This window comes from Streptomyces sp. NBC_00414 (assembly GCF_036038375.1).
GTDB lineage: Bacteria > Actinomycetota > Actinomycetes > Streptomycetales > Streptomycetaceae > Streptomyces.
Genome location: NZ_CP107935.1, coordinates 6,186,112 through 6,301,454 on the forward strand (window position 1 = coordinate 6,186,112; position 115,343 = coordinate 6,301,454).

Here is a 115,343-nt window from a genome sequence, read left to right on the forward strand (position 1 = left end):
TCGTCGGACATGGGGATCAGCCGGACACCGGGCTTCCACCGGTCGCACAGTGCCTCGGTGACGGCGCTGAGCGGATATCCGGCGCTCAGCATCTGCGTACGCACGATGTGCGTCGCGAAGTCCCGGTCGCCCAGTCCGAACCAGGAGGGACCGGCGCCGTAGGCCGCCAGCTCCTCCTTGAGGTGGAACGTCTCGTCGGCCCGTCCCCAGCCCTGTTCCTCGTTGATACCGCCACCGAGCGTGTACATCACCGTGTCGAGGTCCGGGCAGACCTTCAGCCCGAAGAGGTGGATGTCGTCCCCGGTGTTGCCGATGACGGTGATCTCCGCGTCCGGCGCGGCCTGCTGGAGACCACGCAGGAACCGGGCACCGCCGATGCCGCCTGCCAGAACCACAATGCGCATGGCATGCAGTCTCGCAGGCGGGTACGACAACGCGTCAGCCGGTTACGAGACCTCGGCCACCGAGCACCGGGCGTTGGGGGTCTCCCCGGCCGAACGGAGTTGCGACTGGGGGAGCATCGGCATCTCCGTCAACCCGGGGTGGTAGACGTGCAGGCTTATGGCCGGTTCGAGCGAGTCGTTGACGACCTCGTGCGCGTAGCCGGGCGCGAACACCCGCTGCGCGCCCGTGCCGAGCGCCCGCGTGCCCCGCTCGGTGCGCTCGGTCAGCGCGCCCTCCAGGACGGTGAGCACGCCGGAGGAGGGGCCGTGGTCGTGCAGCCCGCTGCCCTGTCCGGGGACCCAGGACAGCAGCCACACCTCGTAGCCGGGGCCGGTGCGCAGCCGGTGGTACCAGCGGGAGGCCGCGTCGTAGCGGACGAGGTGCTCCCACTGGGAGCGGTCGGCGGCGATGGAGCGGGCGAGGCCGACGAACTCGGACACGGTGGCCGGATGTTCGCGCGGCGGCTGGAGCAGGTGCAGTACTTCGAGGATGTCGCCGGCGATCTGGAGGTCGCTGTCGCTGTTCATGGAGTGCGGTGGTTTCCTCGGCGGAGAGAGTGCTGGAGGTCTGGGATGTCACGTACCGGCCGCCCGGATCACGGGCGTGAGGTGTGCCCTGGTACGGGCGGAGGGACCAGCGGCCGGTCTCAGTGGACTCGGCGGCAGCGGGAGCGCGGTGAGCTCAACAGCTGCGACAGCAACAGCTACAGCGAGCGTGGACAGCACCGAGGGACCCGGCGGTGCGGGTCGAGGTGAGTGCCAAGTTCGCGAGCATGCCCACCAGCACACCGGTTCACACCCGCACTGTCAACTTGACGTCCGATATGTGGGAGATCTTTCACCTCTTCCGGGCCACCTCATAGGTGAAAGGTTTGTGCACGAGGTTGTCGGGACACATGGCGCACAACCGGGCGCACGAGCCTCGGCGCGACCCCCTGGTCCTTGTGCGATCCCGGTGATCCATATGTGATCCGGTTCGCTTCGTCGATCGTGTCGGAACGAGATCGAACTCCCGGGCGTCTTCCTCTGTACAAGTCCTGTGCGGAGTCGACGCCTCACTGGCTCTCTTTCGGCTGTCAGGGTTTATACCGATTTGAACACTTTCCGCAAAGCCTTGGTTCCGCAGAGTGAATAAGGGGCCCAATAGCAGATCTCGGCTTGACTGGCCCGGATCGGCGCACTTGTAATTTCACTCGTGTCGTTCAGCCGAAATCGGTAGCGGCAGCATCACGGGGACGCGAGACGGACGAGGGGCGCACATGACCGAGCTGTTTCAGGAACTGCTGGTCGACGAGGCCGAAGAGGAGCTCGGCTGGCAGGAGCGGGCGCTCTGCGCGCAGACGGACCCCGAGTCCTTTTTCCCCGAGAAGGGCGGCTCCACCCGCGAGGCCAAGAAGGTCTGCCTCGCCTGTGAGGTCCGCTCCGAATGCCTCGAATACGCACTCGCCAACGACGAACGCTTCGGAATCTGGGGCGGACTGTCCGAGCGCGAGCGGCGTCGTCTGAAGAAGGCAGCCGTCTGATCGTGGCTCGATAGCGACCTGATCGCATCCGGTCGTTCTTCGTTCGCGTTCCGATCGAACGGCGCACACCACTACGTACTGATACGTAACGCACGGCCCGGCGCAGGTGGGTTGTCCACAGGCGGCGGGCCGCGCTGTTGTGCAGCCGTTAGTGTGGGCCTCCGTCCGAGACGCCCCGTGGTCCCCTCAAGGACACAGGCGTCCACCGCAGTCCAGCGAACCGGGGCCCGTACCTCGATGTCCGTGCACAGCCATTCGGCAGGTCAGTACGACACTGCCCCCGCAGCGTTCGACCCGGCAGGCTCGGCGGCGTCCGATCCGGGGCGCCCGCCCGAGTTCCCGAGGCACGTGGTCACCGCCGTGCTCGTCTCGCACGACGGCGCCCGCTGGCTGCCCGACGCCCTCGCCGGGCTCCTCGGCCAGGAACGCCCCGTGCAGAACGCCGTGGCGGCCGACACCGGCAGCGCGGACGACTCCGCCCAGCTGGTCACCGACGCCCTCGGCGCGGACCGGGTGCTCCACCTCGCCCGGCGCACCGGCTTCGGCCAGGCCGTCGAGGAGGCCGTCCGCATCGCGGGCGTGCTGACCCCGGAGGAGCTTCCGTACCTGAAGCGCCCCAGCGGCTGGGACCCCGTCACCCGCACCTGGCGCGACGACACCTACGACATGCCGGAGCTGCCGCACGGCGAGCCCGAGCAGTGGCTGTGGCTCCTGCACGACGACTGCGCCCCGGAGCCCGACGCCCTGGCCCAGCTGCTGCGCGTCGTGGAGAACGAGCAGGAGCTCGGCAAGGACGTCGCCGTCATCGGCCCCAAGCTCCGCGGCTGGTACGACCGCAGACAGCTCCTCGAAGTCGGCGTCACCATCGCCAACAGCGGCCGCCGCTGGACCGGCCTCGACCGGCGCGAGCAGGACCAGGGCCAGCACGACCACGTGACTCCCGTGCTGGCCGTGTCCACCGCCGGCATGCTGATCCGCCGCGACGTCTACGAGGAGCTCGGCGGCTTCGACCGCCGGCTGCCCCTGATGCGTGACGACATCGACCTGTGCTGGCGCGCCCAGTCCGCGGGCCACCGCGTCCTGGTCGCCCCCGAAGCGGTCGTACGGCACGCCGAGGCGTCCTCCCGCGAGCGCCGCACCGTCGACTGCGTGGGCCGCACCTCCGCCTCCCCGCACAAGGTCGACAAGGCGGGCGCCGCCTACACCCTCCTCGTCAACGCCCGCAGCGCGGTCCTTCCCTGGATCCTGGTGCGGCTCGTACTGGGCACCCTGCTGCGCACGGTCGCCTACCTCGTCGGCAAGGCCCCCGGACAGGCGGTCGACGAGATCCGCGGCCTCCTGGGCACCCTGCTGCGTCCCGAGCGCATCATCGCGGGCCGGCGCAGGCGCGGCAGCCCCCAGGTCGACAAGGGGGAGATGCGCGCACTGTTCCCGCCCCCCGGCGCCACGGTCAGGGCCACCGTCGAACAGGCCGCGGGCAACCTCGTGGGCCGCTCCGACCCCGAACTGAACGCGGCGGGCCGCCACGGCAGCGCCGTCGAGTCCGGACCGGGCGGCGACGACGCCGACTTCCTGCAGATCGAGCAGTTCGCCCGCCTCAAGCGCGTCGCCCGCAAGCCCGGGCCGATGGTCTTCGTGGTGCTCCTCTTCTTCTCCCTCATCGCCAGCCGTGAACTCCTCGGCAGCGGTGCGCTCGCGGGCGGCGCGCTGCTGCCCGCCCCCGCGGACTCCTCCGCACTGTGGTCGCGCTACCTGGACGGCTGGCACCCCGTGGGCGCCGGCGGCACCCAGTCGGCGCCGCCCTACCTCGCGCTCGTCGCCATGCTCGCGAGCGTGCTGTTCGGATCGACGGGTCTCGCGGTCACCGTCCTGCTGATCGGCTCGGTACCGCTGGCCGGCTTCGCCGCCTACTTCGTCTCCCGGCCGCTCGTCGAGTCGCGCCTGCTGCGCGCCTGGGCGTCCGTCGCGTACGCCTTCCTGCCCGCCGCCACCGGCGCGCTCGCGGGCGGCCGTCTCGGCACCGCCGTGCTCGCCGTGCTGCTGCCCCTCATCGCCCGCGCGGGCATCGCGGCCAGCGGTCTCGCCTCGGAGTCGGGCCGCGGCAGCTGGCGCGCCACCTGGGCGTACGCGCTCCTGCTGACCCTCGCCACCGCGTTCACGCCGATCGTGTGGCCCATCGCGCTGGTGCTCGGAGTCGCCCTCGCGGTCGTGCGCCGCGGTGACATCGCCGCCTACGGGCTGCGCTTCCTGGCCCAGCTCGGCACCCCGCTGCTGGCCCTCGCCCCCTGGTCGCTCACCCTGCTCCCGTTCGGCTTCTTCCAGGAGGCCGGCATGGAGTACGAGTCGGGGGCGGCCTCAGCACTCGACCTGCTGGGCGCGAGCCCCGGCGGCCCCGGCACGGTCAGCGGGCTGATGCTCATCGGCATCGTGTGCGCCGCCGTGGCCGCCCTGATGCGCGCGGAACGGCAACTGGGCATCTGGGCCGCCTGGACGGCCGCGCTGGTCGCGCTCGTCTTCGCCGCCCTCTCGAACGGCTCCACCTGGGCCGGCCCCGCCACCCTCGTCTACGGCCTCGCCTTCCTCGCCGCCGCCGCGCTCGGCGCCGACGGGGCACGCTCGCGCGTGGCCGAGCAGAGCTTCGGCTGGCGTCAGCCGGTCGCCGTCCTCATCGCCTTCGCCTCGGCCGCCGGGCCCCTGCTCATCGCCGCCGGCTGGATGATCCGCGGCGCCGACGGGCCCCTGGAGCGACGCGACCCCGTCCAGGTGCCCGCGTTCGTCGCCGAGGAGAGCGGCACCCGCGACCAGGCCCGCACGCTCGTCCTCGGCAGCGACTCCGCGACCGAGGTCGGCTACACCCTCGTGCGCGGCTCCGGCGCCCGCCTCGGCGACGCCGAACTGGCAGCGGCGGACGGCGAGAACAAGACGCTCGACAAGGTCGTCGCCAACCTCGTGGCGGGCTCCGGCGCCGACCAGGCCGACCAGCTCGGCGGCTTCGCCGTGCGGTACGTCCTGGTCCGCGACGGCGCGCCCCGCGAGGTCAGCCGCGTCCTGGACGCCACGCCTGGCCTGAGCCGGCTGAGCCAGCAGGACGGCAGCGCCCTGTGGCGCGTCGACCGGCAGGTCGCGCGCGCGGCCGTCGTCCCCGCCTCCGGTGACCCGCAGCCCATCGCCGCGGGCCCCGTCGAACTGCACACGAAGATCCCCTCCGGTGCCGAGGGCCGCATCCTGCGTCTCGCGGACACGGCCGACGAGGGCTGGACGGCCACCCTCGACGGGAAACCGCTCACCAAGAAGACGGTCGACGGCTGGGCCCAGGGCTTCGAACTGCCCGCCGCCGGGGGCCGGCTGGACGTCACCTTCGAGGCGCCGATGAGCCACACGGGCTGGCTGTGGGCGCAGGGCGCGCTCGCCGTCGTCCTCGTGGTGCTCGCGCTGCCGGGCCGGCGCCGCGACGTCGACGACGACCTCCCCGAGGAGGAGGCCGCCGTGCCCGTCCAGGCCGCGTCCGGCGAGGGCCGCAGGGCCCGCCGGCTGCGCGCCCAGGCGGAGGCCGAACAGACCGAGCAGGCCGAGCCCGCGGAGCGGTCCGACACGTTCCCGCCCGACGCCCCGCCCGCGCCGGAGGGGGTCCCCGTGGCCGCCCCGGTTCCGCACCAGCAGGGCTACGACGAGTGGGACGCGACGACGTACGGCGCCGAGTACGGCACCTACGACCAGCAGCAGTACCAGGGCGCCCCGCAGTACCCGGCGGGCACCTACGAGCAGCAGCAGTACCAGGCGGACCCGTACCAGGCGGACCACTACGACCCGTACGCGGCGTACGGCCAGGGGAACGCGGGGTACGACCCGTCGCAGACGTACGGCCAGGGCTACGACCCGCAGTACGACCAGCAGCAACAGCAACAGCAACAGCAACAGGCGCAGCAGCAGCAACCGCCGCACGGCACCGACAGTGAGCGCCCCGACGGGAGCCAGCAGTGAACCGCACCACCGTGTCCCTGATCGCCGGCGTGGCCGCGCTCGCCGCCGTCACCGGCTTCGCCTCGATGTCCGAGCCGCAGGCCTCCGGCACGGACACGGCCGAGGCGGCCGCCCAGCTGCCCGTGGAGCGCACCAGCCTCCTCTGCCCCACTCCGAGCACCTCGGACCTCGCGGAGACCGCGTACACGTCCTTCACGCCCGTCACCAAGGGCACCGGTACGGACGGCAAGGCCGAACTGGTGGCCGCGGGCGCGCAGTCGGCCGACGGCGAGTCCGACGGGTCCGGGTCCGGCGACGGGGACGGGAAGCAGGACGGCAAGGGGGACGGCGGGGAGTCCGGCAAGAAGGAGAAGCCCGTCCTGACGCCGAAGGAGCCCGGGAAGCCGGTCACGGCCGAGGCCTCGGGCGCCGAGTCGCCCGCGCTCGTCGGCACGGCCGAGGGCAGGTTCGCACCCGGCTGGACCGTCCAGCAGACCACCGAGGTCGAGGCGGGCGACGGCCGCGGCCTGCTCGGCACCAACTGCTCGGCCCCGGACACGGACTTCTGGTTCCCGGGCGCCAGCACCGCCAAGGAGCGCACGGACTACGTGCACCTGACCAATCCCGACGACTCCGCCGCCGTCGCCGACATCGAGCTGTACGGCAAGGACGGCGCCCTCAAGTCGACGGTCGGAGAGGGCATCAAGATCCCGCCGCACGCCGGCGAGTCGGTGCTCCTGTCGACCCTCATCGACGAGCCGGAGACCAACCTCACCGTGCACGTCACGGTCCGCAGCGGCCGGGTGGCCGCCGCCGTCCAGGCCGTGGACGACACGCTGGGCGGGGACTGGCTCGCCGCCTCCGCCGCTCCGGCGGGCAGCCTCGTCCTGCCGGGCATCCCGAAGGACGCCACCTCCGTACGGCTGGTCGCCTTCGTGCCCGGCGACGTCGACGCCGACCTGAAGGTGCGGCTGGCCTCGCCGACCGGGATGATCACTCCCGCCGGGCACGAGACGCTGCACGTGAAGGCCGGGATGACGGCCGCCGTCGACCTCGGCGACGTCACGCGCGGCGAGGCGGGCTCCCTGGTGCTGACCCCGACCGGGACCTCCGCCCCCGTCGTCGCGGCCCTGCGGGTCGTCCGCGGCAAGGGCGACAACCAGGAGACGGCGTTCATCCCCGCCACGGGCCCGGTGGGCGCGCGTGCGACGGCCGCCGACAACCGGGCCAAGGGATCCACGCTCTCCCTGGTCGCCCCCGGCCGCGGCGCGAAGGTCAAGGTCACGGCCTCCGCGGGCAGCGACGGCGGAACGGCCGCCTCGAAGACGTACACGATCAGGGCCGGTACCACTCAGAACGTGCGGCTGCCCGAGCCCAGCGGCCTCAAGGGCACGTACGCGCTCACGGTGGAGCGGCTGTCCGGTGGCCCCGTCCACGCGTCGCGCATGCTCGAAGCGGCCGAGGGCGGCGTACCGATGTTCACCGTGCAGACCCTCCCGGACGACCGGGGAACGGTGAAGGTACCGAACGCCGAGCAGGACCTCTCGGTGCTGCAGAAGTAGCGGCACCGGGGGGAGGGGACCCGGCCACGGCGCCGGGGGCTCAGTCCTCCCCGTACCGGGGATCGACGGTCTCCGGTGTCAGCCCCAGCAGCTCGGCGACCTGTTCCACCACGATCTCGTGCACCAGGGCGGCCCGCTCGTCGCGGCTCTTGGTACGGATCTCGACGGGGCGCCGGTAGACGATGACCCGCGCGGGACGGCCCTCGTGCGCCGGAGCCGTGCCACCCAGCGGCACCGCCTCGTCGCCCCAGCCCTCGTCACCGGCCGGATCGAACCGGGGCACCTCCAGCACCATGAACTCGATGTCGGAAAGCTGCGGCCACCGCCGCTCCAACCGCTCCACGGAGTCCTGCACCAGATCCGCGAACACCTCGGCGCGACTGGCCGAGAGGGGCACCTGCGGTGGCGCCACGGGTCCACGCATCCCGCGCCCGTGCCGATCACGACGGCGGGGCCTGGGTTCGGCGGGAGGGGGCGGTACGGGGTTGTCCATCACTGACGAAGAGTAGTCCCCGCGCCCTGCCCCCGCCCGCACACGGCACGCGTCCCGCCCGCGGCTGCGGACCGTCACGCCGGACGACTTCGGGGGCCCGCCCCCGGCGTGTCGCAGCATGAGCATTCCAGCCAAGCTCAGGCTGGTTTCCGTATCCTCCAGGGCCGTACAAATAACGGAAGTTGACAGCTTTTGTACGGGAACGCGACCTCTTCCGAGCCTGTCCGCCACATCGTCAACACCCGTACCCGCAGGTCAAACAGGCCCGCCGAAGACCCTCTGTGTCAGGCGTCACAGCACGACACGGTGGGGTGAGCCGGGGGAGAGTCGTCGCGGCCCGCTCAGGAGTGAGGTACCGTCCAACATCGTGAGCCCTGTACGTCGCTGTTCGCGCACCGCTTGCGGCCGTCCCGCCGTAGCGACGCTGACGTACGTCTACGCCGACTCGACCGCGGTCCTCGGCCCGCTCGCCACCTACGCCGAACCCCACTGCTACGACCTGTGTGCCGAGCACTCCGAGCGCCTCACCGCCCCGCGCGGCTGGGAGGTCGTCCGGCTCGCCGACAGCTCCGCTCCCTCCCGCCCCAGCGGTGACGACCTGGAAGCGCTCGCCAACGCCGTCCGTGAGGCGGCCCGCCCGCAGGACCGCGCCCCGCGGCAGGGCGGCGGCAACGCCCGCGGCGCGGACCCGATGGAGGTCGCCCGCCGCGGCCACCTGCGGGTCCTCCGTTCACCGGACTCCTGAACCCGCCCTCTCCGGAGGGGGCTTCACCCTGTGGTGTCCCATGTGACCCCTGTGTCCCGTGTGTATTCGGTGCACGTTTCACTCAGCGGCGCACGACCATTGACGCGCGCTTGTCGCGGACACGACCATTTTCCCCGGCCCATGAGAAATTGATTTCCGCATAGCGGAATCGGGGGAGGCTCCGTGTACGTCCAGGAACTTGAGCCCGTGGCCGACTCGCTCGGTCTGTCCGCGCTCGTCGCGACCCTGCCCCTCGTCCTCGTCCTCGTCCTGCTCGGCGGGGTCCGCATGAAGGCGCACCTGGCCGGTCTCATCGGCCTCGCGGCCGCCGCCCTGGTCGCCTGGCTCGTGTACGGCATGCCGGCCGGCCAGACGCTCTCCAGTGCCGCCCAGGGGGCGGTGTTCGGCCTCTTCCCCATCCTGTGGATCGTCGTCAACGCCCTCTGGGTCTACCGGATGACCGTCCGCACCCGGCACTTCGACATCCTGCGCCGCTCCTTCGGACGGCTCTCCGACGACCCGCGCATCCAGGCGCTAGTCGTCGCGTTCTGCTTCGGCGCGCTCCTTGAGGCGCTCGCGGGCTTCGGCGCGCCCGTCGCGATCTGCTCGGTGATGCTCGTCGCGCTCGGCTTCGACCCCGTCCGCGCGGCGGTGGTCGCGCTGGTCGCCAACACCGCGCCGGTCGCCTTCGGGGCGATGGGCACACCGGTCGTGACACTGGCCCAGGTCACCGACCTGCCGCTGGACACCGTCGCCTCCGTGGTGGGCCGCCAGACCCCGCTGCTCGCCCTGGTGGTGCCCCTGGTTCTCGTCTTCCTGGTGGACGGGCGGCGCGGCCTGCGCGAGACCTGGGTGCCCGCGATGGCGTGCGGAGTCGCCTTCGCCGTCGCCCAGTTCGCCGCCTCCAACTACGTCTCCGCCCAACTCGCCGACATCGGCGCCGCGCTGGCCGGAGCGGGCGCGCTGATGGCGGTGCCGCACGCGCGCAGGCCCGCCGCCGAACCCGTACGGGCCGCCGTCCTCACGGGCACCCGCAGCGAGGACCTGGACGAGGAGGACCCGCGCCGTGAGGTGCTGCGCGCGTACGCCCCGTACGTACTGATCGTCGTGATCTTCTCCATCGCCCAGATCCCGCCCGTCAAGGACCAGTTGGCGAAGGCGACCCGCGTCTTCGACTGGCCCTTCCTGAACGTGGTGAACCCCGACGGCGATCCGGTCGGCGGCAATGTCTTCACCTGGCCGATCGTGTCCACCGGTGGCACGCTGGTGCTGCTCGCCGGGGTGTGCACGGCCGCCGTGCTCGGGGTGCACGCGCGCGTGGCGCTCAGGGAATGGGCGGCCACGGTCCACGAGTTGAGGTATGCGATCCTCACCGTCACCTCCGTCCTGGCGCTCGCCTACGTCATGAACCTGTCCGGACAGGCGGCCACGATCGGCCACTTCGTGGCGGCGGCCGGCGCGGGGCTCGCCTTCCTGTCGCCCGTCCTCGGCTGGTTCGGCGTGGCGGTCTCCGGCTCGGACACCTCGGCCAACGCGCTCTTCGGCGCCCTCCAGGTGACCGCGGCGAGGGAGTCAGGCCTGTCTCCTGAACTCCTCGCGGCCGCCAACAGCTCGGGCGGTGTCCTGGGCAAGATGATCTCCCCGCAGAACCTCACCATCGCCTGCGCGGCGGTCGGACTCGCGGGCCGCGAGGGCGACCTGCTGCGCAAGGTGCTCCCCTGGAGCCTCGGACTCCTGCTGGTCATGTGCCTGATCGTCGTGGGACAGAGCTCCCCGGTCCTGGAATGGATGCTTCCGTAAGCCCGCGCGGGGGCCGGAGACGACCCGGCGAGAACCGTGCGAAGTCCTCCCCAGTTCCTCCCCAGGTCCTCTCCGGGCCCTCGCGAAGTTCGACGGTGATGTCCGCATGTGCCCGCTCAGGTCCCGCACGGCCGGGAGTCGGTGCGTGCGGGTAGTTTGGGGTCACCGTCGAGGACTCCAGGAGGGTTGGCAGTGACCGCTGATCTGTCGCAGCTCGTTAAGGCGTACGACGTACGCGGGGTGGTCCCGGACCAGTGGGACGAGACGCTGGCCGAGCTGTTCGGTGCGGCCTTCGTGCAGGTGACGGGAGCGGACGCGATCGTGACCGGTCACGACATGCGCCCCTCGTCACCGGGCCTGTCGCGGGCCTTCGCCCGCGGGGCGGCGGCGCGCGGCGTCGACGTGACCGAGGTCGGGCTCTGCTCGACGGACCAGCTGTACTACGCGTCGGGGGCGTTCGGCCTCGCGGGCGCGATGTTCACGGCCTCGCACAACCCGGCCCGGTACAACGGCATCAAGATGTGCCGGGCGGGAGCGGCCCCCGTCGGCCAGGACACCGGCCTCACCGAGATCCGTGAACTCGTGGAGTCCTGGATCGACTCGGGAGCCCCGGCCTCGGCAGCCCGGGCGCAGGGCACGATCACGCGGCGCGACACGCTGGAGGACTACGCGGCGCACCTGCGCGGCCTCGTCGACCTGACCTCGAACCGCCCCCTGAAGGTCGTGGTCGACGCGGGCAACGGCATGGGCGGACACACGGTCCCGACCGTCTTCGCCGGCCTGCCCCTGACCCTCGTCCCGATGTACTTCGAGCTGGACGGCACGTTCCCGAACCACGAGGCGAACCCGCTGGACCCGGCGAACATCGTCGACCTCCAGAAGCGCGTCCGCGAGGAGTCCGCCGACCTCGGCATCGCCTTCGACGGCGACGCCGACCGCTGCTTCGTCGTCGACGAGCGCGGCGAGCCGGTCTCCCCGTCCGCGATCACCGCCCTGGTCGCCGCCCGCGAGCTGGCCAGGCACAGCGGCAAGGGCACGGTCATCCACAACCTGATCACCTCCTGGTCGGTCCCGGAGGTCGTCCGGGAGAACGGCGGCACACCGGTACGCACCCGCGTGGGCCACTCCTTCATCAAGGCCGAGATGGCCGCCTCCGGCGCGATCTTCGGCGGCGAGCACTCCGCGCACTACTACTTCAAGGACTTCTGGAACGCGGACACCGGCATGCTCGCCGCGCTCCACGTCCTCGCGGCCCTCGGCGGGCAGGAGGGCACCCTCTCCGCCCTCGTCGCCCAGTACGACCGCTACGCCGGCTCCGGCGAGATCAACTCCACGGTCGACGACCAGGCCGCCCGCCTCGCCGCGATCAGGACGGCGTACGAGGGCCGGGAGGACGTCACCCTCGACGAACTCGACGGCCTCACCGTCGCCGCCGCCGACTGGTGGTTCAACGTCCGCCCCTCCAACACGGAGCCCCTCCTGCGCCTGAACGCGGAGGCCCGCGACGAGTCGACGATGACGAAGGTCCGCGACGAGGTCCTGACGATCATCAGAGCCTGAGGACGCCTGGTTCGTTCCAGCCCGTCCGCGACGTATTCAGCCTGTCCGGCGTTTGAGGACGAGCGCGCAGCGCGATATGGGGGCGAGGGGGCGCAGCCCCCATGCAGTGCAGCCCCCATGCAGTGACGGGAAGGGTAGGGGCGGCGGGGGCGAACACCCCCCACGCCCACCCACCCGCGGCGGTACCCTGACCAGGCCACATCACCGCACACCCCCGCCCCAGACCCCGCCCCGAAGGGACCTGACATGCCGCTAGAAGCCGGCCTCCTGGAGATCCTCGCCTGCCCGGCCTGCCACGCCCCCCTCAAGGAGGCCTCCCGCAACGACCAGGAGGCCGAACTGATCTGCACAGGCAAGGACTGCGGCCTGGCCTACCCCGTCAGGGACGACATCCCCGTCCTCCTGGTGGACGAGGCCCGCCGCCCCGCGTAGGACCCCGCACGTCACAGGCCACACAGACACGTCACAGGTCACAGGCCACAGAGAAGCGACCCCGCCAGGTGTCCGGAGGCTGCCCACCATGTTCGACGAATCAATCCTCGACGACCAGGAGGCGCTGGCCCGCGCGGACCGGCGGGACCTGCTCCGCGGCGCCGCCGAGGCAGGCGCCCGCGTACGCACCGCGGTCCGGCACGCCACCGAGGCCGGCATCGCCGAGCTGAAGCCCGACGGCCGCCCGCGCGCCATCCTGACCGCGGGCCCCGGCCTGGCCGCCACCTGCGTCGCCGACCTGCTCGGCTCGCTGGCCGGCGCAGCCTGCCCCGTCACCCGGCTCACCCCCCGGGGCGTGGCCCCCGCCGCGGGCGCCCTGCTCTGGGAACTGCCCGGCTGGGCGGGCCCCGTCGACCTGCTCCTGGTCGCCACGCCCGACGGCAGCGAGCCCGGCCTCTCGCTCCTCGTCGAGCAGGCCTACCGGCGCGGCCTCACCGTCGTCGCCGTCTGCCCGCCCCGCACCCCGCTCATCGAGGCGGTGGCCGTCGCCCACGGCCTCTCCGTACCGATGGCGACCGCCCCCTACGAGCCGCAGGCCCCGGCCGCCGCCTCGGCCCCCGGCTCGCTGTGGGCGCTGCTCACCCCGCTGCTCGCGCTGCTCGACCGCACCGGCCTGCTGTCCGCGCCGCCCGAGGCCCTGCAGAAGGTCGCCGACCGGCTGGACCAGGTGGCCGAGCGCTGCGGCCCGGCCATCGCGACCTACAGCAACCCCGCCAAGACGCTCGCCTCCGAACTCGCCGAGGCACTTCCGGTGATCTGGACCGAGGGCGACGCCGCGGGCCCGGCGGGCCGCCGCTTCGTCGCCGCCCTGGCCGAACTCGCGGGGCGCCCCGCGCTCACCGCCGAGCTGCCCGAGGCACTGGCCGCGCACAGCGTGCTCCTCGCGGGCACCCTGGCCGCGGGCGCCGACCCCGACGACTTCTTCCGCGACCGGGTCGAGGAGGCGCAGGTCGTCCACGCGCGCGTGGTCCTGCTGCGCGACCGCCCGGCCGGCGGGCGCACCGCCGCCCCGGCCGCCCGCGAGCTGGCCCTCAGCCATGACACGGCGCTCAGCGAACTCGAACCGGAGGAGGGCGGCGACCTGGAAACACTCGCCGAACTGATCGCCGTCACCGATTTCGCCGCCGTTTACCTGGCGCTCGCCTCGACGGCCTGACCTTGAGCGACACCTCCTGACCGGAGAGCCCACAGAATCCGTACGACCCGCGGATCCCGCAGCCCCCGTCGATCAGGACGCGTACCAGCACAGGTTCCAGAACGCGTACCAGCATGCGTACCGGCACACGTACGGAGAACGAGACACACCATGGACCGCCTCGACAACACCGTCCGCCCCTACGCCTGGGGTTCCACCACGGCCATCCCGCGGCTCCTCGGCACCGAGCCGACCGGCGAACCGCAGGCCGAGATGTGGATGGGCGCCCACCCGGGCGCACCCTCGCGCACCCCCCGCGGCCCACTCACCGAGGTCATCGACGCGGCCCCCGAGCGTGAACTGGGCACCGAGGCGGTCGCGAAATTCGGCCCGCGGCTCCCGTTCCTGCTGAAGATCCTCGCCGCGGGCGCCCCCCTCTCCCTCCAGGTGCACCCCGACCTGACCCAGGCGAAGGAGGGGTACGAGGAAGAGGAGCGCCGCGGTGTCCCGGTCGGCGCACCGGACCGCAACTACAAGGACGCCAACCACAAGCCCGAACTGATCTGCGCGCTCACGGAGTTCGACGGTCTGTGCGGATTCCGCGCCCCGCTGGAGGCCGCCGAACTGCTGTCGGCCCTGGAGGTCGACTCCCTCAAGCCGTACGTCGACCTGCTGCACGCGCACCCCGAAGAGGCCGCGCTGCGCGAGGTGCTGACCGCGGTACTCACCGCCGACCCCGAGCTGATGGCCACCACGGTCACCGAGGCCGCCGCGGCCTGCGCCCGGCTCGGCGGTGCCCACGCCCCGTACGCCTCGATCGCCCACCACTACCCCGGTGACCCGGGTGTCATCGCCGCGATGCTTCTCAACTACGTACAACTGCAGCCCGGCGAGGCCCTGTTCCTCGGCGCCGGTGTGCCGCACGCGTATCTGAACGGGCTCGGCGTCGAGATCATGGCCAACTCCGACAACGTGCTGCGCTGCGGACTCACCCCCAAGCACGTCGACGTCCCCGAACTCCTGCGTATCGTCCGCTTCGAGGCGGGCGACCCGGGCGTACTGCGCCCCGAGGCGTCCCCGGACGGCGAGGAGGTCTACGAGACCCCCATCGACGAGTTCCGCCTCTCCCGGTACGTCCTCCCGGAGGGCGGGCCCGCCCGCGACCTCACCCGGCGCACCCCGCAGATCCTGCTGTGCACCGCGGGCTCCGTACGGACGGGCGACACCACGCTCGCCCCCGGTGGCTCCGTGTTCGTACCGGCGGGCGAAAAGGTGGAAGCCTCCGGAAACGGGACGATTTTCCGGGCCACGGTCGTCGCCTGAGGGAATCACCCGGCACCACTGTGGCGGCCCGGTGCTCCGGGGCCGGTTCGGGCTGCAACAATGGCCCACCGCAAAGGGCAGGCAAAATGCGGGCCGGCGGCCTGACGGCCGCCGGCCGGGGCAGCCGGGTGACAGACGAGTGCCAGCCGAGTGCCAGCCGAGTGGCAGACGAAGGGACATCAGGAACACATGAGCGCGTCAGGCGGCACCAAGGCGATCGTGGCGGCACTGGCCGCCAACCTCGCCATCGCGGTAGCGAAGTTCGTGGCGTTCCTCTTCAGTGGTTCGTCGTCGATGCTCGCCGAGTCCGTGCACTCGCTCGCCGACTCCGGCAACCAGGGCCTGCTGCTCCTCGGCGGAAAGAAGGCCAAGCGCGAGGCGACCCCGCAACACCCCTTCGGCTACGGCCGCGAGCGCTACATCTACGCCTTCCTCGTCTCGATCGTCCTCTTCTCGGTCGGCGGCATGTTCGCGATCTACGAGGGCTACGAGAAGATCAAGCACCCGCACGAGATCGAGCACTGGTACTGGCCGGTGGGCGTCCTCGTCTTCGCGATCATCGCCGAGACCTTCTCCTTCCGGACGGCCATCAAGGAGTCCAACCAGACGCGCGGCAAGCAGTCCTGGAAGGACTTCGTACGCCACGCCAAGGCGCCCGAGCTGCCGGTCGTCCTCCTGGAGGACCTGGGAGCGCTGGTCGGTCTGATCCTCGCGCTCGGCGGCGTGGGCCTGGCCCTGGCCACGGGCGACGGCGTCTGGGACGGCATCGGCACCCTCTGCATCGGCATCCTGCTCATCGTCATCGCGATCGTCCTGGCCGTCGAGACCAAGTCGCTGCTCCTGGGCGAGGCCGCCGGCATCGAGGCGGTCCAGAAGATCGAGGCCGCGATCGTCGACGGCAACACGGTCACCGGCATCATCCACATGCGCACGCTCCACCTCGGTCCCGAGGAACTGCTGGTCGCCGCGAAGATCGCCGTGGAGCACGACGAGACGGCCGCCGAGGTCGCCTCGGCGATCAACGCCGCCGAGTCCCGCATCCGCGAGGCCGTCCCGATCGCCCGCGTCATCTACCTCGAACCCGACATCTACAACGAGTCCGAGGCAGTGAAGGGCGCCGACCCGGAGGCCTCGCCGGGCGGCCCGGTACCGACCGCCGAACACTGATCTCCGACTGATCGCCCACTGAACTCCGTACGACGACCTGTCCGTACGTGACCGGGGCCCGCCGAACGATTCGGCGGGCCCCGGTCGTGTGTGCCGTGCGCGATTACCTGATCTCGCGCAGCACGTCGAGAACCGCCGCCTCGTCGGGAGCCGTCATCAGCCGCTCACGGAACTCCGCGTCCACCAGCTTCCGCGACAGCAGCGCCAGAATCCGCAGATGCTCGTCGCCCGCTGCGGCCTCCGGCACGGAGATCATGAAGACCAGCCTGGCCCTCGTACCGTCGAGCGAACCCCACTCGACACCCTCCGCCGACCGCGCGAACCCCACGACGGGCCCGGTCACCGCATCGGTCTTGGCGTGCGGGATCGCGATCTCCTCGCCGAGCCCCGTCGTGCCCTGCTCCTCGCGCCGCAGCGCCGTCCGCACCAGCTCCTCGACATCGGTGACCTTCCCGGTGGCCGCCAGCAGCCCGGCCATCTCCCGGATCGCGGCCTCCTTGCCCCCGGCGTCGAGCCGCAGCTTCACGGTCCGGGCGGTGAGATATCCGGAGAGAACCTCGCCGTCGGAGCCCGATCCCGTACCAGCGCTCACGGCGGTGGTTGCCGCGGGGGAGAGAGCCGCGGTTGTGCCCGTGCCCGCACCCGCACCCGCACCCGCGAGCGTGAACTCGGGCTTCGGCGCGGGGCCTTCGCCCGCCACCGCTCCCGGGTCTTCCGCCGACGGCTGCCCCTTGCGCCGCCGCTCGCCGACGTCGATGAGCGCGACCGTCGTCAGCGCCGTCACCGCGGTCCCGAGGGCCACGGCCACGAAGAACATCGGTACGCCCGTCACGGCCCCCAGCACCGCCACGATCGGCCCGCCGTGCGGCACAGCGTCCTCGACCCCGGCGAGCCCCGCGACCGCGCCGGCCACCGCACCGCCCAGCATGTTGGCGGGGATGACCTGCGCGGGCCGGGCCGCCGCGAACGGAATGGCGCCCTCCGAAATCCCGAACAGCCCCATGAACAGCGAGGCAAGACCCGTCTCGCGCTCCTGCTCCGTGTAGAGCCGCCTGCGGATCAGCGTGGCGATGCCCTGCCCGAGCGGCATCACCGGGATCGCCGCGGCGCACATGCCCATGACCTCCTGGTTGCCGGTCGCGATGAGCCCCGTACCGAACAGGAACGCCGTCTTGTTGACCGGCCCGCCCATGTCGAACGCGATCATCAGCCCCAGGATCGCGCCGAGCAGCACGGCACTGGTCCCGGTCATCCCGCCGAGCCAGTCCGTCAGATGCTCGAAGACCCAGGAGATGGGCTCGCCGATCACGTAGATGAAGAACAGCCCGAGCGCCGTCGTCGCCACGATCGGGATCACGATGATCGGCATGATCGGCCGGACGAACTTCGGGACCTCGACCTTCTTGATCCCCAGCACCAGATACCCGGCCAGGAACCCGGTCACGATCGCGCCGATGAAGCCCGCGCCCGCCTCGGAGTCGTACAGCGAACCCGTGTTGGCGATCCACCCGCCGATCATGCCGGGCACCAGCGCGGGCCGGTCCCCGATGGCGTACGCGATATAGCCGGACAGGATCGGCACCATCAGCTGGAAACCGATGACGCCTATGTTGTTGACGTCCATCCAGAAGGAGCCCTTCGGGATGACCAGGCCGCCGGACGGATCGGTGTGCCCGCCGAGCGAGAGCGAGATCGCGATCAGCAGCCCGCCGACCACGACGAACGGGATCATGTAACTGACCCCGTTCATCAGCGCCTTGTACGCGATCCCGCGCTCCTTGCCGCCGCCCGCGGCCCCGCCGTTCCTGGACCCGGCCGCTCCGGCGCCGGAACCGGCCGTCGCGCCTCCGCCGTGGACGGGCGCGGTCCGCACCTGCTCGATGAGCCGCTCGGGATGGTGGATCCCCTCGGCGACCCCTACCTTCACGATCCGCTTTCCGGCGAACCGGCTCAGGTCCACATCCTTGTCGGCGGCGATGATCACACCGTCCGCGGTGCTGACATCGTTGTCAGTGATGACGTTCTCGGAACCGATCGAGCCCTGGGTCTCCACCTTCATGTCGACACCGAGCCGCTCCGCCGCCTGCGAGAGCTTCTCCGCCGCCATGTAGGTGTGGGCTATGCCGGTGGGGCACGCGGTCACCGCGAGCAGCCTCGGCCGCTGCTGCTCGCCGGTGCCGCCGCCCGTGGGGGGAATTCCGGCCGGACTGGTCACATGGATCTCCTAACGCCTTTGTCATGGGGGATCACGGTCTGTCCGCGCTCTGTCCTCGCGGTCCGTCGCCGGGGTCCGCGCCCGCTGTCGCGGCTTCTCGTCGTGGGGGTTCGCGGTCCGCGAGGTCGCGCACATGTTCCCGATCTCCGGCATCCTGCAACAGACCCCTGGACGGGATCAAAAGTTCAAAAGTCCGCTATTGCCCAAGCCTGTTACCCCTTGTCCCCGGCCCACCGGACCCTCGAAATCCGCTTGATCTGTTCGCAGGCGGACTGGGGCCCACTGCGCCGATCGGTGTAGATTCGTAACCGAGCCAGACGTCGCTGCTGATGGCGGTCGGGCGGCCCAACGGGCCGACCGAGGGAGAGAGGGCCTCCGACGGACTGCGCTGCGCAAGGCACCGGGCATTCGTGTGCCCCGTGGGGCGCTCACCGTGCCCGCCGCGCAGACCAGCCGAAACCGACCTCGCCCCAACCCGAGGAGCAGCTCGCATGACCACTGTCGCCAACCGACAGGACTTCAAGGTCGCCGACCTTTCCCTGGCCGACTTCGGTCGCAAGGAGATCACGCTCGCCGAGCACGAGATGCCCGGCCTGATGTCGATCCGCAAGGAGTACGCCGAGGCGCAGCCCCTCGCCGGCGCCCGCGTCACCGGCTCCCTGCACATGACCGTGCAGACCGCCGTACTCATCGAGACCCTGGCCGCCCTGGGCGCCGAGGTCCGCTGGGCCTCCTGCAACATCTTCTCCACCCAGGACCACGCCGCCGCCGCCATCGCGGTCGGCCCGAACGGCACGCCCGACAACCCCCAGGGCATCCCGGTCTTCGCCTGGAAGGGCGAGACCCTGGAGGAGTACTGGTGGTGCACGGAGCAGGCGCTGACCTGGCCGAACACCCCCACCGGTGGTCCGAACATGATCCTGGACGACGGTGGCGACGCCACGATGCTCGTCCACAACGGCGTCCAGTACGAGAAGGACGGCAAGGTCCCGTCCGCCGACACCGCCGAGAACGAAGAGCACCGGGTGGTCCTGGAGCTCCTCAACCGCACGATCACGGGCGGCTCGCAGAAGTGGACCCAGCTCGCCTCGGAGATCCGCGGCGTGACCGAGGAGACCACGACCGGCGTCCACCGGCTGTACGAGATGCAGCGTGAGGGCACCCTCCTGTTCCCGGCGATCAACGTGAACGACGCCGTCACCAAGTCGAAGTTCGACAACAAGTACGGCTGCCGCCACTCCCTGATCGACGGCATCAACCGCGCCACCGACGTCCTCATCGGCGGCAAGACCGCCGTCGTCTTCGGCTACGGCGACGTGGGCAAGGGCTGCGCGGAGTCCCTGCGCGGTCAGGGCGCCCGCGTGATCGTGACCGAGATCGACCCGATCTGCGCACTGCAGGCGGCGATGGACGGCTTCCAGGTCACCACGCTCGACGAGGTCGTCGACAAGGCCGACATCTTCGTCACCACGACCGGCAACAAGGACATCATCATGGCCGCGGACATGGCCAAGATGAAGCACCAGGCGATCGTGGGCAACATCGGCCACTTCGACAACGAGATCGACATGGCCGGCCTCGCGCAGATCCCCGGCATCGTCAAGGACGAGGTCAAGCCGCAGGTCCACACGTGGAAGTTCCCCGACGGCAAGGTGCTCATCGTCCTCTCCGAGGGCCGCCTGCTGAACCTGGGCAACGCGACCGGCCACCCGTCGTTCGTGATGTCCAACTCGTTCGCGGACCAGACGCTGGCCCAGATCGAGCTGTTCACGAAGCCCGAGGAGTACCCGACCGACGTCTACGTGCTGCCCAAGCACCTCGACGAGAAGGTCGCCCGCCTCCACCTGGACGCGCTCGGCGTGAAGCTCACGACGCTCCGCCCCGAGCAGGCCTCGTACATCGGTGTCGAGGTCGAGGGCCCGTACAAGTCGGACCACTACCGCTACTGAGCCCAGCGCTCACACAGCCCGGCACTCATACGACGGTTGTCAGCAGGCCCTCGCCCTCACCGGCGGGGGCCTGCCCCCTATCGAGGACCCGAGCCACCATGCCCCGCGGCCGATATTCGCTCCATGACCCGCACGACCACACCCCCCTCGCCGAAGAACGGTTCCACTGCGCGCCCGGCCCCTCCGGCTGGCGCTACGTATCCCAACTCACCACCCCTTCCGGCACAGGGCCCGGGGACACCACCCGGAAAGCCACCCCCGCCGGTTCCGTCGACCTCGCCATCGACGACCGCGGCCGCCTCATCCGCCTCGAACTCCACGCGTCGGGCTGGCAGGTCCGCGGCGCCGCCCTCGACGGCGTCACCTGGGTCCGCACCGACCCCACGGGAGATCACGCCACCGAAGGCAATGTCCGCGCCCACGCCTTCACCGGCACATCCCCCGCTTTCCTCGTCGCCACCGCACGTCTGCTGCGCCTCACCCCCGATGCCTCCGCCACGCGTGTACGCCTCGTCGCCTTCACGGACCCGGTCCTCGCCCCGCGCACCCTCGACCAGTCCTGGGCCCTGATCACGAGAGAAGCACACGCCACTGACAACGGCCCGCTGACCGTGGAGGAATACCAGGTCACAGCCCTGGACACCGGCGAACAGCACACCGTGCACCTGTCCGGCGACGTGGTGCTCTCGGCCCCCGGCATCGAGCTTGAAGACCTCGAATCACCGCCGTCGGTCTTCGCCTGACGCTGGCCCGCCGCGCGAAGGCCGGGATCAGGCGGGCGGGGCGAATCCGGTGGAGGGACGCTCCACGTCGGCGTCCCGCCCGCCCTGCGCTACCGGCACGTCCGCCGGGACCACCGGGGGTGCCGCGGGCGGGAGAGCCACCGGACGGACGGGAGCCTGGAACGCCCCCTGCACGGGGGCCTGGAACGGCGGGCCCTGGAACGGTCCCGGCGCCGGACTCGGGGGGACGGGCCCGTACGCCGGAGTCCGGTGCTGAACCGAGCCGTACGGCAAGCCGGTACCGCCCCCGCCTGTGCCCGCGTACCCGCCCTGACCGCCACCGGCAGCCCCGCCACCGAACGCCCGCCGCGTCTCCCGCGCCTGCCGCTCCTGCACCACGGCCGCCAGGAACGCCGCCGGCGGTACACCGTGCGGCGCCGGAGTCCCGGTCCGCTCGGCCACATCGTTCGCGAGCCGCTCGGCCATCACCCGGCCGACCTGCGGATCCAGCTGCTGCATGCGCGTCAGGTACTGCCGGACGGCCAACCACAGCCCGTCCGGAACCCCCGACAGATCGAGTTCGGAGAACCGTCCCGACAGCCACGGCGGCGGCGGAGGAACAAAGGACATGCGCCCGGCGGGGATCCGTTCCCGTACGACCAGGGTTCCGGCGAACACGTCACCGAGCCGCCGTCCCCGCGCCGACACGAGCGACGCGATGCATGCCACGACCCCGAACGTCATCAGGATCTCGACCACACCGACCGCTCCACGCACCAACGCGTGCCGGAACCTGATGGGCCCGCCGTCGTCCCGCACCACGCGCAGCCCGAAGGCCAGCTTGCCGAGGGAGCGCCCGTGACTGAGCGTCTCCACGGCGATCGGCCCGCCGACCAGCAGAAGAAGGAACGAGGCGATCGCCACGGCCATCTGCGCCGCCTCGTCGAGCGAGGCCGTGGACAGGGCCAGGGCGATCGTCACGATGATGTAGGCCGCCACCGCGACCATCAGGTCGAGCACCACGGCCAGCACCCGGCTCGGCAGCTTCGCGGGGCGCAGCTCCAGTGCCACCGCCTCGCCCGTCACAAGCTCACTCACGCCCGCCGTCCTTCCCCGAACTGCCCTGAGAACAGCCAGTCTGCCAAGCTGAGGCACAGCGCGCCGCAGTGCGACAAGCTGACCACACGACGAGCAGCCGAGGAGCAGCCAACCCGATGGACCTCGATGTCTTCGTGTCCGCCCACCGGGCCGAGTGGGACCGGCTCGACGCACTCCTGCGCCGCCGGCGCCGTCTCACCGGGACGGAGGCCGACGAACTCGTCGCCCTGTACCAACGCACGGCGACCCATCTCTCCCTGATCCAGTCCAGCGCCCCGGACCCCCAGCTCACCGGCCGCCTCAGCCAACTGGTGGCCCGCGCGCGCAGTGCCGTGGCAGGCACCCGCCGCGCCTCCTGGCGCGACGTCACCCGCTTCCTCACACACGGCTTCCCCGCCGCGGTCTACAGGGCACGCCACTGGTGGGTCCCGACGGCGCTCCTGTCCACCGCGCTCGCCGTCCTCCTGGGGTGGTGGATCGGAACACACCCCGAGGTCCAGTCCTCGATCGCGGCCCCCAGCGAACTGCGGGAGCTCACCCGCCCCGGCGGCCAGTACGAGACGTACTACTCAAGCCACCCCGCGACGTCCTTCGCGGCCCAGGTATGGACGAACAACGCCCAGGCGGCCGCGATGTGCCTGGTACTGGGCGCCTTCCTGTGCCTGCCGGTCATCTGGATCCTCTTCCAGAACATGCTCAACGTGGGTGTGGGCATCGGCCTGATGTCCTCGGCGGGCCGCCTCGACACCTTCCTCGGCCTGATCCTCCCGCACGGCCTCCTGGAACTGACCGCCGTCTTCGTCGCGGCCGGTACGGGACTGCGCCTCGGCTGGACCGTCATAGACCCGGGCCCGCGTACCCGTCGTGCGGCCCTCGCCGAGGAAGGCCGTGCCGCCCTGGGCATGGCGATAGGCCTCGCCCTGGTCCTCTTCGTCTCAGGCGCCATCGAAGGCTTCGTCACCCCCTCCGGCCTCCCGACCTGGGCCCGCATCGGCATAGGCATAGCCGCCGAACTGCTCTTCCTCGTCTACGTCTACGTCCTGGGCGGCCGTGCGGTGCGGGCCGGCGAGACGGGCGACGTCGAGGAAGCCGAGCGCAGCGCCGCGGTACCGACCGCGGCCTGATGTGCAGGCACACCGATCAGGCTGCTAGTCTCCTCTTCGCCCCACAAAAACCGTTGACACGGGACGTGTGGGGAGGTAGATTCGAACAGTTGCCTAGAGCTGGACAAGCTCGGCGGTTACAGTTAGCATCTGTCAGCCCCCTGGAATTCAGTTCCGGTGGAGCACCTCCCGATAATTCGGAAATTGAACGGCCGGTCAGGCCGGTCGAAAACTTCTGATAAAGTCGGAATCGCCGAAAGAGAGCCGCAAGGCAATCAAATAGGCAAAGGCCTTCCAACTGGCCACTGGAAATGAATTCCGACCGGAAACGGAACGGAAAATAGATCTGGTAAGGTTGGAAACACAGAAGGGAAGCGCCCGGAGGAAAGCCCGAGAGGGTGAGTACAAAGGAAGCGTCCGTTCCTTGAGAACTCAACAGCGTGCCAAAAATCAACGCCAGATATGTTGATACCCCGTCTCCGGCCGTTCGGTCGGGACGAGGTTCCTTTGAAAAAGTCCTGCCGGGCGCAAGCACGGTGGGCGCATCAGCGAGGACGCTGTGAACGGCCTTCCTTATTCCGGTTGGTCGTTCCGCTCTCATGATGTTTCGCCGGATTACCGGCAGACATTCACGGAGAGTTTGATCCTGGCTCAGGACGAACGCTGGCGGCGTGCTTAACACATGCAAGTCGAACGATGAAGCCCTTCGGGGTGGATTAGTGGCGAACGGGTGAGTAACACGTGGGCAATCTGCCCTTCACTCTGGGACAAGCCCTGGAAACGGGGTCTAATACCGGATGATACTTCCACTCGCATGGGTGGGGGTTGAAAGCTCCGGCGGTGAAGGATGAGCCCGCGGCCTATCAGCTTGTTGGTGAGGTAGAAGCTCACCAAGGCGACGACGGGTAGCCGGCCTGAGAGGGCGACCGGCCACACTGGGACTGAGACACGGCCCAGACTCCTACGGGAGGCAGCAGTGGGGAATATTGCACAATGGGCGAAAGCCTGATGCAGCGACGCCGCGTGAGGGATGACGGCCTTCGGGTTGTAAACCTCTTTCAGCAGGGAAGAAGCGAAAGTGACGGTACCTGCAGAAGAAGCGCCGGCTAACTACGTGCCAGCAGCCGCGGTAATACGTAGGGCGCAAGCGTTGTCCGGAATTATTGGGCGTAAAGAGCTCGTAGGCGGTCTGTCGCGTCGGATGTGAAAGCCCGGGGCTTAACCCCGGGTCTGCATTCGATACGGGCAGACTAGAGTGTGGTAGGGGAGATCGGAATTCCTGGTGTAGCGGTGAAATGCGCAGATATCAGGAGGAACACCGGTGGCGAAGGCGGATCTCTGGGCCATTACTGACGCTGAGGAGCGAAAGCGTGGGGAGCGAACAGGATTAGATACCCTGGTAGTCCACGCCGTAAACGGTGGGAACTAGGTGTTGGCGACATTCCACGTCGTCGGTGCCGCAGCTAACGCATTAAGTTCCCCGCCTGGGGAGTACGGCCGCAAGGCTAAAACTCAAAGGAATTGACGGGGGCCCGCACAAGCAGCGGAGCATGTGGCTTAATTCGACGCAACGCGAAGAACCTTACCAAGGCTTGACATCGCCCGGAAAGCCGTAGAGATACGGCCCCCCTTGTGGTCGGGTGACAGGTGGTGCATGGCTGTCGTCAGCTCGTGTCGTGAGATGTTGGGTTAAGTCCCGCAACGAGCGCAACCCTTGTTCTGTGTTGCCAGCATGCCCTTCGGGGTGATGGGGACTCACAGGAGACTGCCGGGGTCAACTCGGAGGAAGGTGGGGACGACGTCAAGTCATCATGCCCCTTATGTCTTGGGCTGCACACGTGCTACAATGGCAGGTACAATGAGCTGCGATACCGCAAGGTGGAGCGAATCTCAAAAAGCCTGTCTCAGTTCGGATTGGGGTCTGCAACTCGACCCCATGAAGTCGGAGTTGCTAGTAATCGCAGATCAGCATTGCTGCGGTGAATACGTTCCCGGGCCTTGTACACACCGCCCGTCACGTCACGAAAGTCGGTAACACCCGAAGCCGGTGGCCCAACCCCCTTGTGGGGAGGGAGCTGTCGAAGGTGGGACTGGCGATTGGGACGAAGTCGTAACAAGGTAGCCGTACCGGAAGGTGCGGCTGGATCACCTCCTTTCTAAGGAGCATCTAGGCCGCCAGGCATTGCTTGGTGGTCCAGGGCCATTACGTCGGCATACGTTCGACGGTGGTTGCTCAAGGGTGGAACGTTGATTATTCGGCACGATCCAGTTTGGATCAGGCGCAAGTACTGTCCCTCGGGGCGTGGAAAGCTGATCTGGTCAGGTGGATTGTGTCGGGCACGCTGTTGGGTGTCTGAGGGTACGGCCGTCATGGTCGTCCTTCGGTGCCGGCCCCGGTAAAGCATCGCGTGAGTGGTGTGTGACGGGTGGTTGGTCGTTGTTTGAGAACTGCACAGTGGACGCGAGCATCTGTGGCCAAGTTTTTAAGGGCGCACGGTGGATGCCTTGGTACCAGGAACCGATGAAGGACGTGGGAGGCCACGATAGTCCCCGGGGAGCCGTCAACCAGGCTTTGATCCGGGGGTTTCCGAATGGGGAAACCCGGCAGTCGTCATGGGCTGTCACCCACATCTGAACACATAGGGTGTGTGGAGGGAACGCGGGGAAGTGAAACATCTCAGTACCCGCAGGAAGAGAAAACAACCGTGATTCCGGGAGTAGTGGCGAGCGAAACCGGATGAGGCCAAACCGTATGTGTGTGAGACCCGGCAGGGGTTGCGCATGCGGGGTTGTGGGATCTCTCTTTCACAGTCTGCCGGCTGTGAGACGAGTCAGAAACCGTTGGTGTAGGCGAAGGACATGCGAAAGGTCCGGCGTAGAGGGTAAGACCCCCGTAGTCGAAACATCAACGGCTCGTTTGAGAGACACCCAAGTAGCACGGGGCCCGAGAAATCCCGTGTGAATCTGGCGGGACCACCCGCTAAGCCTAAATATTCCCTGGTGACCGATAGCGGATAGTACCGTGAGGGAATGGTGAAAAGTACCGCGGGAGCGGAGTGAAATAGTACCTGAAACCGTGTGCCTACAAGCCGTGGGAGCGTCGCTCATCAAGTTTACTTGGTGGGTCGTGACTGCGTGCCTTTTGAAGAATGAGCCTGCGAGTTTGCGGTGTGTTGCGAGGTTAACCCGTGTGGGGAAGCCGTAGCGAAAGCGAGTCCGAATAGGGCGATATAGTAGCGCGCTCAAGACCCGAAGCGGAGTGATCTAGCCATGGGCAGGTTGAAGCGGCTGTAAGAGGTCGTGGAGGACCGAACCCACCAGGGTTGAAAACCTGGGGGATGACCTGTGGTTAGGGGTGAAAGGCCAATCAAACTCCGTGATAGCTGGTTCTCCCCGAAATGCATTTAGGTGCAGCGTCGTGTGTTTCTTGCCGGAGGTAGAGCACTGGATAGGCGATGGGCCCTACCGGGTTACTGACCTTAGCCAAACTCCGAATGCCGGTAAGTGAGAGCGCGGCAGTGAGACTGTGGGGGATAAGCTCCATGGTCGAGAGGGAAACAGCCCAGAGCATCGACTAAGGCCCCTAAGCGTACGCTAAGTGGGAAAGGATGTGGAGTCGCACAGACAACCAGGAGGTTGGCTTAGAAGCAGCCACCCTTGAAAGAGTGCGTAATAGCTCACTGGTCTAGTGATTCCGCGCCGACAATGTAGCGGGGCTCAAGCGTACCGCCGAAGTCGTGTCATTCATGCAATAGGGCCAACGCCTGTATGGATGGGTAGGGGAGCGTCGTGTGCCGGGTGAAGCCGCGCCGGAAGGCAGTGGTGGACGGTTCACGAGTGAGAATGCAGGCATGAGTAGCGATACACACGTGAGAAACGTGTGCGCCGATTGACTAAGGGTTCCTGGGTCAAGCTGATCTGCCCAGGGTAAGTCGGGACCTAAGGCGAGGCCGACAGGCGTAGTCGATGGATAACCGGTTGATATTCCGGTACCCGCTGTGAAGCGTCAAACATCGAACCAGGCGATGCTAAGTCCGTGAAGCCGTTCCGGACCCTTCGGGGAATGGAAAGTGGTGGAGCCGACGGACCAGACCTGTAGTAGGTGAGTGATGGGGTGACGCAGGAAGGTAGTCCAGCCCGGGCGGTGGTAGTCCCGGGGTAAGGGTGTAGCCCGTTATCTAGGTAAATCCGGATGACGTTAAGGGTGAGACCTGATGCCGAGCCGATTGTGGTGAAGTGGATGATCCTATGCTGTCGAGAAAAGCCTCTAGCGAGTTTCATGGCGGCCCGTACCCTAAACCGACTCAGGTGGTCAGGTAGAGAATACCGAGGCGTTCGGGTGAACTATGGTTAAGGAACTCGGCAAAATGCCCCCGTAACTTCGGGAGAAGGGGGCCATTCTTGGTGATCCGATTTACTCGGTGAGCTGGGGGTGGCCGCAGAGACCAGCGAGAAGCGACTGTTTACTAAAAACACAGGTCCGTGCGAAGCCGTAAGGCGATGTATACGGACTGACGCCTGCCCGGTGCTGGAACGTTAAGGGGACCGGTTAGTGCACCTTCGGGTGTGCGAGGCTGAGAACTTAAGCGCCAGTAAACGGCGGTGGTAACTATAACCATCCTAAGGTAGCGAAATTCCTTGTCGGGTAAGTTCCGACCTGCACGAATGGCGTAACGACTTCTCGACTGTCTCAACCATAGGCCCGGTGAAATTGCACTACGAGTAAAGATGCTCGTTTCGCGCAGCAGGACGGAAAGACCCCGGGACCTTTACTATAGTTTGATATTGGTGTTCGGTTCGGCTTGTGTAGGATAGCTGGGAGACTGTGAAGCATTGGCGCCAGCCAGTGTGGAGTCGTCGTTGAAATACCAGTCTGGTCGTGCTGGATGTCTAACCTGGGTCCGTGATCCGGATCAGGGACAGTGTCTGATGGGTAGTTTAACTGGGGCGGTTGCCTCCTAAAGAGTAACGGAGGCGCCCAAAGGTTCCCTCAGCCTGGTTGGCAATCAGGTGTTGAGTGTAAGTGCACAAGGGAGCTTGACTGTGAGACCGACGGGTCGAGCAGGGACGAAAGTCGGGACTAGTGATCCGGCGGTGGCTTGTGGAAGCGCCGTCGCTCAACGGATAAAAGGTACCCCGGGGATAACAGGCTGATCTTCCCCAAGAGTCCATATCGACGGGATGGTTTGGCACCTCGATGTCGGCTCGTCGCATCCTGGGGCTGGAGTCGGTCCCAAGGGTTGGGCTGTTCGCCCATTAAAGCGGTACGCGAGCTGGGTTTAGAACGTCGTGAGACAGTTCGGTCCCTATCCGCTGTGCGCGTAGGAATATTGAGAAGGGCTGTCCCTAGTACGAGAGGACCGGGACGGACGAACCTCTGGTGTGCCAGTTGTCCTGCCAAGGGCATGGCTGGTTGGCTACGTTCGGGAGGGATAACCGCTGAAAGCATCTAAGCGGGAAGCCTGCTTCGAGATGAGTATTCCCACCAACTAGATTGGTTAAGGCTCCCAGTAGACGACTGGGTTGATAGGCCGGATGTGGAAGCCCTGTAAGGGGTGGAGCTGACCGGTACTAATAGGCCGAGGGCTTGTCCTCAGTTGCTCGCGTCCACTGTGTTGGTTCTGAAACCACGAACAACCCCGCACTCCCTTGTTTGGTCACGGGGGGTGTGGTGCGGTTGATTTGAATCAGAGTTTCAAAGTGTTTCGGTGGTCATAGCGTGAGGGAAACGCCCGGTTACATTCCGAACCCGGAAGCTAAGCCTTACAGCGCCGATGGTACTGCAGGGGGGACCCTGTGGGAGAGTAGGACGCCGCCGAACAAGTTTTAATGGGAAAGCCCCCGCACTTCGGTGCGGGGGCTTTTCTGCGTTCAGATTCGTTTTTACTTTTCGTTTCTATTCGCTGTCGTCCGGCCGTCTCTCTTCGGGCTCCGTGAATCCGGGCTACGGAGAGGTTCAGAGACGGCCTGCGGCTTTGAGGGCGAGGTATGCGTCCGCCAAGGCCGGCGGCAGGTTTTCCGGGGTCGCGTCGACGACGGTGACGCCGTGGCGCGTCAGTTGTTCGGCTGTGCGGTGACGTTCCGCCTGGGCCTGCGCCGCCGCTGCGGCCTCGTACACGGACTCTGTGCTGCCCCGTGCCGCGGCCATGCGCTCGATGTGCGGGTCGGAGACCGAGGCCACGAGGACCGTGTGGCGCTGGGTGAGGCGGGAGAGTACGGGGAGCAGGCCCTCCTCGATGGGGGCCGCGTCGAGGGTCGTGAGGAGCACGATCAGCGAACGTCGGGGGGCCGTGCGCAGTGCCATGGAGGTGAGGCCTCGGGCGTCCGTCTCAACTAGTTCCGGTTCGAGGTGTGCCATGGCGTTGACCAGCGAAGGAAGAACATCGCCTGCGGCTCGGCCCTGTACCAGGGCGCGTACCCGGCGGTCGTATGCGAGGAGATCCACCCGGTCGCCGGCGCGGGAGGCGAGGGCCCCCAGGAGGAGGGCCGCGTCCATGGAGGCGTCCAGGCGGGGGGCGTTTCCGACGCGGCCCGCGGCCGTGCGGCCCGTGTCGAGGATGAGGAGGATGTGCCTGTCGCGCTCGGGGCGCCAGGTGCGTACGGCGACTTTCGACTGACGGGCGGTCGCGCGCCAGTCGATCGAGCGCGTGTCGTCACCGGGGACGTAGTCGCGCAGGCTGTCGAACTCGGTTCCCTCACCGCGGGTCAGCACGCTGGTGCGGCCGTCGAGTTCGCGCAAACGGGCCAGCTTCGAGGGAAGGTGCTTGCGGCTGGTGAAGGGGGGCAGGACGCGCACCGTCCACGGGACCTGGTGGCTGCCCTGCCTGGCGAGGAGGCCGAGAGGACCGTACGAGCGGATGGTCACGCGGTCCGATCGGCGGTCGCCGCGGCGGGTGGGGCGCAGGCGGGTCGTGACGCGTCGGCGTTCGCCCGCGGGGACCGTCAGGCGGTGGCGCGACGCGGTGACCTCTGTGCCCGGCTGCCAGCTGCTGGGGGGCCAGGCGTCGCGGATGCGGGCGCGCAGTGGGCGGCCGGAGGTGTTGGTGACGGTGAGGGTCGCGTCGGCGGCTTCGCCGAGGCGTACGGAGGTGTCGCCGGAGCGGGTCAGGCCCAGGCGGCGTACCGGTGCGGCCAGGGCGAAGTCGCAGGCGCAGGCGAGGGCCAGGGGAGCGTTGACGGCGAGGATGCCTGTCCAGCTCGGCTCCCAGATGCCCACGGGGAGGGTTCCCAGGGCCGCCAGGAGGGCTGCGCGGCCGGTGAGGGCCATCAGCGGGGGACGGGGACGTGGGAGAGGATCGCGTTGATGACGGAGTCGGCCGTCACGCCCTCCATCTCGGCCTCCGGGCGGAGCTGGACGCGGTGGCGGAGCGTCGGCAGGGCGAGGGCCTTCACGTCGTCGGGGATGACGTAGTCGCGGCCCGTCAGCCAGGCCCAGGCGCGTGCCGTGGCCAGGAGCGCCGTCGCGCCACGGGGGGAGACGCCGAGAGTGAGGGACGGCGATTCGCGGGTGGCGCGGCAGATGTCCACTACGTAGCCGGTGATTTCGGGGGAGACCGCGGTCTTGGCGACGGCCGCGCGGGCGGCTTCGAGGTCCGCCGGGCCCGCCACGGGGCGTAGGCCGGCGGCGCGCAGGTCGCGGGGGTTGAAGCCCTCGGAGTGGCGGGTGAGGACGTTGATCTCGTCCTGGCGGGAGGGGAGAGGGATCGTCAGCTTGAGGAGGAAACGATCCAGCTGCGCTTCCGGAAGGGGATACGTGCCCTCGTACTCGACCGGGTTCTGGGTCGCGGCGACCAGGAACGGCTCGGGGAGCGGACGCGGTGTGCCGTCGACCGTGACCTGGCGCTCCTCCATGGCCTCCAGGAGGGACGACTGGGTCTTCGGCGGGGTGCGGTTGATCTCGTCCGCCAGGAGGAGGTTCGTGAAGACCGGGCCGGGCTGGAAGGAGAACTCCGCGGTGCGGGCGTCGTAGACGAGGGAGCCCGTGATGTCGCTCGGCATCAGGTCGGGGGTGAACTGGACGCGCTTCGTGTCGAGTTCCAGCGCGGAGGCGAGAGCCCGGACGAGCAGTGTCTTGGCCACTCCGGGGACGCCTTCCAGCAGAACGTGCCCGCGGCACAGGAGGGCGACGACGAGGCCGGTCACGGCGGGGTCCTGGCCGACCACGGCTTTGGCGATCTCGGCGCGCAGGGCCTCCAGGGAGGCGCGGGCGCTGGCTGAGTCCCCGGTGGTCCCGGTGTTCCCGGCGTTGTCAGTGGGCGGGGCCATCATGGACGGCGTACCTCTCTTTCGAGGGCGTCGAGTTGGTCGGCGAGTGCGATGAGGGCCGCGTCGTCGCGGGGCTGCGGTCCGAAGAGGAGTGAGTGCAGGGCCTGTCCTTCCCGGCGGAGCTGGGCGGACAGGGCGGGGAGCAGGGCTTCGGGCGCGTGCGCCTGAGCTGGGGACACGCCGACGAGGGGGGCCAGGCGGGTGCGGGTGGTGGAGCGCAGAGCTCCCGCGGCACGGTCGCGGGCGTTGGACTTGCGGTAGAGGCGGGCGCGGCCTTCGACGGTCTCGGAGGCGCGGATCGCGACGGGGAGCCGTTCGGGGACGAGCGGGCCGAGGCGGCGGGCGCGCCAGAGGGCCGCCAGCAGTGCGGCGAAGAAGAGCTGCAGCGTGCCCCAGAGCCAGCCGGAGGGGACCAGGTCGAGGAAGCTGCGGTCGCCGGCGTCGGTGGCCGAGCCGTCGGAGAGCGAGGGGAGGTACCAGACCACATGGGTGCGGGAGCCGAGGAGTTGGAGGGCGAGGGAGGCGTTGCCGTGCTCGTCGAGGCGCTCGTTCTGGAGGATGTCGGGCGCGCCGAGCACGACGGTGTCGCCGTCTCCTTCGGATGCCGGGAGGCGCAGCAGGGTGGCCAGGCCGTCGCTGGGGTAGCAGGTGTCGGCGCCGGGCGCGTCCGTCGAGTACCGGATGCCGCCCGTGTCGGCGGTGCCCGCTCGGCGGGCGGCGGGCAGGGCGCAGTCGGGCGGGAGCGTGGAGTCGTAGCTGGGTGCGGTGTCCGCGTCGACTCCGGGGGCGAGGGTGCCGACGGACGGGGTGCCGGGGGCGACGAGGACGGTGCGGCCGCCGGAGTTCCTGAACGCGGAGCGCAGAAGGTCCTGTTGACGGTCGGTCAACAGGTCGGGTCGGGCGACCAGGAGTGTCGTGCCAGGGCCGGTCGCGGCGCTCGCCTCGTCCAAGGTGGTGACCACGCGCGTGGAGACGCCCCGGTCGGCGAGCAGTTCGGCGACGGCGCGGCTGCCCTCGGGGTCGGCGGAGCGCGGGTCGAGGCTGCCGTGCCGGGCGCCGGAGCGTACGACGGCGATGGCGACGGCGGCCACGAGGAGGATCACGAACGCGAGAACGACGCCGCGCGAGCGGGTCCACACCTGGCGGACGGTGGGCGAGGCCGAGGTGGACGGCGGAGCGGCCTCGGAGGGGGTGGCCCCGGAGGTCATTCGGCGGCCCCCTGGTGGGCGCTGTGGGTTGTGCTCGGGGTGCTGCTCACGAGGACCGGCCTGGTGCGGTCGAGGTCCTGGTCGAGCTGTGCGAGGCGGTGGTACGTGTCCGGGACGGCCGTTCGTCCGCCGTATGTCACGTCGTCGAAGTCCCGTGCGGCGGCGCGCAGTCGGTCGGTGTGGGCGGGGAGCGTGCTGCCCGCTTCTGCGGCGGCCTCGTCGGCGGTGCGCCCGGGGCGGGGGTCGAGCAGGGCGCGTTCCTCCAGGGAGCGGACGACGGCGCGCATGCGCTCCTGGACGGCCTGGTTCCAGTGGCCCTGGGCCGCGTGCGCCTCGGCGGCCGCGCGGTGCTCGGCGGCGCTGCGCGGCCGGTCGTCGAAGAGCGGGGCCGCCGATCCTGGGGCCCGGCGGGGGGAGCCGAGGCGCCACCAGAGGGCACCGATGAGTGCCACGGCGGCCAGGACGACGACCAGGAGGCCGAGTGCGCCTCCCGGGGTCGCTGACGAGGCCGCGCCGAACAGCTTGCCGACCCACTCCCAGAAGGCGTCCAGGGCCCGGCGGAGGAGGCCGGGGTCGTTCTCGTGGTACATCCGCTTCGACAGTTCGCGCCGGGCGTCCTCCCGCGCGGGATCGCGCGGGACGGTCACCGGTGGTTCGCCGTCGGCGCGTGGCAGCGCCAGTACCGCCGTGAGAACTCCCCCCGCCAGGCCCACTCCGTCAGCTCCCCGGGGTCGGTCCGGGGGTGCCGGAGCCGTAGTCCTGGACGCCGGCCGCGCGTGCCAGGTCCAGGTCGAGGGCTTCGCGGCGGATGCGCTGGTCGATGTAGAGGAGCACGGTGACACCGGCGGTGATCGGGAAGGTGAGCATGGAGCCGATCACCGAGCCGACGCCGCTCACGATGAGGAACGTCCAGCCGAGGTCGCCGGTGCCGTTGCTGAGCACGCTGCCGATGTCGTCTCCGCTGAGCACGGAGGCGAGGAAGGCGAACGGGATCACGATGATCGACGCGACGATGTTCGCGATGATCGTGGCGAGGAGCTGGATGCCGAAGACCCGCCACCAGGAGCCGCGGACCAGTTTCGCGGAGCGGCTCAGAGACTTCAGGACGCTCTGCTTCTCGAGCATCAGGGCAGGCGAGGCCAGGGAGAAGCGGATCATCATCCAGAGTGCGACGACGGACGCGGCCAGGCCTCCGAGGGCGGCGAGCGCGATGCCGCCGGTGTCGCTGCCCGCGAGGCCGACGAGGACGCCGGGCAGGATGCCCACGGCGGCGATCGTGGCCGCGATGAGCGGGAGCAGGAAGGTCAGACCGAAGAGCTTGAGCAGCTGGGGCCGGGCGTCGCGCCAGGCCTCGGCGGTGGTGACCGACTTGCCGAGGACGGCGCGGCTGGTCACGGTCGTGAGCAGGGCTGTCGCGACGATGGTGCCCAGCAGCGTGATCAGCAGGACGACGCCGGAGTTCAGGAGGGTGTCGCCCATGGCGCGGGTCAGTTCCCCGGCCGTGGCGCTGGGATCGTTGAGGACGTCCGTGCTGGCGCTGTCGTCCAGGACGAGGCCCTGCAGCAGGATCACGAGGATCTGGGTGAAGACCGCGACGGTCAGCGAGATGCCGAGGACGGTGCGCCAGTGCGTACGCATGGTCGACACCGCGCCGTCGAGGATCTCACCGACGCCGAGCGGGCGGAGCGGGATCACGCCGGGCTTGGCCGCGGGCGGGGGGCCGCCCCAGCCGCCGCCCCAGCCGGGGTGGCCGCCCGGGCCCGGGCCGTAGCCGCCGTATTGGCCGGGGCCGCCGCCGTAGCCACCGGGGCCGCCGTAGCCTCCAGGGCCCCCGTATCCGCCGGGACCTCCGTAGCCGCCGGGGCCGGCGGGCGGTTGGCCGCCCCAGCCGGGGCCGGGCGGTGGTGGTGGCGGGGTCTGGGGCGGGGCGCCCTGCGGGCCGGCGCCGGGCGAGGGCCACTGGGCGGGCGGGGGCTGCTCCTTGGACCACTTCGGGCCCGGGCCGGACGGGGCGGGCCCGGGCTGACCCGGCTCGCTCGTGGGCTCCTGGTCCGCGGGTCGGGCGGGGCCGGAAGGCGTCGGCTCCTGTCCGTTCTGCCCGTCGGAGGGGGCAGATCCGGGCGATGCCCAGCCCGGAGTGTCGTTCATCGTCGCTCCTTCACGGTGCCCGTTCCGCGGTCGCGGCGGCAGGTTGGCTGCCATCGTGCCACGGTGCGGCCGGGAAGTGACCGGCCGCCGTATGGGCTGCACACCTTCAATTGTCCGCCCCGTACGGGGCAGACTGGGCGGATGGCTGATCAGTACGCGCAATTCCGCGAGGACAACCGGCCCATCGAGATACCTGCGATCCGGTGGGACGAGCCGCCGGAGGGACCCGTGCTGGTCCTCCTCGACCAGACACGGCTGCCCGCCGAAGAGGTCGAGCTGGTGTGCACGGACGCGTCCGCGCTGGTGGAGGCGATCCGCTCGCTCGCCGTGCGCGGGGCGCCGCTCCTCGGGATCGCGGGGGCGTACGGAGTCGCGCTCGCCGCCGCCCGGGGCTTCGACGTGGACGGGGCGGCGGCCTCCCTCGCGAGTGCGCGGCCCACCGCGGTGAACCTCTCGTACGGAGTCCGCCGGGCCCAGGAGGCTCACCTCGCGGTGCTGCGGGCCGGTGGCGGCCAGGAGCAGGCCGCGGCTGCCGCGCTGGCTGCCGCGCGGGCGCTGCACGAGGAAGACGCCGAGGCCAGCGGGCGTATGGCCGTGCACGGGCTGGCGCTGCTCGACGAGCTGCTGCCCGGCGGTAACCACCGGATCCTCACGCACTGCAACACCGGTGCGCTGGTGTCCGGCGGGGAGGGCACGGCGTTCGCGGTGGCGCTCGCGGCGCACCGGGTGGGGCGGCTGCGCAGGCTCTGGGTGGACGAGACCCGCCCGTTGCTGCAGGGTGCTCGCCTGACCTCGTATGAGGCGGCGCGGGCCGGAATGGCGTACACCTTGCTCACGGACAACGCTGCCGGGTCATTGTTCTCGGCGGGAGAGGTGGATGCGGTGCTCATCGGAGCGGACCGGATCGCCGCCGACGGTTCGGTGGCGAACAAGGTGGGGAGCTATCCGCTCGCGGTGCTGGCCAAGTACCACCATGTGCCGTTCATCGTGGTGGCTCCGTTGACGACGGTGGACCCGGGCACTCCGAACGGAGCATCGATCGAGGTCGAGCAGCGTGCCGGTCATGAAGTGACAGAGATCACAGCACCCCTGGTGTCCGTGACGGGAGTCGGAGCGGGAGGCGGGATACCGGTGGCACCCCTGGGAACCCAGGCGTACAACCCGGCATTCGATGTGACGCCGCCCGAGTTGGTGACGGCGATCGTCACCGAGGAGGGCGCCGTGTCGCCCGTCACGACCGAGGCGCTCGCGGAGCTGTGTGACAGGTCACGCCAGGTAACGATTTAGTTAATGGGATGATGTCGTTTATGAAGGGACGAGTCCTTGTCGTCGATGACGACACCGCACTGGCCGAGATGCTCGGCATTGTGTTGCGTGGTGAAGGTTTTGAGCCGTCTTTCGTAGCCGACGGCGACAAGGCGCTGGCCGCTTTCCGTGAGAGCAAGCCCGACCTGGTGCTCCTGGACCTGATGCTTCCCGGCCGGGACGGCATCGAGGTGTGCCGCCTGATCAGGGCGGAGTCCGGGGTACCGATCGTGATGCTCACAGCGAAGAGCGACACCGTCGATGTCGTGGTCGGCCTGGAGTCGGGTGCCGATGACTACATCGTGAAGCCGTTCAAGCCAAAGGAGCTGGTGGCGCGGATCCGGGCCAGGCTGCGCAGGTCCGAGGAACCGGCGCCCGAACAGCTCGCCATCGGCGATCTGGTCATCGACGTGGCCGGTCACTCTGTGAAGCGGGACGGCGCCTCGATCGCGCTCACCCCGCTGGAGTTCGACCTGCTCGTCGCGTTGGCCCGCAAGCCGTGGCAGGTGTTCACGCGTGAGGTGCTCCTGGAGCAGGTGTGGGGCTACCGGCACGCGGCGGACACCCGTCTGGTGAACGTCCATGTGCAGCGGCTCCGCTCCAAGGTCGAGAAGGACCCGGAGCGGCCGGAGATCGTGGTGACCGTCCGTGGCGTCGGTTACAAGGCCGGACCGAGCTGACATGTCACGGGACAGTGCCGCTTCGGCGCCCGGTGAGCCGGGGGTCCGCTCGGGGCGGTCTGTCGGCCGGAGGATGACGGGCTCCCGCTGGGGACGGTTCGTCGAGGGCGGGCTGCTCCAGGGCGGAGTCCAGGGCAGCCCGGTCCTTCGGCTGTTCATGCGCTGGGTGCGCCGTCCGCTGCTGCCGGTCATGCGGCTGTGGCGGCGCAACATCCAGCTCAAGGTCGTCGCGACGACCCTGCTGATGTCGCTGGGTGTCGTCCTGCTCCTGGGTTTCGTCGTGATCGGGCAGGTGCGCAACGGCCTGCTCGACGCCAAGGTGAAAGCCTCCCAGAGCCAGGCCACGGGCGGGTTCACGGTCGCCAAACAGGAGGCCGACAGCGCGGCCGGCGCGGCCGGGGACGACCGCTCCGGCCCGAACGACAACCCCGTACAGAACGTCAGCGGCTGGATGAGCTCCCTCGTCGAGTCGCTCTCCAGCGGCGGCCAGGGCGCGTTCAGCGTCGTGACGCTCAGCACCACCTCAGCGGACAGCAGCAGCCGGGGGCTCGGTCCGCGTGCCTCGGGCTTCGTGGACTGGAGCCTCAGCGTGCCCCAGGACCTGCGCGAGCGGGTGGACGGCGGCACGGGCGCGGCCCAGAGCTACACGCGCATCGTCTACACCAACGGCCAGGACTCCCAGCCGGCACTGATCATCGGGACGCAGCTCAACGACCCCAAGAGCGACCCGTACCAGCTGTACTACCTCTTCCCGCTCACCCAGGAGGAGAAGTCGCTCAGTCTGGTCAAGGGGACTCTTGCGACGGCCGGGCTGTTCGTCGTGGTGTTGCTCGGGGCGATCGCCTGGCTCGTGGTGCGCCAGGTCGTCACGCCCGTGCGGATGGCCGCCGGGATCGCCGAGAGGCTGTCCGCCGGGCGCCTCCAGGAACGTATGAAGGTCACCGGCGAGGACGACATCGCGCGGCTCGGCGAGGCCTTCAACAAGATGGCGCAGAACCTCCAGCTGAAGATCCAGCAGCTGGAGGACCTGTCACGGATGCAGCGGCGGTTCGTGTCGGACGTCTCGCACGAGCTGCGTACGCCGCTGACGACCGTCCGGATGGCGGCCGACGTCATCCACGACGCGCGCGTGGACTTCGATCCGATGACCGCCCGCTCGGCCGAACTGCTCGCCGACCAGCTGGACCGCTTCGAGACGCTGCTGGCGGATCTCCTGGAGATCAGCCGCTTCGACGCCGGCGCGGCAGCCCTTGAGGCCGAGCCGATAGACCTGCGGGAGGTCGTCCGCAGGGTCATCAGCGGGGCCGAGCCGCTCGCCGAGCGCAAGGGCACGCGCATACGGGTCGTCGGCGACCAGCAGCCCGTCGTCGCCGAGGCGGACGCCCGACGGGTGGAACGAGTGCTGCGCAACCTCGTGGTCAACGCCGTGGAGCACGGCGAGGGCAAGGACGTCGTCGTCAAGCTCGCGTCCGCGGGCGGGGCCGTCGCGGTCGCGGTGCGCGACTACGGAGTGGGGCTCAAGCCCGGCGAGGCGACCCGGGTGTTCAGCCGCTTCTGGCGGGCCGACCCGGCACGCGCGCGTACCACCGGCGGTACGGGCCTGGGCCTGTCCATCGCCCTGGAGGACGCGCGGCTGCACGGCGGCTGGCTGCAGGCGTGGGGCGAGCCGGGCGGCGGCTCGCAGTTCCGGCTGACGGTGCCGCGGACGGCGGACGAGCCGCTGCGGGGCTCGCCGATACCGCTGGAGCCCAAGGACTCACGGCGCAACCGCGGTCTGAACGACGCGGGGCTGCCCCTCGGCGGTACGCAGAAGCTGGCCACGGTGCCCGCGCAGCCCGCGGGCGAGCGGGCGGTGCCGCCGATGCCGGACCGCGCCCCCAAGATGGCGGGCGCGGTGGATCCGGCGGCGCTGCCCGGCAGCGGCGCGCGCGTGGTGCCCCGGCCCACGGCGGACTCCCGCGGTCCCGCCGCGGCGCCGGAGGAGGAGCCGTCACAGAGCGGCCCGCAAGCCGGCGGGCAGCCGGAACAGCTGAAGCATGGGGAGGGGTCTCGTGGGCGCTGACCGCGATCGGGGCGGCCGTCGGCGTCCGGCAGGCGTGGTGGTGTACGCCGCCTGCGGAACCGTACTGCTGGCCGGGTGCGCGTCGATGCCGGACGGAGGGGACCTTCGTGATGTCGAGGCCTCCCAGCGGCCGGACGCGCAGGTCCGGGTGTTCGCCATGCCGCCGCGGGAGAACGCGCAGCCCGAGGAGATCGTCCAGGGCTTCCTCGAAGCGCTGACCAGCGACGACCCGAAGTTCGAGACGGCACGCAAATACCTGACCGGCAGCGCGTCGAAGAAGTGGCGTCCGAACGCGTCGACGACGGTGCTCGCGGACGGACCGAACACCGTGGCGGAGCACAGCGGCAGCAGGGAGGCGACCGGTGACTACGCGTACTCGCTGACCGGCACCAAGGTCGCCACCGTCGACTCGCAGTTCGCCTACAAGCCCGCCGAGGGGGTGTACGACGAGCTCGTACACCTCACGGAGCAGAAGACGTCGGAGGGCGCCAAGGAGTGGCGCATCGACGCCCTGCCCGAGGGCCTGGTGATGGGGATGTCCGACTTCCAGCGCAACTACGAGTCCGTCAATAAGTACTACTTCGCCTCGAACGCGAAGGACAGGACCGACGACCAGCTCGGCGCGGTCGCCGACCCCGTCTACGTACGGGAGCAGGTGGACCCGGTGACGCAGATGGTCCGCTCGGTCCTGAAGGGGCCGACGAGCTGGCTCAAGCCGGTGGTCAGGTCGAGCTTCCCCACCGGCACGGCGCTGAAGAAGGGCGTCAAGTCGCTGACGCCCGACGACCAGAACCGGCTGACGGTACCGCTGAACGCCAGGGCCGACCGGGTCGGGGAGTCCGTGTGCAGGGAGATGGCCGCCCAGATCCTGTTCACGCTCCAGGACCTGACGCCCACGGGTATCGACGAGGTGGAGCTGCAGCGCTCCAACGGCACGCAGTCGTGTGCGCTCACCGATGCCAAGGCCGGGCTCTACGTCGCGCACGGTCCGGCCAAGGGCACCGAGTACGAGTACTTCATCGACGGCGAGAAGCGGCTGGTCCGGATACCGGGGGCCGGCAGCGAGCAGGAGCCCGAGCCGGTGCCGGGCGCGCTCGGCGACGGTGGCAAGGAACTGCGGGCGGCCGCCGTCTCGCGGGACGAGGACACCGCTGCCGGGGTGTCGCTCGACGGGCGCTCGATGTACGTCGGGTCGCTCGCGTCGGGCGGCTCGCTCGGGGAAGCGGTGCTGCACAGCAAGGCCACGTCGGCGGACGACGGGCTGACGACCCCCAGTTGGGACGCGAGCGGCGACCTGTGGGTGGCCGACCGCGATCCGAAGAACTCCCGGCTGCTCCTGCTGCCGAAGGGTGCTGGAGACCCCCTGGTGGTCTCGACACCTGGCCTGGACGGGCGGATCGAGGCGGTGCGGGTGGCCGCCGACGGGGTGCGGATCGCTCTGATGGTGACCGAGGACAAGCGGACGACTCTGCGCATGGGGCGGATCGAACGGGCGGACTCCGAGGGCGCGAACGGGAAGAAGGCCGTCGCGATCCATGAACTGCATTCCGTGGCACCGCAGTTGGAGGAGGTCACGGCCATGTCCTGGGCCGGCGACAGCCGCCTGGTGGTGGTCGGGCGCGAGGCCCGTGGCGTGCAGCAGATCCAGTACGTCCAGGTCGACGGCTCCACGCCGGTCGGCCCGGCCCCCTCCGCGCTCACCGGCGTGAAGGAGATCGCCGCCTCCGAGGACGAACGGCTGCCGCTGGTGGCGCACTCGGAGGACGGGATCGTGCGGCTGTCGACCGGTTCGCAGTGGCAGACGGTCGTCAAGACGGGGATGGCGCCGGTCTATCCGGGCTGAGTTCCGGTACGGCGCCGCCCTCGCCCCTCGTGTGGGGGACAACGTGGCGACGCTTGCGAGGAGTTGTCCACAGGTAGTTGTCCACAGGGCTGGCCCGGGCACTCCGGAATTTGGCACAGTGGTGGGCATGCGGGGGTGGTGGCAGGACCTCACCGACCTGGTGCTTCCGGCCGAGTGCGGAGGCTGTGGACGGCCTCGCACGGTGCTCTGCCCGGAGTGCCGTGCCGCCCTGACGGGGGACGTACCGAGCCGTGTGCGACCGGACCCCGAGCCACCGGGGCTGCCGGTGGTGCACGCGGCGGCTCCGTACGAGGACCAGATGCGGGCGGCGCTCCTCGCCCACAAGGAACGAGGGGCGCTGATGCTCGCAGGGCCGCTGGGAGCGGCCCTGGCGGGCGCTGTGCGGGCAGGGCTCGGGCCCGGCGGTCGCGATGGGACGGCGGGCTCCCGGGCGCCGGTGCTGCTCGTTCCCGTGCCGTCGGCGCGGTGGGCGGTGCGGGCGCGAGGACACGATCCGGCACGGCGGCTCGCGCTCGCCGCGGCGGCCGAGCTGCGGCGGACCGGGACACCCGCCCGGGTGGTGGCCGTGCTGCGGCAGCGGCGTGCCGTGGCCGACCAGTCGGGGCTCAACTCGTGGCAGCGGCTGGACAATCTCGCGGGCGCTCTGGAGGTGGCGCCGGGGGGCGCACGGCTGTTGGCCGGCGGCGGCCGGGCCGTTCTCGTCGACGACTTGATGACGACGGGCGCGTCCTTGGCCGAGGCCGCGCGGGCCCTGCGGGTCGTTCTCCCGGAAAAAGACGGATTCTACGGACGGGTAACACGCGGAACGGCGGGGGAAGGGGCGAGACGGACAACGATGGCAGGTGTAGTCCGACCAGAAGCGGTCAGGGAAAAGGGGAGCGCGAACAGCGCGGAGGACGGGGTCGGCGCGGCCGTGGTCGCGGCATCTCCAGCTTCTTTCGAAATAAACCGGAACTGACAGAGAAGTTGCGTCGTTGCAGGTAGTGAGAGGTTCCATTCACTTGAATGGAGGTACGCAGCAGTAGAGGGTGACGACATCCGTCCAGGCGAGATATGTTCGGTTGTGAGGGAATGGCGGACGCCGACCCTTGCATATCGGAATGCCGCGCCGTGGGTTTTCTCTTTCACCCGGGACAGTGGGGTGGAGATCTTGCCCGCGGGGGAGGAGGAGGTGGAAGTCACCGAGTCCGAGGCTCCGGGACGCGCTGGAGCCTGGTGCAAAAGGGAGATGCTCCGCCGTCGATGCGGAGCGATCCGGGAACGGAGTTCTGCGTGGACATCGTCGTCAAGGGCCGCAAGACCGAGGTGCCAGAGCGGTTCCGCAAGCACGTGGCCGAGAAGCTGAAGCTGGAGAAGATCCAGAAGCTCGATGGCAAGGTGATCAGCCTCGACGTCGAGGTGTCCAAGGAGCTGAACCCCCGGCAGGCCGACCGCTCCGACCGAGTGGAGATCACGCTTCACTCCCGCGGTCCGGTGATCCGGGCGGAGGCAGCGGCAAGCGATCCGTACGCGGCGCTGGACCTGGCGGCGGACAAGCTGGAAGCACGACTGCGCAAGCAGCACGACAAGCGGTACACGCGCCGCGGCGCCCGCAGGATCTCGGCCTCCGAGGTCGCCGACCACGTCCCGGACGCGGCGACCCTCGACGGGAACGGCAGCGTCGTCCACGACGAAGAGCCCGAGGCGGTGCCGACCAAGAAGATCGGCTCGCTCGAGGTGAAGGGTGACGGCCCCCTCGTCGTCCGCGAGAAGACCCATGTCGCGTCCCCGATGACGCTCGACCAGGCGCTCTACGAGATGGAGCTGGTCGGGCACGACTTCTACTTGTTCGTCGACTCCGAGACCAAGGAACCGAGTGTCGTCTACCGGCGGCACGCGTACGACTACGGCGTCATCCACCTCAACACGGACCCGATGGTCGCCGAGGCGCAGCAGGGCCCGCCCGGTGGGGCGCTCGGTGGCTGATACCGACCGGTGAGTTCCCCCAGGCTTCGGCCGGGGGTCGCCCGGCCGGTGCCCCTGGAGTGCTCGTGCGCCCCCAGGGGCACCGGTGTGCGACCCCTCAGTGCCCCGCTCTGTCATCCCGTTGTCGTCCGGGCATGAAATCATGGCCGTACCGGCCTCAACCGGTGTGTCGTTGCGCTTGGTTGGTGACGGCACAGGAACACAGGCCACGGCCTTCAGGGGGAGGAACCATGGCGGACAGCTTCGGACCGATGCGTGACGAAGATGCCGACGACGGCGTCGTCGGCATGGGCCCGGACGCGGGCTCCTCACGCAAGGAGCCCATTCGGGTCCTTGTCGTGGATGACCATGCCCTCTTCCGCCGCGGCCTGGAGATCGTGCTCGCCGCCGAGGAGGACATCCAGGTCGTCGGGGAGGCGGGGGACGGGGCCGAGGCGGTCGACAAGGCCGCCGATCTGCTGCCCGACATCGTGCTGATGGACGTACGGATGCCGAAGCGCGGCGGGATCGAGGCGTGCACCTCCATCAAGGAGGTCGCTCCCAGTGCGAAGATCATCATGCTGACGATCAGCGACGAGGAGGCCGACCTCTACGACGCGATCAAGGCGGGGGCCACGGGTTATCTCCTGAAGGAGATCTCCACGGACGAAGTGGCCACGGCCATTCGGGCGGTTGCCGACGGTCAGTCGCAGATCAGCCCTTCGATGGCGTCGAAGCTGCTCACCGAGTTCAAGTCGATGATCCAGCGCACGGACGAGCGGCGGCTTGTGCCGGCGCCTCGGCTCACGGAGCGTGAGCTGGAGGTCTTGAAGCTGGTGGCCACCGGGATGAACAACCGGGATATCGCCAAGGAGTTGTTCATCTCCGAGAACACCGTGAAGAACCATGTGCGCAACATCCTGGAGAAGTTGCAGTTGCACTCCAGGATGGAGGCCGTGGTGTACGCGATGCGGGAGAAGATTCTTGAGATTCGCTAGCGGTTGTGGCCGGTAGGGACCGGTGGAGATCGGTGACGTGGGTTGAGGGGTTGGCTGCGGGGCGGTGGGGGCTGGTCGCGCCGTTCCCCGCGCCCCTGAGGAGCCCCTGCGGGGCTTCTGCGCCGTTCCCCGCGCCCCTACCTAAGAGATTGCGCCGTTTCCCGCGTCTCTAATAGATCCAGCACTAGCTCAGTGTTCGGGCCAGCTCTGTTGTGAGGGCTTCTCTCAGGGCCGGGGTGTTCGCTCGCTCTACTCGGATGTTTGTGCAGTCCACCCAGGTGGCTGCTTCCAGGAGGGCCTGGGCCACCGCTGGGACGGACTTGGGGGTTTCCAGGGTGACCTGTTTGGCGATCAGGGTGGCGCCCTCGCGGGCCGGGTCCACGCGGCCGACCAGGCGGCCACCGGCCAGTACCGGCATGGCGAAGTAGCCGTACACGCGCTTGGGCTTGGGGACGTAGGCCTCCAGGCGGTGGGTGAAGGCGAAGATCCGCTCCGTGCGCGCCCGGTCCCAGACCAGGGAGTCGAAGGGCGACAGGAGCGTGGTGCGGTGGCGGCCGCGCGGGGGCGTCACGAGCGCCTCGGGGTCCGCCCAGGCCGGCTTCGACCAGCCCTCCACCGTGACCGGGACCAGGCCCGACTCCGCGATCACCGCGTCGACCTGCTCGCCCTTGAGACGGTGGTAGTCGGCGATGTCCGCGCGGGTGCCGACGCCCAGGGACCGGCCCGCGAGCCGCACCAGGCGGCGCAGGCACTCCGCGTCGTCCAGCTCGTCGTGCAGCAGCGGGTCCGGGATCGCCCGCTCGGCGAGGTCGTACACCCGCTTCCAGCCGCGGCGCTCCGTGCACACCACCTCGCCGTACATCAGCGCGCGCTCGACGGCGACCTTGGTGCCCGACCAGTCCCACCACTCGCTGGTCTTCTTCGCGCCGCCCAAGTCGGTGGCCGTGAGCGGGCCTTCGGCTCGCAGCTGCTTGATGACCTGCTCGTAGGTGCCGTCCGGCAGTGCGTGGTTCCAGTGCGGGCGGGCGCGGTAGGCGCGGCGGCGGAAGGCGAAGTGCGGCCACTCCTCGACGGGCAGGATGCAGGCCGCGTGCGACCAGTACTCGAAGGCGTGCGGCTGCGGGGGAGTCGTACCTACGGGTGCCGGGGTCCAGTACGCCTCGTCGACCGTCCTGCGGCCCACGGCGCCGAGTCTGGCGTACGGGATGAGTTCGTGGGAGCGGGCCAGGACGGAGATGGTGTCGAGCTGGACCGCGCCCAGGTGCCGCAGAACGCCCCGGACGCCGCCCCTGCGGTCGGGGGCTCCGAGGAACCCCTGCGCGCGCAGGGCGATGCGCCGGGCCTCGTCGGCGGAGAGTTCGGCGGTCGGGCGCGGCAGACTCGTCATGGTCCGCACGATAATCGGTGCCACTGACAATCGCGCCCGGCCTGGGCGAACACGGCCGGGTGGGCGGCGGGTCAGCTCTGCGGGGGCGCGGGAAGGTACGGCGCCGTCGACGGCAGTCCCAGGTCCGAGGGGAGCAGGGAGCCGACCCAGCAGTCGCGGCGTACGCCCTTGTTGTTGACGCCCGCGCGGAGGGTGCCCTCAAGGACGAAGCCGGCGCGTTCGGCGACCGCGAGGGAGCCCGTGTTGCCGACCTCCGCCCGCCACTCGACGCGGTCCATGGCCCGCTGGGTGAAAGCCCAGCGGGAGGCGGTGAGCGCCGCCTCCGTGATGTAGCCGTTGCCCCGGTGCTCCTTCGTCGCCCAGAAACCGATCTCACCGACTCCCAGGGAGCGCATCGTGAGGGCGAGCATGCCGACGAGTTCACCGCCGACGGGCAGGAAGACACCGAAGGTGAACATCGAGCAGTCCGCCCACCCGTCGGGCACCATCTGCTCGGTGAAGGCCGTGGCGTGCTCGCGCAGATAGGGCGACGGGATCGTGGTCCAGCGCTGGATGTCGGGATCCTGGACGGCGTCGAACACGGCGTCGGTGTCGTGTGCTCCCACCGTGCGCAGCAGGAGTCGTTCGGAAGTCAGTGTGACGGGGTCCATCGGCCGATTCTGCTCGGGCTTCGGTGAGGAAGCCATCACTTTCGCACTGTGTGAGGCTGCCGTTACCTTTCGTAGCGCCAGTGCGGCACCTTCCGCATCCTCCGCCCGTTGTCTCTGTGGCTGTCACATGCAGACCTCCCGGCGCGGTGGGGTCCTCGCTTACGATGGCCGTTGCTCAAGCTGTGATTTGAATCTGTCATTTGAATCTGCCATTGAAACCGACAGTCCCAGGCCCGACCGGCAAGGAGACAAACCCTCGTGTCCGTCCTCTCGAAGATCATGCGTGCAGGCGAAGGAAAGATCCTGCGCAAGCTGCACCGCATCGCGGACCAGGTCAAGTCCATCGAAGAGGACTTCGTCGACCTCTCCGACGCCGAGCTGCGAGCCCTGACCGATGAGTACAAGCAGCGGTACGCCGACGGTGAGACCCTCGACGACCTGCTGCCCGAGGCGTTCGCGACCGTCCGCGAGGCCGCCAAGCGCGCCCTCGGCCAGCGCCCCTACGACGTACAGATCATGGGTGGCGCCGCGCTCCACCTCGGCTACGTCGCCGAGATGAAGACCGGTGAGGGCAAGACCCTGGTCGGCACGCTGCCCGCGTATCTGAACGCCCTCTCCGGAGAAGGCGTCCACCTCATCACGGTCAACGACTACCTGGCCGAGCGCGACTCCGAGATGATGGGCCGCGTCCACAAGTTCCTGGGCCTGACCGTCGGCTGCATCCTGGCCAACATGACGCCGGCCCAGCGCCGTGAGCAGTACGGCTGCGACATCACGTACGGCACGAACAACGAGTTCGGCTTCGACTACCTGCGCGACAACATGGCGTGGTCGCAGGACGAACTGGTGCAGCGCGGCCACAACTTCGCGATCGTCGACGAGGTCGACTCGATCCTGGTCGACGAGGCCCGTACGCCGCTGATCATCTCCGGCCCCGCCGACCAGGCCACCAAGTGGTACGGCGACTTCGCGAAGCTCGTCACGCGCCTGAAGAAGGGCGAGGCGGGCAACACCCTCAAGGGCATCGAGGAGACCGGCGACTACGAGGTCGACGAGAAGAAGCGCACCGTCGCCATCCACGAGTCCGGTGTCGCCAAGGTCGAGGACTGGCTGGGCATCGACAACCTCTACGAGTCGGTGAACACGCCTCTGGTGGGTTACCTGAACAACGCCATCAAGGCCAAGGAACTCTTCAAGAAGGACAAGGACTACGTCGTCATCGACGGCGAAGTCATGATCGTCGACGAGCACACCGGCCGTATCCTCGCCGGCCGCCGCTACAACGAGGGCATGCACCAGGCGATCGAGGCGAAGGAAGGGGTGGACATCAAGGACGAGAACCAGACCCTCGCCACGATCACCCTGCAGAACTTCTTCCGCCTCTACAAGCGGCACGACCACAACGGCAAGGAAGTCCCCGGTCTGTCCGGCATGACCGGTACGGCGATGACCGAGGCCGCCGAGTTCCACCAGATCTACAAGCTCGGTGTCGTCCCGATCCCGACCAACCGGCCGATGGTCCGCAACGACCAGTCCGACCTGATCTACCGCACCGAGGTCGCGAAGTTCGAGGCGGTCGTCGACGACATCGCCGAGAAGCACGAGAAGGGCCAGCCGATCCTCGTCGGCACCACCTCGGTCGAGAAGTCCGAGTACCTCTCGCAGCAGCTCAGCAAGCGCGGCATCCAGCACGAGGTGCTGAACGCGAAGCAGCACGACCGCGAGGCGCCGATCATCGCGCAGGCCGGCCGCAGGGGCGCCGTCACCGTCGCCACGAACATGGCCGGCCGTGGTACGGACATCAAGCTCGGCGGCAACCCCGACGACCTCGCCGAGGCGGAGCTGCGTCAGCGCGGCCTCGACCCCGAGGAGCACATCGAGGAGTGGGCCGCCGCGCTGCCGGCCGCCCTGGAGCGGGCCGAGAAGGCCGTGCAGGCCGAGTTCGAAGAGGTCAAGGACCTCGGCGGGCTCTACGTGCTGGGTACCGAGCGGCACGAGTCGCGCCGTATCGACAACCAGCTGCGCGGTCGTTCCGGCCGACAGGGCGACCCGGGCGAGTCCCGCTTCTACCTGTCGCTCGGTGACGACCTGATGCGGCTCTTCAAGGCCCAGATGGTCGAGCGCGTCATGTCGATGGCGAACGTCCCCGACGACGTGCCGATCGAGAACAAGATGGTCACGCGCGCCATCGCCTCCGCCCAGTCGCAGGTCGAGACGCAGAACTTCGAGACCCGCAAGAACGTCCTCAAGTACGACGAGGTCCTCAACCGGCAGCGCGAGGTCATCTACGGCGAGCGCCGCCGCGTCCTGGAGGGCGAGGACCTGCAGGAGCAGATCCAGCACTTCATGAACGACACGATCGACGCGTACATCGACGCGGAGACCGCGGAGGGCTTCGCCGAGGAGTGGGACGTCGACCGGCTGTGGGGCGCCTTCAAGCAGCTCTACCCGGTGAAGGTCACCGTCGAGGAGCTGGAGGAGGCGGCCGGCGACCGGGCCGGTCTGACCGCCGAGTTCATCTCCGAGTCCATCAAGGACGACATCTACGAGCAGTACGCCTCCCGCGAGGAGCAGCTCGGCTCCGAGATCATGCGTGAGTTGGAGCGGCGGGTCGTGCTGTCGGTCCTGGACCGCAAGTGGCGTGAGCACCTCTACGAGATGGACTACCTCCAGGAGGGCATCGGCCTGCGCGCGATGGCCCAGAAGGACCCGCTGGTCGAGTACCAGCGCGAGGGCTTCGACATGTTCACGGCCATGATGGACGGCATCAAGGAGGAGTCCGTCGGCTACCTGTTCAACCTGGAGGTCCAGGTCGAGCAGCAGGTCGAGGAGGTTCCGGTCGAGGACGCGAAGCCGTCGCTCGACAAGAAGGACGCGGTTCCCGCCGGTGGGGGTGGGCGTCCGGAGATTCGGGCCAAGGGGCTCGACGCTCCGCAGCGGCCGGATCGGCTGCACTTCTCCGCTCCCACGGTGGATGGGGAGGGTGGGGTCGTCGAGGGTGACTTCGCCACGGATGACGAGCCGGTTCGGTCCGAGTCCGATGGGCTCACTCGGGCCGAGCGGCGTAAGCAGCAGAAGGGGAGCCGTCGCCGTAAGAAGTGACGGTTCGCTCTGCGGGTGAATTGTTGAAGGGTCGGGTGCCTTGTCGGTGCCCGGCCCTTTGTGTCGGGCCACCATCCCGCACCCGACAACTGGGCGCGCAGTTCCCCGCGCCCTTTTGGGGTCGGCCGTGCCGGGTCCCCTGGGGCGCTCTGGCGGGTGCTGGGTGGTGTTGTCGGGTGCGGGTCGGTCGGGGGCCGGGTGCGCCGTTCCCCGCGCCCCTGATGGGGCGCGGGGGTGTCGTCGGCTGCGGCGCGGTGGGGGGTGAGCGCGCAGTTCCTCGCGCCCCTCACGGGCGCCGGCCGTGCTGGGTTCCGGGCCTCTGAAGGTGTTGGCCCAGGCGGGGGCCCAGGTGGGGGCCCGGGCGGGGTCAGTCGTCTGTTGGGTGGGGCATTCGGGTGCCGCCCAGTTCTACCGCTGTGCAGCGCCAGCGGAGGTCCTTGCCCTGTTCCAGGCGGAACGCCATGGCGCGGAGGCGGTCCCCGGCACCGATGCGGGCGAAGGCCTCCACGACGCCCGGGCGGGGCACGTAGTAGCCGATGTCCCGGACGAACGGGCGTGTGCCGCGCGTGCGGAGCGGGCCGCGTTCGGCGAGCCAGGCCAGTTCGTCGTAGGCACGGCCCGCGGTGTGCCGGAGCATGCAGTGGACCGGCCGCCGCCCGCTCAGCACCTCGACGAGCCGGTCCGCGAAGAGGTCGGTGGGGCGGGGCTGCGGAGGCGGCGTCCTGAGCGCGCCGCGCGGTGCGGGCCCGCCCGGACGGCGGGTGTCCTGGCGGACGGGCGGGCGGGTGCCCGGGGTGCGCCTCGTCCTGGTCATCACCTTGTTCACGGCGGAGCCCCATTCGATCGGACCGGCCCACGTCTCTACCGACCGGTAACTTTCTGTTGGGGATCTTGTACGGGGCAGGGGCGGGCGGCCGCAAGCAGGCCGGGCGGGCGCCCGGGCCGCCGGAATGTTCACCTATCAGAGTGATGGGGCGGTGCGGGGGGCTTGGCGCGACCGGGGTCCACCGGGTGACGGGCGAGCCGGCGGTGGACGCCCGCGGCGGGCGGGCGCCGACTCGAAAGGGGACGCCCGCACGTATCCTGAAGGCCCTCGGGACGTCTCGGGAGGTGCGGGAACCGCCCAGGGAATCCCCACGGAATTGCCTCTACGAAAGCGGTCAGTCATGCGCGTCTACGTCCCTCTGACCCTCTCCGGTCTCGCCGAGGCGGACAAGACGGGTGAGCTCGGCCCGGGGCCCTTCGTCGCGTACGCCGTCACGCCCGCGCTGCGCGAGTGGTACCTCTCCGACGACATCGAGGAACTGGAGTACGCGGCGCTGAACCGGGCCGCGCTCGCCTCCCTGCGACTGGTCGCGCTCGACCCCGGCGCCCCGCGCCGACGCGTCGTCGTCGCCGTCGACGTACCGGACGGGGCCGCGGTCTCCGATCCCGACCTGGGGCTCGACCCGGCGTCCCTCGGCGAGGTGCGGGTCGGTGCGGCCGTGGCGCTGACCAGGGCCGCCGCCGTGCACGTCGACTCGGACGAGGCGGAGGCCGAGGTGACGGCGGCCGTGGACGCGCTGGGCGCGGCGGACCGGGGCGACGACGACGTGCAGTTCGTCGTGGACGGGGCCGAGGACCACGAGCTGCTGTGGTTCGCCACGCAGGAGATTCCGAACCTGGTGGGGCTCGGAGACTGAGGCACCCCGGGGGCGTGTTTCGCGTGGCAGGCGCTTCGGCAGCTGCTCGAAGCGCATATGGGGCATTGTCAGTGGAGCCGGGTACTTTCTGGATATGGGGATGCACGGAGCGACACACATCGTCTGGGACTGGAACGGGACGCTGTTCCACGACAACACGGCAATCATCGGCGCGACGAACGCGGCGTTCGCCGAGCTGGGCATACCGTCGATCACGCTGGAGCGGTACCGCGAGCTGTACTGCGTGCCCGTGCCGAAGTTCTACGAGCGGCTGATCGGACGGCTGCCGACGGACGAGGAGTGGGAGGCCATGGACGCGGTCTTCCACCGGTACTACGCCGAGCACCGGGTGGGATGCGGGCTCACCGACGGAGTGCCCGTGCTGCTCGCCGAGTGGGTGTCGGCCGGGCGGAGCCAGTCGATCCTGAGTATGTACGGGCACGAGGAACTCGTCCCGCTGGTGCGCGGGTTCGGGATCGAGCCCCATTTCCTACGGGTCGACGGGCGGACCGGGCCGTCAGGTGGGAGCAAGGCCGAGCACATGGTGCGGCATCTCAGAGCCCTCACGGGCGTGGATCCCTCTCGCACGGTGGTGATCGGGGACGCGGCGGACGACGCGATCGCTGCGCGGCATGTGGGGGCGAAGGCCGTGCTGTACACCGGGGGGTCGCACAGTCGGGCCAGCCTTGAGGGGGTGGGGGTGCCGGTGGTGGACACGCTTGCCGAAGCGGTGACTCTGGCCGAGTGGTTGGCGGCGTGAGTGTCTGGGCCTCGCCCCCTCCCGAACCGACTTGAGCCGTTCGGCTCGGGACGTCGATCGTCGACCGGAGGGCGGGAGTCGGGTGCGGGTCCGCTGTGGCTGGGTGCGCAGTTCCCCGCGGCCCCGAAGGGTGCAGTTCCCCGCGGCCCTGAAGGGGGCGGTTGCCGCGGTCTGGAGGGTGTGGGGCCCCGTGACCCTTGGCTGGGGTGTTGAAGGGGTGACCCACGCATGGGCGGTGGGGAAGCGAACTGTTCAAAGTGTCAAAAAGGTGACCCCTCTTTTGTACACATACGGCTCATGACGAGGCCCCCCGCCGGGGAGATAGCCTTGGCGGGTGATCAGCGCGATACGTCGCGGGGGCATCGTCGCCCCTGCCCTGCGCCCGGACCGCACGGACGACATCCGTGACCGGGCGGTCGCTGGTCCCCGCGAGCGGGTAGCCGCGGAACAGGCACCGAGAGCAGTGTCACACCCTCCGGTGCCGCCAAATATGGCCGATAACGCCCCGCTCATCTCTCATCGCGGCATAGCGTCGGATCAGACCGGACACCCCGCGTCGCGGCGCTACGTCACTTCACGTTCTACGACGTCACGCAACGGCGCGCGACAGGAGCCAGAGGACAATGCAGACCAAGCTGGACGAAGCCAAGGCCGAGCTGCTCGAAAGGGCCGCCCGGGTTGCTGAGAACAGCCCGGTCGGGGGGCACCTACCGACCGGGAAGACGGACGAGAGCACCCCTGACCGGGACACATTGCTCGCGTTCCTCCAGCGCTACTACCTGCACACCGCCCCGGAGGACCTCGCCGACCGCGACCCGGTCGATGTCTTCGGCGCCGCCTTCTCGCACTATCGGCTGGCCGAGAAGCGCCCCCAGGGCACGGCGAACGTAAGGGTCGTCACCCCGACCGTCGAGGAGAACGGCTGGACCTGCAGCCACTCCGTCGTCGAGGTCGTGACCGACGACATGCCCTTCCTCGTCGACTCCGTGACCAACGAGCTGTCGCGGCAGGGGCGCGGGATCCATGTAGTGATCCACCCGCAGTTCGTCGTGCGGCGCGATCTCACCGGCAAGCTCATCGAGGTCCTCAAGACCCGGCCCACCGGCGACCTCCCGCACGACGCCGCCGTCGAGTCCTGGATCCACGTCGAGATCGACCGCGAGACCGACCGCGCCGATCTCAAGCAGATCACCGCCGACCTGCTGCGTGTCCTGTCCGACGCCCGTGAGGCCGTCGAGGACTGGGAGAAGATGCGCGACTCGGCGCTGCGCATCGCCGAGGAGCTGCCCAAGGAGCCCACCGCCGACGACCTGCGCGACCAGGAGGTGGAGGAGGCCCGCGAACTGCTGCGCTGGCTCGCGGACGACCACTTCACCTTCCTCGGATACCGCGAGTACGAGCTGCACGACGACGACTCGCTGGCCGCCATCCCCGGGACCGGGCTCGGCGTCCTGCGCTCCGATCCGCAGCACGGGGAGGACGAGAGCCACCCGGTCAGCCCGTCCTTCGAGCGGCTGCCCGCCGACGCCCGCGCGAAGGCCCGCGAGCACAAGCTCCTCGTCCTGACGAAGGCGAACAGCCGCGCCACCGTGCACCGGCCGTCCTACCTGGACTACGTCGGCGTGAAGAAGTTCGACGCCGCCGGGAACGTGGTCGGGGAGCGGCGCTTCCTGGGCCTGTTCTCCTCCGCCGCCTACACCGAGTCCGTGCGCCGGGTGCCCGTCATCCGCCGCAAGGTGGCCGAGGTCCTGCGGGGCGCCGGGTTCTCGCCCAACAGCCACGACGGCCGCGACCTCCTGCAGATCCTGGAGACGTACCCGCGCGACGAGCTCTTCCAGACCCCGCCCGACGAGCTGCGGGCGATCGTCACGTCCGTGCTGTACCTCCAGGAGCGGCGCCGGCTGCGGCTCTACCTGCGGCAGGACGAGTACGGGCGCTACTACTCGGCGCTCGTCTACCTCCCGCGCGACCGCTACACCACCGGTGTCCGCCTGCGGATCATCGACATCCTCAAGGAGGAACTGGGCGGCACCAGCGTCGACTTCACCGCCTGGAACACCGAATCGATTCTCTCCCGGCTGCACTTCGTGGTCCGGGTCCCGCAGGGCACCGAGCTGCCGCAGCTCAGCGACGCCGACAAGGACCGCATCGAGGCGCGGCTCGTCGAGGCCGCCCGCTCCTGGGCCGACGGTTTCGCCGAGGCACTGAACGCCGAGTGCGGCGAGGAGCGCGCGGCCGAACTGGTGCGCCGCTACGGCAACGTCATCCCCGAGGGATACAAGGCCGACCACAACCCGCGCACCGCGGTCGCCGACCTGGTCCGGCTGGAGCAGCTCGGCGACGGCAAGGACTTCGACCTCAGCCTGTACGAGCCGGTCGGCGCCGCTCCCGGAGAGCGCCGCTTCAAGATCTACCGCATCGGTGAGTCGGTCTCCCTCTCCGCCGTCCTGCCGGTCCTGACCCAGCTCGGCGTCGAGGTCACCGACGAGCGGCCCTACGAGCTGCGCTGCCCCGACCGCGCCTCCGCGTGGATCTACGACTTCGGCCTGCGACTGCCCGGCTCGCTCGGCGGCAACGGCGACCACCTCGGCGACGACGCCCGCGAGCGGTTCCAGGAGGCCTTCGCGGCGACCTGGACCGGGCGCGCCGAGAACGACGGCTTCAACTCCCTCGTCCTGAGCGCCGGGTTGAACTGGCGGCAGGCGATGGTGCTGCGCGCGTACGCCAAGTACCTGCGCCAGGCCGGTTCGACGTTCAGCCAGGACTACATGGAGGACACCCTCCGCAGCAACGTCCACACCACCCGGCTGCTCGTCTCGCTCTTCGAGGCCCGTATGTCGCCGGACCGGCAGCGGGCGGGCACGGAGCTGACCGACGCCCTCCTGGAGGAGCTGGACGCCGCCCTCGACCAGGTGGCCAGCCTCGACGAGGACCGGATCCTGCGGTCCTTCCTCACCGTCATCAAGGCGACCCTGCGCACGAACTTCTTCCAGGAGGCGGGCGGCGGCACACCGCACGACTACGTCTCCATGAAGTTCGACCCGCAGGCCATCCCGGACCTGCCCGCGCCGCGGCCGGCGTACGAGATCTGGGTGTACTCGCCGCGGGTCGAGGGCGTGCACCTGCGGTTCGGGAAGGTCGCGCGCGGCGGTCTGCGCTGGTCCGACCGGCGTGAGGACTTCCGCACCGAGATCCTCGGGCTGGTCAAGGCGCAGATGGTCAAGAACACCGTCATCGTGCCCGTCGGCGCCAAGGGCGGCTTCGTCGCCAAGCAGCTCCCGGACCCGGCCGTCGACCGCGACGCCTGGATGGCCGAGGGCGTCCGCAGCTACAAGACCTTCATCTCGGCGCTGCTCGACATCACCGACAACATGGTGGCCGGTGAGGTCGTACCGCCCTCCGACGTCGTACGGCACGACGGCGAGGACACCTACCTGGTGGTCGCCGCCGACAAGGGCACGGCGACGTTCTCGGACATCGCCAACGGCGTGGCCGAGTCGTACAACTTCTGGCTCGGGGACGCCTTCGCCTCCGGCGGCTCCGCCGGATACGACCACAAGAAGATGGGCATCACGGCCCGCGGTGCCTGGGAGTCCGTGAAGCGGCACTTCCGGGAGCTGGGCGTCAACACCCAGACCGAGGACTTCACGGTCGTCGGCGTGGGCGACATGAGCGGTGACGTCTTCGGCAACGGCATGCTGCTCTCCGAGCACATCCGCCTGGTCGCCGCCTTCGACCACCGGCACATCGTCATCGACCCGCGGCCGGACGCGGCGACCTCGTACGCCGAGCGCCGCCGGCTCTTCGAGCTGCCGCGCTCGTCCTGGGCCGACTACAACAAGGAGCTGCTGTCGCAGGGTGGCGGCATCTTCCCCCGTACCGCCAAGGCCATCCAGCTCAACAGCCACATCCGGGAAGCTCTCGGCATCGAGGGCAACATCGGCAAGATGACCCCCGCCGACCTGATGCGGGCCATCCTGGCGGCGCCGGTCGACCTGCTGTGGAACGGCGGCATCGGTACGTACGTGAAGGCGTCCACCGAGACGCACGCGGACGTCGGCGACAAGGCCAACGACGCCATCCGGGTGGACGGCGCCGACCTGCGGGTCAAGGTCGTCGGCGAGGGCGGCAACCTCGGCCTCACCCAGCTCGGTCGCATCGAGTTCGCGCAGGCCGGCGGCAAGGTCAACACCGACGCCATCGACAACAGCGCGGGCGTGGACACCTCCGACCACGAGGTGAACATCAAGATCCTGCTGAACGCGGTCGTCGCGGAGGGCGACATGACCGTCAAGCAGCGCAACAAGCTGCTCGCCGAGATGACCGACGAGGTCGGCACGCTGGTTCTGCGCAACAACTACGCGCAGAACACGGCGCTCGCCAACGCGCTCGCCCAGTCGCCCAGCATGCTCCACGCCCAGCACCGCTACCTGCGGCACCTGGTGCGGGCGGGCCACCTCAACCGCGCGCTGGAGTTCATGCCCACCGAGCGGCAGATCAAGGAGCGGCTCAACGCCGGGCACGGGCTGACCCAGCCGGAGACGGCCGTCCTCCTCGCGTACACGAAGATCACGGTGTCCGACGAGCTGCTGCACACGTCACTGCCGGACGACGAGTACCTGCGCACCCTGCTGCACGCGTACTTCCCGAGCGCGCTCGGCCGGCAGTTCGCCGATCAGATCGACAACCATCCGCTGCGCCGCGAGATCGTCACGACCGTGCTGGTCAACGACACGGTCAACACCGGTGGTACGAGCTTCCTGCACCGTCTGCGGGAGGAGACCGGGGCGTCGCTGGAGGAGATCGTCAGGGCGCAGACCGCGGCCCGCGCGATCTTCAACTCCAGCTCCGTGTGGGACGGCGTCGAGGCGCTCGACAACACGGTCGACGCGGGGGTCCAGACCCGGATCCGGCTGCACTCGCGCCGCCTCGTCGAGCGCGGCACGCGGTGGCTGCTCAACAACCGGCCGCAGCCGATCCAGCTCGCCGAGACGATCGGCTTCTTCCAGGAGCGGGTCACGCAGGTCTGGGGCGAGCTGCCCAACCTGCTGCGGGGCGCGGACCTGGAGTGGTACCAGCAGATCTACGACGAGCTGTCCGGGGCCGGTGTGCCGGACGAGCTGGCGCAGCGGGTGGCCGGGTTCTCGTCCGCCTTCCCGACGCTCGACATCGTCGCGGTGGGCGACCGCATGGGCAAGGACGCGATGGCCGTCGCCGAGGTCTACTACGACCTCGGGGACCGGCTGCGGATCACCCAGCTCATGGACCGGATCATCGAGCTGCCGCGGGCCGACCGGTGGCAGTCGATGGCGCGGGCGTCCATCCGCGAGGACCTGTACGCGGCGCATGCGGCGCTCACGGCGGACGTGCTCGCCGTGGGGAACGGGTCCTCCACGCCTGAGCAGCGGTTCAAGGCGTGGGAGGAGCGGAATGCCGCGATTCTTTCGCGGGCTCGGACGACTCTTGAGGAGATTCAGGGGTCCGAGGCGTTTGATCTCGCGAATCTTTCTGTGGCTATGAGGACTATGCGCACGATGTTGCGGACGCATTCGTAGCGTTTCCGCGCGTTTCCGCGTTCGCGGTGGAAGAGGGGCACCCTGCGGTTGGGGGTGCCCCTCTTTTTCTTCGCCCCCGCCGCCCCTACCCGTTCCCGTCCCGCATGGGGGCTGCGCCCTCTCGCCCCCGTATCGCGCTGCGCGCTCGTCCTCAAACGCCGGACGGGCTAGTGGTTAGCCCGTCCGGCGTTTGAGGACCGGGGGTTCGGGGGCAGCGCCCCCGGAAAACCTGTGGCCCCCCAACCGGCCTAGCCGTCGTGCTGGGAGGGGTGAGGGGCACTTAGGGTAAATAGGATGAACGAGGAATTGCGGCAGGCGCCCGATGCGTCCCCTGACGTATCCGTCGTCGTGATCGTTTACAACGATGAGGCGCGGCTCCCCGCAGCCGTCCACTCCGCGCTGGAGCAGACGTTGCGCAACGTCGAGGTCGTGATCGTCGACGACCGGAGCACGGACGGCTCGTACGAGGTGGCGAGGGGCCTGGCCGCACGGCACCCCGGGCGGGTGCGGACCTTCCGGCTGGACGAGAACAGCGGAGGATGCGGCGCACCCCGCAACCGCGGGATCGCCGAGGCACGCGGGACCTACGTCGTCTTCCTCGACAGCGACGACGTACTGGAGCGCAACGCCTGCCGGAACATGCTGGAGGCGGCCGGGACGACCGGCGCCGACCTCGTCTCCGGCCTGTGCGTGCGGGTCCACGTCGACTCGCGGGGCGGCAAGGAGGTCAAGTGGTACCCCTGGCTGTATTCCCGCACCCGCACCCTGGAGTCGGTCTCCGAGCTGCCCGACCTGCTGGTCTTCGACACCCTGTCCACCAACAAGTGCTACCGCCGGGAGTTCCTGGTCGGGGAAGGGCTTCGGTTTCCTGTCGGGATCCATTACGAAGACCTGCTCTTCTCCGCGCAGGCGTACGCCGCGGCCCGCAGGATCACCCTCATCCCGAACCGCGTCTACGACTGGAACGTCGTCGACAAGGCCGCGGCGAAGTCCATCAGCAACCGCCGCGCCGAGATCGCCAACTTCGCGCACCGCATGGAGATCCACCGACGGGTCGACCGGCTTCTCGCCGACCGCGGGCTGGCGGAGCTCAAGTTCTTCAAGGACGTCAAGTTCCTCAAGCACGACCTGGTGCTGCACCTGCGTGACCTGCCGTTCCGGGACGCCTCCTACCGGGAGGAGTTCGCCGCCATCGCCCGCGGCTATCTGGAGTCCGTCGACCGGGCCGCCTTCGACGAGGTCGAGCCCATCCACGCCATCTGCGCCTATCTGCTGCGGAAGAGCGACTGGGACAACCTCCTGCCGGCCGTGGACACACTCACCAACCGCGACAAGATCTCCGCACCGCTCGTCGAACGCGACGGCCGCGTCTACTGGTGTGCCGAGCACCTTGACGATGGAGACGATCACGAGCGAGTGTCTGCCCGGCACGTTCTTGACGTCACCGAGCTCGGCTATCACACCAAACCCGTCGAGAAGATGTTCCTGCGCAACGTCCTGACCCGGTACGAGGAGACCGGAACCGCCGGGAGCGCCGCCGGTACCGTCCTGCTGGCCGGGCGCATCACCAACCCGCTCGGCGTCGTCCCGCCCGGCGCGCGGCTCTCCGGCGAGCTGGAGTTCGGTGCCCGCCGCAAGGGCGTGCGGTTCCAGACCTTCCGCTTTCCCGTGGACACCCTGCGGCACGAGGGCGCGTTCATCGCCTGGGAGACGTCGGCCGACCTCACGCGCGGGCTGCGGCCCCTGGGCATCGTGGACGCCGTGTGGGACGTACGGCTGCGGCTCGGCGTCGACGGCGTGCGCACCACCACGCGTCTCACCGCCTCCGAACCCGGTCTTGCCGTCGGCCGGTCGCCCGTCCGGCCCCGGCTCACCCGCCTGGTCGCCGACCACATCGAGCCCGAGGTCTCCGCGCGCGGTCATCTCGCCTTCCGGGTGCCGACCCGGGAGAGGGTCGACGCGCTCGTCGGGAGGGGGGTGCGGGGGGCGCCCGGCCGGCTCGCCAAGTCCGGGTACCGCAAGGCGAAGCGGGTGCGGCGGAAGCTCACCTCCGGGGACACCAAGATCCGGGTCTATCACGAGGTGTTCAGCCGGCTGCCCGTGAAGAAGGGCCTGGTCGTCTTCGAGAGCCATCTGGGCCGGCAGTACAGCGACAGCCCCAAGGCGCTCTACGAGGAGATGCGGCGCCAGGGCCTCGACTTCGACGCCGTGTGGTCGTACGCGGGCCGCCCCGAGGGCTTCCCGGCCGACGCCACGCTCGTACGCCGCTGGTCGCTGCCCTATCTGAAGGCGCTGGCCCGGGCCGAGTTCTGGGTCGACAACCAGAGCTATCCGCTGAAGCTCACCAAGCGGCCACGGACCACGTACCTCCAGACCTGGCACGGTTCGGCGCTCAAGCGGATGGGCTTCGACGAACCGGAGTGGAAGCTCAGGACCCGGCCCGCGCAGGAGGAGCAGCAGCGTGTCCTCGACCGCTTCGACCGGTTCCTGATCCGCTCCGAGCACGACGTACGCACGCTCGCGCGCGCGTTCCGCCTGAAGGAGCGCACGCTGCTGCGCGTCGGTTACCCCCGCAACGACGCGCTCGTGGCGGCCAGGCAGCGGGAGGAGGAGACCGGGCGACGCGAACGTGGGCCGCTCGCCGCCGAGCTGGGCATCCCCGACGACCGGGCCGTCCTGCTGTACGCGCCCACCTTCCGGCAGCACGGCGGCAAGCAGCGGCGGTTCGAGCTGCCCTTCGACGTGGAGCGGTTCGCCGACGAGTTCGGCGACCGGTACGTCCTGCTGGTGCGCTCGCACTACCTCGACCACGTCGTCCTCCCGCCGTCCGTGCGCGGGCGCGTCCTCGACGTGTCGGCGCACCACGACGTGACACCGCTGCTCGCGCTCGCCGACGGGCTGATCACCGACTACTCGTCCGTGATGTTCGACTACGCGCTCCTCGGCCGGCCGCTGTTCTTCTTCGCCTACGACTACGAGGAGTACGTCCACGAGGGCCGCGGCACCTACTTCGACCTCCTCGAACGGGCGCCGGGCCCGGTCGTGCGCACGGAGGAGGAGCTGTACGTCGCTCTCGCCTCCCTCGACGAGCAGGTGGTCAAGTACCGGGAGGCGCGGGAGGGCTTCGTCGCGGAGTTCGGCGAGTACGACAAGGGGACCGCGGCGCAGAGCATCGTCGACCAGTTCTTCTCCCAGTGGAGGCGCGCATGACCGCCGAGACCGCCGAGGACGTCCCCACCGCCGCGGATCCGCGGCGGGACGTCTTCTTCGTCTCCAACAGCGTCGACGAACTGGGCGGGGTGACCACCTGGTCGCACCAGCTGGCCAGGCTCCTCACCGGGCGCGGCCATCGCGTCCACGTCGTCGGCATCACCCCGGCCGAGGTGGTCCAGGAACTCGGCGACGGCCTCCCGTACCCGACGACGACGCTGTACGCCGGACAGCCGCCGCGGCCCGGCCGGGCGCGCGAGGCGAGCATGCGCGAGGAGGCCACGAAGCTCACCGCCCTCTTCCGGGCGGCGCGGCCCGGCGCGGTCGTGATCGTCACGCAGGTGTGGGCCATGGAGTGGGTCGCCCGGGCCGACACACGCGGCCTGACCGTCATCGGGATGAGCCACGAGTCGTACGCGTACTCCAGGGCGTCCTCGCGCTTCCAGCGGGTGCGCACGCACTACCGGGACGTCGACCGCATGCTGGCGCTGACCCGCGAGGACGCCGACCTGTGGATCGGGCAGGGCATGAACAACGCCTCGTACATGCCGAATCCACTGCCCTTCATGCCCGAGGTGCCGTCGCCGCGGACGGAGAAGGCGGTCGTCAGCATCGGCCGGCTGCACGATCAGAAGGGCATCGACATGCTCCTCGACACCTGGGCGGAGGTCGCTCCGCGCCACCCCGACTGGCGGCTGCTGATCTACGGCTCCGGCGAGGACGAGGAGATCCTGAAGAAGCAGTGCACGGCTCTCGGGCTCGACGGTTCGGTCGACTGGATGGGCCGCACCAGCGATGTCCCGGGCGCGCTGCGGGGCGGCTCCGTCTTCGTACTGTCCTCCCGGGGCGAGGGGTTCCCGCTCGCGCTGATGGAGGCCATGGCGATGGGGGTGCCGTGCGCCGCGTTCGACTGTGCGCCCGGGGTCCACGAGATCGTCCACGACGGGGAGGACGGGCTGCTTGCGGCTCTCGGCAACACGGGTGAACTGGCTCGCCGCCTGGATGCCCTGATGTCCGACAAGTCGCTGCGGGACGGGATGGGCGAGGCGGCCCGCGCCAACATCCAGCGGTATACGACGACCGAGATCGTGAACAGGTGGGAGGACTTGTTCAGGTTCCTCGAACGGTGAGCTCCGGTTGTTCGTCGGCTGCCCCCACCGGCCCGCAGCCGACGAACAGGCGAACTACCCCTTCCCCCCACCCCCGGTGAACTTCTCGTACTCCCTGAGGACTTCCTCCGTGGGCCCGTCCAACCGGAGTTCCCCCCGCTCAAGCCACAGCACCCGATCACACGTGTCCCGGATCGACTTGTTGTTGTGGCTCACCAGGAAAACCGTGCCCGCGCTCTTCCGCAGCTCCCGGATCCGGGATTCGGAGCGCTTCTGGAAGGAGCGGTCCCCCGTCGCGAGGGCCTCGTCGATCATCAGCACGTCGTGGTCCTTGGCGGCGGCGATGGAGAACCGCAGCCGCGCCGCCATCCCGGAGGAGTACGTCCGCATGGGCAGCGTGATGAAGTCGCCCTTCTCGTTGATGCCGGAGAAGTCGACGATCTCCTGGTACCGCTCGCGCACCTGCTCCCGGGACATGCCCATCGCGAGCCCGCCGAGGTGGACGTTGCGTTCGCCGGTGAGGTCGTTCATCAGGGCGGCGTTGACGCCGAGCAGCGAGGGCTGCCCGTCCGTGTAGATCCGGCCGTGCTCCACCGGCAGCAGGCCGGCGACGGCCTTGAGCAGGGTGGACTTGCCCGACCCGTTCGTGCCGATCAGGCCGATCGCCTCGCCCCGGTACGCGGTGAAGGACACGGACCGCACGGCGTGCACCTTGCGTACGCCCGCCGCCTGCTCGGCCTTCTTCCGGCGCAGGATGCGGTTGAGCGCGGCGGTGGCGCTGCCCCGCCCCACCCCGGTGCCGTTGACGCGGTAGACGATGTCGACGCGGTCGGCGACGACGGTGGGGATCCGGCGGTCGGCTCCGTCGGCGACCGCGCTCTGTTCGGCGACGGCGATCTGTTCGACAACTGCGTTCTGTTCAGCCACGGCCGTACGTCTCCTCAGCCTTCCAGAAGTAGATGAACCCGCCGACGCCGGCGAGCAGGGCCCAGCCGACCGCGAGTGCCCACACGTGGTGGGGCAGCTGGCTCGCGTGGAACGAGTCGATCAGCGCGAACCGCATGAGGTCGATGTATACGGCGGCCGGGTTGCACTGCAGGGCGAGCAGCACCACGCGTGGCATGTCCGGGTGGCCGCTCAGGACCCGGTCGATGCTCCACATGACACCCGAGACGTACATCCAGGTCCGCAGCAGGAACGGCATCAGCTGGGCGATGTCCGGTGTCCGGGCGCCCAGCCGGGCCACGACCATCGCCACGCCCGCGTTGAACACGAACTGAAGTGCCAGTGTCGGCACGGCCAGCAGCCAGGACACGCCGACGGGCACGCCGAAGCAGAGCAGGATCACGACCAGCGCGGCCATCGAGAACAGCAGCTGCTGAAGCTGTTGCAGCGCGTACGACACCGGGAGCGCGGCCCGCGGGAAGTGCAGGGCGCGGACGAGGCCGAGGCTGCCGGAGATCGCCCGGGTGCCCGCCATGATCGAGCTCTGCGTGAAGGTCCACACGAAAACGCCCGTGACCAGGAACGGAACGTAGTCCGGCACGCCACGGCTGGTGCCCATGAGGACACCGAAGATGAAGTAGTAGACCGCCGCGTTCAGCAGGGGCGTGGCCACCTGCCAGACCTGGCCGAGCTTCGCCTGGCTGTACTGGGCGGTGAGCTTGGCGGTCGCGAACGCGGTGATGAAGTGCCGGCGTGCCCACAACTGGCGGACGTACGCGGACAGGGTGGGCCGTGCGCCGCTGACCGTGAGGCCGTAGCGGGCGGCGAGTGCCGCGGGGTCGTCGTCGGGCAGGGCCGGCGCCGGGGCCGGTGTCGCCGGGGACGAGGTGTTGAGGACCTGACTCACATCCGCTGCTTTCGCTCGGGGAGGGGCGGAGAGGGAGGAAGGAAGTGTCTTTACCTGCGGTTGAGCTGCGATTGGGGGCGACTTTACGTCGGGACGGGACCGTATCGTCGTCACGTGAGCGTAGGCCGATCCGACGTCGGAACGCAACCGTTTCGTCGTCACGCCCGTATGCTGGTCCGCATGACGACCAACGCCGACGCCGACGGAGCAGCCCAGAGCCCTCAGCGGCCGGAGCCGGACCTGGAGCAGGCGCCGGAGCCGGAGGCGAAGCCGCGTCGCAGGGCTCCGGCCGGGGCGGCGGTGCTCCGGGAGGACGTGACGGAGGCGATCAGGGCCGCCGTCTTCGGGGAACTCGCGGCCGTCGGATACGCGCGCATGTCCATCGAGGGGATCGCGCGCCGCGCGGGCGTCGGCAAGACCGCCGTCTACCGCCGCTGGCGCTCCAAGCTGCACCTGGTGCTCGACCTGGTCTCCGCGCTCGCCGTACAGGGGCTGCCCGCGCCCGACACGGGCACCCTGGAGGGTGATCTGCGCCTGCTGTACGAGGTCACCTCACGGGCCCTGCGTCACCCTGTCGCCTCGCAGGTCATCCCCGATCTGCAGGCCGAGGCAGCCCGTAACCCGGAGATCGCGGAGGCCTTGCAGAAAGCGCTGCGCGAGGGGCAGGCGGGCGTCGCGAACGGCATCGTCGAGGCGGCCCGGGCCCGCGGCGAGATCCGTATGCACATCGACGGCGAACTGGCTCTCGACGTGATCTCCGGACCGCTGTACTGGCGTGCGGTGGTGGTCCGTGGGCCGAAGCCGCCGAAGGGATATCTGGAGAGTCTGATCCGGGCCACGGCGGCGGCGCTCAAGGCGTTGTAGACGGGCGGGGACGGCCGCTCCACCTGCGGTTCGGCGGGGCCTGCCGCCCTGCTCCGGGCACCTCCCGGGGGGCGCCCCACCCCCGTAGCGGCCGGATCGTTGTCATCCACGCCTCACTCTCAGGGCCTCCGGGGGCGCATACTGGAAACACGATGACGAAGCCATCCGCGCCCCGGCGCCACCTGTCCACCAGTCCCTTCAAAGCTCCGGTTGTCCCGGTCGCCAAGCACTTCGCCCTGGGTGACCGTGTGACGCACGACCAGTTCGGCCTGGGCAGGATTGTCGGCGTCGAGGAGGGCATCGCGATGCTCGTCGACTTCGGCTCCCGCCAGGCCCGTATCGTCAGCCCCTACACCCGTATGGACAAGCTCTGACGGATCCCTTCAGAGCACCCTCGCCGCGGCCCAGGACCACTTCCGGCCCGCGGCGAGTGCGTTTCGGGGCCGGTACCTGAGCCGTTTCGGGCCGGGAGAGCGGGCTCCTAGTCCCGTCGTGCCTGCGGACGCAGCCGCAGCCAGCCCTCCCAGGCCGACGTGATCATGTCGTCGAGGTCGTGCTTGGCCTTCCAGTCGAGCTCCGCGGCGACGCGGTCGGCGGAGGCGACGACCCGGGCCGGGTCGCCGGGCCTGCGAGGGGCCACCGCGGGGGCGAGCGTGTGACCGGTGAGCTCGTTGATCCGGTCGATCATCCGGCGGACCGAGACACCTTCGCCGCGGCCGATGTTGAGGGTCAGGTCGGTGCCGGGGGCCGCGGCCAGCCGCCTGGCCGCCGCCACATGGGCCTCCGCCAGGTCGACGACGTGGATGTAGTCGCGCACGCAGGTGCCGTCCGGGGTCGGGTAGTCGTCGCCGAAGACGCGCGGGGGCTCGCCGTCCGTGAGCTTCTCGAAGACCATCGGGACGATGTTGAAGACGCCTGTGTCGGCCAGTTCCGGTGTCGCCGCCCCGGCCACGTTGAAGTAGCGCAGACAGGCCGTCGACAGACCGTGCGCGCGGCCCGTGGCACGCACCAGCCACTCACCGGCGAGCTTGGTCTCCCCGTACGGGTTGATCGGCACGCAGGGCGTCTCCTCGGTCACGAGGTCGACGTCGGGCATGCCGTACACCGCCGCCGAGGACGAGAACACGAAGGACGGCACCGCGGCGGCCGTGACCGCCTGCAGCAGCACCCGCAGCCCCTCGACGTTCTCGCGGTAGTAGTGCAGCGGCAGTTCGACCGACTCGCCCACCTGCTTCTTCGCCGCCAGGTGCACGACACCGGTGATCGCGTGGTCCTTCAGCGCCCGGGCGACCCGCTCCCCGTCCAGGGTCGAGCCGACGACCAGCGGCACCCCGTCCGGGACGCGTTCGGAGATCCCGGTGGACAAGTCGTCGTACACCACGGCCCGTTCGCCCGCCTCGGTCATCGCGCGGACGACGTGCGCCCCGATGTAGCCGGCGCCGCCGGTGATCAGCCAGGTCATCACGGCCGTCCCCTCGTGTGTCCCTCATGGTGCGGATACGAATGCGAATGCGGATGTGGAAGCGGATGTGGATCCGTGGTCACGGATGCATGGTCGCGGATACATGGTCACGGATCTGTGCTGGCGTGACCGCGGTCGCGTATCAATGGAGCAGACGCCTCAGCCTGCGGCCCAGTACGGCCGCCGCACCCCGCAGGCCCGGCGCGATCCGCAGCGCGAGCGAGCCCGTGTGGGTCGCGTACGGCTGGACGAGCAGCACACCGCGTCGGCGGCTCGGGGCGACCGACCGGCGCAGCAGGCCCGGACCCGTACTCGCGTGCGCGGTGGTCTCGCGGCTCGTGCCGTCGTGGAAGCGCAGGCACAGCCGCAGGTCCCAGGTGCCGGAGCCGAGCGCCGCGAGGTCGACCGGCGCCTCGGCCGTCCAGGAGTCGACACCGGAACCGGAGCCCGGGCCGTCGGAGCCGAAGTCGCCGGCGGCGGAGTCGGCGGGATCCGTGTCGTCCGGCTGGAACTCCGCGGTGAGTGCGAGCCCGGTCCCGCCGTCGTGCCGGTTCACGAACTCGGCGTCCACGGTCGCCGGTCCCGCGTCCGCCATCCGCCCGTACAGCTCGTGCAGGCGCAGCCGCAGCCGGGTGCCACGCGCGCGTGGCCGCAGTTCCGCGTCGACGGCCACGGGGAGGAGGCGTACGGGCCGGTGCAGGAGGTGTTCCAGGGTGACGTGGGGCAGGTCGGCCGACCAGACGGGCGTACCGTCCTTGGCCCGCGCGTACGGGGGCCGCAGCCGGGCCGGACGGGCCGCGACCTCCTTGACGCGGGTCAGGTCGCGCGGTGTCCCGGAGGCCAGCACCACCTGCGCGATCACCCTGCCCGGCGCCGGGGCCAGCGCGAAGTCGCCCGCGTCGAACGTCGTGAGGTACGCGCGCGTGAGGGCCCACCACTGACGGCGGTACCCGGCCCCACGGAGGTCGAGCTCGCGCGCGTACATCCGCAGCGCGTGGTCGAGGAAGCGGGCGCGTGACGCGCGGGCCAGCCGCTTCTCACCGGCGGCGAGGAGGATGTCGTACGCCTGGGCGTGGGCGGTGATCCTGGCCCGCCAGTTGTCGACGCCCGACCTGTCCAGCGAGATCGACAGGCGTTCGGCGCTGCGGCGCACGTGCCAGACGTACACCGTGTCCGGGATCAGCGCGATGCGCGGACGGGCGGCGAGGACGCGCGCGGTGAAGACGAAGTCCTCGTAGGGGAAGTGCCCTTCGGGGAAGCGGATGCCGTGCTCGTGCAGGAAGTCCGTGCGGTACAGCTTGTTGACGCACAGCGTGTCGTGGACGAGGCGGGTGCGCCGCGACGGGCGGGCCACGAGGGCGGCCGTGGCGTACAGCTCGGGCTGCCAGCGGACCTCGCGGCCGGACGGCAGTTCGCGGCGCACGCACAGGCCGGCGGCGACCTCGGTGCCGCGCCCGGTGGCCGCGGCCAGGAGGGCGTCCACCGCGCCGGGCGGCAGTACGTCGTCGCTGTCCAGGAACATCACGTACGGAGCCGTGGCGGTGTCGATCCCGTCGTTGCGGGGGCTGCCGCAGCCGCCGCTGTTGACCTCGCGGCGGACGACCCTCAGCCGTGGCTCGTCCAGCGCGAGACGGTCCAGGAGGTCTGCGCTGCCGTCCGTCGAGCAGTCGTCCACGGCGATCACCTCACGGACCGTGGGCCCCTGCGCCAGGGCCGAGCGCACCGCGTCCCCCACGTGGGCGGCGTCGTCGAACCCGATGACGACGACGCTCACCTGCGACGGGCGGGGACTTCTGGCTCGGACGGATTCCACGGCTTGCGTGACGTGCGCGGCTCGCATGACTTGTTCGGCCTCCACGGGACGGAATGGTGGAGAGTAGTTGCAATTTTCCGTTAAGAGCTATTTACGGCACTTACTGTCTCATGCGAAAGATGGCGTGCGTGGGGCGGGGGTTGCGTCCCCTCGTCCTCGGGCCGCGGCACGGCGGGCCGGGTCCCGGCCGTCCACAGGCGGTGGAAGGAGAGCCCGGCGGCCGTCACCAGCAGGCCGTTGCGGACGAGCATCAGCAGGGAGCCCGTCCATGTGCAGGCCACGACGTCGTCGTACAGGACGGGGTACGCGAGGGCGCTGACCGCGGCGGCGGCCGTGATCAGCATCGCGACCGGGCGTTGCGTGGTGTGCCGGGAGGTCAGGCACACGGCGGCCAGACCGATCAGCCACACCAGGTACTGGGGACTGATGACCCGGCTCGTCACGGTGAACAGGAGCACGGCGCCGAGCGCGGCGTCGTACGGGGTCGCCGGCGTCCAGTGCCGCGCGCGCAGCCGCCACAGCAGCAGGGCGCCGAAGGCGGCGACGGTGAGCGCGAGCGACAGCGCGGCGACCGAGGTCACGTACGGACCGGTGAACTCCATCGCGCCGTACCGGTAGCCGACGCGCCCGGGCCAGCCCGCGTGGTGCGCGAAGGACAGGGCCGTGCCGCCGAGCGACTCGATCTGCACACCCCGGCCGCTCTGCTGGTGCAGGAAGTCGAAGGGGGAACGGAAGAGGGCGGCCAGGGTCAGCAGCAGCACGCCCGCGGTGACCGCGGCCGAGGTCCACGCCTCCTTCGTCGTACGGCCCCGGGGAGTGCCGATCAGTGTCAGCGCGGGCCACACCTTCACCAGGGCGCCCAGTGCGGCGAACACACCGCACACGCGCGTGGAGCGCGACGACGTCAACAGGGAGATGACCGCGAGGGCGGTGACCTGGACGTCGTAGCGCGCGAGCGGGATGTGCAGCAGGAGCGGCAGGGCCGCCGTCCACAGCGCCGCGCCGCGCAGGCTGCGGCCGGGGCGGCGGCCCGCGCGCGTGAGGACGGCGGCGACCAGGAGATCGGTGGCCAGTGTGAGGGCCACGAACGCCTGGAAGTACGTCAGCCCCGGCAGCAGCCCCGGGGAGAGCAGGACGGGGCCCGCGCCCGGCGGGTACTGCCACAGCCGGTCGCCGGAGGGGAAGGTGCCGCCGGCGAGCACGCCGTACCAGCGGGCGTACAGCTCGTGCACCTCGCGCGCGACGCCGCCGACACCGAGCGGGGCGCGGCCGTCCTGGAGGAGCAGCCAGAGCATCAGGGCGCGGGTGGCCGACCAGGCGGCGGCGAGGGGCAGGAGGCGGGTTGTCGTCCGGGACGTGGTCCGGGTTTTCATCCGGGCTCTCGTCCGGGCTTTCATCCAGGGGTTCATCCAGGGCTTCATCCGGGGGATCGTAAGCCGCAAGATGGCTTGTACCGTCTGATGACGAGTCAATCGGCAGTAAAGGTCAGCTAGTAGCACAAGATCTGCCGTATGACCGTCAAGCGTTCGCGGGGTGCCGCCGCTGTCGCCGTGGTGGTGCCCGCGCTCGTCATGTCCGCGATCGGGCTGTGGGGGATCGACCGCGGCGGGATGTGGCGCGACGAGGCCGTCACCTTCCAGGTGGCGCGGCGCTCGCTGCCGCAGATCTGGCATCTGCTGCACTCCGTGGACGCGGTGCACGGCCTCTACTACCTCCTCATGCACCCCGTCCTCGCCGTCCGCGCCGACGAGGTCGCCCTGCGGCTGCCCTCGCTCTGCGCGGCCGCCGTGACGGCCGGCCTCGTCGCCGCCCTGGGGGCACGCCTCGCACGGCCCCGGGTCGGGCTGTGGGCGGGACTGCTGTACGCGGTGACGCCCATGACCGGGCACTTCGCCCAGGAGGGGCGGTCGTACGCGCTTGTCGCCGCCGGGGCGGCGGGCTCCACCCTGCTGCTCGTGCGGGCCGTGGGGGCTGGTCGCGCAGCTCCCCGCGCCCCCTGTGGGGCCCGCGGCCCTCGTGGGGAGTGGTGCTGGTGTGTCTACGGAGGCGTTGTCGCCTTCACCGTTCTGCTGCACGAGATGGCCGTGCTGGTTCTGCTCGCGCATGCTGCCACCCTGGCCCTCGCGCGCGTGCCCCGTCGGGTGTGGTGGGGCTGGGGGTGTGCCGCCGGGGGCGTGCTTCTCGTGCTGGGGCCGCTTGTCCTGGTTTCCAGCGGTCAGGCGGGGCAGGTGGCGTGGCTCAGGCCTCCCGGCGGTGGTGCGGTCGAAGGTCTCCTGCGCTCCTTCACGGGTCCGACCCGGCTGGTCCTCGGCCCGTACCTGCTGCTGATCGCCCTCGCTCTGCGGCCCCCGCTCGCCCGGCGCGGCGAGCTCTCCCTGCCCGCGGTCGCGCTCCCGCTGCTGCTCCTGCCGCCCGCGGCCCTCCTCGCGGTCTCGCGCCACTGGCCGCTCTTCGACGACCGCTATGTGCTCTACGCCCTCGCCGGGGCACCCCTGCTGGCGGCGGCGGGCGCGGACCGGCTGGCCGGGGCGGCGACCCTCGTGCGGGTCCCCCGGGTGCGGTACGCCGCCACGTTGCTGGGGGTCTTCGCCGTCGCCCTCGCCTTCGTGGCGCAGCTCCCCGTCCTGCGCGCGGACCGGGATCCCGCCCGCCGGCCCGACAACCTCGCCGCCGTCTCCGCGGCGGCGGCCCGGCGGATGAGCCCCGGCGACCCCGTGCTCTTCCTCCCGGCGCTCGCCCGGCGCGCGGCGGTGGCGTACCCGAAGGGCTTCCGCGGCACGGCGGACATCGCGCTGCGGGAGCCGGGACCCGTCTCCGGAACCCTCTACGGGCGCGAGACCGGCGCCGGTGAACTGCGCCGCAGACTCGGCCGGCTCGACCATCTGTGGGTGCTGGCGGAGCCGTACGCGCTGCGGTCCGGCTGGTACTCGCCCGAGCCCGCCGAACAGGTCAAACTCGCCCTCGTACGGGAGGAGTTCGTGCCGCGGGCGGAGTTCGTGCGCAAGGGGTCGGTCCTGCGGCTGTACGTGCGCAGGCCCGCGGCGGCGGGCGGGGAGGGGGAGATCACCCGAGGTCCGGGGACTCCTCCAGGGCCGCCGCGTCCAGCGCGCCCGTGAGCCGGTCGAGGCGGTCCCGCAGGTCGACGATCTCGGCCAGCTCGAACCCCGTCGCGGCGGCGATCCGGCGCGGAACGCGCAGCGCCCGCTCCCGCAGGGCCGTGCCCTCGTCCGTGAGCCCGACCACCACGGACCGTTCGTCCACCGCACTGCGCTCACGGCGTACGAGACCGGCCGCCTCCAGCCGCTTCAGCAGGGGCGACAGCGTCCCGGAGTCGAGTCGCAGGTGCTCGCCGACCTTCTTCACGGGCAGCTCGCCGTGCTCCCAGAGCACGAGCATGACCAGGTACTGGGGGTAGGTGAGTCCGAGGTCCTTCAGGACGACGCGGTACAGACCGCCGAAGGCGCGCGAGGCGGCGTTCAGGGAGAAGCAGATCTGCTGGTCCAGGCGGAGGAAGTCCTCGTCGCGGGCGGCGGGATCTGTTTCGGGCGTCGTGGTCATGCGTCCAGGATACCCCGGGCGCGTCATTTAGTTGTGCACAATTTAATTGTGTGCTCTACTTACGTCGTGCGGCAGCCCGGACCAGGGCCCGCCGGCACGACTTGGACCTTTGAGAGGGATGGTTTCCATGGACGCGATCTACACCGCCGTAGCCACCGCCACCCACGGCCGTGACGGCCGCGCCTACAGCTCCGACGGGCAGCTCGACCTGCAGCTGGGCATTCCGACGGAGATGGGCGGCAACGGCCAGGGCACGAACCCGGAGCAGTTGTTCGCCGCGGGCTACTCGGCCTGTTTCGCCAGCGCGCTGGCTCTGGTGGGGCGTGCGGCGAAGGTCGACGTCAGTGACGCGGCGGTGACCGCGGAGGTCGGGATCGGCAAGCAGGGCGAGGGGTTCGCGCTCGCGGTCACCCTTCGGGTGGAGCTGCCGGAGTCCGTCGATGAGGCGACCGGGCGCAAGCTGGTCGAGCAGGCGCACCAGGTGTGCCCCTACTCCAACGCGACCCGCGGGAACATCCCGGTCGAGCTCGTCGTCGAGTAGTTTTTTCGCCCCCGCCGCCCCTACCCGTTCCCGTCCCCCCCCGGGGGGCTGCGCCCCCAGACCCCCCATCGGCCTGAACGGCCTCGTCCTCAAACGCCGGACGGGCTGGATTTCCAGCCCGTCCGGCGTTTGAGGACCGGGGGTTCGGGGGCCGGCCCCCGAGAGGTCGCCAACAGCAGCGGTACCCCCACCACCGGTACCAGCCACACCATCGCCATCAACCGGTCGATGGCGATGTCGGGATGCGCGGCGATGCTCAGCACCCCCGTCCCGGCCGCCCCGAGCAGCACCACACCGAACGCGGGCCGCGCCCGGAGCGCCCCCCACGCCCCCGCCCCGACCAGCACCAGGAACAGCGGCTCGGTCAGCTGCCGTCGGAGCCACTCGACCCAGAAGTTGACCTCCAGGTGGAGGAACTCCCGCCAGGGCCGCTCCCGGTCCGGCTGGAAGAAGTGGTCGGTGAGCAGGTCCTGGAGGCTGTCCGACTCGGACGGATAGCGGAGCAGCCTGGCGAGCAGGACCGTTCCCGCGGCCGCCGCCACCGTCACCTTCAGCAGCGACTTCACCGCGTCGCCGACCGGCCGCCCCGTCCTCCTGCGGTGGACGCCGACGAGGCAGCACGCCCCGGCGAGACACACCGCGAGGAACAGCGCCTGCGAGTGCTTCACGGCGAAGAGCAGGGCGAGTGACACCGCCACGAGAGGACCGGCCCGTCGCCCGCGCAGTACCAGCGCGCAGCCCCACAGGACCGCCAGGGTGAGCGCCATCATGGTGCCCTCGGTCATGGGCCGCATCGCGGTCGCACCCGTCGGCAGCACGTAGTACAGGGCCTGCCCGGTCAGCGCGAGCCCCAGCGGCACGTCCAAGGTCCGCAGGATCAGGAACACCAGCACGCCGCCGGCCGCCGCGACGCAGACCCCCGCCGCCCACAGCCCCCACGTCACGCCGAACACGGTCACGAACGGCAGGAGCAGCAGCGGATAGCCGGGCCGCACCTCGAAGATCCGCATGAACCGCTCGCTCATGAAGGGCGCGGTCCAGCCGGACGTCTGCCCCGCGTCGAGCCGCTTGCCGACGCTCCAGCGGTAGTAGCGGCGGCACTCCGCCCGCACCTCCGGGCCCGGGTCGGGGGCGCGGAAGCGCCGCACGTCCACGCTGTGGTTGCGGGACGCCGTCTCGCCCCGGCTCGCGCACACGTACGCGATGCTCCGCTCCACCGCCTCCGTCTTGTCCGCGCCGCCCAGACTCAGCGCGTACGACAGGTAGTTGCGGCTGTCGGGGGTGTCCCGGCCGGTGACGTTGGCGAGCTGGAGGCAGCCGAAAAGGGCGGCGAGGAACAGCACCCACGCGGCGGGGCGAGCACTCATGAGCGGGTCAGGGCGTCGCTCGCGACACCGGGCGTGGGCGCGGGAACCACGGGTACCGCCAGGTCCTCGCCCAGCATCAGCGTCCGTACGACCCGTTCCGCGGCCCGCCCGTCGTCGTACCCGCGAAAGCGTGCCCGGAAGGCGGTCCGCAGCCGCGTCGACTCCTCGTCCTGCCAGGCGCCCGACGCGAACAGCCGTGCCAGCTCGTCCTCGTCGCGGGTGACATGGCCCGGCGGACGCTCGGTGACGTCGAAGTACGTGCCCCGAGCCGCGAGATACGTGTCCAGGTCGTAGGTGTGCAGGACGATCGGCCGGTCCAGGTGCGCGTAGTCGAACATCAGGGAGGAGTAGTCGGTGATCAGCGCGTCGGAGGCGAGGAGGAGGTCCTCGACGTCCGGTTCGTCGGTGACGTCCAGGAGGAGGCCGCGCGCGGCCAGGTCCCGCAGGCCGAGCCCTCGTTCGTGGTGCTGAGCGAGCGACGGGTGGAGGCGGACGGCCAGGACGTGGTCGCCCGGCAGCCCCGCTACCAGGCGTTCCAGGTCGCAGGTGGGCGCGTAACCGCCCTGCCGGTGGTCCCGGTTGGTCGGCGCGTACAGGATCAGCGTGCTGTCGTCGGTGATGTTCAGGCGCCGCCGTACGGACTCGCGGCGGCCCTCCTCCGGGCGGACCAGACAGTCGTTGCGCGGGCTGCCCGAGCGCAGGGACGTGAAGCCGCAGGGGTAGGCGCGGTCCCAGACCAGTTCGGAGTGCGGGTTCGCGACCAGGCTGTAGTCCCAGCGGTCGGCCCGGATCAGCATCTTCGGGACACTGAAGCCGCGCCTCGCGCCCGGGTACTTCAGCAGATCCGCGCCCATCGACTTCACGGGGGTGCCCTGGTGCGTGTGGATGTGGACGGCGCCCCTGCGCTTCACCAGGTCGTTCGCCCAGTTGACGTTGTTGACCAGGTAGGCGGCGCGGGCCGTGACCCTGCGGTAGGCCCGGCTGCCCGGCAGGACGTGCTCGACACCCGGCGGCAGCGCGTCCACGTGGTCCTTGCCGACCACCCACACCGACCGGATGTGCGGGGCGATCTCCCGGGCCTTGCGGTGGATCGCGGCCGGGTCGCCGAGGACGCCCCGGTGCGAGAAGGCCGAGTACACCGCGAGGTTCGGGTCGAGCGCGCGCCGCAGGACCAGCCGCCTGTGCAGCGCGAGCAGCACCCTGCGCAGCCGCCGCCGCCACACCAGCAGGCGCCGGCGCAGCCCGGCACGCTTCACGGCGGCGACCCGGTGCAGTGCGTAGAGGGCGTACGGGGCCCGGGAGAGAAGGGTGAAGGAGACTCGCGGGAGGTGCGCGCCCGGCCGGTGACCGGACGGCCGGTAGGCGCGCAGGTCCCGTGCCGCACGCCGGTGGAACTCGGGGCGCGACGACGGCGGTACGCGGTCCGCCTGGCGGAGGATGAACAGGTAGTGGTCCGCCATGTGGTCGTAGAGGAATCCGCGCCACCGTTCCAGCTCCGGCCGCTCCGCGATGAACCGGAACAGCCGCTCGTACTGCGCGAACACCTCGAAGTGCTCCCGGCTGGGCGTGCGCATCGCGTTGCCCTGGCGGCGCTGGCGGTAGTACACGCAGACCCGGTCCACGAGGGTGATCGTGCGGGCCGTCCACAGGGACTGGTAGACGATCACCGCGTCCTCGTAGAAGCCGGTGGGGAAGGTGAAGCCGCCCTCGCGGAAGAAGTCGAGCCGGTACGCCTTGTTCCACACGACGGTGAACAGGTCCAGCAGCTCGGGGCGTTCGGCGACCGTGAACACCGCCGGGCCGGGCGCGCCGAACACCTCCGCGTCCCGGTTGCGCCTCACCGCGCCGTACCAGTGGGTGCGCGCGTAGTCGAACAGCACGATGTCGGGGCGGTCGGTGGCGTCGATGCGCTCGGCGATCGCCCGCAGCGTGCCCGGTGTGTAGCTGTCGTCGCTGTCCAGGAAGAGCAGGTACTCGCCCCGCGCCAGCTTCGCGCCGTGGTTGCGGGCCGGGCCGATCCCGCCGTTGACGGGCAGGTGCACCGCCACGATCCGCTCGTCGCGGGCCGCGAACTCATCGATGATCGCCGCACTTCCGTCGGGGGAGCGGTCGTCGACGACGATCACCTCGAAGTCGCCGTACGACTGGTCGAGGACCGACTCCAGGCAGGTGCGCAGGTAGCCCTGCACGTTGTGGACGGGCACGACGATGCTGAAGCGGGGCATGGCACTTCCAGGTCGGGGAACTTGCGGGGTCGCGGGGGTACGGGAGGTCATCAGTGCGCCGAGGTGCGGGGGCGTGACGCGGCAGCGGCAGGCACCGGCAGGCGTTCCCGCAGGGGGATCGGCGGCGGCAGTTCCTCCTCGGGCTGCCCGAGCAGCACCCGCCGTACGACCCGTTCGGCGGCCTGTCCGTCGTCGAACGCGCAGAACCGCTCACGGAAGCGGGACCGCAGCTCGGCGGACCGCCGGTCCGACCACTCGCCCGAGGTGAGAACCCGGATCAACTCGTCCTGCGTTCGGGCGACATGGCCGGGCGGCTCGGCGAGCAGGTCGAAGTAGACGCCCCGGGTGTCCCGGTAGACGTCCCAGTCGTCGGCGTACGTGACGATCGGGCGGTCGAGGTTCGCGTAGTCGAACATGATCGACGAGTAGTCCGTGATCAGCGCGTCCGAGGCCAGACAGACGTCCTCGGTGTCCCGCAGCGACGTCACGTCGATGAGCTGCCCGTCCGCCACCGCCCGCCGCAGACCGGCGTCGCCGTCGAGGAAGTAGTGCGCCCGCAGCAGCACCACGAACTCCTCGCCCAGCTCCGCGCAGAACCGCGCCAGGTCGAACTGCGCCGACACGTCACGCGGATAGTCCCGGTAGGTCGGCGCGTACAGCAGCGCCACCCGGTCCTCGGGGATGCCGAGCCGCGCGCGGATCGCGGCGACCTCACCGGGGGTTGCCGTGTAGAAGCGGTCGTTGCGCGGATAGCCGTACTCCAGGTGTGTGAAGGCACTGGGGTAGGCGCCCGACCAGACCTCCGTGGAGTGGGAGTTGGAGGACAGGGAGCAGTCCCAGCGGTCCGCGCGCCGCATCAGCTTGCCGAAGCTTCCGGTGGCCGCCGCGACGGCCCGGTACTCGATCTGGTCGACGCCCATCCGCTTCAGCGGGGTCCCGTGGTGCGTCTGGACGTGCACGGAGCCGGGGCGCTTGCGTACGGCGTGCTCGAAGTTGACGTTGTTGAAGGTGTACTTCGCCCGCGCCATCACCTCCCAGTACCGCCTGCCGCCGATCACCACGCTCTCCACGTCCTCGGGCATGTGCGGCAGTTCCTTCTCCTTCACCAGGAACACCGACCGGATGTGCGGGGCGAGTTCGCGTGCCTTGCGGTGGATCGCCGCCGGGTTGCAGGCGTAGCCGCGTCCCCAGTAGGCGGCGAAGACGGCGAGGTTCTCGTCCAGCGGCCTGCGGAGGTACCACGCGTACAGGAGGGCGCGGCGCCTGCGCAGGACCGAGCGGGCCGCGTACGCCCTGGTCCGCGCCGCCCGCAGACCCACGGTCCGCAGCGCCCGGAACGCCGTGTACGCGCCCCGCCTCAGCAGCCGGGCCCGCACTCCCCGGGTGCGGTGGCCCGCCGGGCGGTACCGCCGGTGGAGTCTGCCCGCGCGGCGGAAGAAGGCCCGGCCGCACGGGGCGGCGACCGCCGTGTCGAGGACCTCGGCGAAGAGCTGGGTGAAAAGGGCGCGCGCCCGGTCCCCGGAAAGTTCCTGCCCGGCGGCCCGGTCCAGCACCAGCTCGACCTGGTCGAGGAGTTCGGCCCGCGCGGCGGGCGTCGTACCACCGCCCCGCCGGCGTTCGGGGCGCCGGACGCACACCGTGGGCAGCACGGCGCTCTCCCCGGCCGCGAGCGCCACGAGACCGGCCCAGCCGAGGTCCGCGCACGGGCCCGCGGGGAAGGCGAGCCCGTGCTCGCGGAGGAAGGCGCGGCGGTAGACGGTGGCCCAGACCGGCAGCCGTACGTCGGCGGGGTCCCGGTCCTCGAACAGCTCCACCACCGGTTCGCCCTCCCACCACGGCACGCGCGCGTGGCCGAGGCGCAGGACGTCGGCCTCGGCCGTGCCGGGCTCCCGCAGCCGCGCGTCGATCCCGGCGAGCGCCCCCGGCGTCAGCACGTCACCCGCCTCCAGGAACAGCACGTACGTCCCGGTGGCCGCCCGCAGTCCGGCATCGCGGGCCCCGGTGACCCGGACGACCCGGGAGTCCCGCTCGGCGTACTCGGCGGCGAGCGCGCCCGCGGGCGAGTCCGGGGCCGCGCAGGCCGTGATCAGCTCGAAGTCGGTGAAGGACTGGGCGAGCGCCGGGTCGAGGGCCGTGGGGAGCCGCCCCGCGACGTCGTGGACGGTGACGATGATGCTGAAGCGGGGCATGTGGTGTGGTGCTCTTTCTTTCTGTCCGTGCTGTGTGGTGCCGCCGTCCCGGCGGGGTGACGGGCCCGCCGGGACGGCAGCACGTGCGGCTGGGTGAGGGCCCTGAGGGGCGCTCCCGCCGCCGGCGGTGTCAGCGCCCGCGGCGGCGCCTGGCCAGCGCCCTCGTGAGGATCGGCGGGAGCAAGTCCTTGGCAAGTGCGCGGGCCCGGCCGGGGCGCCGGGGCGGAGCGGCCGTGGCGGGCCGGGCGGGAGCGGGCCGGGACGAGGCCGTGCGCTGGACCGGCACGCCCGGCGTCCCGGTTCCGGCGGGCACGGGCGGTGCCTCCGCGGTCGCGTGCCGGGAGACCGGGTGCTTCGGCTCGGTGGCCTTCCTGCCGTCTATGCGGATCATTCCGTGCCCCGCGACCTGCTGCACCTCGTGCCACATGTCGTCGCGGGCCGCCAGCCACTCCAGCAGCGCGTCGCGCAGCGGCTCCGGATCGCCCCATGTGCCGTAGAACTTCGTGCCGGTCACACATATGGGGTGCAGACCGAGCGCGGCCACCGCTCCCCAGGTGGCGGCGGCGACCCCCGGGCAGTGCTCGGCGCGGTAGTCGTCGAGCACGACCACCCCGTCGGACCGGAGGATGTCCCGCACGGCCTCGATGTCCCCGTACACGTGCTCGTACAGGTGCGAGGCGTCTATGTGCGCGAAACGGCAGCTGTCGTGCGCGACGCGGTCGGCGACCACCGACGTCGGAGCCTGGACGACCTCCGGCAGCCTCTCGTGGAACGCGGCGAAGTTGGCCTCGAACGCCCGCCTGGTGAGCGTCGAGTACGACTTGTTCATCTCCTTGAGGTTGGCGGAGTCCGGCGCGGCCGAGTCGAAGAGATCACACACCGTGAAGACGTCCTCGGCACGCCGGTACGAGGCCATGAAGATCGCGCTCTTGCCCATGTACGCACCGAGTTCGAGCAGATCGCCCCGCTGCGCACGGTCCACCTGCCCGGAGAGGAACCAGTCGAACAACTGCTGGTCGACGGCCCGGAACCAGCCCTTGACCTCCGACAGGGCCTTGGGTCGGGGCAGTTCGGTGGTGCTGGAAGTCATGAGTACTCCGTAAAACGGGGTCTGTGGATTTCCTGTGCCTGGGGATGGGACCGGAGTGCTTCAGGGTCTGTCAACGACGGGAACGGAAACTCCGGGTGTCGGAACGGCGGCAAGGGGTGTCAGCCCGTTCCGGTCGGCCGCCGAGGGCACCGGACGGCGCTCGTCCGGGGGCACCACCGCGGGCAGGCCGGCCGTTTCGCCCAGCACGACACGGCGTACGACCCGTTCGGCGGCCCGTCCGTCGTCGTAGGGGCAGAAACGCTCCCGGAAGGCGGACCTCAGCTGCGCGGACCGCGAGCCCCGCCAGTGGCCGGTCGAGAAGATGTCGATCAGCTCGTCCTCGTTGCGGGCGACCGCGCCGGGCGGGAACGCCCGCAGGTCGAAGTAGGTCCCGCGGGCCGCCTCGTACGCCTCCGGGTCGTCCGAGAGGATCACGATCGGCCGGTCGAGGCCCGCGTAGTCGAACATCAGCGACGAGTAGTCGGTGACCAGCGCGTCCGAGGCCAGGCAGAGCGACTCGACGCTCGGATGGTCCGACACGTCGATCAGCCGGCCGCCACTGCGGGCCAGCGGCGCCCGGTACGCGGGATGGGCGCGGGTCAGCAGGACGAACCGCGGGCCGAGCCTGCGCAGCACCCGCTCCAGGTCGAGCGCGGTGCGCTGGCTGCGGCGGTAGTCGCGGTGCGTCGGCGCGTACAGGACCGCCACCGTGCCCTCGGGGATGCCGAGCGACTCGCGCAGCCGGGCCACGTCCGCCGGAGCGGCCTGCTGGAACACGTCGGTGCGGGGCTGGCCGTACTCCAGCATCGTGTACGCGGCCGGGAACACGCGCTCCCACACGAGGGTGGAGTGGCGGTTGCCCGACAGGCAGTAGTCCCACCGGTCGGCGTCGCGCAGCAGCTCGGCGAAGTCCGTGCCGCGCGCCGCCGCCGGACGGTCCTGGAGGTCCAGGCCCATGTGCTTGAGCGGCGTGCCCGCCTGCGTCTGGATCAGGATCTGGCCGGACCGCTTGACCAGCCGGCGGTCGAAACCGGCGTTGGCGACGAGGTACTTGGACCGGGCCAGCGCCGTCCAGTACGCGGCGGAACCCGCCGTCAGCCTGCGCGTCCCCGTCGGGATCGTGTGGTGGAACCCGGGCTCCGCGACCCACGCGGTGCGCATGCCCGGGGCGAGCGTGCGGAACGCGGCCTCCAGCGCCCCCGGGTTGCAGCCGTGACCGCGCCCCTCATGGCCCGCGAACACGGCCAGGTCGGCGCGTACGGGCAGCCGGCGCTGCACGCCGTAGTGCAGCCGCAGCGCGGCCGACCGGAGACCGCGGGCCAGCGCCCCGGCCAGCCGCGCGGCACTTCTCTTCAGCCGCGTCGCCACCCACAGGGCGCGGTAGGTCCGATGGCTGCCGAGGCGTACGAGGGCGTGCCGCAGCCGGTCGGGAGGCCTGACATCGGCGTCGGCGTCGGCGCTGTGCACGGGGTCCACGCGGTAACGGGCGTAGTGGCCACGGGCCTTGCGCAGGAACGCGGCGCGCGAACCCCGCGGCAGCCGGTCGCGCTTGAGGAACACGGCCGACAGATGGTCGACCATCCGCCGGAACACGAGCGGTCGCCAGTGCGCCAGTTCGGGGTGCGCGTCGAGATGGGCGAAGACCCGGTCGTACTGGCCGAAGATGTCGAAGTGCTTGCCGCTGGTCGTGCCGAGGATGTTCCCCCGCCGCCGCTGCCGGTAGTGGACACAGACCCGGTCGAGCGTCGCGATGGTCTCGGCGGCCATCAGGACCGGGTACGTCCAGGGCGTGTCCTCGTAGTAGCCGGGCGGGAACGCGAACTGCTCCCGCTCGACGAACTCCCGGCGGTACGCCTTGTTCCACACGACCATGAGGACGTCGAGCAGCCCGGGCCGGTCGTCGAGGCGGAACGGCGCCGGACCCTCCTCGGTGAGCCGGGCCGCCCGGATGTTGCGGACCGTCTCTCCCGACCAGAAGGTGCGCGCGTAGTCGTAGACCAGGACGTCCGGATCGCCGGTCTCCTTGATGCGGTCGGCGATGTCCCGCAGCGCGTGCGGGGTGAGGGTGTCGTCGCCGTCCAGGAAGACCAGGTAGTCGCCGGTCGCGGCCCGCATGCCCGCGTTGCGGGCCCGGCCGAGGCCCACGTTCTCCTTGAGGTGGACGGCCCGGACCCGTGGGTCGCGGTCGGCGAACTCGTCGGCGATCGCACCGCAGGCATCCGGCGAGCAGTCGTCGACAGCGATCAACTCAAGGTCGGTGAAGGACTGTTCCAGGACCGATGTCATGCACTCGTGCAGATATTCCTGCACCTGGTACGCGGGGACAATGACACTGAACCGGGGCAAGGGACATCCATGGGTCGGCGCGGCCATATTGCCCGGCAACGGCCGAAGGGGTCACGTGGTTACGCCGGATGCGGCATGTGGGGGACCCCGGGACGAACGCGAAGGGGCGGACCGACGCCGGCCCGCCCCTCAAAACGCCTGTTGCGGCAGCTACTTCACCGCCCCCGCCATCACTCCGGACACGAACTGCCGCTGGAACGCGAAGAACACGGCCAGCGGGATCACCATCGAGATGAACGCGCCGGGCGCGAGCGTCTCGATGTTGCCGGAGAACTGCCGCGTCTGCTCGGTCAGCGCGACCGTCAGCGGCCGGGAGCCGGAGTCCGAGAAGATCAGCGCCACCAGCATGTCGTTCCACACCCACAGGAACTGGAAGATGCCGAGCGAGGCGATCGCGGGCGCCCCCAGCGGCATGATGACCGTCGCGAACAGCCGGGTCTCGCCCGCTCCGTCGAGCCGCGCCGCCTCCAGGAGTTCACGGGGGATCTCCGCGAAGAAGTTGCGCAGCAGGAAGATCGCGAACGGCAGGCCGAAGCCCACGTGGAACAGCACGACACCGATGACGCTGCCGAAGATCCCCAGGTCGCCGAAGAGGTCGGCCAGCGGGATCAGGGCGATCTGGACGGGCACCACCAGCAGCGCCACCACGGCCACGAACCACCAGTCGCGGCCCTTGAAGTCCATCCAGGCGAAGGCGTATCCGGCCATGGCGCCGATCACGACGACCAGGACGGTGGCCGGCACCGTGATGTACACCGTGTTGAGCAGGGAGTCGGTGATCTCCTCCTTGCCCAGCAGGGTCGAGTAGCTCTCGGTGGTGAGCTGGGACGGCTTGCTGAAGACGTCCCACCAGCCGGAGGCGGCGATGTCGGTCGGGTCGCGGAACGACGAGGCGAGCAGCCCGACCGTCGGCGTCACCCAGAGCAGCGCGACCAGGATCAGGAAGACCCGCACCGCGCCGCCTCCCGCGGCGCTCGCGATCCGGGAGCCGAGCGAGCGCCTGGGCGGACCGGAGGAGTCCGGGGCCACGGGCGGTTCTCCCGGCTCCCCGGAGTCCCCGGGTCCCTTCAGAGGTACGGAGGATGTGGTCACCGTCGACGCTCCTTCCGCAGTCGGCGGATGTTGACGATCATCACCGGCATCACGAGCAGCAGCAGGACGATGCCGATCGCGCTGCCGAGCCCCTGGTTGTTGCCGCCGCCGAAGGAGGCGTTGACCAGTTGCAGCGCCAGCACGTTCGCCTCGTCCTTGCTGGGCTGCGGAGCGATGATGAAGACCAGGTCGAAGATCTTCATCACGTTGATCATCAAGGTGATCAGGACGACGACGAGGACCGGCGCGAGCAACGGCACGGTGACCCGGCGGAACACCTGCCACTCGTTGGCGCCGTCGACGCGGGCCGCTTCAAGGAGATTGCGGTCCACCCCGGCCAGCCCCGCCGCGATGAGCACCATCGCGAAACCCGCCCACATCCAGGCGTACGAGCCGATGATGGCCGGGGTGACCAGGCTCGGGCCCAGCCAGTCGACGCCGTTGTAGGGCTCTGCGAAGTTCGACGACGGCAGCCGCAGCTGAGCGCCCTCGGCGGACGCCGGCAGGGTGAACGTACCGTCGGCGCCGGCCTTCGCGGAGGCCACCACCTTGCCGTCCTCGACCGCCTCGACCTTCATGCCCGGCAGCGCCTTCTCGCCCGCGTCGATGGCGCCCTTCTCACCGCCGCCGCCCAGCTTGAAGTCCAGCCAGACCGTGCCGGTCACGCCGTCGCCCGAGGACTCGGCGGCCTTGGCGTCCCCGGGGTCGCCGGGCACCTTGTTCGGGGCGATGCCGACCAGCGGGACCAGGACCGGGGAGCCCGCCTCCAGCGTGCCGGCGGCGGTGAACGAGCCCCCGCCGGACGCCTTGAGGCCGCTCTCGGTGGACGGCCGCGCCTTCGGATAGACCGACGACTCGGCGAACGTGTCGTGCACGCCCACCAGCACGGCGTTGGCCACGCCCTGGTCGGGGTCCGCCTCGTACACGAGCCGGAAGATGATGCCCGCGGCGAGCATGGAGATCGCCATCGGCATGAAGATGACGAGCTTGAACGCCGTGGACCAGCGCACCCGTTCGGTCAGCACGGCGAAGACCAGACCGAGCCCGGTGACCAGCGCAGGGGCGACCGCGACCCAGATCGCGGTGTTCTTGACCGCGGTGAAGGTGGCGTCGTCACTGAACAGGTCGCCGTAGTTCCCGAGGCCCACGAAGCCCGAACCGTCGGCGTCGTACAGACTGCGCCAGACCGAGTACCCGATGGGGTAGACCACGAGCGCGCCGAGCAGCACGATCGCCGGCAGCAGGAACAGACCCGCCACCCACCACCGCGTGCCGATCACACTCTTGCGTTTGCCGACGGGGGGCACCGGGTTCGCCGGGCCCCCCGCCGTCGCGACCTGCGACGACATCGGCGGCCGTCAGCCCTTGTAGGCCTTGGCGGCGGACGTCTCCAGCGCCTGCTGCGCGCCCGCCACGTCCGAGGGGGTCTTCAGGAAGTCCTGCAGCGCCTTCCACTCGCCCGTGCCCTCGGTACCGCCGAAGGCCGCCGGAGCCTGGTCGGACATGTCGAAGCGGAAGGAGTCGCCCGCCTTCAGCAGCGCCTTGCCGATGTCCCGCGCCACGTCGTCCTTGTACTTGTCCGCGTTCATCTCCTTGTTGGGGGAGATGAAGCCGCCCTGCGCCGCCCAGATCTCGGCCGCGTCGGTCGACGCCAGGAACGTCAGCAGGGCCTGCGAGCCCTTGTCGTCCTTCAGCGCCACCGCCACGTCACCGCCGCTGACCACCGGCGACCGGTCGCCGACCGCCGGGAACGGGAACACCTTGGCGTCCGTGCCGATCTCGGCCTTCGTGTCGGCGTTGATGTTCGCCGCGACGAAGTCGCCCTCGAAGACCATGCCCGCCGGGGTGTCACCGGAGAAGGTGTTCGTCACCGACTTCGGGAACTCGGTGCGCAGCGCGCCGGCGCTGCCGCCCGCGATCAGGTCGTTCTTGCCCCACAGCTGGGCCAGCGTGGTCAGGGCCTCCTTCACGGACGGATCCGTCCACTTGATCTCGTGCTTGGCCAGCTGGTCGTACTTCTCCGGCCCCGCCTGAGAGAGATAGACGTTCTCGAACCAGTCGGTGAGGGTCCAGCCGTCCTGCCCGCCGATGGAGACCGCGGGCGAACCCGCGTCCGACAGGGTCTGCGCGGTCTGCACGAACTCGTCCCAGGTCTTGGGCTCCGCGGTGATGCCCGCCGCCTCGAACGCCGCCGTGTTGTACCAGACCAGCGACTTGTTGGCGGCCTTCGCGTAGACGCCGTACTGCTTGCCCTCGTACGCGCCCAGGTCCTGCCAGCCCTTCGAGAAGTTCTTGTCGAGCTGCGCCTGCGCCTCGGTGCCCATGGGCTTGATCCAGCCCTTCTGGGCGAACTGGTGGAGCACACCGACCTGCGGGAGGAACGCCACGTTCGGCGGCTTGCCGCCCTCGATCTTCGTGCCCAGGAAGGTGGAGGTGTTGTTGCCGGTCGGTACGTAGGCGACCTCCGCGCCCGTCCGCTTCTCGAACTCGTCCAGGACCGCGGTGAAGTTGTCCTGCTCGGGCCCGGTCCACACGGCCGCCACCTCAAGCTTCTGGCCGTCGAGCTTGGGAAGTTGAACGCTGGAGGCGGCTCCGCTCCCGCTGTCGCCGCCGTCGTCCTTCTTGTCGTCGTCACCGCCGCATGCCGTGAGCGTGAGCGCCATCGCCCCCGCGACGACGGCAGCCGCGGCCCTCGCGGACCCGCTCCTCCTGTGCGACCTGCTGATACGAAGAGTGCTGCTGCGCATGGTGTGCCCCGTTCTCCGTCGAACGTCCGAGGTCCTGTCGTCACGTTCCCGTCGTCCGCCCGGTGGGAAGGGCGGGCCGGGCGGCAGGCGGGAATTGACGGCAGGGGCTGGCGCTGTCCCGTGCGCTCTTGGTCTACGCCCGTCCGCTCGGCGGCGGCAAGGGCGCCTGCGCTGTCAAGGCCGTGATCGTAACCGCGTCGTGACGTGGGGACTTGCGTCCGGCAGCGGCGCGTGTCGTCGGCTGCGGTCCACCGGGCGCTCACCGCGCAGTTCGCCGCGCCCCTTAAAAGCGGGGCTGCGCCCCAGGCCCGGTGGGGTGTGCTGTCGGGTCCGGGTGAGTGGGGGCTGGCCGCGCAGTTCCCCGCGCCCCTGAAGAGCGGGGCTGCGGCCTTGGGGTTTTCAGCCCGTCCGGCGTTTGAGGACGAGCGCGTTCAGCGCGATGCGGGGGCCTGGGGGTGGCAGCCCCCAGGGAAAGGGGTGGCAGCCCCCAGGGAAAGGGGTGGCTACAGGAGCGAGGGGACCTCCGCCGCCGAGACCGAGCGGGCCGCCCGCTCCAGGGCACTGGCCAGCAGGGCCAGATCCGTAGGGCCGTTGCCCAGTTCGCGTACGGGCCGCCGCGCCGGCGGATCCCCCATACGAGCCCACTCCAACGGCACGACCGTGGGCCGCAGCGTCGCCGTACGCGGAATGCGCCCCGTGACCCGCCCGCCCTGGAAGGGCACGGACCGTCCACCCGGCCCCACCCCGCCGAGCCTGCCCCGTCCCGGCGACGGCTCCTCCGCCCCGACCCCGGGCGCTTCGAGGACGACCCGGAGCCCGGCCCGCCGGGCCAGCTCCGTCTCGTCCGTACGGACACCGCCGCCGGTCGCCGCCACCAGATGCACCCCGAGCCGCTCACCGTCCCGGGCGACCCCTTCCAGGGCCCGCACGACGGAACCGGCGGCCGGCCGGCCGGGGGAGCCCAGCGCGGGGGAGAGCAGCGCGTCCAGATCGTCGACGATCATGACGAGCCGGGGCAGCGGAGGCCCCGCCTCCGGACGGGGCCGGGCCGCGGCGGGCCGCAGCCGCAGCGTCGAACTGGAGGACGTGTCGAGATCCCCGGCACCGGCCGCGGAACTCGCCGCCGACCCCGTGGCCTGCCTGCCCGACGCCCCCGCCGACCGCTGGGCGACGACCCGGGCCGACCCCTCCCGGCCGGCGTGCCACTCGGTGAAGTCGAGGCGCCCGAGCAGCTCGGCCCGCCGCTTCAGCTCGGCGGACAGGGACTGCGCGAACTCCCGCATCCGTACGGGATCGTGGGCGCCCAGATGCGTCGTGACATGGGGCAGGTCCGTGCAGACCTGGAGCCCGTCCCCGCGCGCCGCCGAGCCACCGGTGCCCGTGCCGTCCCGGCCGTCGACCAGCACGATGCCGAGCCGGTCGGGCCGCTCCGCGGCGGCGAGCGACGCGGCCACGGAACGCAGCAGCTCGGTGCGCCCGCTGCCCGCGGGGCCCTCGATCAGCAGGTGCGGGCCCTCGCCCACGAGGTCCACGCCGACGGGGCCGCGCGGCCCGGCGCCGAGCACGGCCGTGGCCCGGCCGCCGAACGCCTCCGTGTCGTCGGCCGCGTCCGCCCAACGGGTCATCAGGGACGCCGGGGTGGCCCTCGCCAGGCCCAGCTCGTCCAGCAGCCGCGCGGCCTGTGGCAGGGGTGCCGACACGCGGGTGTGCCGCTCACCGGCCCCGCCCTCCGCGCGCAGCGGCGCCAGGGCCCGGGCGAAGCGCTCGGCCCACGCCATGGAGACGGCGTCCACGGCGGCGACCGTGCCGTGGCCGACGGGACCGCCCGGCGTGCCCGAGGTGCCCGACCCGCCCGATGTGCCGTGCGCCGGTGCGCCGGCCGCCACGCGCAGCAGACGCAGGGCCGTCGCCACATCGCCGCTGAGCAGCGCGACGGCCCCGCACTCGCGGAACGCGGGCGACACCGCGCAGGCCGCCTCGTACGTGTCGATCACGGGCGAGGCGGGCGACGCGGCCGGTGTCTCGGCGAGACAGATGACATGGATCCCGACCTGGGGACCCTCGGCCGCGAGCCGTGACACGGCTTCCCGCACACCCGCCGACCCGGGGTCCCCGTCCACCACGACCACGGTGTGGGGGCCGGACCAGCCGGCCCGGGCGGGGTCGTCCGACCGCGCCCAGGAAGGCCGCCCGGACCTTCCTCGCGACTCGTCGGCCTGGGTGCCGCCGCGGGGGAGTCCCAGATGCGTGATGTTGGCGTCGCGGGCGAGGGGGTGGCCACCCGGGGTCCCCTGTGCCCCCGGGGAGGGCGCGGAGGCGTCGCGGTCGTACGCGCCGGGGGTGTCCCGGCCACCGCCCCGACCCGGTGCGTGGGCCCCGGCGGGGGTGTCTCCGCCGTCCCTGCCCCCCGCCGGGGTCCCCCGGCGGGGGGCGAAGGCTCCGCTGTCGTCCGGCGAGCCCGCGCCGGGGCGGGGCCCGTGGCCCCTCTCGGCGGCGCGTCCCGCCTCCGTCAGGTGGTCCTCCAGGCGGCGGATCAGCTCCTCCGTGCGCGCCGTCGCCTGCTCGCGGTCGTAGGCGAGGAGGAGACGGCAGTCCTGGCCGTGGGTGGGACGCAGGTGGGGCAGCCAGCCGAGCCACGACCACTCGGCGGTGCGCTCCTCCAGGGACCGCGAGCGGTCGGTGCTGAGGAGGGTGATCTCCAGTGAGTCGGGGGAGTGCAGCGCGGCGAGCTGGGCCACCACCGCGCGCGCGAGCCCCGACAGGCGCTCGCGAGGTCCGGCCAGACCCAGCGCCCCGACCTCCCGCAACCCGGCGGTCACCGGGACCGCGGACAGCAGCCCGGAGCCGTCGGGCGTGCTCCGGTCCACCGTGCCCAGCCGGACCGTGAGGGCCTCCGGGTGCCCCGGTCCGCGCTCCCACAGCCGCGGCCCCGGTCCGAGTGCCGACAGCAGCAGAGCGGCGGGATCCGGCCACCGCTCGGGCTCGGGCACACCCAGGGCGACGGGCTCGGCGAACGGGGCCTCGTAGGACTCGTACGGGTCGTACTCGGCCTCGTCGCCGTACTCGTCCTCGCTCCGGGCACCGGCCAGTCGGCGGGCCCAGGCGGAGAGGCCGCGCTTGCGTGTGCCGCGCGGCACGGGCGTCCCCCGCAGGGGAGTGCCCTTCCGCTTGCCCTCACCCGGCCCCTGGACGTCGGGGCCCTCCTCGAACGGATCCCCGGGGTCCGTGTGCTCGATCCGGGGTGCCGAGCCCTGCCCGGGCACCACGTGCGGCCCCGCCGGCAGGTGCTCCTGCGTCTTTGGGACCCCGCCCCCGGCGGCGCCCCACCCCGCCGTGCCGTAGCCGTGATGGGTCTCGCCGGACGGCGGCGCGACCTGGGAGCGGGAGCCCTCGGAGTCCCCCGAGCCCCTGGCGGCCCCGGGGGAGTCGCCGTCCCGCGCGCGAGGCACCCTCGCGCCTCCGGCACCCGAGGCGTCCCGGGAAGCGGCTCCGGCGCCGCTCCCGGTCGCACCGGAGGCACCGGAAGTGGCCGGATTCCACCCCTGGTCCTGCCGCCCGGCCCCCGGCTCCTGCCGCCCGCCCTCCGGCTCCTGCCGCCGGTCCCGGCCCTGCTCCTGCCCCGGTCCCTGGTCCCGGCCCTGCCCTTGTCCCAGCCCCTGGCGCTGTGCGTGTTCCTGTCCCGCTCCGGGACGCCCGGAAGCGGCCGACTGCCGTCCCCGTCCGGAGGACTCGGTGACCGTCACCACCCGTACATGACCCTCGCCGTCCGGGGCGGTCTCCCGGATGTCGGCCGGTTCGCCCGCCGGGGCCAGCCGCAGGGCCGACTCGCCCACCCGCAGCAGCGCCCCCGGAGCGAAGCGCACCGGGCGCTCGCCCACGCGCCTGCCGTCCAGCATCGTGCCGTTCGTGGAGCCCAGGTCCGCCACCGAGACATGGCCGTCCGCCGCGACCGTCACGGCGCAGTGCAGACGGGAGACGTCCGGGTCGTCCAGGGGTACGTCGGCGTCGGCGGAGCGGCCGATGTCGATCCGGCCGCCGTGCAGCAGATGGACGCCCCCGGCGTCGGGCCCGGCGACCACACGCAGCTGCGCCGCCGCGGGATCGACATCGGGTCCGGGCTGCGCGGGGGACCCCAGGGACAGCACGGCGCCGTCCATCAGAGGGGGCTCACCCAGCGTGCAGCGCTGTGCGTCGAGCCGCTCCGCGTCCGCGTACAGCACCCCGGGGCCCTCGCCCCCGACCGCCGAGGCGAGGCCGGAGGCCACCGCCGCGAGCGCGGTCCCGGCGGGTGCTGTCACCAGCACGTCGCAGGACGCGGGGCGTCCGTCGGGGCGCGTCCCCAGCGGGTCTACGACGGTCAGCCGGATCTGCATCGCCGTCAGCGGTCCCTTCTGTCGCGGGCGCCCGCGACGGGGCGCTCCCGCGGTCCCCCACCGCAGATTCCCCCACCGCGCACGGGCACGTCGGCCAGTACGGAAAGCATCCTCGCACCTGAGACCGACAACACGCCCGTCCTCGACAAACAAGTGATCTTGATTGGTCGGCTCTGCCCGCAAAAGTGCCTGACCAGTGCCCGGTTGAGATCGGTCACGTCAAGATCCGGCAACCAAAGCACCCGAACCGAGCGTCTTTTCATCGAACACATACGGGAAAGTCCCACGTAATGCATGGGTGGGTGGAGCTGAGAAAACCGCAGCACGACGACAGCCCGGTGCCGTGTTCGGCGGCATTACAGTGGGTCGGAACCACCCGTAGCGCGGTGGACGGACCAGGCAAGCAAGCAGCAGGGAGCGCATGACGTGCGGCCGGTAGGCAGCAAGTACCTCCTGGAGGAACCGCTCGGGCGCGGAGCCACGGGCACCGTCTGGCGGGCCAGCCAGCGCGAGACCGCGGGCGCCGAGGCGGCCGTGGCAGGTCAGCCCGGCGAGACCGTGGCGATCAAGGTCCTCAAGGAGGAGCTCGCCGGCGATCCGGACATCGTGATGCGGTTCCTGCGGGAGCGCTCCGTCCTGCTCCGCCTGACGCACCCGAACATCGTGCGCGTACGGGACCTCGTGGTCGAGGGCGATCTGCTGGCTCTGGTCATGGACCTGATCGACGGTCCCGACCTGCACCGCTACCTGCGGGAGAACGGCCCGTTCTCGCCGGTCGCCGCGGCCCTCCTCACCGCCCAGGTCGCCGACGCGCTCGCCGCCAGCCATGCCGACGGCGTCGTGCACCGCGACCTGAAGCCGGCGAACGTCCTGCTCCAGCAGCTCAACGGCCAGATGCACCCGATGCTGACGGACTTCGGCATCGCCCGCCTGGCCGACTCCCCGGGTCTGACCCGCACCCACGAGTTCGTCGGCACGCCCGCGTACGTGGCGCCCGAGTCCGCCGAGGGCCGCCCGCAGACCTCCGCCGTCGACATCTACGGCGCCGGGATCATGCTGTACGAGCTGGTCACCGGCCGTCCGCCGTTCGGCGGCGGATCGGCCCTCGAAGTGCTCCACCAGCACCTGAGCGCCGAGCCGCGCAGGCCCTCCACGGTCCCCGACCCGCTGTGGACCGTCATAGAGCGCTGCCTGCGCAAGAACCCCGACGAGCGGCCCAGCGCCGAGAACCTCGCCCGCGGCCTGCGTACGGTCGCCCAGGGCATCGGGGTGCACGCGAACTCCGCGCAGATCGCCGCCGCCGAGGCCGTGGGCGTACTCCTCACCCCGGACCCGGCGCCCGCCGCCGTGCCGGGCGACTTCGGCGCCGCCGACCCCACCCAGGTGCTCCCGCAGGGCGCCGGCTCGTACGACCCGAACGGCGCGACCAGCGTCCTGCCGCACACCGGCGCGGGCGCGGCCGACCCCACCGCCGTGCTGCCCCACCGCGGAGCGGCCGACCCGACCGCGGTGATGCCGCCGGTGCCGCCCAACCAGCCAGGGGCGGGCCCCGAGGACCCGCACCCCTGGCAGAACCAGCTGCGCGCGGCCCGCGACCGCAACGAGGCGACGCAGGTGCAGTCGTACCTCGACCCGAACGAGGACCCGCTGCGGCGCCGTCCGCAGCGCCAGGTCGCCCGCCCGCCCCAGCAGCAGCCGCAACAGCCGCCGCCCCAGCAGCCGCAGCCGCGCGGGCAACGCAGGCAGCGGAACCAGCAGCCGCCGCAGAACCAGCAGGGATACGGCTACCCGCAGCAGGGCCAGCAGCCGCAGGGATACGCACCGCAGCAGCAGGCTCAGCCGCAGCGGTACTCCCCGCCGCCGCAACAGCCCCAGCAGCCCGCGCCGCGTCCGCCGCGCGAGCCCCGGCAGCGCAGCGCCAACCCGATGAAGATCCCCGGACTCGGCTGCCTCAAGGGGTGCCTGTTCACGATCCTCATCCTGGTCGTGGCCGGTTGGGCGATCTGGGAGTTCAGCCCGCTCCAGGGCTGGATCGGGACGTCGAAGGGCTACTGGCAGCAGCTGGGGGACTGGTACGACAAGGTCTCCGAGTGGGTCGGGAGACTCGGCTGAGGTTCCTGAAGCGGTCGTTTCACGAGCTTGCTCCCTCCGAATCCCCGGAATCGCGCTGCGGTTCTGGGGATTTGTCGACACCTGGGGGGTGATTTCCGTCGCGGAAGTGAAGGTTGGTGCTCGGGGCGCGTAGTTTTGTCGCCAACACGCGCCCGTAGGAGCAGTCTTGGTACGGAAGATCGGCAGCCGGTACACCGCGCACCAGATCCTGGGACGGGGCAGCGCCGGCACGGTGTGGCTGGGTGAGGGGCCCGAGGGGCCCGTCGCCATCAAGCTGCTGCGCGAGGACCTGGCGTCCGACCAGGAGCTGGTGGGACGGTTCGTGCAGGAGAGGACGGCCCTGCTGGGCCTGGACCATCCGCACGTCGTCTCCGTGCGGGACCTCGTCGTCGACGGCACCGACCTCGCACTGGTCATGGACCTCGTGCGCGGCACGGACCTGCGCACCCGGCTCGACCGGGAGCGGCGGCTCGCGCCCGAGTCCGCCGTCGCGATCGTGGCCGACGTCGCGGACGGGCTCGCCGCGGCGCACGCGGCGGGAGTCGTGCACCGGGACGTGAAGCCCGAGAACGTGCTGCTCGACATGCAGGGGCCGCTCGGACCCGGCGGTTCGCACCCCGCGCTGCTCACGGACTTCGGAGTCGCCAAGCTCATCGACTCACCGAGGCGCACCCGGGCGACGAAGATCATCGGTACGCCGGACTATCTGGCGCCCGAGATCATCGAGGGGCTGCCCCCGCGGGCGGCCGTCGACATCTACGCCCTGGCGACCGTGCTGTACGAGCTCCTCGCCGGGTTCACCCCCTTCGGCGGCGGTCATCCGGGGGCCGTCCTGCGCCGGCACGTCACCGAGACCGTCGTGCCGCTGCCCGGCATCCCGGAAGAGCTGTGGCAGCTGCTCGTGCAGTGCCTGGCGAAGGCGCCGGCGTCCCGGCTGCGGGCGTCCGAGCTGGGGGAGCGGCTGCGCGAGCAGCTGCCCCTGCTCGCGGGGATGCCGCCGCTGGACGTCGACGAGCCGGACGGGGAGTCGGACGGCTCCTACGACGAGGCCGTCGCGGCGCCCGAGCCGGAGGCTCCGCGGGAGCGGGTGCGGCGGGGCGCCGTTCCGCTGGTGCCGGGGGCCAAGCCCGACTCCAACCGGGACACGCACACGTCGATGCGGGTGCCCGGGCCGGACGAGCTGGCGGGGGGTGCGCTCGGTACGGCGCGGGCTCCTCGGGCGGTGGGGGCGCCTCGGCCGGGGTCCGCGCGGCATCGGGCCTCCGCCCGGCGGCGGCGGATCACCCTGGGGGTGGCGGGAGTGGCGCTGGTCGCCGCGATAGGGGGTGGCGCGTGGTTCGCCACGTCGGGGGACGACGCGGAGCCTCCCCACGACACGGAGAGGTCGTCCCCGGCCGCACCCTGACCGGACCTGGCTTTTCCTCGCCCCCGCCGCCCCTTCCCGTTCCCGACCACGCATGGGGGCTGCGCCCCCTCGCCCCCGTATCGCGCTGACGCGCTCGTCCTCAGACGCCGGAGGGGCTGAAACGTATTCAGCCCCTCCGGCGTCTGAGGAGCGGGGGTCCGGGGCGGAGCCCCCGAGGTGGGGCTCCGCACTCCGGCCGACCCAACTTGGCGGAGCCGTTACGCTGGGGGGCGTGGCAGTCGTCGATGTATCCGAAGAGCTCAAGTCCCTCTCCTCGACCATGGAGTCGATCGAGGCCGTCCTGGACCTCGACAAGCTGAGGGCGGACATCGCCGCGCTTGAGGAGCAGGCGGCGGCGCCGTCCCTGTGGGACGACCCCGACGAGGCGCAGAAGATCACCAGCAAGCTGAGTCACCTCCAGGCGGAGGTGCGCAAGGCCGAGACCCTCCGCGGGCGCATCGACGATCTCAGTGTGCTCTTCGAGATGGCCGAGGAGGAGGACGACCCGGACACCCGTGCAGAGGCCGAGACCGAGCTCACCGCCGTCAAGAAGGCGCTGGACGAGATGGAAGTCCGCACTCTGCTCTCCGGGGAGTACGACTCCCGTGAGGCCGTCGTCACCATCCGTGCCGAGGCCGGCGGCGTCGACGCCTCCGACTTCGCCGAGAAGCTCCAGCGCATGTACCTGCGCTGGGCCGAGCGCCACGGCTACAAGACGGAGCTCTACGAGACCTCGTACGCGGAAGAGGCCGGCATCAAGTCGACCACCTTCGCCGTCCACGTGCCCTACGCGTACGGCACGCTGTCGGTCGAGCAGGGGACGCACCGGCTGGTGCGGATCTCGCCGTTCGACAACCAGGGCCGCCGCCAGACGTCGTTCGCCGGTGTCGAGATCCTGCCCGTCGTCGAGCAGACCGACCACATCGAGATCGACGAGTCCGAGCTGCGCGTGGACGTGTACCGCTCGTCCGGTCCGGGCGGTCAGGGCGTCAACACGACGGACTCCGCGGTGCGGCTGACCCACCTCCCCACCGGGATCGTCGTCTCCTGTCAGAACGAGCGCTCGCAGATCCAGAACAAGGCGTCCGCGATGAACGTCCTGCAGGCCAAGCTCCTTGAGCGGCGCCGGCAGGAGGAGCAGGCCAAGATGAACGCGCTCAAGGGCGACGGCGGCAACTCCTGGGGCAACCAGATGCGTTCGTACGTCCTGCACCCGTACCAGATGGTCAAGGACCTGCGCACGGATTGCGAAGTCGGAAACCCCGAGGCCGTTTTCAACGGCGAGATCGACGGTTTCCTCGAAGCCGGAATTCGCTGGCGCAAGCAGCAGGAGAAGTAAGGCGACTTTCTCGTACGTCGTTTTGTCGACAGGGCAACTGCGGTCCACCGGACGGCAGTTGCCCTTTCTGCTGCGCTCTCATGAGCAATGTGTGGGTTTTACATCACACTCACATGACGCTGGGCCGGTCAAAAGGCCTTGATCTGGACATCGCGGTCGCAACGACCTTGACGATGCTTTGAAAGATGGGAAAGCTGGCGCGTGGCATGCGTATTTCTGGGGCGCGTGTGAACCGGGGGTTCCACCGAGTCGTCCCCGAGGTCGCTGCCCCGGACGCTGCACCATTGACGATGAGCTACTGGGGGTAGCAACCAGATGACCAAGAAGACGCGCATCCGGATCGCGCGGATAGCCGCCGGCGCGGTGATCGCCGCCGGAGCCTCACTGACCGCCGCCGGTGCCGCCTCGGCACTCGACGTGAGCGTCGACGCGGCCGGCCTGAACGTGGGCGCCAGCGTCGACGAGAGCGGTGTCGGCGTCGGTATCTCCGCCGACGACCCGACCACCCCGCCTCCCGTCACCGAGGACCCGACCGAGATCCCGACGGACCCGCCCACGGAGGAGCCTCCCACCGAGGAGCCCCCGACCGAGGAGCCCACCGACCCCACCGAGGAGCCCACAGAGCCCACGGAGGAGCCCACCGAGGACCCGACCACTCCCGGCAACGGGAACGAGAACGGGACCGGCGGCGGTAGCGGTGGCAACGACAACAGTGCCGACAGCGCCGACGGCGGCTCCAAGGTCGTCGAGCAGGGTGCCGGCAAGGAGAGCCTGACCGACACCGGTTCGGACACCTCCGCGCAGGGCACCGGTGGCGAGCTGGCCGAGACCGGCGCCGCCGAGAACATCACGTACCTGCTGATCGGCGCCGCGACGATGATCGCCGGCGGCATCGGCTTCCGTATGCTGCCGCGTCTCATGAACGGCCGCGGCGCGGCTGCCTGACGCCCGTAGCGCGAACGCGTAGAACGCGGGAAGGGCCCGGAGCCATCGGCTCCGGGCCCTTCCTGTTGATCTGTGGGGTTCTGTTGCCTGCGGCCTCTGGCCCGCCCGCTGTGACGCGTATCTCCCGCGACCGACACGTAAGGACGTCGGGACCGACAGGTCTCGGAGGGCCGGGACCGGCGGGTCCTAGGCGGTCTGGTGCGCCAGCAGGGCCACCGCCGCGATCAGTATGGCGATCAGCGCGATCAGCGTCATGGGGTTGAGTCCACCACCCATGGGGCCCTCGTTCTGCAGGCGTGCGCGGTTCGCGCGGCAGACGGGGCAGCGGCCTTCGTTCACGGGCGCGGCACAGTTCGCGCACACCAGCCGGTCGTACGTCATGCGCTCGCCCTCCTTGCACCGGTTCCACGGACACAACGCTCTCGGGAGCGGATACGTTCCCACTCCACTGTGCCAGGTTCCTCCGGAAGGTGCGCGGGTTCCCTTGCGGTTGCCTGGCAGGGGGCTCGGTGAACGCCTCGGGAGGGGGGCTCGGGGTGGTGTCGCGGCTGCGGGCCGGTGAGGGTCGGTCGCGCGGCTCCCCGCGCCCCTGAGGGGCACAGCCCCTCTTGGACGGGCCCCTCTTCATATGTGCCCGGTACAAATGCGCACAACCCTTGTGCAACCTGTCCCGGCGCCTGCGCGCCCCTACCCAGGTCGCGTAAGGTCACGCTCATCCAGGTCCTGTCGTCACATTCCCGTCTGCCGGGCGACGCCTGGCACGCACTCTCGCCGCACCGGGCACAGACCCAAGTACGTCCAGTACACGGGCCTGCGCCCGGCACGCCGAGAGCACGCACCAGACGCCGCCCGGCCCGCCCTCCGGGCGGACGACGGGAATGTGACGACAGGACCTACCCCCGATATCCCCGACGGCCTGTGGTGCATCCGTGATCCGATTCGACAATGTCTCCAAGGTTTACGCCAAGCAGACCCACCCCGCTCTCCGGGATGTCTCCCTGGAGGTCGAGCGCGGCGAGTTCGTGTTCCTGGTGGGGTCATCCGGCTCCGGAAAGTCCACCTTCCTGCGGCTGATCCTCCGCGAGGAGCGGGCCAGCCACGGTCAGGTGCACGTGCTGGGCAAGGACCTCGCGCGCATCTCCAACTGGAAGGTGCCTCAGATGCGCCGCCAGTTGGGCACCGTGTTCCAGGACTTCCGACTCCTGCCCAACAAGACGGTCGCCGAGAACGTCGCCTTCGCGCAGGAAGTGATCGGCAAGTCCAAGGGTGAGATCCGCAAGTCCGTGCCCCAGGTGCTCGACCTCGTCGGCCTCGGCGGCAAGGAGGACCGGATGCCCGGTGAGCTGTCCGGCGGTGAACAGCAACGAGTGGCCATCGCGAGAGCGTTCGTGAACCGGCCCAAGCTGCTGATCGCTGACGAGCCCACCGGAAACCTGGACCCGCAGACCTCCGTCGGCATCATGAAGCTGCTGGACCGGATCAACCGGACCGGGACCACCGTCGTGATGGCGACGCACGACCAGAACATCGTGGACCAGATGCGCAAGCGCGTCATCGAGCTGGAGAAGGGTCGCCTCGTCCGCGACCAGGCGCGCGGCGTCTACGGCTATCAGCACTGACCGCGAGCCCCACGCGTCCGTCCACGGAAAGGCCTGAGAAGACGCCATGCGCGCCCAGTTCGTTCTGTCGGAGATCGGTGTCGGTCTCCGCCGCAATCTCACGATGACCTTCGCGGTCATCGTCTCCGTCGCCCTGTCCCTCGCCCTGTTCGGCGGCTCGCTCCTGATGAGCGACCAGGTGAGCACGATGAAGGGCTACTGGTACGACAAGGTCAACGTCTCGATCTACCTCTGCAACAAGAGCGACGCGGAGTCCGACCCCAACTGCGCCAAGGGAGCGGTCACCAGCGAGCAGAAGAAGCAGATCGAGGCCGACCTGGACAAGATGCCGGCCGTCGACAACGTCGTGCACGAGTCCAGCGACGAGGCCTACAAGCACTACAAGGAGCAGTTCGGCGACTCCCCGCTGGCGGCCTCGCTCACCCCGGACCAGATGCAGGAGTCCTTCCGCGTCAAGCTGACGGACCCGGAGAAGTACAAGGTCATCGCGACCGCCTTCGACGGCCGGGACGGCGTGCAGTCCGTGCAGGACCAGAAGAGCATCCTCGACAACCTCTTCGAGCTGCTCAACGGCATGAACTGGGCGGCCCGGGCGCTGATGGCGCTGATGCTCGTCGTCGCGCTGATGCTGATCGTCAACACGGTGCGCGTCTCCGCGTTCAGCCGTCGGCGTGAGACCGGGATCATGCGCCTGGTGGGCGCCTCCGGCTTCTACATCCAGGCGCCGTTCATCATGGAGGCCGCGGTCGCCGGACTCATCGGCGGTGGTGTCGCCTGCGCCTTCCTGGTGCTCGCGCGGTACTTCATCATCGACCACGGTCTGGCCCTGTCCGAGAAGCTGAATCTGATCAACTTCATCGGCTGGGACGCCGTTCTCGCGAAGCTGCCGCTCATCCTCGCCACGAGCCTTCTGATGCCCGCGCTTGCCGCGTTCTTCGCGTTGCGCAAGTACTTGAAGGTGTGACACATGCCAAGAGGGCCGTACCGGCAAGCGCCGGTACGGCCCTTCTCGTTGTCCTAGACTCACCCGCATGTCAGGCCGTGACCTGTTCTGTCAGCCCCGCCGCGTCCGCCGCGGGGCGGCCCTGACGTTGGTCTTCGCGAGCGTCCTCGCGGCGGGCGCCGCGACCGGCTCGTTCGACACCCCCGGCCGGAAATCCGTCTCCCCGTCGGCCCGTACCGCCCAGGCCGGTCACCAGGAGGACGTCGCGGACGCCGCCGCCGAGGCGATGGCCGACGGCAAGTCGCCCGTGGAGGCCGCCGAACGGGCCGTCAGCCGCAGCGGCGACCGCTGGGGCGCCGTCTACTCCCGGGGCGAGTACGAGGAGTTCGAGGAAGCCCTCGACGGCCAGTACACCGGCGTCGGCCTCTGGGCCAGGCGCGAGCGCGGCGGACGGATCGAGGTGACCCGGGTCCAGTCCGGCTCGCCCGCCGCGACCGCCGGCATCCGCAAGGGCGACCGGCTGCGCAGCATCGACGGCCACCGCGTCGACGGCAGGCCCGTCACCGAGGTCGTCTCGTTGCTGCGGGGCGACGCCACCGACGCCGACGCCGGCACCAGCGTGGCCCTGGGACTGGAGCGCGGCACGCGCGCGTGGAGCGAGACCCTGCGCAGGGCGCGCCTGTCCACCGACTCCGTGAGCGTGCGCGAACTCTCCGACGGCGTCACCGTGATCAAGGTCGCCGCCTTCACCAAGGGCTCGGGAGACCTCGTACGGACCGCCGTGGCCGCCGCACCCGTGGACGAGGGGATCGTCCTCGACCTGCGGGGCAACTCCGGCGGCCTGGTCACCGAGGCCGTCACCGCCGCCTCCGCCTTCCTCGACGGCGGCCTCGTGGCCACGTACGACGTGAACGGCGACCAGAAGGCCCTGCACGCCGATCCCGGCGGGGACACCGCCAGACCCCTGGTCGCGCTCGTCGACGGCGGCACGATGAGCGCGGCCGAGCTGCTCACCGGCGGTCTGCAGGACCGCGGCCGCGCGGTCGTCGTGGGCTCCAGGACCTTCGGCAAGGGCTCGGTCCAGATGCCGAGCCGGCTGCCGGACGGCTCCGTCGCCGAACTGACGGTCGGCCACTACCGCACCCCCTCCGGGCGCACCGTGGACGCCCGTGGCATCACCCCCGACCTGGAGGTCGAGGAGGGCGCCCTGGAGCGCGCCGAGACCGTACTGAGCGGGCTCGGCGACCCCTCGTGACCGGACGGCCGTGCCCCGCCCGCCGACGGGCGCGGTAATCGGCTTTCCCTCCGGCCCCCCTCTAGTGCGAAAATGGCCAGCACTATGAGCAAGGGCATGTACGTACCGAAGGAATCCCAGCCGAAGCAGGGTGGTGGAGCCCAGACCAAGGCCAAGGACGGCAAGCGCAAGATCGTCGCGCAGAACAAGAAGGCCCGGCACGACTACGCGATCATCGATGTCTACGAGGCCGGGCTGGTCCTCACCGGCACCGAGGTGAAGTCGCTGCGCCAGGGGCGTGCCTCGCTGGCCGACGGCTTCGTCCAGATCGACGGGAACGAGGCGTGGCTCCACAACGCCCACATCCCCGAGTACAGCCAGGGCAGCTGGACCAACCACTCCGCGCGCCGCAAGCGCAAGCTGCTCCTGCACCGCGAGGAGATCGACAAGCTGTCGTCGAAGTCCGAGGAGACGGGTCACACCATCGTGCCCCTCGTCCTGTACTTCAAGGACGGCCGCGCCAAGGCCGAGATCGCGCTCGCCCGCGGCAAGAAGGAATACGACAAGCGCCAGACCTTGCGCGAGAAGCAGGACCGGCGTGAGTCGGACCGGGTGATCGCGGCGGTGAAGCGCAGGGAGCGCGGCGAGTAGGACTGCAGGCCCGGCACACCCGCCGCGAGAGGGCCGCCGGGAATACAGTGGCATCGACGTGCGTTGGTCACGTACGATGGCAACGCACCTCACAGCAGGTGCACGCGCCCTCCTCGGAGGGTTTTGAAAAAACAACATGGGGATGATCGGTTTCGACAGCGGCTGTCGAAGCAGGGGAAGCGAGCCGAGGAAGCGGCAATGATCTCGTTAACCATATGTCGCAACCAATAATCGCCAATTCCAAGAGCGATTCCCAGTCCTTCGCCCTCGCTGCTTAATAACCAGTGAGTGAAGGACCCATAATGGGTGTCAGCCCGAGAGTGTTCCCGACTCGGATCCTGGCATAATCTAGGGGACTAAACCGTCTGACCCGGTCACGGGGTGAGGCGGGAAATCAAACAGTGACTGAGCCCGTCGGAGACTTGTTCGCGTGATCTCCGGGGCTGAGAAAATCTTAGCGAACTGCGCTCGGAGAAGCCCTGATTCTGCACCGTTGGACGCGGGTTCGATTCCCGCCATCTCCACTTTCCCATGTTCACAGCATGTCCAGTCTGAAGCGAAGGCCCCGCTGCCATAGGCAGCGGGGCCTTCGTCATGGATGCTGCTGTGGCATGAGACGACTCGGACAGACCGGAGAGACCAAGAGATCTCACAATCCGCGCGGACGCGCGTGGACCCGGGCCGTGGTGCTCGGCGTGCTGGTGGCCGGGCTCGGCTGGAGCGGACCGGCCGGAGCGGACCCGGGGACCAGCGGACTGCCGGAGGCCATCGACACCGTCCTCGGGGACAGCCGGATGGAGGGCGGGGCGGCGAGCGTCGTGATCGCCGAGGCGGCGAGCGGGGACGTGCTGTACCAGCGGGCGCCCACCTCACGGCTGATGCCCGCCTCCAACACCAAGCTGCCCACCTCGGCGGCCGCGATGGAGATCCTCGGCCCCGACCACACGTTCACGACGGACGTCCTGACGACCGGCCGCCGGCACGGCTCCGTGCTGAACGGCGACCTGTATCTGCGCGGCACCGGCGACCCGACCGCCCTGGCCGCGGACTACGACGCGCTGGCCGCACAGGTCGCCGAGTCGGGCGTCACCCGCGTCGACGGGCGGCTCCTCGCCGACGACACCCGCTTCGACAGCAGCCGCCTCGGCCGCTCCTGGGCCGCCGACGACGAGTCCTCGTACTACTCGGCGCAGATCAGCGCACTGAGCGTCGCCCCGGACACCGACTACGACACCGGCTCGGTGACCGTCCAGGTCGCACCGGGCACCGCGGCCGGTGCCGAGCCGAAGGTGAGCGTCACCCCGAGGACGAAGTACGTGGACATCGACGTACGGGCCACGACCGTCGCCGCGGGCGGGACGAACGACCTCACCGTGGAGCGCGAGCACGGCACCAACACGATCGTCGTCAGCGGTACGACACCGGTCGGCGGCTCCGGTGCCAGGGAATGGGTGAGCGTGTGGGAGCCCACCGGGTACGCGGCCGCCGTGTTCCGTGACGCGCTCACCGCGCACGGCGTGAAGGTGACCGGGGCGACGCGGCTCGGACGGCCCACCCCGGCGACGGCACGGCGGCTCGCCTCGCACGCCTCCATGCCCCTGAAGGACCTGCTGATCCCGTTCATGAAGCTGTCGAACAACATGCACGCGGAGATCCTCACCAAGACCATGGGGAACAAGGTCTCCGGCGAGGGGAGCTGGAGCGCCGGGCTCGCCGCCGTGAGCGGCTATCTGAAGGGCGTCGGCGTCGACACGGGCAAGCTGCGGCAGGTCGACGGGTCGGGACTCTCCCGGATGAACAACCTCACCGCCGGGCAGTTCGCCGAGCTGCTGCTCGCGGTCCGGGCCGAGCCCTGGTACGCGGACTGGTACAAGTCCCTGCCGGTCGCCTGCGCCCCCGACCGTTTCGTGGGCGGCACCCTGCGCACCAGGATGTGCGGGACTCCCGCCGCGCTCAACGCCCGTGGCAAGACCGGGTCGTTGACGGGGGCGTCCGCGCTCTCCGGCTACGTGAAGGACGCGGACGGACGGGAACTCGTCTACAGCATCGTGCTCAACAACTACCTGGCCTCGTCCGTGAAGCCGCTGGAGGACGCGATCGTGGTGACGCTCGCGTCCTCCACGGCGGACAGGACCGTGACGGCGAAGGCCCCGAGCGGGCGGTCGGCCGAGCGGAACGGCGACCTGGAGTGCTCGTGGCGCAAACCGGGGGAGTGCTGAGCGGGTGAGCCGCAGCGGATGAACCACGACGGCTGATCCACGGCGGCTGCGGTGATGGTCCGGGGCGCCCGCGCGCGCCCCGGACCATCACCGCATCACCCCGTCGAATCCGGTCAGCGGATCGTGAACGTCGACAGTCGCATGCCGTCCCCCAGCACCAGGTACACGTCCTGGCGCCCCTTCGCGGCGGCCGACAGCCGGGCGCTCACCTCGGCGTACGAGTACACCGACCCCGTGCCGGACACCGTCGCCGTACCGACGGGCGTGCCGGATGGTGAGCCGAGCCGTACCTCCACCTTTCCGGCCGCCCCGGCGACCCGCGCACTGAACTGCGCCCCGCCGGAGCCCAGCCGGGAGTCGGCGAACTTCAGCCAGGCCCCGTCACGCGAGGCCCCCACGGCGGTGCCCCGCGCCTTCGACTCGTCCACCAGGCGTACGCCCTCGTAGTCGTCGAAGTTCTCCGCCCGGGTGGTCCGGGAGAGGTCCCGGGCCGGAATCGTCTCGCCCGCCACCTTCAGCGAGGCACGGGAGCGGATGTCCTCGGAGGACGCGCCCACGAGCACGTCGTACGTGCCGCTCTCCACCACCCACTTCGACCGGGTGACGTCCCAGTGCGCGAGGTCCTTCTCGCGCAGCCCCAGCTTCACCGTCCGCGTCTCGCCGGGCTTCAGGGAGACCCGTCGGAAGGCCTCCAGCTGCTTCAGTGGCTGCTTGTCGCGCGAGGCCCGCTGGTGGGTGTAGAGCTGCACGACCTCGTCCCCGGCGCGGCTCCCGGTGTTCGTCACCGGGACCTCGTAACCGCCGTCGACGCGCTTCACCTTCCCGTAGCGGAAGGAGGAGTACGAGAGTCCGTAGCCGAACTCGTACAGCGGATCGCCCTTGAAGTACTGGTAGGTGCGGTCGTACTTGATGTTGTCGTACTCCAGGATGGACGGCAGGTCGGCCTCCGACCGGTACCAGGTCTGGGTGAGCCGTCCGGCCGGGTTGACGTCGCCGAAGAGGACGTCGGCGAGGGCGTTGCCGGTCTCCTGGCCCGCGTGGGTGGTCCACAGGAGTGCCGGGACCTTGTCCCGGAGAGCGCCGAGGGTGGTCGGGTAGCTGTTCTCGACGACCACGACGGTGTTCGGGTTGGCCTCGCGCACCGCCTCGACCAGGGCTTCCTGGGACGGGGCGAGGCTCATGTCCTCGCGGTCGTCGTTCTCGCGCCCGTTGATCGCGGGCATGGACCCGACCACCACGACCGCCGCGTCCTTGCCCTTCACGGCCGCCACGGCCTCCTCGGCGCCACCGCGGACGACGTCCTTGGCGTAGCGCGCGGCCTCGGACTTCGCGACCAGGCCGAGGGTGCCGTCGGGGCCCGCCGGGCCGAGGTAGACCGGGTTCGACCACCAGGGCTCGCGGGTCTCGTAGCCCGCGTACCGCAGCAGGTACGTACCGTCGGCCTGCTCCTCCAGCGCGAACTGCTGCTGGACGAACCAACCGTTCGGCTGGACCTGGTCGTTGACGAAGTTCGACCAGTTGTAGCCGACGTACTTGCCGTTCGCGGCCGAGCGCAGGGTCACGATGCCGGTGCCCCAGTCGAACACGTCGAACTGCGCGGCCGTCCCGTCGCCGGCGCCCTCCTTCAGGGCCTCCCCGTCGGCGTCCGTCCCGGCCGTGACGTACGCGCCGCTCGCCGTGTTCCGCAGCGAGATCCGGTCCACGCCCTCGCTGCCGGTCACGGGGGCGCCGAGCCGCGCGGCGATGCCGTCCTTCGGGGTCACGGCGTAGGGGAGCGTGCCGGAGTACCAGTCGGTGTAGAGGGTGTCGGCGAGCGGGCCGACGACCGCCACGTTCTTCGCGGAGGCCTTGAGGGGCAGGGTGCCGCCCGAGTTCTTCAGCAGGACCGCCGCGTCGGCCGCCGCCTTTCTCGCGAGTTTCTGGTGCGCGGGGCTGTTCACCACCGACTTGTCGATGGCCCCGTACTTCCCGCCGCCCGGGTCGAACTCCCCGAGCCGGACCCGGACGTCGAGGATGTGCCCGGCCGCCGTGTCGACGTCGGACTCCTCCAACAGGCCGTCGGCCAGCGCCGACCTGACGGCCGTGGTCGTCGGTACGGAGTTCGTGTCGTCCGTCGTGAAGCTGTCGATGCCCGCCTTCAGCGTGGCCGCGTTCCCCTCGGCGAGGGTGTCGTAGTACTTCTGGCTGCCGGTGCCGATCAGGTTGTTGGGCGCGTAGGCGTCGGTGACGTTCAGCAGGTCCTGCGAGGTCCAGGTGCGTACGTCGTCGACGAGCGCCGGATTCACCGTGGCGGGGCGGCCGTTGACGAGGTTGTAGGAGGCCATCACCCCCGTCGCCGCGTCCGCCTCGATGGCCGGCCGGAACGCCTGCTCCTCGTACTCCTTCAGCACTCGCGGGCGCAGGTCGGAGGAGGTGGTCGTGCGGTCGGCCTCGTTGTTGTTGCCGAGGAAGTGCTTGAGGGTGGGTGCCGTCTTGAGGTGCTCGGGATCCCCGCCGGTCAGACCGGTGCCGTACGCCGTGGCCATCGAGCTGGTGAGGTGCGGGTCCTCCGAGTAGCCCTCCTCGTTGCGGCCCCAGCGCGGGTCGCGGAGCGGATTGACCACGGGCGCCCAGAGGTTGAGGCCCCAGCCGGCCGGGCGCTCCTGCTGGAAGCCGCGCGCCTCGTCGCCGACCGCCGAGCCGACCCGGCGGATCAGGGCGGGGTCCCAGGTCGACGCGAGCCCCACGGCCTGCGGGAAGACGGTCGCCTCGCCGAGCCAGGCCACCCCGTGCAGTGCCTCGGTGCCGGTCTTGAACGCCCCGATGCCCAGACGCGGGATCGCGGGCTGCCACTGGTGGAGCAGGGACACCTTCTCGTCGAGGGTGAGCCGGGAGAGGAGGTCGTCGACGCGGCGGTCGACGGAGAGGCGGGGGTCGCGGAAGGGGTGGGCGGGGTCGTCGGCCGCCGCCGTCCCCGTGGCGGTGGCGGTGGCGGTGGCGCCGAGGCCGCCGATCAGGGTGAGCGCCAGGACGAGCGCGGTTCTCGGTCTTCTCTTGCCTTTCACGTCACGGCTCCTTCGAATAGGGCCTTGCACGAATACAGGTCAAGGGCGTGGCCGCGTGCTCGCCCGTACCGTCAGCCGCGGCGGGAGCAGCGTGGCCTCCGGCACCGGTGTGCCGCCCAGCTTCCTCATCAGCAGTTCCACCGATCCGGCGCCCACCTCGTCGGCCGGTATGGCGATCGAGGTGACGGGCACGCGGACGCGTGCGGCCAGTTCGTCCGGGCAGATCGCGGTGACCGACAGATCGCCCGGGACCCGTAACCCGAGCGCTTCGAAGGCGTCGATCAGGGGTTCCAGGACCGGCTCGTTGTGCACCACGACCCCCGTCAGGGCGGGCCGTTCCCGCAGGAGCTGTTCGGCGACCTGCCGGGCCGCCGCGGGGTCCGCCTCGCACGGGTGCACCGAGGAGGCGATGCCGTTGCGGTGGGCGGCGGCGGTGAAGCCCTGGACGACCCGCTGGGCGAACCCGGTCTCGCGGACGTACACCTCGGGCGGTGAGCCCACCAGGCCGATCACCCGGTGGCCGAGCCCCGCCAGATGCTCGACGCACAATTCGCCCGCCGCCTTGAAGTCCAGGTCGATGCAGGTCAGCCCGGCGGGCTCGGCCGGGAACCCGATGAGTACCGACGGCCGGTCCAGGCCGCGCAGCAACGGCAGCCGCCCGTCGTGGAGCTGGACGTCCATCACGATCAGCGCGTCCACGAGGGCGGTGTCCGCGACCCGCCGCAGCCCTTCCTCACCCTCCTCCTGCGTGAGCAGCAGCACGTCGTGGTCGTGGCGGCGCGCGGCCGTCACCACGGACACCGCGAACCGCATCACCACCGGCACATGGATGCCGGCCCGCAGCGGCACCACGAGCGCCAGCACGTTCGACCGGCTGCTCGCGAGGGCGCGGGCGCCCGCGTGCGGCCGGTACCCCAGTTCGCGGATGCTCTCCTCGACGCGCTGCCGGGTCTCCTCGGAGATCGGCCGCTTGCCGCTCAGCGCGTACGAGACGGTGCTGGGGGAGACCCCGGCGTGCCGGGCCACATCGGTGATCTTCACCATGCTCAGCCCCGCTCCCGGTCCGGACCGTTCTCGGAGGCTGGCTCCAGCTCCGGCGTCGGGTCCAGCTCCAGGGACAGGAACCCGGTTCCGGCCGCCGCCCGCGCGGTCCGGTCGCCCGCCGCGAGGGCCCAGGGTGCCTTCGGGTCACTCGACGACGCCCGCAGCGTGTCCCCCTCCCGTACGACGGTGAAGGCCACCCCGTCCACGACCGCCGTGACCTGCGCGCCGCGCACCAGCCCGTACGCGTGCAGGGTGACGCCGTCCGCGTACGGATAGTCGGGGCGGTCCTCGACGGCGCCCACCGGGATCACCGCGCCGGGCCGGACGAGGAGCGGCACGCTGGAGAAGCCGTGCTTCTCACGCACCCAGCGGGGCCCGGTCACCGTCCGCCCGGTCAGGAAGTGCGTCCAGGTGCCCTCGGGCACGTAGTACGACACGGCCCCGTCGTCGGCGAACACCGGCGCGACCAGCAGGTCGGGGCCGAGCATGTACTGCCTCTCCAGATGCGCGCACCCGGGATCGTCCGGGAACTCCAGGACCATCGCGCGCATCATCGGCACCCCTTCCGCGTGCGCGGTGCGGGCGGCCTCGTACAGGTAGGGCATGAGGCGCAGTTTCAGGCGGGTGAACAGGCGCAGGACGTCCACGGACTCCTCGTCGAAGAGCCACGGCACGCGGTAGGAGGAGCTGCCGTGCAGGCGGCTGTGCGAGGAGAGGAGTCCGAAGGCGAGCCAGCGTTTGAAGAGGGCGGGCGTCGGGGTGCCCTCGAAGCCGCCGATGTCGTGGCTCCAGTAGCCGAACCCGGAGAGCCCGAGGGAGAGTCCGCCGCGCAGAGACTCGGCCATCGACTCGTACGTGGCCTCGCAGTCGCCGCCCCAGTGCACGGGGAACTTCTGGCTACCGGCCGTCGCCGAGCGTGCGAAGACGACCGCCTCGGCCTCCCCGCGGTGCTTGCGCAGCACGTCGAAGACGGTCCGGTTGTAGAGGTACGTGTAGTAGTTGTGCATCCGCTCGGGGTCGCCGCCGTCCGCGTACGCCACATCGAGGGGGACCCGCTCCCCGAAGTCCGTCTTGAAGCAGTCGACGCCCTGCGCGAGCAGCGCCTCCAGCTTCGACGCGTACCAGTCGCGGGCGGCCGGTGAGGTGAAGTCGACGAGCGCCATGCCCGGCTGCCACAGGTCCCACTGCCAGACACTGCCGTCCGGCCGCTTCAGCAGATGCCCGAGCGCCTTGCCCTCCGCGAACAGCGGCGAGCGCTGCGCGATGTACGGGTTGATCCAGACGCTGATGTGCAGCCCGCGCTCCTTGAGGCGGGCCAGCATCCCCTCCGGGTCGGGGAAGACCCGGGGATCCCACTCGAAGTCGCACCAGTTGAACTCGCGCATCCAGAAACAGTCGAAGTGGAAGACGGAGAGCGGGAGTTCGCGCTCCCGCATGCCGTCGATGAAGGAGCTGACGGTCGCCTCGTCGTACGACGTGGTGAAGGACGTCGACAGCCACAGCCCGAACGACCAGGCGGGCGGCAGCGCCGGACGGCCGGTGAGGGCCGTGTACTTGCGGATGATGTCCTTCGGGGTCGGCCCGTAGATCACGTAGTACGTCAGCTGCTGGGTCTCGGCGCTGAACTGGACCCGCGACACCGCCTCCGAGCCGACCTCGAACGACACCCGCCCCGGATGGTCGACGAAGACGCCGTACCCCGCGTCCGTCAGATAGAACGGCACGTTCTTGTACGCCTGTTCGGTGGCCGTGCCCCCGTCGGCGTTCCACATGTCGACGACCTGGCCGTTCTTCACCAGCGGCCCGAAGCGCTCGCCGAGCCCGAAGACGTGCGTGCCGACACCGAGGTTGAGCTGCTCGCGCAGGTAGTGGCCGCCGCTGCCCGCGTCGCGCATGATGCCCATGCCCTTGGGGCCGCTGCCGGTGAGGGTGCGGCCGTCGGCGAGGAAGTCCACGTGCCAGGGTCCTGTGCGGCTCACGCGGACGGACAGGGCGCCCGCGGTGAGGGTCGCGGAGTCGTCGTCGTACTCGGCGTGGGCCTGGAACTCGTCGCTGCCGAGCTTGTTGAGTTCGAACTGCGGTCCCCGGGGCTCCTCGCCCTCGAAGTGGGTGAACGTGACGCCGATGACGTCGGGCATCGGGGCGTGCGCGCCGATGGTCACGACCGGTCCCTTCAGCAGATCGCCGCGGTGGCGGATGGGCTGGGTCGGCGCGTGGATCTCCAGGGCCCCGGATCCGGCGCTCACGTCGAGGACCTCGACCGGATGGGCGGCCGTCACGCCCTCGCGCAGCAGCCAGTAGCCGTCGGTGAACTTCACGCGCACACCCCTTGTATGACGGTGGAGGGTTGAGGGTTGAGGGTCGCCGGTCATTTGACGGCACCCACGGCGATGCCGCGGGTGAGCGTCCGCTGGAAGACGAGGAAGAAGACGATGGCGGGCAGGACGCCCAGGAGCGCGGCCGCGTTCGTCATCGTGGCGTCCATCAGGCGCTGGCCCTGGAGGACGCCGAGCGCCACCGACACGGTCTGGTTGTCGTTGGAGATCAGCATCACGAGCGGGAGCAGGAACTCGTTCCAGGTCCAGATGAAGAAGAAGACCAGCAGCACGCCGATGGTGGGCCGGCTGACGGGCACCACGATCCGCCACAGCACCTGCCACTTGTTCGCGCCGTCGATCCGGGCGGCCTCGATGATCTCGCGCGGGAACTGGGTGAGGACCGCGGAGAGCAGATACGTGCCGAAGGCGGCCTGGATCACGGTGAAGACGATGATCACGCTCAGCCGGGTGTCGTACAGGCCGGCTTCCTTGCTCAGGTAGTAGACCGGGTAGACCAGCGCCTCCTGCGGCAGCATGTTCGCCAGCACGAAGAAGGCGAGCACCCAGGTGCGGCCCTTGACCCGCCCGATGCCGATCGCGTACGCGTTGAGGACGGACAGGACGACCGCGCCGAGGGCGACCGACCCGCTGATCAGCACCGAGTTGACGAGCTTCTGCCCGAAGTCGACGCGCTCCCAGAAGTCCTTCAGCCCGTCGAGGTAGACGCCCTCGGGAAGGCTCAGCGGGCCGTTCGCCGCGTACTCGGCGGGCGACTTCACCGCGTTGACCGTGACGATCAGGAAGGGCAGGACCATGAACAGGGCGCCGATGACCAGGGCGAGGAGGACGGGGTAACGGCGGAGGGCGGTCATCGGGCGGCTCCCTGCCGGGGATTCGTGGGGGCGGTTCCCCGCTCGGCGCTCATCGCACGACTCCCTGTTCGGCGTCCTCGGCACGGGTCTGGAGCTTCAGGCCGACCACGGCGAGCACCAGGACGATCACGGTCAGCACGGTCGAGATCGCGGCGCCGTACCCGACCTGTGTCTTCTCGAAGAACGTGGTGAACGAGAAGTACGACGGCACGTCCGTCGCCCCGCCGGGCCCGCCCTTGGTGAGCACGTACACCGCGCCGAACACCTTGAGCGCGGCGATCGTGCACCAGAGCAGCACGACGTAGATCTCGGGCCTGATCTGCGGCAGCGTGACGTGCCAGAACCGCCGCCACCAGCCGGCGCCGTCCAGCTCGGCGGCCTCGTACAACTGCGGGTCGACGCGTTGCAGGCCCGCCATGAAGATGACGAGCGGGAAGCCGAGCTGCACCCAGACCATCACGCCCATGACGCTGTAGAGCGCGAGGTCGGGATCGCCGAGCCAGTCCTGCTGGAGACCCCCGAGGCCGACCGCCTTCAGCAGTTCGTTCAGCGAGCCGTTCTCCGGGGCGAGGATCCAGCTCCACACGATGCCGGCGACCGCGATGGGCAGCACCTGCGGCAGATAGAAACAGGCCCGCAGCACGGCGGCCGTCCTGCCGCCGAAGTGCTTGCCGACGTAGTCGAAGAGGGCGGCGGCCAGGACGAGCCCGAGGGCGGTCGGTACGACCGCCATCGCGACGACCATGAAGAGGCTGTGCCGGAACGACGCCCAGAACTCCGCGTCGTCCATCAGCTCCCGGTAGTTGGCGAGCCCGGTCCACTTCGGGCTGCCGACGCCCTGCCACTCGGTGAAGCTCACGCCCGTGTTCATCAGGAAGGGCACGACGACGATCACGAAGAAGGCGAGGGCTCCGGGGAGCAGGAACAGGGCGTACGAGTCGCGGGGGCGGCGGGGGCTCCTGGAGTGGTGACGCGCTTCGACGACGCCACCGCTCCCGCCGCCCTTCCGGCCCTTGTCACCCCTGCCCCCGCTGCCCCGGCCGCCCTGTTCGACGGTGACCGTCATCGGTCCTGTACGCCCTTGTCGTACGCCGCCTTCACCGCGTCCAGGTAGGCGTCGGGCTTCGCGCTCCCCGTGATCAGCTTCTGGGTCTCGGAGACGAGGACGTCGTAGAAGCCGGGAGCCGGCCAGTCGGGATAGAACGCCAGACCGTCCCGCTCGGAGAGGGTGTTGAAGTTGGCGATGAGCCCCTTGGCCCGAGGATCCGTGATGGCGGCGGGATCGGCGGCCACCGGGACGCCGCCCTTGTTGCCGAGCATGTTCTGGATCTTCTTCGACATGGTGATGTCGATGAAGTCGTAGGCCAGTTCCTTGTTCTTGGCGCCCTTGGGGACCACCCACAGGTTGCCGCCCGAGCCGAGGGTCATGTTCGAGTCCGGCCACAGGAAGGTGCCCCAGTCGAACTTGTTCTCCGCGGCGAACCGGCCGTACCACCAGCTGCCGGAGAACAGGATCGGGCTCTTGCCCTGCATGAACGAGAGCCCGGCGTCCTCGGCCTTCGTACTGGTCGACTTCTTACTGATGTAGCCCTTCTTCACCCAGTCCGCGAAGGTCTCGGCGCCGTACGTCCAGGCGGCGTCGTGGAAGTCCGGCTCGCCCTTGTAGAGCTCGTACGAGTCCACCCAGGCGCGGTCGGCCTTCGACAGCGCCAGTTGGTACAGGTACTGCTGGGCCACGTACTCGGCGCCCGCGTTGGCGAGCGGGGTGACGCCCTTGTCGACGAACGTGTCCATGGCGGCGGTCAGTTCGTCGAACGTCTTCGGCTCGGCGATGTCGTACTTCTTGAAGAGGTCCTTGTTGTAGAACACCATCGTGTACTCGGCGTAGTTGGGGATCCCGAACCACTTGCCGGAACCCATCACGCCCTTGGCGTCGTACTGGCTGGTGGTCCGCACACCGGCGCTGAGCTTCTTGTCCCAGCCGTGCTTCGTGACCTCCGTCGACAGGTCGGTGAGCAGGCCCTGCTGGGAGAGGTGGCCGGCCGTCGCGTTGCCCTTGTTGTACTCCATGAGGTCGGGCGCGTCATTGGAGTTGAGGACCATCGGGGCGGTCTTCTGGATCTGCTCGAAGCCCTTCTCCTCGAACTTCACCTTGACGCCCGGGTGGGTCTTCTCGAACTCCTTGATGGCCGCGTTCCAGGCCACCGCCATCGCGCTGTCGGGGCTTTCGTAGTGCCACAGCTTCAGCGTCTTCCCGTCGGAGGACCCGCTGTCCGAGTCACCGCAGGAGGCCAGCAGCAGGGTGGTGCTCACCACCGCGGCTGCCGCCGCCATCACTCGCCTTCGTGCCGTCAACATCCTGTGCCTCCAGGGGAGCCGGATGGGTATCGGACCTCGCGCATCACTCACGCGGCGCGCTCGTCGAATCGATTCGACGAGTGCCGTCGAAGCGCTTCGACGGGGGAACGTATGTGGGGGCTCCGGGGGAGTCAATGGGGTGCGCGCGAATTGGGGCGGGTGTTCGGTGGGCCGGACGGGGCCCCGTCCGGGGGGAGGGCGTGTGGGGGTACATCGCACCGGGGGAGGGTGTCCGGGGGTGGTGCGCGGGGTGCGGCCCGCCCGGGGCTGAGCGCGCAGTTCCCCGCGCCCCCAAACGCGGCTGCGCCGCATCGGGGGCACGGGCGGCGCCTGAGAGGTGCCGGAGGGCTCCGGCTCGGCCGGTCGTCTTCAGGGGCGCGGGGAAACGGCGCGGGTGACTGAAGTCGGCTCGTCACGTGATGGTCGGCCTGAGGTTTTCGGGGGCGCGGGGAACGGCGCGGGTGACTGAAGTCGGCTCGCCACCTGACGTCCGGCCTGTCGTTTCGGGGGCGCGGGGAACTGCGCGGGCAACCCGAGTAGGCCAGTCACCCGACGGGAGGCCTGCTGTCCAGGGGGGCGGGGAACGGCGGAAGCCGGTACGTGAGGGCGATCACCAGCGCCGTCACGGCCGCCCCCACCGGCACCCCATAGCCCGCCGCAGGCGACCCCCGCTCCACCACCCACCCCCCGAGCGCGGACCCGCAGGCGATCCCGCCCAACAGCCCCGTCACCGCCAGCGTCATCCCCTCGTTCAGCCGCCCCTCGGGCGTCCGCCGCTGGAGCAGCGTCATGGCCGTGACCATCGTCGGCGCCGTCGCCATCCCGGCGAGCAGCAGCGCGAGACCGAGCACCACCAGACCGCCGCCCCCGAACGTGGCGGCCACCAGCGGCAGGCACATGAGAGGAACCATCGCGGCGACACTCAGGAGGTACCGACGCCCGACAGGCGCCCTCGGCCTCAGCGCCCCGTAGAGCAGCCCCGCCGCACACGACCCGGCCGCCTGGAGCGCGAGGACCACCCCGGCCGCCGCCCGGTGCCCCTGTGCGTCCGCGAACGCGATCGTCACCACCTCCATCGACCCGAACACCGCGCCCGTGGCGAGAAAACCGGCCAGCAGCGGAGGGATTCCGGGCGCCCGGAGCGGGGAGGGGGAACCGGCGTCCGTACGTCCCCGCGCGGGCGGTTCCGTCGAGCGCTGGGCGCTGAACACCAGCACCCCGGTCAGCAGCAGGACGACCGCGACGAGGGTGCCCGCCTCCGGGAAGAGCGCCCCGCACAGAAGCGCGGCCAGCACCGGTCCGAACATGAAGCACAGCTCGTCCGCGGCCTGTTCGAAGGAGTTCGCGGTGTGCAGCCGGCCCGGTTCTCCCTTGAGGAGATGGGCCCAGCGCGCCCGGGACATGCCTCCGGTGTTGGGCGTGGTCGCCGTGGCCGCGTACGCGGCGAACAGCGTCCAGTCGGGCGCCCCGAGGCGGACGCAGAGCAGCAGCGCGACGGAACCGAGCGCGGCGACCGCGGTCGCGGGCACGGCGATCCGGGCCTGGCCGTGCCGGTCGACGAGACGCGCGGTCCAGGGCGCGACGACCGCCGTCGCCGCCAGCCCGGTGGCGGTGACGGCGCCCGCGAGCGCGTACGAGCCCCGCGTCCCCGCGATCATGATCACGGCGCTCACGCTGAACATCCCCATCGGGAGACGGGCGATCAGATTCCCGATCGTGAACGCTCGGGTGCCGGGTATGTCGAAGAGCCGGCGGTAGGGATTGCGCGAGGGCTTCTTCCGGCCGCCCGTCCGCGGCCCCCGCCGTGGACCGAAGTCGGCCACGACCAGCGAGTCGGCGGTCACGGCGAAGACGGTCGGGCGCTCCTGAGGGCGTGGCCGGGTGGCGGGGCGAGGGGGCTGTGGCGGCATGGATCAACGTTCGCCCGAGCCCTCACCAGGGGTCCAACACCTTCTCCGTACCGATTCACGCATCCACGTTGTAAGTTCTCCCGATGCCCGCCCACCCCGCCCATCTCGACCCCCGCCTGCTCCGCGCCTTCCTCGCCGTCGCCGAGGACCTGCACTTCACGCGCGCGGCCGACCGCCTGTACGTCGCCCAGCAGGCCCTGAGCCGCGACATCCGGCGCCTGGAGCGGGAACTGGGCGCCGGCCTCTTCGTACGCACCACCCGGCAGGTGGCGCTCACCACCGACGGCGAGCGGCTGCTGCCGTACGCGCGGCGGGCCCTGGAGGCGCAGGACGAGCTGCTCGCGGCCTTCGGGCGGGCCGGCGCCGAGCGCCCCCTGCTCGTGGACGTGAACAGTCCGGGCCTCGTCTCCGGGCGGGTCCTGGCCCTGGCCCGCGAACTCGCCCCCGACTGTGAACTGATGACCCGCTTCGAGAGCGGCCTCACCGGCGCCGCGGCCGAGCTGCTGGCCGGCCGGCTCGACGCGTCTTTCGGCCGGTTCGCGGGCCTGGACCCGGCGCTGCGTGCCCGCCTGGAGCAGCAGCCCGTACGGTACGAGCCGATGGCCGTCGTGCTGCCCGAGGACCACCACCTGGCCGCCCTGGACGCCGTACCGCTCGCCGCCCTGGCTGGGGAGCGGGTCTACGCGGGCGCCGGCAACCCCCGGACGCTTGAATGGACCGACCTGGCCCGTCAGCTTTTCGAGGGACGCGGGATCGAGGTCGCGTCACCCGCGCCGCTGGCCGTCGGCACCGAGGAGTTCCGAAGGATCATGGCCAAGACCCGGACACCTGTTCTGGCCGTGGTGGACTTTCCGGCCATGCCGGGTTCAACGCTTCGCCCCCTGGTCGACCCTGTCCCGTTGTCGCCGGTGTCTTTGGTGTGGCGGAAGGGTCTGGTGCATCGTGGAGTTGAAGCACTGAGGGCTGCGGCGGCACGACTCGCGGCGGACGAGGGATGGCTGGAGCGACCTTCCGATGGTTGGATTCCGGCCACAGATGCACTCATCATGATGAGTCGGATCTGACACATAACCCTCACTCATGGCTACGTGCGATACATTCGTGGCCCGGGTGCAGTGTGATAAAGGGGGCGCTCGGACCGGATGGGGGTCCGGTTCCGGACGACGACGTGCGAGTATCCGGGTCGCACGCGCCACCCCAGAACGATTCCCGTGGGGGGATGCACGTGCGCGTGAAAAGTTGGCCAGAAGACGCTCAACCGGGTCGGAATGATTCCGATCAGCCTGGTGCCGGCGGTGTGGACGGCCCGGCCCGTGAGGCGGCCGGCTGGCCGCTTCTGAATGGTCCCGATCAGCCGTTCCGCAGCGCTTCCGGCCATGCCGGGGGCTCTGACGCGACCGAGGTCATGGGCGTCTCCGGTGGGCCGGACGCGACCAAGGTCATGGGCATATCGGGCGAGCCGGGACCGTCCGGGCCGTCGGGTTCACCCGGGCCGTCGGGTGCGTTCGGACCGTCCGTGCCGTCCTCCTCGCAGTCCTCGCCGTCCGACGGCTGGTTCCGCCGTGAGGCTGCCGCGGCCGTGCCGCGGCAGAGAGACGACGACCACCAGGACACCGCCAGGTTCCCCGGAAGCACCGACCGCTTTCCCGGAAGCACCGGCGGCTCCGAGTTCGGTTCCGCGTCCGACTCCGGGTTCGGCTCCGCGTCCGACCCGGCCGCCGGGCAGGCCGCAGGACGGAGCGCCGGGCAGGGTTCCGGGCACGGCTCCGGACAGGGCGCCGGTCGGACCGCCGCGTACGGCGCGGACCAGATCGCCGGATACGACGCGGGCCGGACCGCCGGGTACGACCCCGACCAAGCCGCCGGACTGGACTCCTGGCAGGAGTCCGACCACCCCGAGCACACGCATGACCCGCACGAGGTCACGGTCCAGATGGACGGTGTGGGACGGCAGCTGGAGGACTGGCTCGTCCAGCAGGCCAAGGGTGCCCCCAGCGCCCAGGAGGCCTCGGACGGCCCGGTCTTCGTCGACGAGACGGGTCGCCGCAGCCGCAGGTACCGCAGGATAGGCATGGCGGTCGGTCTGGCCTGCGCCGTCTACGCGGTGGCCATCCTCATCACCCTCATATCGGGCAACTCGAACGCCCCCTGGCTGCCCATCAAGGACCAGCAGGGAGACTCACCGGCCGGCCAGGTCGACACCCCGCCGCTGCCCACCGACTCCGCGGGCCCCTCCGGCTCCGCGAGTGCCTCGCCCGAGGCGAGCGCGTCCGGCACCGAGGGCACGACCCCCTCGCCAGGCGCCAGCCTCTCGGCCGACGCGTCGGCCAGCGCGAAGGCTCCCGACACGTCGGCAGACCCCAAGCCCTCGGCCAGCACCACCAAGCCGGGCACGGGGAGCAACAACTCGCCCGACCCCGGTTCCGATCCCACCGACGAAGTCCCCTCGTCACCGGACCCCGATCCGGAACCGACCGACACCGGCGTCACGGACGGCCCCACCACGGAGGCTCCCGCCGGAAGCGGCACCAACGACGTTGCCGACGCCCCGCTCACGGCGGAGCCGACTCCCATCGAGCCGAGCCCCCCCAC

General features: G+C 70.4%; 77 protein-coding genes, 3 rRNA genes and 1 other RNA gene (2 of these 81 only partly in view). 45 read left to right on the forward strand and 36 right to left on the reverse strand.

All coding sequences use genetic code 11. From position 1 onward, the window contains the following. Together cofD and OHS59_RS27035 are read right to left on the reverse strand one after the other, a co-directional pair. Nucleotides 1-404, reverse strand: partial view of a 2-phospho-L-lactate transferase gene (gene cofD / locus OHS59_RS27030; protein ID WP_328495960.1) — the 5' portion only. It extends 556 nt beyond the left edge of the window; 404 of the gene's 960 nt are visible here — the first part of the coding sequence; it begins with the start codon at nt 402-404; the stop codon falls past the left edge of the window. Nucleotides 405-446: 42 nt separating this feature from the next. Beyond that, complete coding sequence (locus OHS59_RS27035; RefSeq protein WP_328495961.1) at nt 447-971, reverse strand: cysteine dioxygenase; 525 nt, start codon at nt 969-971, stop codon at nt 447-449. A gap of 731 nt (nt 972-1,702) precedes the next feature. Between OHS59_RS27035 and OHS59_RS27040 the strand changes: the two genes are divergently transcribed. The 3 genes from OHS59_RS27040 to OHS59_RS27050 all read left to right on the forward strand — a co-directional run bounded on the left by OHS59_RS27040 (nt 1,703) and on the right by OHS59_RS27050 (nt 7,488). Then, nucleotides 1,703-1,966 carry a WhiB family transcriptional regulator gene (locus OHS59_RS27040; RefSeq protein WP_053723761.1) on the forward strand — a complete coding sequence of 88 codons (264 nt, stop codon included), beginning with the start codon at nt 1,703-1,705 and terminating at the stop codon, nt 1,964-1,966. Nucleotides 1,967-2,203: 237 nt separating this feature from the next. Next, nucleotides 2,204-5,947: a glycosyltransferase gene (locus OHS59_RS27045; RefSeq protein WP_328495962.1), complete on the forward strand. Its 3,744-nt coding sequence runs from the start codon at nt 2,204-2,206 to the stop codon at nt 5,945-5,947. After that, nucleotides 5,944-7,488 carry a DUF5719 family protein gene (locus OHS59_RS27050; RefSeq protein WP_328495963.1) on the forward strand — a complete coding sequence of 515 codons (1,545 nt, stop codon included), beginning with the start codon at nt 5,944-5,946 and terminating at the stop codon, nt 7,486-7,488. Before OHS59_RS27045 ends, OHS59_RS27050 begins: the two co-directional genes overlap by 4 nt. A 40-nt stretch (nt 7,489-7,528) precedes the next feature. Here the strand turns inward: OHS59_RS27050 and OHS59_RS27055 are convergent, their stop codons facing one another. Then, nucleotides 7,529-7,981, reverse strand: coding sequence for a metallopeptidase family protein (locus OHS59_RS27055; RefSeq protein ID WP_328499375.1), 453 nt, complete (start codon nt 7,979-7,981; stop codon nt 7,529-7,531). A gap of 367 nt (nt 7,982-8,348) precedes the next feature. On the opposite strand from OHS59_RS27055, the gene OHS59_RS27060 reads away from it, so the two are divergent. The 7 genes from OHS59_RS27060 (at nt 8,349) to OHS59_RS27090 (ending at nt 16,203) form a co-directional block, all read left to right on the forward strand. After that, complete coding sequence (locus tag OHS59_RS27060) at nt 8,349-8,726, forward strand: DUF3499 domain-containing protein (protein ID WP_328495964.1); 378 nt, start codon at nt 8,349-8,351, stop codon at nt 8,724-8,726. A gap of 183 nt (nt 8,727-8,909) precedes the next feature. Beyond that, nucleotides 8,910-10,526 (forward strand): L-lactate permease, encoded by a 1,617-nt coding sequence (locus OHS59_RS27065; RefSeq protein WP_328495965.1) that lies wholly within the window; start codon nt 8,910-8,912, stop codon nt 10,524-10,526. A gap of 192 nt (nt 10,527-10,718) precedes the next feature. Continuing rightward, nucleotides 10,719-12,086 (forward strand): phosphomannomutase/phosphoglucomutase, encoded by a 1,368-nt coding sequence (locus OHS59_RS27070; RefSeq protein WP_328495966.1) that lies wholly within the window; start codon nt 10,719-10,721, stop codon nt 12,084-12,086. Nucleotides 12,087-12,332: 246 nt separating this feature from the next. Then, a complete protein-coding gene (locus OHS59_RS27075) occupies nt 12,333-12,518 on the forward strand; it encodes a Trm112 family protein (RefSeq protein WP_328495967.1) in 186 nt (61 codons plus the stop codon). Nucleotides 12,519-12,606: 88 nt separating this feature from the next. Beyond that, nucleotides 12,607-13,734: an SIS domain-containing protein gene (locus OHS59_RS27080; RefSeq protein ID WP_328495968.1), complete on the forward strand. Its 1,128-nt coding sequence runs from the start codon at nt 12,607-12,609 to the stop codon at nt 13,732-13,734. A 150-nt stretch (nt 13,735-13,884) separates the two neighbouring features. Further along, nucleotides 13,885-15,036: a mannose-6-phosphate isomerase, class I gene (gene manA / locus OHS59_RS27085; RefSeq protein ID WP_328495969.1), complete on the forward strand. Its 1,152-nt coding sequence runs from the start codon at nt 13,885-13,887 to the stop codon at nt 15,034-15,036. A gap of 189 nt (nt 15,037-15,225) precedes the next feature. Beyond that, the gene (locus tag OHS59_RS27090) at nt 15,226-16,203 is read left to right on the forward strand and encodes a cation diffusion facilitator family transporter (protein WP_328495970.1); all 978 of its coding nucleotides are present in this window, start codon (nt 15,226-15,228) and stop codon (nt 16,201-16,203) included. A gap of 103 nt (nt 16,204-16,306) precedes the next feature. Here the strand turns inward: OHS59_RS27090 and OHS59_RS27095 are convergent, their stop codons facing one another. Continuing rightward, nucleotides 16,307-18,418 (reverse strand): fructose-specific PTS transporter subunit EIIC, encoded by a 2,112-nt coding sequence (locus OHS59_RS27095; protein ID WP_328495971.1) that lies wholly within the window; start codon nt 18,416-18,418, stop codon nt 16,307-16,309. Nucleotides 18,419-18,909: 491 nt separating this feature from the next. Here OHS59_RS27095 and ahcY point away from each other — a divergent pair, with 491 nt between their 5' ends. Further along, complete coding sequence (gene ahcY / locus OHS59_RS27100) at nt 18,910-20,367, forward strand: adenosylhomocysteinase (RefSeq protein ID WP_328495972.1); 1,458 nt, start codon at nt 18,910-18,912, stop codon at nt 20,365-20,367. Nucleotides 20,368-20,465: 98 nt separating this feature from the next. After that, complete coding sequence (locus tag OHS59_RS27105; protein ID WP_328495973.1) at nt 20,466-21,110, forward strand: hypothetical protein; 645 nt, start codon at nt 20,466-20,468, stop codon at nt 21,108-21,110. Between the two features lie 27 nt (nt 21,111-21,137). Here OHS59_RS27105 and OHS59_RS27110 read toward each other — a convergent pair whose 3' ends face one another. After that, the gene (locus tag OHS59_RS27110) at nt 21,138-22,187 is read right to left on the reverse strand and encodes an RDD family protein (protein WP_328495974.1); all 1,050 of its coding nucleotides are present in this window, start codon (nt 22,185-22,187) and stop codon (nt 21,138-21,140) included. A 116-nt stretch (nt 22,188-22,303) separates the two neighbouring features. On the opposite strand from OHS59_RS27110, the gene OHS59_RS27115 reads away from it, so the two are divergent. The 4 genes from OHS59_RS27115 (at nt 22,304) to rrf (ending at nt 29,111) form a co-directional block, all read left to right on the forward strand. After that, nucleotides 22,304-23,311 (forward strand): stage II sporulation protein M, encoded by a 1,008-nt coding sequence (locus OHS59_RS27115; protein WP_328495975.1) that lies wholly within the window; start codon nt 22,304-22,306, stop codon nt 23,309-23,311. A gap of 607 nt (nt 23,312-23,918) precedes the next feature. Then, nucleotides 23,919-25,446 (forward strand): 16S ribosomal RNA (locus OHS59_RS27120). Between the two features lie 317 nt (nt 25,447-25,763). Next, a 23S ribosomal RNA gene (locus OHS59_RS27125) occupies nt 25,764-28,885 on the forward strand. A 109-nt stretch (nt 28,886-28,994) separates the two neighbouring features. Then, nucleotides 28,995-29,111, forward strand: a 5S ribosomal RNA gene (gene rrf, locus OHS59_RS27130). The 16S, 23S and 5S rRNA genes sit together here, the layout of an rRNA operon. Nucleotides 29,112-29,246: 135 nt before the next feature. Here the strand turns inward: rrf and OHS59_RS27135 are convergent. From OHS59_RS27135 to OHS59_RS27155, 5 genes are read right to left on the reverse strand one after another with little or no spacing between them, the layout of a single operon-like run. Continuing rightward, nucleotides 29,247-30,557 carry a DUF58 domain-containing protein gene (locus tag OHS59_RS27135; RefSeq protein ID WP_328495976.1) on the reverse strand — a complete coding sequence of 437 codons (1,311 nt, stop codon included), beginning with the start codon at nt 30,555-30,557 and terminating at the stop codon, nt 29,247-29,249. After that, complete coding sequence (locus tag OHS59_RS27140) at nt 30,557-31,558, reverse strand: AAA family ATPase (protein WP_443061507.1); 1,002 nt, start codon at nt 31,556-31,558, stop codon at nt 30,557-30,559. The genes OHS59_RS27135 and OHS59_RS27140 overlap by 1 nt, the downstream gene beginning before the upstream one ends. Further along, a complete protein-coding gene (locus OHS59_RS27145) occupies nt 31,555-32,763 on the reverse strand; it encodes a DUF4350 domain-containing protein (RefSeq protein WP_328495977.1) in 1,209 nt (402 codons plus the stop codon). Before OHS59_RS27145 ends, OHS59_RS27140 begins: the two co-directional genes overlap by 4 nt. Continuing rightward, nucleotides 32,760-33,476: a DUF4129 domain-containing protein gene (locus OHS59_RS27150; protein ID WP_328495978.1), complete on the reverse strand. Its 717-nt coding sequence runs from the start codon at nt 33,474-33,476 to the stop codon at nt 32,760-32,762. Before OHS59_RS27150 ends, OHS59_RS27145 begins: the two co-directional genes overlap by 4 nt. Nucleotides 33,477-33,480: 4 nt before the next feature. Then, a complete protein-coding gene (locus tag OHS59_RS27155; RefSeq protein ID WP_328495979.1) occupies nt 33,481-34,911 on the reverse strand; it encodes a hypothetical protein in 1,431 nt (476 codons plus the stop codon). 141 nt (nt 34,912-35,052) lie between these two features. Here OHS59_RS27155 and mtnA point away from each other — a divergent pair, with 141 nt between their 5' ends. From mtnA to OHS59_RS27190, 7 genes are all read left to right on the forward strand, one after another. Continuing rightward, nucleotides 35,053-36,198, forward strand: a complete 1,146-nt coding sequence (gene mtnA / locus OHS59_RS27160) for an S-methyl-5-thioribose-1-phosphate isomerase (protein WP_328495980.1) — start codon at nt 35,053-35,055, stop codon at nt 36,196-36,198. 8 nt (nt 36,199-36,206) lie between these two features. Then, complete coding sequence (gene mtrA, locus OHS59_RS27165) at nt 36,207-36,896, forward strand: two-component system response regulator MtrA (RefSeq protein ID WP_188114266.1); 690 nt, start codon at nt 36,207-36,209, stop codon at nt 36,894-36,896. Between the two features lies 1 nt (nt 36,897). Continuing rightward, the gene (gene mtrB / locus OHS59_RS27170) at nt 36,898-38,958 is read left to right on the forward strand and encodes an MtrAB system histidine kinase MtrB (protein WP_328495981.1); all 2,061 of its coding nucleotides are present in this window, start codon (nt 36,898-36,900) and stop codon (nt 38,956-38,958) included. Then, on the forward strand, nt 38,948-40,801 hold the full coding sequence (locus OHS59_RS27175; RefSeq protein WP_328495982.1) for an LpqB family beta-propeller domain-containing protein: 1,854 nt from the start codon (nt 38,948-38,950) through the stop codon (nt 40,799-40,801). Before mtrB ends, OHS59_RS27175 begins: the two co-directional genes overlap by 11 nt. 127 nt (nt 40,802-40,928) lie before the next feature. Beyond that, the gene (locus OHS59_RS27180; RefSeq protein WP_328495983.1) at nt 40,929-41,780 is read left to right on the forward strand and encodes a ComF family protein; all 852 of its coding nucleotides are present in this window, start codon (nt 40,929-40,931) and stop codon (nt 41,778-41,780) included. A gap of 314 nt (nt 41,781-42,094) precedes the next feature. Beyond that, a complete protein-coding gene (gene hpf / locus OHS59_RS27185; RefSeq protein ID WP_398286246.1) occupies nt 42,095-42,787 on the forward strand; it encodes a ribosome hibernation-promoting factor, HPF/YfiA family in 693 nt (230 codons plus the stop codon). Between the two features lie 230 nt (nt 42,788-43,017). Beyond that, nucleotides 43,018-43,764 carry a response regulator transcription factor gene (locus tag OHS59_RS27190; RefSeq protein ID WP_328495985.1) on the forward strand — a complete coding sequence of 249 codons (747 nt, stop codon included), beginning with the start codon at nt 43,018-43,020 and terminating at the stop codon, nt 43,762-43,764. Between the two features lie 184 nt (nt 43,765-43,948). Here the strand turns inward: OHS59_RS27190 and OHS59_RS27195 are convergent, their stop codons facing one another. Then, a complete protein-coding gene (locus OHS59_RS27195; RefSeq protein ID WP_328495986.1) occupies nt 43,949-45,151 on the reverse strand; it encodes a winged helix-turn-helix domain-containing protein in 1,203 nt (400 codons plus the stop codon). Between the two features lie 71 nt (nt 45,152-45,222). Continuing rightward, nucleotides 45,223-45,801, reverse strand: a complete 579-nt coding sequence (locus OHS59_RS27200; RefSeq protein WP_328495987.1) for a GNAT family N-acetyltransferase — start codon at nt 45,799-45,801, stop codon at nt 45,223-45,225. A 258-nt stretch (nt 45,802-46,059) separates the two neighbouring features. Between OHS59_RS27200 and secA the strand changes: the two genes are divergently transcribed. Continuing rightward, on the forward strand, nt 46,060-48,903 hold the full coding sequence (gene secA / locus OHS59_RS27205; protein ID WP_328495988.1) for a preprotein translocase subunit SecA: 2,844 nt from the start codon (nt 46,060-46,062) through the stop codon (nt 48,901-48,903). A gap of 367 nt (nt 48,904-49,270) precedes the next feature. On the opposite strand, the gene OHS59_RS27210 is transcribed toward secA, so the two are convergent. Next, complete coding sequence (locus tag OHS59_RS27210) at nt 49,271-49,729, reverse strand: Rv3235 family protein (RefSeq protein ID WP_328495989.1); 459 nt, start codon at nt 49,727-49,729, stop codon at nt 49,271-49,273. Between the two features lie 340 nt (nt 49,730-50,069). Between OHS59_RS27210 and OHS59_RS27215 the strand changes: the two genes are divergently transcribed. The 5 genes from OHS59_RS27215 to OHS59_RS27235 all read left to right on the forward strand — a co-directional run bounded on the left by OHS59_RS27215 (nt 50,070) and on the right by OHS59_RS27235 (nt 61,240). Further along, nucleotides 50,070-50,585 carry a DUF6912 family protein gene (locus tag OHS59_RS27215; RefSeq protein WP_328495990.1) on the forward strand — a complete coding sequence of 172 codons (516 nt, stop codon included), beginning with the start codon at nt 50,070-50,072 and terminating at the stop codon, nt 50,583-50,585. A 94-nt stretch (nt 50,586-50,679) separates the two neighbouring features. Next, nucleotides 50,680-51,345 carry an HAD family hydrolase gene (locus tag OHS59_RS27220; RefSeq protein ID WP_328495991.1) on the forward strand — a complete coding sequence of 222 codons (666 nt, stop codon included), beginning with the start codon at nt 50,680-50,682 and terminating at the stop codon, nt 51,343-51,345. Between the two features lie 623 nt (nt 51,346-51,968). Then, nucleotides 51,969-56,900 carry an NAD-glutamate dehydrogenase gene (locus tag OHS59_RS27225; protein ID WP_328495992.1) on the forward strand — a complete coding sequence of 1,644 codons (4,932 nt, stop codon included), beginning with the start codon at nt 51,969-51,971 and terminating at the stop codon, nt 56,898-56,900. Between the two features lie 294 nt (nt 56,901-57,194). Further along, on the forward strand, nt 57,195-60,110 hold the full coding sequence (locus OHS59_RS27230) for a bifunctional glycosyltransferase/CDP-glycerol:glycerophosphate glycerophosphotransferase (RefSeq protein ID WP_328495993.1): 2,916 nt from the start codon (nt 57,195-57,197) through the stop codon (nt 60,108-60,110). Continuing rightward, complete coding sequence (locus OHS59_RS27235; RefSeq protein ID WP_328495994.1) at nt 60,107-61,240, forward strand: glycosyltransferase; 1,134 nt, start codon at nt 60,107-60,109, stop codon at nt 61,238-61,240. The genes OHS59_RS27230 and OHS59_RS27235 overlap by 4 nt, the downstream gene beginning before the upstream one ends. A 54-nt stretch (nt 61,241-61,294) precedes the next feature. Here OHS59_RS27235 and OHS59_RS27240 read toward each other — a convergent pair whose 3' ends face one another. Further along, on the reverse strand, nt 61,295-62,116 hold the full coding sequence (locus tag OHS59_RS27240; protein ID WP_328499377.1) for an ABC transporter ATP-binding protein: 822 nt from the start codon (nt 62,114-62,116) through the stop codon (nt 61,295-61,297). A gap of 22 nt (nt 62,117-62,138) precedes the next feature. Beyond that, on the reverse strand, nt 62,139-63,071 hold the full coding sequence (locus tag OHS59_RS27245) for an ABC transporter permease (RefSeq protein WP_328495995.1): 933 nt from the start codon (nt 63,069-63,071) through the stop codon (nt 62,139-62,141). A gap of 168 nt (nt 63,072-63,239) precedes the next feature. On the opposite strand from OHS59_RS27245, the gene OHS59_RS27250 reads away from it, so the two are divergent. Beyond that, nucleotides 63,240-63,935 (forward strand): TetR/AcrR family transcriptional regulator, encoded by a 696-nt coding sequence (locus OHS59_RS27250; protein WP_328495996.1) that lies wholly within the window; start codon nt 63,240-63,242, stop codon nt 63,933-63,935. Between the two features lie 152 nt (nt 63,936-64,087). Next, a complete protein-coding gene (locus OHS59_RS27255; protein WP_055517933.1) occupies nt 64,088-64,309 on the forward strand; it encodes a hypothetical protein in 222 nt (73 codons plus the stop codon). A gap of 107 nt (nt 64,310-64,416) precedes the next feature. On the opposite strand, the gene galE is transcribed toward OHS59_RS27255, so the two are convergent. From galE to OHS59_RS27270, 3 genes are all read right to left on the reverse strand, one after another. Beyond that, nucleotides 64,417-65,397: a UDP-glucose 4-epimerase GalE gene (gene galE, locus OHS59_RS27260; RefSeq protein ID WP_328495997.1), complete on the reverse strand. Its 981-nt coding sequence runs from the start codon at nt 65,395-65,397 to the stop codon at nt 64,417-64,419. Between the two features lie 142 nt (nt 65,398-65,539). Further along, nucleotides 65,540-67,237: a glycosyltransferase family 2 protein gene (locus tag OHS59_RS27265; protein WP_328499378.1), complete on the reverse strand. Its 1,698-nt coding sequence runs from the start codon at nt 67,235-67,237 to the stop codon at nt 65,540-65,542. Nucleotides 67,238-67,290: 53 nt separating this feature from the next. Beyond that, on the reverse strand, nt 67,291-68,583 hold the full coding sequence (locus OHS59_RS27270; RefSeq protein ID WP_328495998.1) for a glycosyltransferase family 87 protein: 1,293 nt from the start codon (nt 68,581-68,583) through the stop codon (nt 67,291-67,293). A 138-nt stretch (nt 68,584-68,721) separates the two neighbouring features. Between OHS59_RS27270 and OHS59_RS27275 the strand changes: the two genes are divergently transcribed. Further along, the gene (locus OHS59_RS27275; RefSeq protein ID WP_328495999.1) at nt 68,722-70,326 is read left to right on the forward strand and encodes a glycosyltransferase family 39 protein; all 1,605 of its coding nucleotides are present in this window, start codon (nt 68,722-68,724) and stop codon (nt 70,324-70,326) included. Here OHS59_RS27275 and OHS59_RS27280 read toward each other — a convergent pair. Continuing rightward, nucleotides 70,274-70,768 (reverse strand): MarR family winged helix-turn-helix transcriptional regulator, encoded by a 495-nt coding sequence (locus OHS59_RS27280; RefSeq protein WP_328496000.1) that lies wholly within the window; start codon nt 70,766-70,768, stop codon nt 70,274-70,276. The two genes, OHS59_RS27275 and OHS59_RS27280, sit on opposite strands and share 53 nt — an antisense overlap. Before the next feature lie 127 nt (nt 70,769-70,895). Here OHS59_RS27280 and OHS59_RS27285 point away from each other — a divergent pair, with 127 nt between their 5' ends. Beyond that, the gene (locus OHS59_RS27285; RefSeq protein WP_328496001.1) at nt 70,896-71,309 is read left to right on the forward strand and encodes an organic hydroperoxide resistance protein; all 414 of its coding nucleotides are present in this window, start codon (nt 70,896-70,898) and stop codon (nt 71,307-71,309) included. Between the two features lie 89 nt (nt 71,310-71,398). On the opposite strand, the gene OHS59_RS27290 is transcribed toward OHS59_RS27285, so the two are convergent. The 9 genes from OHS59_RS27290 to OHS59_RS27330 all read right to left on the reverse strand — a co-directional run bounded on the left by OHS59_RS27290 (nt 71,399) and on the right by OHS59_RS27330 (nt 88,738). Next, nucleotides 71,399-72,676, reverse strand: a complete 1,278-nt coding sequence (locus OHS59_RS27290) for a hypothetical protein (protein ID WP_328496002.1) — start codon at nt 72,674-72,676, stop codon at nt 71,399-71,401. Beyond that, on the reverse strand, nt 72,673-74,901 hold the full coding sequence (locus tag OHS59_RS27295) for a bifunctional glycosyltransferase/CDP-glycerol:glycerophosphate glycerophosphotransferase (RefSeq protein ID WP_328496003.1): 2,229 nt from the start codon (nt 74,899-74,901) through the stop codon (nt 72,673-72,675). The genes OHS59_RS27290 and OHS59_RS27295 overlap by 4 nt, the downstream gene beginning before the upstream one ends. Before the next feature lie 50 nt (nt 74,902-74,951). Continuing rightward, nucleotides 74,952-77,090, reverse strand: coding sequence for a bifunctional glycosyltransferase/CDP-glycerol:glycerophosphate glycerophosphotransferase (locus OHS59_RS27300; RefSeq protein ID WP_328496004.1), 2,139 nt, complete (start codon nt 77,088-77,090; stop codon nt 74,952-74,954). Between the two features lie 130 nt (nt 77,091-77,220). Continuing rightward, complete coding sequence (locus OHS59_RS27305; protein ID WP_328496005.1) at nt 77,221-78,180, reverse strand: class I SAM-dependent methyltransferase; 960 nt, start codon at nt 78,178-78,180, stop codon at nt 77,221-77,223. A 60-nt stretch (nt 78,181-78,240) separates the two neighbouring features. After that, on the reverse strand, nt 78,241-80,526 hold the full coding sequence (locus OHS59_RS27310; RefSeq protein WP_328496006.1) for a bifunctional glycosyltransferase/CDP-glycerol:glycerophosphate glycerophosphotransferase: 2,286 nt from the start codon (nt 80,524-80,526) through the stop codon (nt 78,241-78,243). A 150-nt stretch (nt 80,527-80,676) separates the two neighbouring features. Next, on the reverse strand, nt 80,677-81,555 hold the full coding sequence (locus tag OHS59_RS27315) for a carbohydrate ABC transporter permease (RefSeq protein ID WP_328499379.1): 879 nt from the start codon (nt 81,553-81,555) through the stop codon (nt 80,677-80,679). A 59-nt stretch (nt 81,556-81,614) separates the two neighbouring features. Then, nucleotides 81,615-82,967 carry a carbohydrate ABC transporter permease gene (locus OHS59_RS27320; protein WP_328496007.1) on the reverse strand — a complete coding sequence of 451 codons (1,353 nt, stop codon included), beginning with the start codon at nt 82,965-82,967 and terminating at the stop codon, nt 81,615-81,617. A 9-nt stretch (nt 82,968-82,976) separates the two neighbouring features. After that, complete coding sequence (locus OHS59_RS27325; protein WP_328496008.1) at nt 82,977-84,365, reverse strand: ABC transporter substrate-binding protein; 1,389 nt, start codon at nt 84,363-84,365, stop codon at nt 82,977-82,979. Between the two features lie 503 nt (nt 84,366-84,868). After that, on the reverse strand, nt 84,869-88,738 hold the full coding sequence (locus OHS59_RS27330) for an FHA domain-containing protein (RefSeq protein ID WP_328496009.1): 3,870 nt from the start codon (nt 88,736-88,738) through the stop codon (nt 84,869-84,871). 426 nt (nt 88,739-89,164) lie between these two features. Here OHS59_RS27330 and OHS59_RS27335 point away from each other — a divergent pair, with 426 nt between their 5' ends. From OHS59_RS27335 to OHS59_RS27350, 4 genes are all read left to right on the forward strand, one after another. Next, on the forward strand, nt 89,165-90,850 hold the full coding sequence (locus OHS59_RS27335) for a serine/threonine-protein kinase (RefSeq protein ID WP_328496010.1): 1,686 nt from the start codon (nt 89,165-89,167) through the stop codon (nt 90,848-90,850). 166 nt (nt 90,851-91,016) lie between these two features. Then, entirely contained in the window at nt 91,017-92,255 is a 1,239-nt protein-coding gene (locus OHS59_RS27340) for a protein kinase domain-containing protein (protein WP_328496011.1), read from the forward strand. A 232-nt stretch (nt 92,256-92,487) separates the two neighbouring features. Beyond that, nucleotides 92,488-93,594, forward strand: a complete 1,107-nt coding sequence (prfB, locus tag OHS59_RS27345; RefSeq protein ID WP_328496012.1) for a peptide chain release factor 2 — start codon at nt 92,488-92,490, stop codon at nt 93,592-93,594. Between the two features lie 315 nt (nt 93,595-93,909). Beyond that, on the forward strand, nt 93,910-94,539 hold the full coding sequence (locus OHS59_RS27350; protein ID WP_328496013.1) for an LPXTG cell wall anchor domain-containing protein: 630 nt from the start codon (nt 93,910-93,912) through the stop codon (nt 94,537-94,539). Nucleotides 94,540-94,725: 186 nt separating this feature from the next. Here OHS59_RS27350 and OHS59_RS27355 read toward each other — a convergent pair whose 3' ends face one another. Next, the gene (locus tag OHS59_RS27355; protein WP_328496014.1) at nt 94,726-94,920 is read right to left on the reverse strand and encodes a hypothetical protein; all 195 of its coding nucleotides are present in this window, start codon (nt 94,918-94,920) and stop codon (nt 94,726-94,728) included. A gap of 548 nt (nt 94,921-95,468) precedes the next feature. On the opposite strand from OHS59_RS27355, the gene ftsE reads away from it, so the two are divergent. From ftsE to dacB, 6 genes are all read left to right on the forward strand, one after another. Continuing rightward, nucleotides 95,469-96,158 (forward strand): cell division ATP-binding protein FtsE, encoded by a 690-nt coding sequence (gene ftsE, locus OHS59_RS27360; RefSeq protein ID WP_107015900.1) that lies wholly within the window; start codon nt 95,469-95,471, stop codon nt 96,156-96,158. A gap of 46 nt (nt 96,159-96,204) precedes the next feature. Then, complete coding sequence (gene ftsX, locus OHS59_RS27365; protein ID WP_328496015.1) at nt 96,205-97,122, forward strand: permease-like cell division protein FtsX; 918 nt, start codon at nt 96,205-96,207, stop codon at nt 97,120-97,122. 67 nt (nt 97,123-97,189) lie between these two features. After that, a complete protein-coding gene (locus tag OHS59_RS27370; protein WP_328496016.1) occupies nt 97,190-98,356 on the forward strand; it encodes a S41 family peptidase in 1,167 nt (388 codons plus the stop codon). Between the two features lie 96 nt (nt 98,357-98,452). Next, nucleotides 98,453-98,986 carry an SsrA-binding protein SmpB gene (gene smpB / locus OHS59_RS27375; RefSeq protein WP_328499380.1) on the forward strand — a complete coding sequence of 178 codons (534 nt, stop codon included), beginning with the start codon at nt 98,453-98,455 and terminating at the stop codon, nt 98,984-98,986. Nucleotides 98,987-99,124: 138 nt separating this feature from the next. Continuing rightward, nucleotides 99,125-99,513: a transfer-messenger RNA gene (ssrA, locus tag OHS59_RS27380) on the forward strand. Nucleotides 99,514-99,597: 84 nt separating this feature from the next. Beyond that, nucleotides 99,598-101,205, forward strand: a complete 1,608-nt coding sequence (dacB, locus tag OHS59_RS27385) for a D-alanyl-D-alanine carboxypeptidase/D-alanyl-D-alanine endopeptidase (protein ID WP_328496017.1) — start codon at nt 99,598-99,600, stop codon at nt 101,203-101,205. A 113-nt stretch (nt 101,206-101,318) separates the two neighbouring features. Here dacB and OHS59_RS27390 read toward each other — a convergent pair whose 3' ends face one another. From OHS59_RS27390 to OHS59_RS27420, 7 genes are all read right to left on the reverse strand, one after another. Beyond that, nucleotides 101,319-104,249, reverse strand: coding sequence for a glycoside hydrolase family 3 protein (locus tag OHS59_RS27390; protein WP_328496018.1), 2,931 nt, complete (start codon nt 104,247-104,249; stop codon nt 101,319-101,321). Nucleotides 104,250-104,288: 39 nt separating this feature from the next. Continuing rightward, nucleotides 104,289-105,293, reverse strand: coding sequence for a LacI family DNA-binding transcriptional regulator (locus OHS59_RS27395; RefSeq protein ID WP_328496019.1), 1,005 nt, complete (start codon nt 105,291-105,293; stop codon nt 104,289-104,291). A 2-nt stretch (nt 105,294-105,295) separates the two neighbouring features. Continuing rightward, a complete protein-coding gene (gene yicI, locus OHS59_RS27400; RefSeq protein ID WP_328496020.1) occupies nt 105,296-107,611 on the reverse strand; it encodes an alpha-xylosidase in 2,316 nt (771 codons plus the stop codon). A 50-nt stretch (nt 107,612-107,661) separates the two neighbouring features. Next, the gene (locus OHS59_RS27405; protein ID WP_328496021.1) at nt 107,662-108,483 is read right to left on the reverse strand and encodes a carbohydrate ABC transporter permease; all 822 of its coding nucleotides are present in this window, start codon (nt 108,481-108,483) and stop codon (nt 107,662-107,664) included. 49 nt (nt 108,484-108,532) lie between these two features. Beyond that, entirely contained in the window at nt 108,533-109,549 is a 1,017-nt protein-coding gene (locus OHS59_RS27410) for a carbohydrate ABC transporter permease (RefSeq protein WP_328496022.1), read from the reverse strand. Beyond that, a complete protein-coding gene (locus OHS59_RS27415) occupies nt 109,546-110,841 on the reverse strand; it encodes an ABC transporter substrate-binding protein (RefSeq protein WP_328496023.1) in 1,296 nt (431 codons plus the stop codon). The genes OHS59_RS27410 and OHS59_RS27415 overlap by 4 nt, the downstream gene beginning before the upstream one ends. Before the next feature lie 545 nt (nt 110,842-111,386). Further along, on the reverse strand, nt 111,387-112,751 hold the full coding sequence (locus tag OHS59_RS27420) for an MFS transporter (protein ID WP_328496024.1): 1,365 nt from the start codon (nt 112,749-112,751) through the stop codon (nt 111,387-111,389). Nucleotides 112,752-112,834: 83 nt separating this feature from the next. On the opposite strand from OHS59_RS27420, the gene OHS59_RS27425 reads away from it, so the two are divergent. Both OHS59_RS27425 and OHS59_RS27430 read left to right on the forward strand, forming a co-directional pair. Beyond that, nucleotides 112,835-113,815 carry a LysR family transcriptional regulator gene (locus OHS59_RS27425; RefSeq protein WP_328496025.1) on the forward strand — a complete coding sequence of 327 codons (981 nt, stop codon included), beginning with the start codon at nt 112,835-112,837 and terminating at the stop codon, nt 113,813-113,815. Between the two features lie 341 nt (nt 113,816-114,156). Beyond that, on the forward strand, nt 114,157-115,343 hold the 5' portion of the coding sequence (locus OHS59_RS27430) for a hypothetical protein (protein ID WP_328496026.1). It continues 25 nt past the right edge of the window; only the first 1,187 of its 1,212 coding nucleotides appear in the window; its start codon is at nt 114,157-114,159; the stop codon falls past the right edge of the window.

Coding starts and splice junctions, on each gene's coding strand:
- OHS59_RS27275 (WP_328495999.1), top strand. CDS start 68,722: ATGACCGTCAAGCGTTCGCGGGGTGCCGCCGCTGTCGCCGTGGTGGTG.
- OHS59_RS27350 (WP_328496013.1), top strand. CDS start 93,910: ATGACCAAGAAGACGCGCATCCGGATCGCGCGGATAGCCGCCGGCGCG.
- OHS59_RS27215 (WP_328495990.1), top strand. CDS start 50,070: ATGCGCGTCTACGTCCCTCTGACCCTCTCCGGTCTCGCCGAGGCGGAC.
- OHS59_RS27200 (WP_328495987.1), bottom strand. CDS start 45,801: ATGGACCCCGTCACACTGACTTCCGAACGACTCCTGCTGCGCACGGTG.
- OHS59_RS27295 (WP_328496003.1), bottom strand. CDS start 74,901: ATGCCCCGCTTCAGCATCGTCGTGCCCGTCCACAACGTGCAGGGCTAC.
- OHS59_RS27140 (WP_443061507.1), bottom strand. CDS start 31,558: ATGATGGCCCCGCCCACTGACAACGCCGGGAACACCGGGACCACCGGG.
- OHS59_RS27045 (WP_328495962.1), top strand. CDS start 2,204: ATGTCCGTGCACAGCCATTCGGCAGGTCAGTACGACACTGCCCCCGCA.
- OHS59_RS27290 (WP_328496002.1), bottom strand. CDS start 72,676: ATGAGTGCTCGCCCCGCCGCGTGGGTGCTGTTCCTCGCCGCCCTTTTC.
- OHS59_RS27250 (WP_328495996.1), top strand. CDS start 63,240: ATGCTGGTCCGCATGACGACCAACGCCGACGCCGACGGAGCAGCCCAG.
- OHS59_RS27220 (WP_328495991.1), top strand. CDS start 50,680: ATGGGGATGCACGGAGCGACACACATCGTCTGGGACTGGAACGGGACG.
- OHS59_RS27370 (WP_328496016.1), top strand. CDS start 97,190: ATGTCAGGCCGTGACCTGTTCTGTCAGCCCCGCCGCGTCCGCCGCGGG.
- OHS59_RS27330 (WP_328496009.1), bottom strand. CDS start 88,738: ATGCAGATCCGGCTGACCGTCGTAGACCCGCTGGGGACGCGCCCCGAC.
- OHS59_RS27115 (WP_328495975.1), top strand. CDS start 22,304: ATGGACCTCGATGTCTTCGTGTCCGCCCACCGGGCCGAGTGGGACCGG.
- OHS59_RS27265 (WP_328499378.1), bottom strand. CDS start 67,237: ATGCGAGCCGCGCACGTCACGCAAGCCGTGGAATCCGTCCGAGCCAGA.
- OHS59_RS27410 (WP_328496022.1), bottom strand. CDS start 109,549: ATGACGGTCACCGTCGAACAGGGCGGCCGGGGCAGCGGGGGCAGGGGT.
- OHS59_RS27230 (WP_328495993.1), top strand. CDS start 57,195: ATGAACGAGGAATTGCGGCAGGCGCCCGATGCGTCCCCTGACGTATCC.
- mtnA (WP_328495980.1), top strand. CDS start 35,053: ATGGCTGATCAGTACGCGCAATTCCGCGAGGACAACCGGCCCATCGAG.
- OHS59_RS27255 (WP_055517933.1), top strand. CDS start 64,088: ATGACGAAGCCATCCGCGCCCCGGCGCCACCTGTCCACCAGTCCCTTC.
- OHS59_RS27190 (WP_328495985.1), top strand. CDS start 43,018: ATGGCGGACAGCTTCGGACCGATGCGTGACGAAGATGCCGACGACGGC.
- OHS59_RS27270 (WP_328495998.1), bottom strand. CDS start 68,583: ATGAAAACCCGGACCACGTCCCGGACGACAACCCGCCTCCTGCCCCTC.
- OHS59_RS27395 (WP_328496019.1), bottom strand. CDS start 105,293: ATGGTGAAGATCACCGATGTGGCCCGGCACGCCGGGGTCTCCCCCAGC.
- OHS59_RS27155 (WP_328495979.1), bottom strand. CDS start 34,911: ATGAACGACACTCCGGGCTGGGCATCGCCCGGATCTGCCCCCTCCGAC.
- OHS59_RS27195 (WP_328495986.1), bottom strand. CDS start 45,151: ATGACGAGTCTGCCGCGCCCGACCGCCGAACTCTCCGCCGACGAGGCC.
- OHS59_RS27425 (WP_328496025.1), top strand. CDS start 112,835: ATGCCCGCCCACCCCGCCCATCTCGACCCCCGCCTGCTCCGCGCCTTC.
- OHS59_RS27090 (WP_328495970.1), top strand. CDS start 15,226: ATGAGCGCGTCAGGCGGCACCAAGGCGATCGTGGCGGCACTGGCCGCC.
- OHS59_RS27075 (WP_328495967.1), top strand. CDS start 12,333: ATGCCGCTAGAAGCCGGCCTCCTGGAGATCCTCGCCTGCCCGGCCTGC.
- ahcY (WP_328495972.1), top strand. CDS start 18,910: ATGACCACTGTCGCCAACCGACAGGACTTCAAGGTCGCCGACCTTTCC.
- OHS59_RS27035 (WP_328495961.1), bottom strand. CDS start 971: ATGAACAGCGACAGCGACCTCCAGATCGCCGGCGACATCCTCGAAGTA.
- OHS59_RS27300 (WP_328496004.1), bottom strand. CDS start 77,090: ATGCCCCGCTTCAGCATCATCGTCACCGTCCACGACGTCGCGGGGCGG.
- OHS59_RS27355 (WP_328496014.1), bottom strand. CDS start 94,920: ATGACGTACGACCGGCTGGTGTGCGCGAACTGTGCCGCGCCCGTGAAC.
- OHS59_RS27280 (WP_328496000.1), bottom strand. CDS start 70,768: ATGACCACGACGCCCGAAACAGATCCCGCCGCCCGCGACGAGGACTTC.
- OHS59_RS27080 (WP_328495968.1), top strand. CDS start 12,607: ATGTTCGACGAATCAATCCTCGACGACCAGGAGGCGCTGGCCCGCGCG.
- OHS59_RS27180 (WP_328495983.1), top strand. CDS start 40,929: ATGCGGGGGTGGTGGCAGGACCTCACCGACCTGGTGCTTCCGGCCGAG.
- ftsX (WP_328496015.1), top strand. CDS start 96,205: ATGCGCGCCCAGTTCGTTCTGTCGGAGATCGGTGTCGGTCTCCGCCGC.
- OHS59_RS27135 (WP_328495976.1), bottom strand. CDS start 30,557: ATGGCCCTCACCGGCCGCGCAGCCCTCCTGGCGGCCCTGGGAACCCTC.
- OHS59_RS27055 (WP_328499375.1), bottom strand. CDS start 7,981: ATGGACAACCCCGTACCGCCCCCTCCCGCCGAACCCAGGCCCCGCCGT.
- OHS59_RS27320 (WP_328496007.1), bottom strand. CDS start 82,967: ATGTCGTCGCAGGTCGCGACGGCGGGGGGCCCGGCGAACCCGGTGCCC.
- OHS59_RS27040 (WP_053723761.1), top strand. CDS start 1,703: ATGACCGAGCTGTTTCAGGAACTGCTGGTCGACGAGGCCGAAGAGGAG.
- OHS59_RS27145 (WP_328495977.1), bottom strand. CDS start 32,763: ATGACCTCCGGGGCCACCCCCTCCGAGGCCGCTCCGCCGTCCACCTCG.
- galE (WP_328495997.1), bottom strand. CDS start 65,397: ATGACCTGGCTGATCACCGGCGGCGCCGGCTACATCGGGGCGCACGTC.
- smpB (WP_328499380.1), top strand. CDS start 98,453: ATGTACGTACCGAAGGAATCCCAGCCGAAGCAGGGTGGTGGAGCCCAG.
- OHS59_RS27285 (WP_328496001.1), top strand. CDS start 70,896: ATGGACGCGATCTACACCGCCGTAGCCACCGCCACCCACGGCCGTGAC.
- mtrA (WP_188114266.1), top strand. CDS start 36,207: ATGATGTCGTTTATGAAGGGACGAGTCCTTGTCGTCGATGACGACACC.
- OHS59_RS27105 (WP_328495973.1), top strand. CDS start 20,466: ATGCCCCGCGGCCGATATTCGCTCCATGACCCGCACGACCACACCCCC.
- OHS59_RS27420 (WP_328496024.1), bottom strand. CDS start 112,751: ATGCCGCCACAGCCCCCTCGCCCCGCCACCCGGCCACGCCCTCAGGAG.
- mtrB (WP_328495981.1), top strand. CDS start 36,898: ATGTCACGGGACAGTGCCGCTTCGGCGCCCGGTGAGCCGGGGGTCCGC.
- OHS59_RS27225 (WP_328495992.1), top strand. CDS start 51,969: ATGCAGACCAAGCTGGACGAAGCCAAGGCCGAGCTGCTCGAAAGGGCC.
- manA (WP_328495969.1), top strand. CDS start 13,885: ATGGACCGCCTCGACAACACCGTCCGCCCCTACGCCTGGGGTTCCACC.
- OHS59_RS27305 (WP_328496005.1), bottom strand. CDS start 78,180: ATGACTTCCAGCACCACCGAACTGCCCCGACCCAAGGCCCTGTCGGAG.
- OHS59_RS27405 (WP_328496021.1), bottom strand. CDS start 108,483: ATGACCGCCCTCCGCCGTTACCCCGTCCTCCTCGCCCTGGTCATCGGC.
- OHS59_RS27325 (WP_328496008.1), bottom strand. CDS start 84,365: ATGCGCAGCAGCACTCTTCGTATCAGCAGGTCGCACAGGAGGAGCGGG.
- OHS59_RS27415 (WP_328496023.1), bottom strand. CDS start 110,841: ATGTTGACGGCACGAAGGCGAGTGATGGCGGCGGCAGCCGCGGTGGTG.
- dacB (WP_328496017.1), top strand. CDS start 99,598: ATGAGACGACTCGGACAGACCGGAGAGACCAAGAGATCTCACAATCCG.
- OHS59_RS27235 (WP_328495994.1), top strand. CDS start 60,107: ATGACCGCCGAGACCGCCGAGGACGTCCCCACCGCCGCGGATCCGCGG.